This window comes from Streptomyces sp. NPDC020299, from assembly GCF_044387825.1.
Taxonomy (GTDB): Bacteria; Actinomycetota; Actinomycetes; order Streptomycetales; family Streptomycetaceae; genus Streptomyces.
Genome location: NZ_JBIRWL010000010.1, coordinates 162,178 through 277,520 on the forward strand (window position 1 = coordinate 162,178; position 115,343 = coordinate 277,520).

Genomic DNA, 115,343 nt, shown 5'->3' on the forward strand with positions numbered 1-115,343 from the left:
CCGGCTCGGATCCGTCACCGGGCTCGCACGGCCCGGCCGGCCGCTGGGGCCGGTCTGCCCCGTCGCCACGTCGGCCACCCTCGGCGAGAACGGCCCGGGCGCGGCCGGGCGGAGCGTGGCCGGACGGCCGGGCGGCGCGCCGGGCATGCTGGAGGTCGCCGAGCAGGTCTTCGGCGTGCCGTTCCCGCCCGAGGCGGTCGTCGGCGAGGACCGGCGCTCCACCAAGGACTTCACCGGCGAGAGCGACTTCAGCCTGCCGTTCCCCCCGCCGCAGGAGGTCGTCGGCCTCGGCGACCCCACCCGCGATCCGGGCGCCATGGACGACCTCGTCACCGCGTTCACTGGCCTGAGCGGGCCGACCCCCGAGGAGCTCGGGGCCGTCCTGCGCCGCCACCGGCTCACCGCCGCCGTCCTGGAGATCCTCGACGGCGCCCCCAAGACCCTCACCGAGATCACCGAGGTGCTGCCCCGCTACGCCTACCACTGGGGCATGGCCGTGCAGCTGAGGCCGCGCGTCGCGGCCCAGGCCCTCGCCCGCTACATCGCCCTCCTGTCGTACGCACGCGACCCCGAACACCCCGGACGGCCGCTGCTGTCCATCGAGATCCACCAGTGGGTGCGCTCGGTCTCCCGCGTGCTGCGGGGCATCAGCGCGGCCCGCGCCGAGTTCCGCTGGGACGACGAACGGGTGGCCCCCGGCGGCGTCCTGGCCCGCAAGGACCAGGGCCCGGCGGCCCGGCCGTCCCCGTACGACGGGGAGGGTCCCGCCGTACCGCTCGACGCCGTCGAGCAGGCCGCCGTACCGGCCGGTGACAGCGCCCCACCGCCCGCCGAGATCTTCCTGCCCGCCGTGTTCTGCCGCGAGTGCGGGCGCTCCGGCTGGGCCGCGTACTCACCTGAGGTCGACCCGGCCGAACTCGACCTGACCGCCACCAAGATCCGCCGTGCCTCCATGAGCCGCGACAAGCGCCGGGTGCGCAACATGATCGCCGCGACCCCGCGGGAAGTGCGCGAGGCCGCCTTCGCGGCCGGGGAGGAACGCCGGCGCGGCGGGCCCGCCGTCATGGTCCTGGAGGGCAGCGGCGGACGGCTGCGGCCCCTGTCGCCCGAGACCGACTTCACCCCCGCGGCGGACGGCACGGGACCGCACCGGCCCAGGCCCCTGCACAACGCCGCGTTCGTCCACGTCGACCTCGACGGCGACCGGGCCGCGGAACGCGACCAGTGCCCCGCCTGCCACACCTTCAACTCCATCCGCTACCTCGGCACCGGCCTCGCCGCGCTCGCCGCCGCCTCCATCACCCAGCTCTTCACCGGCGGCGAACTCGACAAGAACCTCGGCGAGAACAAGACCCTCCTCTTCAACGACTCCGTCCAGGACGCCGCCCACCGCGCCGGATACGTCGCCAGCCGTTCCTACACGTTCTCGCTGCGCGCCCTGCTCGCCAGCCGCATCGACGAGGATGAACCGATCACCCTCAACGACCTGGCCGCCGACCTGATCGCGGACGTCGTCGACAGCAAGGCGGTGCAGGCCGCCGTCGTCCCGCCGGACCTGCACCTGATCAGAGGCGTGGACACCCTGCTCTCCGGCCGCAGCAGCGGCTCGAAGGCCACCTGGGAACTGATCGCGCAACGCCTGGCGTTCGCCACCGTCATGGAGTTCGGCCTGCGCTCCCGGCAGGGCCGCACCCTGGAGTTCACCCGCACCGTCGCCGCCGACGTGCCCCTCCCGGATCCCGACGCCGTGGCGGACCTCGTGGGGGAACTGCTGCTCACCACCCCGGGGGAGATCGCCCTGCCCGACGGGTCCGCGCCCGGACCCGACCGGTACCTCGGCTTCGTCAAGGGACTGCTGGAACGGCTGCGTATCCGGGGCGCCGTCCGGCACGCCTGGCTGGACCCCTGGCTCGACCAGGGCGGGGTGCGGCGGTGGGCGATCTGGGGCGGACGGGAGAACGGCATGCCGGCCTTCCCGCCCGGCGTCTCCGCGCCCGCCTTCCTGCTCGGCTCGCCCAAGCAAGGCAGCGAGGACTTCGACGTGCTCACCGGCCGGCTCGGCTGGTACCAAGACTGGGCCGTGCGCGCCCTCGGCCTGCGCCGGGAGGCCGCCGCGCATTTCCTGCCCCGGCTGCTGCCCGCGCTCGCCGACACCGGCGTCCTCTCCGTGCGCACCGCGCTCGACGGCGCCACCCGCGTCTACGGACTCCAGCCCGGCCACATCCAGGTCCGCAAACTCGCCGACGACGTCCTGCCCGACGCCACCGCGCACTGCCCGCGCTGCTTCTGGGAACAGACCATCCACCCCGACCACGCCGACCAGTGGCACGGGCAGCCCTGCCCCCGCTACCGCTGCGGCGGCACCCTCGGGACCGGCCGCGACCTGGACAGTGGTCTGCGGCAACGGGACTTCACCGACGACTTCTACCGACGGATGTACCGCGAGGCCGGCGTCTTCACCATCAACACCGCCGAGCACACCGGCACCCTCAGCCGCGCCAGGCGCGAAGCCGTCGAGAAGGCCTTCCGCGAGGGCACCGACGTCCACTACGCCAACCCGCAGGTACTGTCCTGCACCCCCACCCTCGAACTCGGCATCGACATCGGCGACCTGTCGGCCGTCGTCCTCGCCTCGCTGCCCAAGGGACCGGCCAACTACATCCAGCGCGTGGGCCGGGCCGGCCGCTCCACCGGCAACGCCTACCTGCTCACCATGGTCGACCGGGGCCCGCGCGACCGCTACTACCTCGAAGAACCCCGCCTCATGATCGCCGGGGACGTCCTGCCGCCCGGCTGCTACCTGTCCGCGGTGGAGATCCTGCGCCGCCAGTACCTGGCCCACCTCCTCGACCTCGCGGGCGCCGGACGGCTGACCGCCCCTGACGGCACACCCCTGCGGCCGCTGCCCGGACGCGCCACCGAACTGTTCGGGGCCTCCGCCTGGCAGGCCGAGTTCGCCGAGGCCGCGCTCGCCGACGGCGGGCGGCTCGTGGCGGACTTCCTGGACCTGTTCCCGCCCTACGACGACAGCCGCGGCACCGGCGTCAGCCCGCAGGCCCGCGCCGCCCTCGTCACCTACGCGACCGACCCCGGCGAGGACGGCCTCAAAGGCGCCCTGGAAGCAGCGGGCCGGCGCTGGGAGGAACGCCGCGCCGACCTGCAGCGCCGCACCGAGGCCATCGACCGGGCCCACGGACTGCTCGTCGCCGGCGACCCCGACCACGAACGGCAGGGGCGCGAACTGCGCGCCGAACGCCGGGACGTGGCGCGCGTCGCCCGCGAGATGGCCCGCACCACCGCGCACGGCGCCCTCGTAGACTTCGGCCTGCTGCCCAACTACAGCCTGATCGACACGGCCACCGAACTGGAGGCCACCCTTACCTGGGCCGAGAAGAACGCCGACGGCACCCGCGAGCACCACAGCAAGACCCTCCGCCACAGCCGCCCCGCCCGACTCGCCCTGACAGAGTTCGCCCCCGGCAACCACTACTACGCCCAGGGCTACAAGCACCGGATCACCGGACTGGACATCGGCACCCCCGGCCGCCCGACCTGGATCTGGTGGCGTGTCTGCCCCGACTGCGGACACGTCCGCACCCACCGTGCCGAGGACGACTCCTCGCCCTGCCCGCGTTGCCGGTCCGCGGCCATCGGGGACGTCGGCTGCCTGCACAAGGTCCTCGTGCCGCGCCGCGTCACCTCCCGAGACGAACGCGACGACGTCCGCGTACGCGACGACCGCGACGACCGGGACCAGCGGCACTACACCGTCGTCCCCGCCGTGGACATCGACGCCGGCGACGTCGAACAGGCGTGGAAGCACGAACACGCCACCTTCGGCTGGGAGTTCACCCGCCAGGCGTACATCCGCCACATCAACACCGGAGCCGTCCGGGTGGACGGCGGGACGGACACCGCCTTCGCCGGCCAGGAGATCCGCCTCAACCCCTTCTGGGTCTGCGACGCGTGCGGCTTCGCCGACCCCGACGGCGGGCCCGCCGCGCACGACTCCGGCGACCCGTCCGCGTACGGCAAGTACCACCGGCCCTGGTGCCGCAGGCGGCGCGCCGGAGCCGACACCGCACGACGCGGCGAGCGGGTGCTGCTCGCCCACGAACTGCGCACCGACGCGCTGCGCGTCCTCATCCCCGCCGTCACCGCGCACACCCGGGAACGGCTCACCTCCTTCAAGGCGCTGCTGCTGGCCGGCATCGCCCGCGCCTACGGCGGCGACCCCGACCACCTGGAGGTCGTCACCGACTCCATGCCAGAGGAAGGCGGCGAGAGCGGGCACCGCCGCCACTTCCTGGTGCTGTACGACACGCTGCCCGGCGGCACCGGCTACCTGCACCGCCTCGCCGGCCGGGACGGCCTGAGGGGCGTCCTGGAGGAGGCCCGCCAGGTGATCGAGACCTGCGTGTGCGTCGGACAGGGGCGGCCCGCGTGCCACCGCTGCCTGCTGCGGCACGTCACCGACAGCGAGTACGAACTCGTCTCCCGCGAGCACGCCCTCGACATGCTCGGCGACCTGTTCGGCCGCACCCCCGACCGGTGGAGCGTCGTACCGGTCGCCACCACCCGCGACATCACCCTGGTGCACCAGGTGGAGAGCGAACTGGAGGCGCTTTTCCGGCGCGGGCTGCTCGAATGGGCCGAGCGGATGGACGAGGTCAGCGTCCGCACCGCGCTCGCCGCCGACGGCACCAGGGACACGACCCTGCGCTTCACCGCACCCGACGGAACCGTCCGCGGCTGGCAGATGGAGACCCAGACCCCGCTCGGCTTCACCCGGCCGGACGTGGTCTTCCGCAGCACCGACGACGACCGCCGCGTCGCCGTCTACCTCGACGGCTACCGCTACCACGCGAGCCGCGAACACCTCGTCGCCCAGGCGGACGCGGAAAAGCGCACCCGGCTGCGCGCGGAGGGCTGGCAGGTGTTCCAGCTCACCTGGGACGACGTGCAGGCCTGGGCGGGACAGGCCAGGCCGCCGGCCGACCCCGTGTGGAAGCCGTATCCGAACACCGCGCAGAAGACGGCCATGGACGTCCACCGGCGCATGCACGCCGGAGACACTCGTGACCTGCCGCGCCTGGTGTGGGCCAACCCGGTCGAGACGCTGATCGGCTACCTCACCGACCCGGATCCCGACGTGTGGCGGCGCCGCACCCAGAGCGCGCTCGCGAGTTTCGCCGCGGTGTCGGCGACCAGCAGGGCCCTGGCCGACGGGGAGGAGATCGGGCTGAGGATCGGCGAGGCGCTGCGCGGGCGGCGACTGGCCGGAGGACAGGGCGCCGTCCAGGTCATGGCGACTCGGGACGCCTCCGGGTGCCCGCTCACCCTCGCGCTCGACCTGCGCAGGGGACAGGCCGGGGCGGTGTGGACGGCTCTGACCGTCCTAGACGACAGTGCGGACACGGTCGCGGCCGACGAAGCCGCCCACCGCAGGCGCTGGCAGGCATGGCTCTACTGGAGCAATCTGCTCCAGTTCCTCGACGCGGGCGAGGGGGACGGGGTCCAGCTCACGGCCGGCATGCTGCCCGGATTCGACCCGGCCGAGCTGGCGGTCACCGGCGGAGCCGGATGGCTCACCTCCCAGCGGCGGGCGCACGAACCCACGGCGGACGGACAGGAATCGTCGGCGGACCGGGAGAGCGCCGAGGAGGCCCCCGCGGCCGTGCGCGATCCCGCCTGGGACGAGGTCATCGAGTTCCTCGTCGACGATCCCGGGCTGGCCGTTCTCGCCCGGACCCTCGCCGACCGCGGCCTGCCCGCTCCGGAGGCCGGCTACGAACTGGGAGCGGGCGCCTGGCCCGCCGAACTCGCCTGGCCCGCCCGGCGTGTCGGCGTCGTCCTCGTGCACCGCCCGGATCCGGGCAGCAAACGGGACATCGACGCCGAACAACGGGACCAGGCCTACCGGGAGGCGGGCTGGCGGGTCCGCACCGCGATGGAATGGGACGCCGACGAACTTGCCGGGCTGGTGAACGGCGACGCCGACACCGACTCCGGCGCCGACCGGCCGACGAACGAGCACGAGGAGAACGAGCGATGACGGTCACCGGCGCGCCGAGGACGGGCGTGACCCTGCGCCTGCTCGACAAGGCCGACAAGGAAATCGTCAGACTGGACCGCGCCGTCCTCGGGGCGTTCTACAAGTTCCAGCACGACTTCCGCCGCAACCCGGACGCCGGCGGGCTCGACCTCAAGCCATTGGAAGGTCACGACCGGCTCTGGTCGGCACGTGTCAACCGCGAGTGGCGGGCCCTGATGATCCGCCTCGGCGGTGACGACTGGCTGCTCGTCTCGGTCAAGCACCGCAGCCACGTCCACAAGAACCTCGACCGGTTCAACTACGGCATCAACCACGTCACGGGCGCCATCGAGTACGTCGACCTCCAGGTCGTCGAGGAGAGCCTGCTGCGCCGTGAACTCGCGCCGCCCGCCGCTCCCGCCCCGGCCCCGACGCCCGTCCCGGCTCCCGCTCCCGCCCCGGAACCGGTCCGGCCGGAGCAGCCCCTCTTCGCCGCGTACACCGACGAGCAGCTCGTGGACCTCGGCGTCGCCCAGCCGCTCATCCCGATCGTCCGGAAGCTCACCACGGACGACGAACTGCTCGGCCTCGTCGAGTACGCGCCCCGCCACACCGGGGAGGTGCTTCTCCGGCTGCGCGACGGCGTTCCGTACGAAGCGGTCATGGACCAGGTCACCGCGCCCGTCGCCGTGACCGAGCCGGAGAAGAACCTCGACACCGACGACTGGCAGGCGGCCGTCGACCGCTCCCAGACCGTGGTGATCACCGACGACGAATCCCTGCAGGCCATCCTGGAGGAGGGCGACTTCGGACGCTGGAAGATCTTTCTCCACCCCACCCAGGAGAAGCTCGTCCACCGGCGCTACTCCGGCCCGGCCCGGGTCGGCGGCGGGCCGGGGACGGGCAAGACGATCGTCGCCCTCCACCGCGTGTGCCATCTGGTGGGCAACCTCCCCCCCGGTCGCAACAAGCCCGTCCTGCTCACCACCTTCAACCGCAACCTCGCCGCCGACCTGCGGGCCCGGCTCCTCTCGCTCGGTGGCCCGGACGTACTGGCCCGGGTCGACATCACCCACGTCGACCAGCTCGCCACCCGCATCGTCAGCGAAGCCGACCCGGGCAACACCAAACGGCGGATCGACGACACGGCGGCGCTCCGCGAGTGGCGGGAGCTGCTGCTGGAGGCGGGGGAGACCCGCTGGAGCGCCGAGTTCCTCAGCGACGAGTGGAACCAGGTCATCCTCGGCCAGGCCGTGACCTCCCGGAGCGACTACTTCACCGCCCGCCGCGCCGGCCGGGGACGCAGCGTCACCCGCGCCGAGCGCGCCGGCATCTGGCAGCTCGCCGAACGCTTCGCCCAGCGGCTCGAGACCAAGGGGCTGGAGACCCACCGCCAGGTCGCGGAGCGGGCCGCGCGGCTGGAGATGGCCCGCAAGGCACGGATCGACAGGCTCTCGGAGGAACGCGAGGAACGGGGCGGCCTGGACAACCTCCACGTGGAGGCCGGCTCCGGCGCCTGGCTGCGCTACCGGTACCGGCACATCGTGGTCGACGAGGCCCAGGACCTCAGCGCCGCCCACTGGAAGATGCTGCGTGCCATGGTGCCGTCCGCGCCCGACGACATCTTCCTCGTCGGTGACACCCACCAGCGGATCTACGACAACCAGGTCACCCTCGGCAGCCTCGGCGTCCACATCCGCGGCCGCTCCTCCCGGCTGACCCTCAGCTACCGCACGACCCGGGAGATCCTCCGCGACGCGATCAGGGTTCTGGGCGGCGCCGACTACGACGACCTCGACGGCGGCGCCGACACCCTCGCCGGGTACCGCTCGGTCCTCCACGGCCTGACCCCGACGCTGCGCGGCGCGCGGAGCTGGGACGAGGAGATGGACCTCGTCGTGGAGCAGCTGCGGGCCTGGCACGACGTGCCCCGCGAGTCAACGGCCATCTGTGTCCCGACCAACGACATGGTCACCCAAGTCGCCGACCGCCTCGCCCGACGCGGCATCACCCCGATGGAGATCACGCCGGACGGCCCTCGCGGCGACCAGGGCGTCCACATCGGCACCATGTACCGCTTCAAGGGACTGGAATACCGGTGTCTGATCATCGCCGGGGTGGCCGAGGGGCTCGTCCCCCGTGCCTCGGTGGATGCCTGGGAACACACGGACCCGAGCCGCCACGAGCGTGAGCTGCACCGGGCGCGCTCGCTGCTCTTCGTCGCGGCGACCCGCGCCCGTGACGCACTCGCCATAACCTGGCACGGTGAACCGAGCCGCTTCCTGGCGCCGCTGCTTCCGCCCCGGAGCGACATCTGAAGCAACACCCGCACCTGATCTCCCGTGGCGCTTCCACGTGACGGGTCTCTGGTGAAATCTTGTGAAGTGAGTGAGATGGCGGACCTGCTGTTCCTGGCCTCACGGAAGGATGCGAAGAGCCACGACCGTACCGTCGTCGCCGAAGGAGACGGGGCCCCAATCCGGGGCTTCAGCGCCAGTGGGAAACGTCTGACGTTTCTCGTAGGCCCGGTGCCTGTATGCCTCGACCTCGCCGTTGGCTAGAAGTTCATACAGTTCCTCGTCCATGCCGGAGAACGCTTCGACTCGGATTCCGCCCAGGCGGAACACCTGGTCCGTTCCGAGGAATCGTGTGGAGTCGATCTTGTGGCACGCGTCCCGGACACTCGACGAGCCGGCGAACGTACGCTGGGCGTAGTGCTTGCGGCCCTGCTCGTCGGTCAGGTACTGGGCGACTTCACGGCCCGCGCCGGCCAGTGCGAGCTGGCCGGCCGCTGCTGTGCGTGCCAGTAGTTGGCCATACCAGCCCAGGTCCTTGCGTGGGATGAGGAAGCCGTCCTGAATCCGCTCCTTCCGGCCATCGGCACCGGGCACCTTGACGGCCCCCGCGTAAGGAGGGTTGCGCTTGGACAGCACGGCGTCTGCGCTCTTGCTGCCTGAAGTCGGCCTGGTCGGGAGCAGACCTTCGCCAGGTGCCTGCAACACGTTGATTGTGATGCCTTCCTTGGCCATCAACTCCGTCGACATCAGCAGGCAGGGTGTGGTGTTCCACTCGGCGAGGTGGAACTGCTCGGCGCGCTCGCTGGCCCTGGCGAGCTGTTTGAACGCGGAGCGGTCGGCTTTGCCGGTGCGCTTCGTGGCGACTTGGTGATTGCCGTTCACGGTTACCACGAAGATGCGGGACGGCTCGCCGGGCTGCCAGGCTTCGAGGAAGAAGTCGGGCCGTGGCCGGGCGCCGAGGGTCGGCCGGGGGCCGGTGCGCGCGAACCCCGCGAGGAGTACGACCTCCGCGTCCAGAACGGAGATCATGTGGTCGGGACAGCGGTTCCGCACCGTGCGTTCGGCGACGGCGAGGCCCAGCGCCCGGCCCAGTTCCCGTGCCTGCATGCCGCGGTAGGCGAGCTCGGGAATCTCGCCCTCCTCCGTGAGCGCCAGATGCCCGTGCATCCCCACTCCAAGGGCTTGGCAGTACTTCAACGCTTGCCAGTGCTCGGCCAGCCCCCGTCCCCGTCCTTGACGAGCAAGCGTGCTAGCCCTGGCGAAGACACCGAGCAGTTCCCAGGGCGTGGTGTCGAGATCGTCGTTCTCAGGACGGTGGAGTGGCCCGACACCAGGTTTGCGGGCAGGCATCTCCACTTCACCGCGTTTTCGTGCGCGTTCTCGGTCGATGGCTCCGGCAGCCTTGTCCACGTCCGCCACCAGAGCGGCAGTCGAACAGACGCGGACCGGGAGTCGGCGATTCAGGCGATCGAGTACCTCTCGGGTGGGCGCAGACATGGTCCGGAACGGTACGGGCACGGAAGCGGGCGCACGCAAGTGCGCATAGCCACGTCTACGCGAGTTCCGGACACACGAGCGCGGACAGATACGGAAGGTGCCCGGCATCGTTCACCCTGGATGCGAGACGGCGCGTGGTAGCCGTGTTCCCGCGAAGGTTCCCATAGAGAGAAGCTCCACAGCTGCCGCCGCACCCGTCCAGGACCCCCGTAACAGCAGGCCGGACAGGATGCGGCGGCACTGCCGAGTCAGATGTCCCGGAAGGGACCAGGGAGCCCCCTGGCCTGGCGCATTCGACGTCTGTGCGTCGCTGACCTGCACATACGTCCTTTCGGCTGTTTCACGCTCGTGCCCATTGATGGAGCCGGAAGTCCCAGAAAAATCCCAGAGCACTCCCACTGCCGGTGGCCACTCTTCCGGCTATATGCGGGACGGTGCGGTGTGCGGTGGGGTGCGCGCATCAGTAGGTCCGCCTTGAACAATCGGCAGCGCACGGAGGCGCCAGTGGATCGGAGGAGTTGCCGCCGGCGCTGGACCCCATGAATCGGCTTCCGGGCGGCGCCCTTGCGGGGCAGGATGGCGCGACGGCCGGTGACGTGGCGGTGTGCTCGTTGTGCTCACCTCGCTGGCCTGCGGGGTCGCACCGAACGTGGCGGCGCTGATTGCCGCCCGGATCATCCAGGGCGCCACCGCCGCCCTGCTCATCCCGCAAGTGCTGGCGACTTTCCACCAAGTCCTCGAAGGCGAACGCAAGGCCCGGGCCGTGGCCCTGTACGGAGCCACCTCCGGTATCGCCGCCGTGGTCGGACAGCTGGTGGGCGGCCTGCTGGTCGGTGCCGACATCGCCGGTACCTCCTGGCGGCCGATCTTCCTGGTCAACGTGCCCATCGGCGTGGCTGTGCTGATCGTCGCGGCCCGGATCGTGCCCGGCACGCGCTCACCCCACCCGGTCGGCATCGACCTGCCCGGTACCGTGCTGTTCGCCGCCACGCTGACCGCCCTGCTCATCCCGCTGGCGGAGGGCCACTCACTGGGGTGGCCGTGGCGGAGCTGGCTCCTGCCTTCCTGTGTCAGGGTCTCGCAGCGGCGCCGCGCTCGTGCGGAGACGGCCGTCCGGTCGACGGGGTCGGCCCAGATAAGGACCAGGACCCCGAACGACCGCCCTTCGTCGCTGACCAACGGTGTGGCGACGATCGCGTACGGGAACGGCATGGCCGGGCGGACACCGTCGGGAGCCTCGCTGCGCACGCGTACACACTGGCGACCCGTGCGGTAGGCGACGGATCCGGTGTAGCGGTCGTCGTCCACCGGGTGGCGGTCCGCCACGGTGAAGATCGACAGGGGGCCACCCACCACGACGACGTTGGCCAGCGTCCGACCGTCCTCGAGCGGAACCATCGCAGTGCCTGTGGTTGCCCGAAGCTCATGCACCGCCCGCCGCAGTGTCGCGGCGAGCATCCGGTCCTCGGCGCTGAGAGCCGTGACCGGGATGGGTGAGCTCGCTGGATTTCGCTCGTCTCCCATGGCTGCTCCGGAGAGCCGACGCTCCTTGTCCGAGGCTATACCTCGGCGCAACCGTGGTCGCATCGGCCAGCTCCCGCAGGACGCTCACCGCCCGTGCGCGGGCAAGGTCCGCACGACCCGGGGCACGCCCTGAGAGTAGCGCCGGGAAACCGGCTCTGACCTCCGCGAACGGAGCGTTTTCCGCGCACAAAGATGCGTCAACTCGTCGTTGACCGCCACTCCTCGGCAGGGTCAGGGTGAGGGAGCCGGACCGGATGCCTGGCACCCCATTCCCGGTCCCCCCATTTCCGGTCCTCGAACTGAGCGCAGGAGGTCGTGATGCTCCACACGGATATCCGTGAGACCAACGAGTGCGGGGAGCACGAAGCGGCTGCCGCCACCACGACCGCGCCCGCCGGGCCGGCCGCACCGACGGTCGGCCACGATCTGTTCTTCCAGCGGTGCCTCTGGTGCTGCACCCCCGCCTATCGCCGGTCTTTCTGCCGGGCCTGCGGATCCACGGCCTTCCGACGCGAGCGCAGCACCGGCGCCGGGGCGGTCGTTCGCCGTAACGGCCAGACCCACCACAACACGTGGTTCGTCGCGATGGACGAGGGCTTCAACCTGCTCTGCCAGGTCACGGGGACGGCGCCGGTCGTGGTCGGGATCGGTGCCAGGGTGCGGGTCGTACGGACGGCCACCCCTGTCGGTCAGGGACTGCCCGTCGTCGAGCTCACCCACCCGGCGACGTCTGTGGAGCGCTGGTGGTGAGGGCTGACGGCTCGGACGGAGCCGTGTTCGCAGGCCGGTACGACGAGAGAGGAGGGTGCGTGGGCACCCAGAACGACGCGCCGGACGAACGGGCCGGCGTCGGCCGCGAAGGGGCGGGGGGCGGTGCGCTGGAGGGGCTGCGCATCGCCGACTTCTCCCGGGTTCTCGCAGGGCCCTACGCCACGATGCTCCTCGCCGATCTCGGCGCCGAGGTGGTGAAGGTGGAGCGGCCGGGCGCCGGGGACGAGACCCGGGCCTGGCATCCCCCGGCGGATCATGACGGAACGTCGACGTACTTCCTGAGCGTCAACCGGAACAAGAGGTCCGTCGTCCTGGACCTCACGACCGAGGCCGGTCTGGAACAGGCCCGCGCCCTGGTCGCCGAGTCCGATGTGCTGGTGGAGAACTTCCGTCCCGGCACGATGGAGCGGCTGGGGCTCGGCCCTGGCGAACTGCGCGCCCGGCACCCAGGGCTGGTCTACTGCTCGATCAGCGGTTTCGGCAGTGGTGCGGGCGCGGCGATCCCCGGATACGACCTGCTCGTGCAGGCCGTCGGCGGTCTGATGAGCGTGACCGGGGACGCGGCCGGGGAGCCGGTGAAGGCCGGTGTGGCACTGGTCGACGTGATCACCGGCCTGCACGCCTCGCTGGGCATCCTCGCGGCGCTCCGGCACCGGGACGCCACCGGGGAGGGCCAGCTGGTGGAGGTGAATCTGCTCGGCTCGTTGCTGTCGGCCCTGGTCAACCAGGCGTCGGCGTTCGCCGTCGCCGGCGTGGTCCCCGGCCGCCTGGGCAATGCCCACCCGAGCATCGCCCCGTACGAGACCCTCCCGGCCGCCGATCGTCCGCTCGCGATCGCGGTGGGCAACGACCGGCAGTTCGCGGCACTCGCCGAGGCCGTCGGGGATCCCGGTCTCGCGCTGGACGACCGCTTCCGCACCAACGCCGACCGCGTCGCCCACCGCGCCGAACTCAAGGACCTGCTGACCGAACGGCTGGGTGTCGCCGGCGCCGACCACTGGTCGGCCGTCCTGCTGGCCGCGGGGGTGCCCGCCGGACCGGTCAACACGCTCGACGAGGCATTCGCCTTCGCCCACAAGCTCGGCCTTCCCGGCATCGTCGACATCCCCGCCACACCCGCCGACGGAGCGGAAGCCAGGCCCTCCCGCCAGGTCGCGAGCCCCATCGCGCTGAGCGGCACGCCCGTGCGGTACCGCCTGCCGCCGCCACGCCTTGGACAGCACACCGCGGAGATCTTCCACCGCGGTTCCGACCCCGCCACCGAGGCGGAGGGACCGGTCACGTGACTGCCTCCGGCCTGGACACGAGCACCCCGACCACCCGACCCGCACCCACCACCGTCACCACCAGGAGCCCACGATGAGCCGCAAGCCGCTGAAGGACCCGCTCGACCTGCTCGACTTCTCCTCCACCCTCGCCGACGAGGAACGCGAGATCCAGGCCACCGTCGCCAAGTTCCTCGCCGACCGCGTGCGCCCGCACATCGGCGAGTGGTTCGAGAACGCGCACTTCGCCCGCGAACTCGCCCCTGAACTCGGTAAGTTGGGCGTACTCGGCATGCATCTCGAAGGGTACGGCTGTGCCGGCACCAACGCTGTCAGCTACGGCCTGGCCTGCCTGGAACTGGAGGCGGCCGACTCCGGCTTCCGCAGCTTCGTCTCCGTCCAGGGCTCGCTGTCGATGTTCTCCATCTGGAAGTGGGGCTCGGAGGAGCAGAAGCAGGAGTGGCTGCCCCGGCTGGCCGCCGGTGAGGCGATCGGCTGCTTCGGCCTGACCGAGCCCGACTTCGGCAGCAACCCCGCCGGGATGCGCACCCGGGCCGTCCGCGACGGTGGCGACTGGATCCTCAACGGCTCGAAGATGTGGATCACCAACGGCGGTATCGCCGATGTGGCCACCGTGTGGGCGCAGACCGAGGACGGCGTCCGCGGGTTCCTCGTGCCGCGCGGCACGCCCGGCTTCACCACGCAGGACATCAAGCAGAAGATGTCGCTGCGCGCCTCGATCACCTCCGAGCTGTACCTCGACAACGTACGGCTGCCCGAGGCGGCGCGGCTGCCACTCGCGGAGGGCTTGCGCGGGCCGCTGTCCTGCCTCAACGAGGCCCGCTTCGGCATCCTCTTCGGTGCCGTCGGCGCGGCCCGCGACTCGCTGCAGGCGGCCATCGAGTACGCCGACTCCCGGGTGCAGTTCGACAAGCCGATCAGCGCCTTCCAGCTCACGCAGAAGAAGCTCGCCGACATGACCGTGACCCTGGGCCGCGCCGCGCTGCTCGCCGTGCACCTGGGCCGGCTCAAGGACCAGCACCGCATCCGCCCCGAGCAGATCAGCGTCGGCAAGCTCAACAACGTGCGGGAGGCGATCGCCATCGCGCGCGAATGCCGCACCGTGCTGGGTGCCAACGGCATCTCCCTGGAGTACTCGCCGCTGCGCCACGCCAACAACCTGGAGTCGGTGATGACGTACGAAGGCACCAACGAGATGCACACGCTGGTCGTCGGTCAGGCGATCACCGGTTACCCGGCGTTCCGCTGACCGCCCCGGCTGAAGGAAGACGACCGTGAACATCGTCGTACTCGTCAAGCAGGTCCCGGACACCGGTGCCGAACGCACCCTGTCCGCCGACGACCACACCCTTGACCGCGAGGGTGCCGACCTCGTGCTGGACGAAATCAACGAACACGCCGCGGAAGAGGCCCTGCGGCTGAAGGAGTCGGTGGGCGCCGAGGTCACTGTCGTGTCCATGGGACCCGACTCCGCGCTCGACGCCATCCGCAAGGTCCTGGCGATGGGCGCCGACCGCGCGATCCACATCTGCGACGACCGGCTCCGGGGCGCCGACGTGGTGACCACCTCGAAGGTGCTGGCAGCCGCCGTGCGGACGGTGGAGGACGTCGACCTGGTCCTGGCGGGTGACGCGACCACCGACGGACAGGCGAGCGCGGTCCCCGCCATCGTCGCCGACCTGCTCGGCCTGCCGCAGCTGACGCATGCGCGGGAGCTGGACGTGGACGAGGGACGGGCACGTGCCGAGCGCGCGACCGAGAACGGCGAGGCGACGCTGGAGGCATCGCTGCCCGCTCTGGTCAGTGTCACCGAAAAGATCAACGAGCCGCGCTATCCCTCGTTCAAGGGGATCATGGCGGCCAAGAGGAAGCCGGTGGAGACGGTCGACCTCGACGACCTGTTCCCCGACGCGGACGGCGCCGGGTTCCTCGTGACCCGCACCCGTGTGGTGGAGGCCGTCGAGCGTCCCCCACGAGCCGCCGGAACCCGCATCACGGACGACGGCTCGGCCGGCCGGCACCTCACCGCGTACCTGATCGCCCAGAAGCTCGTCTGAACCGACCCGAACAAGAAGCAGGCTCCCCATGCCCGATGTCCTCGTCCTCGTCGACCACGACGGGGAACGCGTCCACAAGTCCACGTACGAACTCCTGGCCGCCGCAAGGCGGTTGGGAGACCCGGTCGCAGTCGTCGTGGGAATCCCCGGCACAGCGGCGCACCTCAAGGAGTCGCTTGCCCGGTACGGCGCCACAACCGTCCACGCGGCGGAATCCACCGACGCGGCCGAGTTCCTCGCCACGCCCGCCGTCGACGCCCTTCAACGCGCGGTCGGGGAAGCCTCTCCCGCCGCCGTTCTGGTCTCCGCGACGACGGACGGCAACGAGGTGGCCGGGCGCCTCGCCGCGCGGCTGGACGCCGGACTGCTGATCGACGCGGTCGACCTGGACTCTCCCGGTGTGGTCACCCAGATTGTCTTCGGCGGGTCGTACACCGTGCGCTCGCAGGTCACCCAGGGCGTACCGGTGATCACCGTACGCCCGGGGGCCTTCGCACCGGAGGAGCGTTCCGGGGAAGCCGTGGAGCGGAGCATCGCCCTGCCGACGGTCGACCCCTCCGCGTCCGCCCGTATCACCGCCAGGCGGGCCGCGCCCGCGGGCGACCGGCCCGGGCTCACCGAGGCGACCGTCGTCGTCTCCGGAGGCCGCGGTGTCGGCGGAGCGGACGGCTTCAAGGTGGTGGAGGAACTGGCCGACGCCCTGGGCGGTGCGGTGGGCGCCTCACGCGCGGCGGTCGACGCCGGATACTACCCGCACCAGTTCCAGGTGGGACAGACCGGCAAGACCGTATCCCCGCAGCTGTACATAGCTCTGGGGATCTCCGGTGCCATCCAGCACCTCGCGGGAATGCAGACCTCCAAGACGATCGTCGCCGTCAACAAGGATCCTGAGGCCCCGATCCTCGGCCTCGCCGACTACGGCGTGGTGGGGGACCTGTTCACGGTGGCACCCCAGCTCACGCGGGAAGTGGCCGCCCGCCGCACAGTCGGCTGACGTGGTTCGCCGCCAGGTCTTGAGGTCCGGACTGTCGGGTCCGGACCAGGAAGGAGCGATGCCGTGCTGTTCTCCGAGGGGCCGGGAGTCTGCTGTGACATCTATGTCGAGGCGGCCCCCTCGACGGTATTGGGCCTGGTGACGGACATCGGTGTGCCGGCCCGTCTGAGTCCTGAACTGCAGTGCGCGGAATGGCTCGACGGCGCGGACAGGCCCGCGCTGGGTGCGCGTTTCGCGGGGTACAACCGCCATCGGACGGTTGGCGAGCGGCTGGCTGTCTCGCACGTCGTCCAGCTGCGGGAGCAGAGGGTGTTCGGCGGGCGGTCGTAGATCCCGACGGCCGGTACGGTGACCCGGCTCCGGACCCCGCGAAACCCCTGGCCACATGGCGCTTCGAGCTTGAGCCGGAGGGAACCGGCAGCAGGCTGCGGCAGTTCGCCCGGATCGGGCCGGGCCGCTCCGGGATCAATCTGGCGATCGACCGTACGCCTGAGCGGCAGGAGGAGATCGTGGCCCTCCGGCTTGCCGAGTTCCGCACCACCATGGACGCCACCTGTCGAGACAGCTCGACCTCGTGGAGGACGCGTGCGCCGGGGCCCTGCGGCGGATGGCTGTCCCGCAGGAGGCAGCGGTGCGATGCGCTGCGGCACTCGCGGAGGCCGCCGGTTCACTGTTCGGCCTGCGGCCCTCCGTACCGCCCCGCCACACCCCGCCTCCGCCCGCCGCCCCGCCGGTCACCGCGTCTCCGCTCCCGCCCGACTGGACGACGAGCATCCTGTTCTAGCCTGACCGTCGCCTCAATGCCGTTGACACATCCGAGTGTCGGGCTGTCCCGAAACGAACGCGTCACCGTGCCGGGGCGACCGGCCCTGAGAGTGTCCGGCTGCCGGTGCGGAACGACGCGGGAACTCCTCCACCTGCCTCGCGTGTACGGAGGGGGACCGGCGAGCTCCCGCGTGGCAGCCATCGGATCGTCACTCGGCCAGGCGCCGGAACCCAGCGGCTCGCCGACCCCGGGCTGAGCCCCGAGGGCATCGCGGCCGCCCACCGCATCTCCCGCCGCTACCTGTACAAGTTGCTGGCCGAACAGGGACACACGGTCTCGGGCTGGATCCGGGAACAGCGTCTGGCCCGGTGCCGGCGCGACCTCGCCGATCCGGCCCTGGATCACCTTCCGGTAGGCGCCATCGGCGGACGCTGGGGCTTCGCCGACCCGGCCCACTTCAGCCATGCCTTCAAGGCGGCCTACGGCCTGAGCCCACGAGAGGCGCGGGCGGCTGGGCGATGACGTCAACGGCCGTACCGCAGCGGCGGACCGGGGTGCCCTGTTCTTCGCACCTGAAGGCTGCTGTACCTGATGTGCGGGGCGCCTGTGAGAGTGACGGACGACTGCCGACTCACGGTGCTCGGCCCTGCGGGACACCACGTGGCCGGTGCCCTCAGACCGCCTGGTAGCTGAAGAACCCCTGCCCCGACTTGCGGCCCAGCAGGCCCGACTCGACCATGCGGCGCAGCAGCGGAGGAGGAGCGTAGAGGGGTTCCCGGTACTCCTCGTACAGGGCCTCGCCTATCGCCGCCACGGTGTCCAGGCCGATGAGGTCGGCGAGGTGCAGTGGGCCCATCGGGTGGGCGCAGCCGGCGGTCATGCCCGTGTCGATGTCCTCCGCCGTCGCGGTGCCGGAGCTGACCATGCGCACGGCTGCCAGCAGATAGGGAACCAGGAGGGAGTTGACCACGAAGCCCGCGCGGTCCTGGGTGACGATCGTCTTCTTGCCCAGGGTCTCGGCGGCGAAGGCGTGTACCCGCTGTTCCGTGGCCTCGGAGGTGTGCAGCGAGGGGATCACTTCGACCAGTGGCATGACGGGTACCGGGTTGAAGAAGTGCAGGCCGACCACGGCCCGGGGCCGTCCGGTCGCGGCCGCGAGACGGGCGATGGGGATCGAGGAGGTGTTGCTGGCCAATACGGCGGACGAGTTGGTGACCACCTTGTCCAACTGCTGGAACAGCTCTGTCTTGGCGTGCTCGTCCTCGACAGCGGCTTCGATGACCAGGTCCGCGCCGGACAGCCGGGAGAGGTCGGCGGTGACCGAGATTCCGGCCAGGGCGTGTGCGCGGTCCTCCGGGCCGATGGCGCCGCGCTTCTCCGCCTTGAGCAGGGAGTCCGCGACGCCCGCCAGTCCGGCGCGGGCCCTGTCCTCGGTCACATCGCACAGCGTGACGTGCAGCCCGGCCCGGGCGCAGACCTCGGTGATGCCCCGGCCCATCTGCCCGGCGCCTACGACGCCCACGTGCTTGATCGATGTCATGTGCTCCTCCGCCTGTTCCTGTGTCCGGCGGCGGTGAGCCGACGCCGCGACGGCCTGTGGTGCGATGTCGAGCGTAGGCTGGGACAACCCATCTGACCTGCCCTGATGGTGCGTTTTCCGCGCACAAACATGCGTCGCTCCGGTGTCGGCCTGCCGTGTCACGACGAGTCGGCCCGATCACGACCGGGATGGGCTCGGCGGCCGGAGACGCGAGCACGAGGAAGAGGGCGCGGGCATCGAGGCCGGCGCCCTCCCAGCCGGGTGTGTGTGGCTGCCGAGGCGCTCTGGACAGACTGTGGGGACCGCGGACCTGCCCGCTCTGCGAGGCGTTGACGCCCGGGGTGCCGACGCCTCGCCAGGGTGTCGGGCGCGGTGGCCGGGCGCCCGCCGGAAGACGGCGGGCTCAGCCTGCGGCGACCGTGGCGGCAGCCGCCTCCCGCAGCCGGCGGATGACACCGCGCACCGCGGGCGACGTCTCCCCCCGGCGGTAGGCGCCGACCAGACTGGTCGTCAGGGGTACGTCGGCCAGCGGACGGTAGGCCACCCCCGGAATGTGCACGCGACGCAGCGAATCGGGGACCAGGGCCACCGCGAGACCACCGCCGACCAGAGTCAGCGCGGCGATGAAGTCCCGTACCGGGGGAGCACACCGCGGGCTGAAGCCCCCCCGCTCCGCTACTTCGAGGATCTGGTCGCGGCAGCCGTACTCCTCGTCGAAGTGCGGAGCCACGAAGCACTCGTCGCGCAGTCGAGCCGCCGGTACCGCCTCGTACGCCGCCAGCGGGGCGCCGGCCGGCAGCGCCAGGACGACGTCCTCGGTGAGCAGACCGGTGGCCGTGACCTCGGGCGGGTACTCCGGCCTGAAGCGCAGGAAGCCGACGTCGATGTCCCCGCAGACCAGCGCCTCCAGTTGCGCGGGTGTCTCCAACTCACGTACCTGCACGGTCAGTTCGGTGCCGGGGGCGGCGCAGCGGGTGAGGACGTCGGTGAGCACCCCGGAGAACGCCGCCGAGGCGACGTACGCGATCTGGGCGTGACCCAGTTCTCCGCGGCCGGCACGCCGACCCACGGCCTCGGCTCGGGCGGCCTGGGCGAGGGTCTGCCGTGCCTCTTCGAGGAACAGCAGCCCGGCGCCGGTGAGCGCGGGGCGAGTGCGCCGTCCTCGGTCGATCAGCCGCACGCCGAGGTGTGACTCCAGTGCCCTGACCTGGGCGCTGAGTGCCGAGGGAGCCAGATGCAGACGGTCGGCCGCTCGCGCGAAGTGCAGTTCCTCCGCGACGGTGACGAACGATTCCAGCCAGCGCAGTTCCATCGGATCCTCCATCCCGCCGGCCCGTTCCGATGAGAGAACGGGCTCGCGTGTACGGGCTGTGCGTACGGCCTGTGGTGAGCACACCCCGCGGCGGTTGTCAGGGCAGAACAGGATCGCCGCGGGGTGAGTATGGGCCGTCGGCAGCATGGCCGGCGGCGGTTCAGGGGATGACGACGTAGTTGCTGAAGCCTCCGTCGCGGTCCTCGAGTCCCGAGATCGCCTCGTTGACCCTGGCCAGCGGGAAGGGCTTGGTCTGCAGGTACGACAGGTCCAGGGCGCCGGTGGCCACCATGTCGGCGATTTCCTGCCCCTGCGCGGTGGAGAACCAGTTGGAGCCGATCAGCTGGACCTGTTCGTCCATGAGCCACTTCACGTCCACGGGCAGCCGGTCGGCCACACCGCCGACGTTGACGACCCTGCCGCCGCGGCGGACGCCCTGCATGGAGTCGAGCATCGTCTCCACCGGGGCTTTGGCGCCCAGCGCGCTGATCACGTAGTCCGCGCCCTCGCCGCCGGTGCGGGACTTGGCCCAGTCGCCGGTGGAGCCGTCGCCGAGCCGGAAGACCTCGATCCGGTCCGGGTCCAGCTCCTTGACCCGCTTGAGGAGTTCCTCGTTGCGGCCGGTCCCGAGGACCCGGGAGGCGCCGGAGGCAAGTGCGAGCAGGGTCGACGCGACACCGAGGGTGCCCGTGACCCCGTCGATGAGGGCGACCTGGCCGGGGCCGGCCGCGGCGTTCTTGAGGGCGCCGTAGGACGTGCCGATGTAGCCGAGCTTGCCGGCCTGCTCGAACGTCATGTTGTCCGGGATGTTGACGATCGAGTACTGCGGAGCGGTCATGAACTCGGCGAAACCGCCGTACGGATACAGGTCGAAGATCCGCTGGCCGTCGCGGGAGGTGCTGAAGTAGCCGTTCAGCGTGAAGTAGCGGCAGCGGCTCAGTTCACCGCCCCGGCACACCTGGCAACTGCCGCACCCGCGCAGGGGGTTCACGTAGACCCGGTCGCCGGGTTTGGTGTGCAGCACCGCCTCACCGACCGCTTCGACCACGCCCGCTGTGTCCAGGCCGAAGACGGCGGGGAACCTGGGCAGCGGCTGGTGCGGGAACCAGGTGGGCCAGTTGTTGATCACGTTGGCCATGTTCGGCACGATCCCGCACGCCTTGACCCGCACCAGCACATCGGTCGCCCGCGGGGTGGGCACGTCGATGCTGTCGATCGACATCGGCTCACCGAGCGCGTGCAGTCGTGCAGCGAGCATTTTCGCCATTGAAATACTCCTTGGAACTACTCCGTCCCGATGGTCGGGGGGCGGAGGAACTTTTCGGCGACCGAGGCGGCGGACCGGCGGCTCGGCAGTCACTTCTCACGTATTGAGGGGCCCTTACGGCGCCGAGTGCTACGACTTCGGGAACGGGTTCGGGTAATTGTCCTCAAGGTCGATGTCCAGCAGCCCCATGATGCGGACGCCGGAGTTGTACCAGGCGATGGACAACGACAGTTCGACCATCTGCCGGTCCGTCAGCAGGTCGGCGGCGGCACGCCAGGTCTCCTCCGGGACGTCCACCCGGAGCGTGGACTCCTTGGCGAGGCGCATCACCGCCTTCTCCGTCGCGTCGAACAGGCTGGACGACTCGAAGTCGGCGACCGCCGCGAGCTGTTCCTCGGTGAGCCCGGCCTTGAGACCGTGCGACTGGTGGTGCGCGACCTCGTAGGCGGACCGGGTCGCGTACCCGACGGTCAGGATCGCCAGTTCGCGCAAGCGAGGGCTGAGGTCGGCGGCCCGCAGCGCGTTGGCGTAGGTCAGGAAGGCGTCCAGCTGGGCCGGCGCGTTGGTCAGGGCGAGGAAGATATTCGCCGTCGGTACCTTGCGTTCGGCCTCCAGCCGGTCGTACAGGGGTTTCTGCGCCGGGTCCGCGTCCTCGCGGCTCAGGTAGGGCACTCGTGCCATGGCGTCTCCTCGGTGACGTGGGGGCGGAAAGGTCAGGGAGCGGACTGCTCCAGCAGGAAACGCTCCAGCGACATCGGCTTCGGCAGCTCGGCCGGCGGGATCTGCGGCACGCCGACGAAGGGGGATGCCTCGAAGTACCACTTCTCCTGGGCCGGCAGGCCCCAGCGGGCGCTGGTGTTCAGCGACGCCGCGTCCCAGCGGACGGGCTCGATCTCGGTGTCGATCGTCTGGTAGTGGCTGTTGAAGACCTCGACCCGGTGCCCGTCGGGGTCTCGGAGGTAGGTGAAAAGCATGCCGCCCGGACCGTGCCGTCCCGGGCCGCGCTCCACGCCGTCGCCGTAGCCGAGGATGCCCGCCCAGTCGCAGGCGGTGAAGATGTCGCGGCTCTCGGAGACGGTGTAGGCGAAGTGGTGCAGGGCGGGCCCGGTGTTCTCCACGATCGCAAGGTCGAGGCAGGTGCCCTTGCGGTACATGAACGCGCCCAGCAGCTTGTCGCCGTGCTCCAGGTACTCCGAGTTGCGGAAGCCGAGTTCGCTGTAGAACGCGCACAGCTCGTAGGTGTCGGGCGCGAAGATCTGGTAGTGGTCCAACCGCTGCGCGTGGGCGCCCTTGTAGTGCTCGAAGTCGATGTGCAGGCGCGGGCGGGTCTCCATGTGCGCGCACAGTTCGAGTGGGGTGCCGATGGGGTCGCTGACGTGCAGGGTGCGGCCCTGGTACGGCGCGTCGACCCACTCGGCCGGCAGTCCCCGCTCACGGAACCACGTGTACGCGATGTCGAGGTCCTCGTCGAAGAAGACCCGGTAGCCGACCCTCCTGCACGATCCGGCGCCCTCGCCGTCCTCGATGGCCCGCTCCAGCACGAGGCTGTGATGGCAGGCTTCGGCCAGACCGCGGAGGTAGCAGGTGCGGTCGTCCTCGTCGCTGACGACGAGGCCCAGCGCGTTCACGTAGAAGTTCCGGCTCTCGGCCAGGTCGGCGACCGTGAGGCGGACGTGACTGGAGCGGGTGATGTTGAAACTCGGGCGCAGATTGACGGGTGGCAGCATGCTGGTCTCCGTACTCGGATCGGCTCTGGAATTCGGTGGCGGTGATATTCGAAGCCGTTTACGGCCTGGCCGCAAAGGACCCCGGGTCGGCGAAGGGGAACGCGGACCATCCGCTGAATTCCGCTGACGAGCCGAGGGACTCCTCGATCCGCAGAACCTCGTTCCACTTCGCCATTCGCTCGGACCGGGTGAAGGACCCCACCTTCAGCTGGCCGGCGTCCCAGCCGACGCTCAGATGGGCGATCGTGATGTCCTCGGTCTCCCCGGACCGGGCCGAGACGATCGTGCCGAAGCCCGCCTCCTTTCCGGCCTGAAGCGCCTGGAACGCCTCCGTGACCGTGCCGACCTGGTTCGGCTTGATGAGGACGGCGTTGGCCGCTCCGCCGGTGGCCGCGGCCTCCACCCGCTTGGCGTTCGTGACGAGGTAGTCGTCGCCGATCACCTGGCAGTGGCGGCCATGGCGCCGGGTGAACTCCATCATCCCTTCGTGGTCGTCCTCGCCCACCGGGTCCTCGACGGACAGGATCGGGTACTGCCTGATCCAGCCGCCCAGCATGTCGATCAGCGCTTCGGTGTCCAGTGTGCGGTCATCCAGGGCCAGGGTGTACTTCCCGGCGCCGCCGAACTGCGAGGCCGCCACGTCCAGCGAGATGCCCACCTGGATCGAGGGCGCGAAACCCGCGGTGTCGATGGCCAGGGTGAGCGTCTCAAGCGCCTCCTCGTTCGAGTCGAACGCAGGCCAGAATCCGCCCTCGTCGGCGACGCCCTGGGCCTTGCCCGCCTTGCGCATCAGGCTGCCGGCGGCCCGGTAGATCTCCGCCGTCCAGTCCAGGGCCTCGGAGAAGCTCCGGGCCGCCGGGCAGACCACCATGAAGTCCTGGACGTCGACGCGGCGGTCGGCGTGGGCGCCGCCGCCGAAGATCTGGATCTCCGGCAGCGGGATGCGCACCGGCCGTCCGTCCGCCAGGTGCTGCCACAGCGGTACGCCCGCCGAGGCGGCACTTGCGTGCAGGACCGCCATGGATGTGGCCACGATCGCGTTGCCGCCGAGACGGCAGCGGTCGGGGGTTCCGTCCAGGTCGACCAGGAGGCGGTCGACGGCTTCCTGGTCGCCCGTGGCGAGGCCGAGGAGGGCGGGTGCGATCTCGTGGTTTACCGACGCCACCGCGCGCTGGACGTCGAGTCCTCCGAAGCGGTCCCCGCCGTCGCGCAGGTCGAGCGCCTCGCCCTGGCCCATCGAGGCCCCGGCGGGCGCGATGGCCCGCCCGATCGCGCCGTCCGCGAGGTGGACCTCGACCTCGACGGTCGGCCGACCGCGGGAGTCCCACACCCTGCGGCCGTGGAGCTTGGCGATCCGCGTGTCTGTCATTGCGGTGCGACCTTTCGGAGTTCTGGTTCATGAGAGGGGGCGATGCCGGTGTCCGTGCCTGTCGTGCGTGGGACGGCTGCCCCTCGGCACGAGGCGGAGGAAAACCCTTGCCGGCGGACGGCGGACCCCAGGTGTGGCACCCGGTTCGGTACTGCGGTGCCGCACACGAGCGGAGGGGGCGTACGGCTCTCTTCGTCGTCGTGGCGGGCCGAGGAGGAAGTCCGGGCGCCGACGGGCGATGGCGAGGGTTGCTCGACAATCACGGCTCAGAAATGCTAACGATAGCGCAATCCTCCGGAGAGTCGGAGGTCCTGTCAAGGGGCTGTTGGAGGCGGTTCGCTGAGCGTCTCTACGGTATTGGCTCGTCCTAAGGTGAGTGCTATCGTTCGCATAATCCGTCGTGCCCCGGCAACGGATACTCCGGCGGACCGCGCTCTTCCTGGACGGACGGACAGCGCAGGCGGGCGCGGTCCGTCCGTCCGGATCGTTGCCGAAACCGAAAGCGAGCCCCCTATGGCATCCGAGCCCTCGGTGACGCCGATGATTCTCACCACGGTCGTCGCCAGCACACGTCCCGGTCGGGTGGGCAGATCCATCGCCGACTGGTTCACCTCCCGGGCCGCGCAGTACGACGGATTCGAGTCGCACCTCGTCGACCTGCGTGAACTGGCTCTGCCCTTCTATGACGAGCCGCATCCGCCGGCCCTGCGGCAGTACACGAAGAGCCACACCCGGGAATGGAGCCGGATCGTCGACGCGTCGGACGCGTTCGTCTTCGTCACCCCGGAGTACAACGGCGGCTTCCCGGCCCCGCTGAAGAACGCGTGGGACTACCTCGTCGTGGAGTGGCAGCACAAGCCGGCAGCGTTCGTCGGCTACGGGGGTGTCTCGGCGGGCACCCGGGCGGTGCAGATGGCCAAGCAGGTCGTGGCGAACCTCAGGATGCTGCCGATCGGCCCGACCGTGAGCATCCCGTTCGTGAGCGAAGTCGTCGAGGACGGTCTTTTCCGACCCGGCAAGATACACGAGGCCGCCGCCGAGCAGATGCTCGACGAACTCGCGCGCACCGCCCGCGTCATGGGACGGCTGCGCAGCGGTACTTGCTGATGGCATCGCGGATGTGGAGGCGCCTGGAGCGATGTGCTCCGGGCGCCTTCACACGTCGGCGGGCGAGCCCGCCCACGGATCTCGCTCCTCGGTAAGGGGCCCGGTCGGCGTCAGGCAGGCTCAGCCGCGCCCGATGGGGGCCTTTTCCGGCGGTGGCGCCGTGCTGCCGCGCACGACCAGCGATCCAGGGGAGACCGAGGTGTACGGGCCGTCGTTGTCCGGCTTGGTCTTGAGGCGGCGCATCAGCCACAGCGCGCAGCCGGTGGCCATCTCCTGGATCGGCAGACCGGTCGTGGTGAGTCCCGGCCCCCACCAGGAGAACCCCGGCTCGTCCCCGAACCCGACGACGGACAGTTCGCCGGGCACCTGCACGCCCTGCTCGGAAAGCTCCTTCAGGACGCCCAGGGTGAGCTGGGTCGACCCCAGGACGAGCGCGGTGGGTGCGTCCGGGCCGCTCAACAGCCGGCGCGTCGCCCGGCGGCCGTGGTCCACGGACGAGGGCGGCCACAGCTCCGTGCGCCCGGCGTCGTCCGGCAGGCCGCCTTCGCGCAGGGCGCTGCGGAAACCGCGCAGCCGCTCCGCGCCCGTGGGCAGTTCCTCGGGGCCGCCCATGTACGCGATGTCGGTGTGGCCCAGCGCCACCAGGTGAGCCGTGGCCTGACGCAGCGCCTCGTGGTCGTCCACGCCGAACCACTGCGAACCCAGCGCGGGGTGGCGGCGCAGCAGTTGCAGGTGCGGCACCGTCCGCAGCAGCTTCGCGGAGTCGCCGTGAGGGCGGGCGGTGGGCACGATGATGACGCCGGCCACGCGGTTCGCGGACAGCTCCCGCAGATGGCGCAGCTCCACCATCCGGTCGTCGTCGGTCTCCGAGAGCATCAGCTGGAAGCCCTCGGCTTCCATGTTCTTGGACAGCTCGTGGGCGATGGTCGAGTAGAAGCTGTTGCGGATGTCCGGGATCACCAGCGCGACCACGTTGCTGGACGCTCCGCGCATCATCCGCGCTGCCCGGTTGCCGACGTACCCCATCTCGGACGCGGCCTGGCGGACCCGGAACTTGGTCTCCTCGCTGATGCGGGGATCGTCGGAGAGCGCCCGGCCGACCGTGGAGACGGAGATCCCGAGACGTTCGGCGATGTCCTTGGTCGTGATCACGTGAAGGCCCCTCGATCGGCTGGTTCGGGTCCGCGACTTTCCGTGTGCCAACGATAGCAATCTCATTGCGCTCCGTGTCGGCCGGATAGGCAGGAAGCCAAGGTTGATCATCACCCTCGTGCTAACGTTAGCATCGCTGGATGGGCCGTGCAGTCGCCCGCGACTGCCTAGTTGCGGAGGTTCCCTTGCGGATCGTCAGGTATGCCGTCGACGGCGTTCGCCACTACGGAGAATTCGAAGACGGTGACACCAGGATCGCCAGATTCGAGGGCGACCCCTTCGTCGGGTTGTCCCCTACGGGGCACGTCGACGAAGTGGGCGACGTGGTCGTTCTCTCGCCACTCGAAAGGCCGCGGATCTTCGGGTTCGCCTACAACTACGCCTCGCACATCGACGAGACCGACCGGGACGTCCCGGAAGTTCCCGTGTGCTTCATGAAGCCGAGTACGGCCGTTGTCGGTCCGGGGGATTCCATCGTCTATCCGGCGGACGGCGAACTGATCCATTTCGAGGGCGAGTTGGTCGTCGTCATCGGAAAGGGAGCCCGCCATGTGAAGCCTTCCGAGGCCCATGAGTACATCCTCGGCTATACGTGCGGAAACGATGTCAGCGACCGCGTCGTCCAGCGCAAGGAAAGTAAATTCGGAACTCTGCTGATCGGCAAGGGGCAGGACACGTTCGCTCCCCTGGGGCCGGTCATCGCGACCGAGCTCGATCCGTCCGCGCTGTCGTTGACCACCCGTGTGAATGGCGCAGTCATGCAGTCCGCGAGCACGGCCGACCTACTGCTCGCGGTTCCCGACCTCGTCGCCTATCTCAGCCGCTATCTGACGCTGCTGCCCGGAGACGCGATCATGACCGGTACGCCGTCCGGCGTCGGTCCGATCCGCCCGGGAGACGAGGTCGAGGTGGAGATCGAGGGCGTCGGTGTCCTGCGCAACCCGGTCGTGGCCGAGACTCGTTGAACGGGCGGCCGCTCGCCAGGGCCTGTTCCACTGCTCAGCAGTGGAACAGGCCCTTTGGTGGGTCGGCGTCGTGCCCCTGTCCTGCCGGTGGAATGACACCGTGTCGCACCGGCCGGGGGCTGGTGCGACACGGGTGACAGATTGGAACTGGGCCGACCCGTCAGCGGACCGCGTTGTTGAACCGTGAGGTGCGGACGAAGGCGAGGGCGGCGACGCCCACCAGCGGCAGCACCGTCACCTGCAGCAGCCCGGCCCGGCTCCAGCCGAAGGAGTCCACGAGGGCGGCGAAGAGCAGGCCCGAGAACGCCGCCGTGCCGTAGTAGCTGGTGACGAAGAGGCCGGAGGCGCGTCCGATCTGCTCGGGGCGGACCGCCCGCTGCATTGCGCTGTTGGTGTTCGGATAGATGAAGCCCAGGCCGAAGGCGCCCATGAGGAAGGCGAACACGCACTGCACGCCGACGCCGGCCTGTGTCTGGTAGATGCACGCGCTGATCGCGGAGACGGCCAGCAGACTCACGATCAGCAGGGTTCGCTGGTTGACGCGGTCGCCGAGCCAGCCGCCGAGAACGGCCGTCATGCCGCCGAAGCCGAGGAAGCTCATGGACAGTGCGGCCTGCTCGGCGGTGTAGTGCAGCGAGGTGATGAGGTACGTCGGGTAGAGGCCGAGGAACCCGTAGATGGCCACCCCGCTGACGACCGAGTGGACGGCCAGCGCGAGGGTGTTGCGGTTGTAGGCGGAGGCCGGCATGTACTCGTAGGTCCTGGTCGAGACGACCCTCTCGGCGGAGCGTTCCGTCAGCCCGGTTTTCACCAGGAACAGGGAGACGGCGGCGATCAGCAGCCCGGCGGTGCCGAACAGGTAGAAGGGCGAGTGCCAGGTGCCGTGCATGCTCATCAGCCGGACGCCGATGAGCGGGGCGATGAACACGCCGACGGAGTAGCCCAGGCCGATGACGCCGAAGGCGAGACCGCGCCGGTGGGCGAAGAAGGCGCCGATCGCCGCGAAGATGGCGGCGGACTGCATGCCCTCACCGAAACCCGAGACGACCCGGTACAGGGTCATGTCGGCGAGACCGGTCGCCAGCGGCGTGGCCATCGTGCCGAGCGAGTAGATCACCATGCTGACCAGCAGCACGGTCTTGCGGCGGAAGCGGTCCAGGAGGTAGCCCGCGGGCAGGCCGGCCAGGGCCATCCCCAGGGTGAAGTTCGTCGCCAGCAGTCCACCCTGCTCCAGCGAGAACCCGTACTCCGCACGGATGTTGGGCAGTAGCGGCGGGAAGACCTGGCGGTCCATCGCGTTGACCATGTAGGAGAGGACCACCAGCAGGAAGCCCACTCCGATCATGACCCGGGAAAGGGAGGGGAGGCTGCTTTCCTGTGCTTCGCCGATGGGCGCTGTACTGGTGTCGACTTGCGCTGCGTGAGTCATAGCGGCTCCTGAGAGGGAATGGGCCGCGGCAGGCCGCGGAGGATCCATCGCCGGTACGGGGCGGTACGGGCGGTGACGAGAAGCGGTGAGCTGAACACGGACTCGCGTCGGCGACGGCGAGATGTCGTCGGCGACTGGCGGATCGGGGCGCGAGCTGCCGCGCGGTCGGACACCGCATGCGGAATTCAGCCCATGATTTCGCCCGTCGGGGACGTCCGTGGCTATGACGTCTTCGACAGCCGGACCTCGTGCGGACACTTATCGGTCACATGGTCGGCGTTGGCAGAAACCATGAAGGGAAGCGTCGGGCGCGTCAAGACGTGAACAGCGGATTTCTTCGGTACTCCTCGCTTTCTCTCTCGGTAAGCGTTTTCCCCGCCCGCGGCAGAGTCCTGCCGTGGGGTCTCGTCGAATAGGCGCACGCCGCGCCCTTGACGCGCCTCAGCCTCCAAATGCTATCGTTAGCATCGCGTGGCTATGACAGAGTCACGAGACGTGCCCCGGCATCTCGTGACCCGTTCCAGGGACGTACCGCGGCGTCTGGACCGACCACAAGTCGGCGGGCGCCGGCAACCGAACCGAGCCCTGCGACCCTTTCCCTGTCCGCTCCGCCCGCGGTGGCCGACAGCCTTATCGGACAGGCCGTCGGCCCTTCGCGGGCGACGATCAAAACCGCTCACCGGGCGCGGCCGGGTATGACGCCCGGCCGCCGGTCGCGGCCGTACGATTCTGCGAGGACGACCTGCCATGACTTCACCGAGCCGCCTGGGCACCGTGCTGCTCACCGACTACGCCTGGCCCGACGACTCCGTCGAGCGATCGGTCATCGAGGAGGCCGGCCACACCCTTGTGACCGGCCCCGCGGAGCCTGCCTCCGCCGAGGCGATCGAGGAGCTGGTCGCCGAGCACCGGCCCGCCGGGATCCTCACCTGCTGGGCGCCCGTCTCCGCCACCGCGATCGGCGCCTCGCCGGAGTTGCGGATCGTGGCCAGACTCGGCGTCGGCCTCGACAACATCGCCGTGGACGCCGCCACCGAGCGGGGCGTGTGGGTCACCAACGTCCCGGACTACTGCGTCGAGGAGGTCTCGGACCACGCCGTCGGCATGGTGCTGGCCTGGACACGGGGCCTGGCCGTGTTCGACCGCGAGGTCCGGGCCGGCCGCTGGGACCCCGCGAGCGCCCGGCTTCGCCGGCTGTCGACGCTGACCTGCGGCATCGTCGGCTATGGACGTATCGGACGGGCCACCGCGCGCAAGCTCGACGCGTTCGGCTGCCGGATCCTGGCCCATGACCCCTTCCCGCCGAAGGACGCCCCCGGCGTCGAGCTGACCGGTCTGGAGGAGCTGCTGCGCCGCAGCGACGTCGTGATCCTCCACGTGCCCCTGACACCCGACACCCACCACATCATCGGCGCGGAGCAGCTGGCGCTGATGAAGCAGGGCGGTCTCCTGGTCAACGTCAGCCGAGGCGGCCTGGTGGACACCGACGCGGTCGTCAAGGCACTCGACAGCGGGCACCTCGACTCGGCCGCCTTCGACGTACTGGAGTCCGAACCGCATGTCCCTGCCCCCCTGTTGGACCAGCCCGGCGCGCTGATCACCCCGCACGTCGCCTTCTCCTCCGACGCCTCGGTCACGGAACTGCGCCGCCGCGCCGCGGAGGAAGTCGTACGGATCCTGGCGGGCGAGGCACCGGCCCACCCCCGCAACAACCCCCGCGACCTGACCGCCGGACCGGGTGACCAGGGATGAGCCCGACCTCCGCGCCGACGAGCCCGGACCCTGTGCTGGCCGACTTCCTGGTCGCCCACGAACTCGCCGGGCCGGGCGAAGCCGCACGCTGGACGCCGCTGGCCGGCGGCGTCTCCTCCGACCTGTGGCGGGTGGACCTGCCGGGGCGCTCCCTCTGCGTCAAGCGGGCCCTGGCCCGACTGCGGGTCGCGGCCGACTGGCAGGCGCCGGTGTCGCGCAACGCCTACGAATGGGCGTGGATGCGGTTCGCGTCCCGGCACCGGCCGGAAAGCGTGCCGGAGCTGCTGGCCCACGACCCCGAAGCCGGCCTCTTCGCGATGGCGTTCCTGCCTCCCGAGCAGTACCCGATGTGGAAGGCCCAACTTCTCGCCGGCGAGGTGGACGTGGCGACCGCGACGGCCGTCGGAGAGGCGCTCGGCGCTCTGCACTCGGCGAGCGCGGGCGACACCGCCCTCGCCGCCGAGTTCGCCACCGACGACAACTTCCACGCGCTGCGCATCGAGCCGTACCTGCTCGCCACCGCGGCTGCACACCCGGCCCTGAGCGACATCCTCCACAGCCTCTCCGAGCGCACGGCCACCACACACCTGGCGCTGGTGCACGGCGACGTCAGTCCGAAGAACATCCTCGTCGGCCCGTCGGGTCCCGTCCTCCTGGACGCGGAGTGCGCCTGGTACGGAGACCCGGCCTTCGACCTCGCCTTCTGCATCAACCACCTGCTCCTCAAGAGCCTGGTGGTGCCAGGTGGCCGTGCCGAACTCCTGCACTCCGCCCGTGCGTTGGCCGAGGCATACGCCCGGTGCGTCGACTGGGAGCCCCGACCCGACATCGAGGCACGGGCCGCGTCCCTGTTGCCGGCGCTGCTGCTCGCGCGCGTGGACGGCAAGTCCCCGGTCGAGTATCTGACGGACGACCGGCACCAGTTGTTCGTACGCACGGTGGCCTCGGCCCTGCTGCGAGCGCCCGCACCCACGGTGGCCGGCGTCCTGGACGCCTGGGCAACGGCCATCGAGACCCCGACCGAGGCCGACGGTAACCGGCCCGACTGACCGACCGGTTCGACGCGTCCGGCGGAACCGACCGAGGAGAGACACATGCGCAGAGTCGTCACCGGCCATGACGAGGACGGAAGATCGGTCGTCGTCAGCGACGGCCCCGTCCCGCGCAGCCGCGAGTTCACCAGCCTGCCGGGCTGGGTGTCCCGCCTGCCGTGGGCCACTGACCTCGGGGAACCGGTCAGCCGGACGGGGGAGGACCCCACGCCGAAGGTCGCCAGCCTGCTCCCGGCGCCCGGCGGCACGCGGTTCATCGTCCTGACCTTCCCTCCGGAGGCCACGATGGCCGACCCGGCGTTCGACCCGGTCGCCTTCGACCGCGAGCAGCGGGCCGACTCGCCCGGCATCGCGGAGCTCATCGAGCCCGACGGCATGCACACGACTCCGACCGTGGACTACGGCATCGTGCTCCAGGGCGAGATCGTCCTCGAACTCGACGACGGCCACTGCACCCCGCTCTCGACGGGGGACATCGTGATCCAGAACGGCACCCGCCATGCCTGGCGCAACCGCAGTGACCGCCCGGCAACGATGGCCTTCGTCCTCATCGGCGCTCCACATGACGGGTGAGGCGGCTGAGTGGCAAATGGTGCTCGGTGAGGAGGCGGTGTCGGATCTCGGGCTCCGGACGGGTCGGAGTTCGGTCCGCGGGCCGGAGCTCGATGACCGGGTACGGCTGCGCCGCCAGGTGACCCGCGTGGGGCCGCTGCTGGCCATGGCCCGACGCCAGCTCCACCACCGTCACGTCCGAAGGCGCCCCGACCCGGGTCGGCGCCCGCGACACCGTGGGTCGGCCCGTACCTCTCGTCCAGCGATTCCGGCAGACGGCGGCGGAACTTCTCCCGGTACAGCGTGAGGTCCGCGGCGTCGGAGGCCGAGACGTCCGGCGGGGTCGGCGCGGCGTGCTGTGGGCGGGAGGGTATGAGTCCCTTATGGCGGGCCAAGACGTCCCGAGGGTCATGACGTGCGAGCCGGCGTCCGGAGCGAGCGGGGGTGGATCGCCGGGTGATCTGGTTGGCGCAGTCTGCTCAGCCCGGAACAGGACGGACTCTCGGCCTCGACGCTTCAAGCTGACACCTTTCCGATGACGCATCGCGTCGAGTGCGCAACGACCGGCAGCCTTCGGTCCCGGCCAAAAGTCCCAGTAAAGTCCCAGAGGCGCTGCAGCCTCCCCTCCCGACTCGCGTTTATGCAGGTCAGGAGGGGTTTGGCAGCGCTTTTCCTGACGACCGTCAGATGTCCCGGAAGAGACCCGCCAACGCCGTGACCTGCTGCAATGGGCGGTCGCGGGTCGCTGACCTGTGCGAATGGCCTTTCGGTTGTTTCACACTCGTGCCCCTTGACGCAGCTGAAAGTCCCAGAAAAGTCCCAGAGACTCCCCCTGCTGTCGGACACTACCGGTGCTGGTGGTCCGCAAGCCTTACGAGTCTCGGTTACTTCTCGACCAGGGACATGTGGTGCTCGTTGTAGCGGTCGCCCTGCACGCCGATCCGGCCGGCCAGTTCGTTCAGGTCGGCCAGTTCGTCGGCGGAGAGCGGGAGCCCGGTGGCGCCGATGTTCTCCTCGACGCGGGACAGGCGCCGTGTCCCCGGGATCGGCACGATCGACGGGTTCTGGGCGAGGAGCCAGGCGAGGGCGACTTGGCCGGGTGTGGCGCCCTTGGCTTGGGCGAGCGTCGCGACCTGGTCGACGAGAGCCTGGTTCGCCGCGCGGTTCTCGACGGTGAACCGGGGGATGGAGGTGCGGACGTCGCCGTCCGTGAACGATGTCGAGGCGTCCACCTTCCCGGTCAGGAATCCCTTGCCGAGCGGGCTGAACGGCACGAAGCCGATGCCGAGGGCCACACACGTGGGCAGCACCTCCGGCTCGGGGTCCCGGGTCCACAGTGAGTACTCGCTCTGCACCGCCGTCACCGGATGCACGGCGTGGGCGCGGCGAATGGTCTGCGCACTGGCCTCGGAGAGTCCGAAGCAGCGCACCTTGCCCTCTCGGACCAGCTCGCCCACCGTCCCGGCGACGTCCTCGATCGGTACGTCCGGGTCGACGCGGTGCTGGTAGAGCAGGTCGATCGTGTCCACTCCGAGGCGCCTGAGGGAGGCGTCGGCCACGGCGCGGATCTGCTCGGGGCGGCTGTTGAGCCCGGCGGGCGCGCCGTTCTCGATGTGGAACCCGAACTTGGTGGCGATCACCACCTGGTCGCGCAGCGGGGCGAGGGCCTCTCCGAGGAGTTCCTCGTTGACGTACGGGCCGTACACCTCCGCGGTGTCGAAGAACGTGATCCCGCGGTCGACGGCGCCGCGGAGTACGGCGACCATGTCCTTTCGGTCACCGGGGTTCGGGCCGTAGCTCTGGGACATGCCCATGGCGCCGAGCCCGATCGCGGAGACGCGCAGGTCCCGTCCCAGAGTTCGTGTGTGCATCGTTCTCCTCCTTGCCGGGCAACCGCCCGATCGGCCGAGCGGTCTGTCTTGCCGAGTGGGATGGTCACCTGGTGTGGTCGAAGGTCAGGACGATCCGCTCACGCAGGGCACCCTGTTCGAGCCGTGTGTGTGCGGCGGCGGCGTCGTCCGCGTCGAAGGGCAGGGCGGGACGCAGGGTGATCGTGTCGTCCTCGGCCTGATCACGGAGCCGTACGATCGCGTCGCGGTCCCCGTCCCGTTCCCGCACATTGAGGTGCTTGACAGTGATCCCGCGCCCGGGGTTGCCGTCCCAGAAGCGCAGGATGCCGATCTGGCCGCTGTCCCTGATGGCGGGAGCGATCCTTTCGTGCAGCAGGGCCGTGTCCGCCACGGCGTCCACCGGGCCGCCGAGTTCCTTCAGTACGCGCTCGGCGATGTCGGGGCCGCGGGGCACGAGTGTCTGCGCGCCGAGTGAGCGCAGCAGGTCCGCGTCGTCCTCGGCCGCGACGGTTACGACGTGCAGGCCCTCTGCGGCGCCGAGTTCGACCAGGTAGCCGCCGACCGAACCGGCGGCGCCGGTGACCAGGAGGGTGGCCCCCGGGGGCAGTTGGAAGGCGTCGAGGACGTTTCGGGCGGTGAGCGCGTTGTTCAGGAAGCCGGCCGCGTCGGCGGCGGAGGCACCTTCGGGGGCCAGGACCACGGACCGTGCGGGAAGGGCGAGACATTCGCTGTAGCCACCGTGGCTGCCCAGATTGTCCACGAATCCGACGACGTGGGCGCCGGCCACCAGACCCCAGCGGGGATCCACCCCGCTGCCGACCTCCTCGATCGTGCCGGAGACCTCCATCCCGGGGACGAACGGGGGTGTCTGCCCCTGGTACATCTGCTGCAGCTGCCCGGAGCGGAGCATCGCGTCGACGGGGTTCACGCCGGCGGCGCGGACCCGCACCAGCACCTCCTGTGCCCCGGGGCGAGGGTCGGGGAGCTCGAACGGCCGCAGCACTTCGGGGTCGCCGTACTTGCTCAGTCCGATGACTTTCATCCGGGTGTTTCCTTACCTTCCTGTGTTCGCCGCGATGTGCGGCAGAGAGGTGAATTCGCTTGGCCGACGCACGCTCCAAGACCGAGCGATCCGGTTACGGCACCGCTGGAAGGGAGCATCGATCGCGCACTGCCTCGTCACCCGTAAAGCGAAACCACGCAGCGGGACCGGCATCGCGTGGCAGGCCCAACGGCTTCTTTCAGCGCGCCGGCGGGCGGTCCGCGGCGCTCATGCCGGTGGCTAGCCGAGGGGTGTAGTGCTCTTCGAGCGTGGTGATTTCTTTGTCCGTCAGCGTGATGTCGAGGGCCGCGGCTGCGTCCGACAGGTGATGTGGCTTGGATGCCCCGATGATCGGTGCACTGACCACGGGGTTCGCCAGGACCCATGCGAGTGCGATCGTGGCCATGGACACACCGCGTGCCTGGGCTACCGACTGCACTGCCCCGATGATCTTCCGGTTCGACTTCTCTTCGACGAAGAGGCGCCCGTATGCGGGGTCGGTCTCCGATCGTCGGGTCTCCTCACCCCAGGGCCGGGTGAGCCGACCGCGGGCGAGTGGGCTCCACGGGAGGCTCCCGACGCCCTGATCTGCCAGCAGGCCGAACATCTCCCGTTCTTCCTCACGCATGAGGAGGTTGTACTGGTCCTGCATGGACACGAACCGTGTCCATCCGTGCAGGTCCGCGGTGTGCTGCAGCTTGGCGAACTCCCAGGCGAGCATCGACGACGCGCCGATGTAGCGGACCTTGCCCGCCTTCACGATGTCGTGGAGGGCCTCCATCGTCTCCTCTGCGGGAGTGTCGTAATCGAGGCGATGGATCTGGTAGAGATCCACGTAGTCGGTGCCGAGGCGAGTCAGCGACGCGTCGACCTGCTCCATGATCGCCTTGCGGGACGTTCCGGAGCCGCCTGGGCCGGAGTGCATCGGGTAGAAGAGCTTGGTGGCCAGCACGATGTCCTCACGGCGCGAGTGCTTCCGGACCGCTCGCCCGACGATTTCTTCCGAGGTGCCGTAACTGTATGCATTGGCCGTGTCCCAGAGGGTTATGCCCAGTTCGACGGCCTGCCGGAAAATCGGCTCCGATCCCTCTTCGCTGAGCGCCCATTTACTGAAACCGCTCGCTGTGTCCCCGAAAGTCATGCAGCCGAGCGCGAGACGGCTGACAACGAGTCCTGAGGTGCCGAGTCGTGTGTACTTCATTGCGATATCCAATACTCCGGTTGATGAATTCGGGAAATTCTGTGAGCGATTGCATTTTCATTGCCGACCCGGCTCTCATCGCCCACGTCGTCGTGCCCGGCCGCGCCCATGGCGCCCCTGACCCGGCTGCTTGACGAACACCGCATGGGCGACGGCGGCGAGTGCGATCGACGCGACGGTGACGATGCCCAGGGGGAGGACGGCTCGGGCGCCGCCGAGGCCGACGAGCGGTGCGGCGACTCCTCCGAGCCCGAAGCGGGCGCAGCCGAGTACCGAGGACGCGGTGCCGGCGAGTTCCGGGTAGCCGGCCAGGGCGAGCGACGTGGTCGGGGGCGCGGCGAACGCGACGCCGGAAGCGAGAACGAACAGGGAGGCGAGGACGACGGGCAGGGGCAGGTTCCACAGTCCGGTCGTGAGGAGGCCGAGTGAGCCGGTGGCGGTCATGGCGATGCCGATGGCGAGCGCGCCGCGTTCGGACCACCGCTCGGCGGTGCGGCCGCCGATGTAGCCGAAGACCATGAAACCGGCGGAGTCCCACGGCGTCGAACGGTCGACGTGGTGCATCTGGTACAGGTCGAGGTGATCGGTCCGCAGCCGTCGGAGACTGTCCTCGGCAGCCTTGCGGATCTTGTAGGCGGACAGGTACTTGTCGTTCGGGCCGGCGCCCATGGGCTGGTAGAGCTTGGTGGCCAGCACGATCCGGTCGCGCCGGCCGCCGCCCCGGGCCAGCCAGCGGCCGATGATCTCTTCGGAGAGGCCGTACCCTCTCTCCATGTCGGGAGACTGCGGCCCGCCGTAGACGTCGGCGGTGTCGACGAAGTTGATGCCTTCCTCGACTGCCCGGTCGAGGATGGCGAAAGCGGTGGGCTCGTCCGTGACCCAGCCGAAGTTCATGGTTCCCAGGCCGAGCCTGCTCACCTTCAGACCTGTTCGGCCGAGGTGGTCGTACGTCATCGTCATCGGTGGTTCTTCCGTTCCCGCGGCCGTACCGCGAATGCGGTGCGGGTCAGGCCAGGGTCGCGACGTCGATCACGAAGCGGTAGCGCACGTCGGAGGCCAGGACGCGCTCGTACGCCTCGTTGATCTGCTCCACCCCGATGGTCTCGATCTCCGCGCCGATGCCGTGCTCACCGCAGAAGTCCAGCATCTCCTGCGTTTCCTGGATTCCGCCGATCGACGAGCCGGCGTACGACCGTCCGCGTGCGAGCAGTGAGAACACGTTCAGGGACAGTGGCTCCGCCGGGGCGCCTACGTTGACCATGGTGCCGCCCACACCCAGCAAGGAGAGGTAGGCGTCGACGTCGAGCCGGGCGCTGACCGTGTTGACGATGAGGTCGAAGGTGCCCGCCAGTTCCGTGAAGGTGGCGGGGTCGCTGGTGGCGTGGTAGTGGTCGGCGCCCAGGCGCAGACCATCGTCGATCTTCTTCAACGACTGCGACAGGACGGTGACTTCCGCGCCCATCGCATGGGCGAACTTGACGCCCATGTGCCCGAGCCCGCCCAGACCGACGATGGCCACCTTCTTACCCGGGCCGGCGCCCCAGTGGTGCAGCGGCGAGTAGGTCGTGATGCCCGCGCACAGCAGCGGGGCTGCCTCGTCCAGGGCGACGCCTTCGGGGACGCGGACGACGAAGTGCTCGTCGACGACGATGTGGGTGGTGTATCCGCCCTGGGTCCAGGTCCCGTCCCGGTCCTGCGAGCCGTAGGTGAGCGTGGTGCCGTTGAGGCAGTACTGCTCCTCACCCTTGCGGCACGAGTCACAGGTGCGACAGGAGTTGACCATGCAGCCGACGCCGACGCGGTCGCCCACGGCGTGCTTGACGACCTCGGGGCCGACCTGAGTGACGATTCCGGTGATCTCGTGCCCGGGGGCCACCGGATAGTGCACCGGACCCCAGTCGCCACGGACGTGGTGGATGTCGGAGTGGCATACGCCGGCGTACTTGATCTCGATGAGGACGTCGTGCGGGCCGACGTCACGGCGCTCGACGGTGCTCCGGACGAGCGGTTCGGCCGCGGACGAGGCGGCGTAGGCGTTGACGGTGAACACGTTTCTCCCAACAGGTGGTTCTGGTGGCTGTCCCGGCGACAGCCATCGCGGCATGTCCGGCAGATCGGTCAACCGGGTCGTTGCGTGCCCGCGTACCCGGTGGTCAGCGGGTCACCGAGCATCTGCGGGGGAGGAATTCATCGGGGGGAAGAATCCCTCCCCCCTTGGGAGATCGGGTGCGGGGTACGGTGCCTGAGGACTCGGCCCGGGGGTCGGAGACCCAACGCCGGTGACCGGAGCCACATGATCGCCGTGCTCCGCGGAGCCGTCGACCAGGGAGTCACGTTCTTCGACACCCGCCAAGGTGTACGGGCCCTACGTCAACGAGGAACCCGGCCCGCTGACGGCGCTCAGGGCGCATCGCACGGCCGGTACCTGGGCGGTCGAGGCGACGATCGGCCCGAGCGGCATGAAGACATACCACGGACACCTGGGCGTATGCCTCGCGGGACGGCGGGAGCGGCGTTTCCGGAGCCAGGGCGACAGGATGCGGCGCCGCGGAGCAGGGGCGGAATCCGAAGGGTTCGCTGCAGAGGCCGCCGTCGCCGGCGTGCTCGGGCTGACCGCGGCGTCAGGTAATTCAGCGCGGGGCCGCTCGGGGGAACAGGCGCTGAGCGTTGGCTGTGGTGAGCGAGCGCCATGTGGCCCCTTCCACTGGTGGCTCGGCGGCGTCGATCGCCGCGATGTGCGTGTTGGCCAGCGGCGCGGGCGTCCAGCAGTAGTCGCTGCCGAAGAGGACGCGGTCGCGGTCGGCCAGCCTCAGCAGTGCGGGAGCCTGGCGGGGGAAGGCCGTGCCGGCGATGTCGTAGTACAGCGCGCGCAGTTGCTGCACGGCGTCGCGCGGTGGCGTCTCCTGTGCGGGTACGAAGAGCTGCATGAACTCGTTGATGCGGTCGGCCAGGACGGGGATCGCGCCACCGCAGTGCGGGACGATGATCCGCAGGTCCGGGTGGCGTGTCAGGACGCCCGCCATCACCAGGTCCGTGACGGTGCGGGCGGTGTCGAAGATGTACTCGACCATCGGGCGCGGCCTGCCGAGGGCGGACTGCTCCCAGCACACGGGGGAGGTGGGGTGCAGGAACACCACGGCTCCGCGGCGGTCCAGTTCCGCGAACACCGGGGCGAGTCGTGCGTCGCCCAGGTACACGCCATGGGTGTGCGTCAGCAACGCCACGCCGTCGGCGCCGAGTTCGTCGAAGGCGAAGACGATCTCCTCCAGAGTGCCGTCCACGTCCGGCAGGGGGAGGCAGGCGAAGTTGCCGAAGCGGCCGGGGTGGTCCCGCGCCACTTCGGCGGTGTACGTGTTGACGCGCCGGGCGAGGAGGCGGGCCGCCTTGTCGTCGCCGAAGTGTACGCCGGGGGAGGAGAGGGAGAGCATCGCTGACTCGATGCCGCTGCGGTCCATCAGATCCAGGTGGTCCCGCACGGACCACGCGGGCCAGGCGGCCATGCCGTCGGGGTGGTCATGACCGGCCGCGGTCGCCTGCTGCACGTAGAAGTCGGGGAGGTGATGGGCGTGGACGTCGATGAGGCCGGAGGTCATGGCGGCGGGGCTCCTTCTCGGGGGACTCGAGTGGTCGGGGCCGGCTGTGCGCTTGCGTCTACTCGACCTGCTCGCGTCCGCTCAGCCGGACTTCTTCGTTGTCCAGGGCGGCCTGGAGCCGGCGGAGCACGGTGTCGTCGATCTGCGACTCGTCCCTCAGGCGGACGACGGTGGCGCGCTTCGTGGCGATGAGGGCGAGGCGGAGGTCGGTGTAGTGGCGGTTGTGGAGCAGGGCGGGATCGTCGTCGCCGCCCGCGCCCCTTGCCCGTACGGTCGCCAGGTTGGCCTCGTACTCCTGTCGCAGCCACTCCACGACCTTCGGAGCGGTCCCCTGTTCGGCGGCGAGCTGCGGCAGCGCCTTGATGGCGTCCTCGGTCGCCGTCGTCTCGGCGAGGATCTGCTCCTCGTCGACGGAGGTGTCGCGGGGCAGCCGGGCCCAGCGGACCACGCCCGGCAGCAGCAGTCCCTGCACCACGAGGGTCACCACGATGACGCCGGAGGTGACGAAGACGATGAACGCGCGGCCGGGGAAGGGCTCACCCGAGTCGAGGGTCTCCGGCACGGACAGTGCCACCGCGAGTGACACCGCGCCCCGGAAGCCCGCCAGCCCGCTGACCACGCGGGCCCGGTCGCTGATCCGGCGCAGGCGCTGCTCGGGACGCCGGTCGATCGCGCGGATCAGGTGGGCGGAGGAGAACAGGAACGCGAACCGGACCGCGACCAGGACAACGCTGACCACCCCGATCGCGATGAGGGCGTCGCGCAGGTCGGACCGGCTCAGGTGGCGCAGCGCGTACTGCAGTTCCACTCCCACCAGGACGAACAGCGCGCCGTTGATGATGAACGTGGCCAGCGGCCAGAAGGCCAGTGCCTGACGGCGGTGCTCGGCCCGGATGAGGCCGGGCGCGACCTGGGCCATGATCAGGCCGCTCACCACGACCGCGAGGACACCCGAGGCGTGGATCAACTCGGCCAGCAGGTACGCCGTGAACGGCGCCAGGATCATGACCAGGTTGCCGAGCAGGGGGTCGTCCAGCCTGCGTCGCAGGTTCATGTTGACCCAGGCGACCGCGATCCCGACCGCGGCTCCACCGCCGTACGCGAGCAGGAACAGCGCGCCCACATGGGGAAGGGTGAGGTGCTCCTCGCCGACGGTGATGCCGACGGCGAGTCCGTAGATCACCAGCGCGGTGCCGTCGTTGACGAGACTCTCCGCACGCAGGACGGTGATCTGACGGCGCGGCAGGGACCCCGCCAGGGCGCTCACCGCCGTGGCGTCCGTGGGTGCCACGGCCGCGCCCAGGGCCCACGCCGGCCCCCACGGCAGTCCGAGGGCGTGTCCGGCGACCGCCACAGCACCCGCCGTGAGGATGACCAGCACGGTGCTGAGCAGGACGATGCCGCGCAGGTTCGTCCGGATCTCCCGCATCGACGTCGTCAGGCTCTCCCAGTACAGCAGTACGGGAAGGAACAGCAACAGGACTACTTCGGGCGGGAGTTGGGTCTGACGTACGGCCGGGACGAGGCCGATGAGAGCGCCCACGACCAGCAGCACGACGGGGGGTGCGACACGCAGTCGCTGTCCCAGGACGTTCCCCGCCAGCACGGCCGCACCCAGGACGACGACAAGTTCGAGACCGAGCATGACCTTTACTGTCCGTCACGCCGGAGCGGGGCCATCTCGAGTTCGTCGGCGTCGGCGATGCGGTCGAGTTCGTCGGCTGTCCAGGTGGTCATCGGTGTGTTCCCATCCTCGTGGTCCGGTGGGGGCGGGGGTTCGTGGCGCCACCGATCAACGCCGTGGCGGTTGGGGTGCCGGGCGCGGCGACCCGGTCGTCAGCCGGGCGCCGTGGTGTGCGGCGCGCCGGTGTGGGCGCGGGTGATGCCGAGTGAGTCCTCGAAGACGCGGTAGTCGGTGATCAGGCCGTTCGTGACGGTGAAACGCAGGATCATCTCGCTCTCGAGCACGTGCCCGGAGGGGTGGAACCGGGAGGTGTACCGCCCCGGTGCCAGGACCCGTCCATCGGACTCCACCAGGGTCCCCAGATCGAACGCGAGTGGCTCGACGGCCGCGAAGAACGCGGTGAGGGACTGCCGGATGGCCTCCGGTCCGGTGCGGCTTCCGGCCCAGGGGGTGAGAGCCGGATCGCCGGGGATCGTCCAGGTCGCATCGGGTGCGAAGTGGGGGAGGATGCGCTGCATGTCCCGCGTGCCGAAGGCCCTGAGGTATGCCTCGACGGTGGCGATCGCCTCGCTGGTCATGACGGTCGGTCCGTTCTGTTCGGCGGCTGCGGCAGTGTGCACGACCGCAGCCGCCAGGTGATGCCGGCGGTGGTGGGCGCGGTCGGTACGCGGCCCACCACCGCCGGGCTTTCGGTCACGGGCGCAGCAGCGTCTTGACGGCGCGGCGTTCGTCCATCGCCTTGTAGCCCTCGGCGGCCTCGTCCAGGGGCAGGGTCAGGTCGAAGACCTTGCCTGGGTCGATACGGCCGGTCAGGACGCGGTCGATGAGGTCGGGAAGGTAGGCGCGCACGGGCGCGGGGCCGCCGCGCAGGCCGACGTGGGAGAAGAACAGCTCCTGGCCGTCGATCTGCGTACCGTGCGGGAAGCCGACGAAGCCGACGTTGCCGCCCGGGCGTGCGGATTGCAGGCCCTGGTGCATCGACTCCTGTGTGCCGACGCATTCGAGGACGCAGTCGGCGCCGACGCCGTTCGTCAGCTCCTTGACGCGGGCGACGCCTTCCTCGCCCCGCTCGGTGACGATGTCGGTGGCGCCGAACTCCAGGGCCAGCTTCTGCCGGGACTCGTGCCGGCTCATGGCGATGATGCGCTCGGCGCCCAGCTCCTTCGCCGCGATGACCCCCGACAGGCCCACCGCACCGTCTCCGACGACCACGGCCGTCGAACCGGGCCTGACCTCGGCGGCCTTGGCTGCGTACCAGCCGGTGCCCATGACGTCGGACAGGGTCAGCAGGCTCGGGATCAGCTCCTCGTCCGGCTGCTCCGGGGTGGCGACCAGGGTGCCGTCGGCGAGGGGGACGCGGAGGTACTCGGCCTGGGCGCCGTTGACCCACTGCGCGTGCTGACAGGAGGTCTGGTAGCCGGCCCGGCAGTTCGGACAGGTGTTGTCGGAGGCTACGAAGGAACCGATGACGAACTGGCCCGGTCGGACGCTGGAGACGTCGCTGCCGACCTCCTCGACGATGCCGACGTACTCGTGGCCGATCGGCTGCGGCCCGGCGACCGGCAGAACACCCCGGTAGCTCCACAGGTCGGAACCGCACACACAGGCGGCGACGGTGCGGATGACCGCGTCCGTCGATGCCGTGATCTTCGGCTCGGGGGCGTTCTCCACCCGGATGTCACCCGGCGCGTGAATCATGGTTGCTCGCATGGTGTCTTCCCAGCTCTGGTCGTGTGTCGTGCCGTCAGGGGGTGCGGGAGCCGCCGCTCCGGCGCGGGTCGGCGTGGTCGCCGACGGAGCCGTGTGCGAGGCAGGCCGGGGTGCGGTGCCGTCGCCGGGCGCACGGTCGGCGCCGAGGCGTCAGCCGGCCTGGTCGGAGTTCTCCACGATCTCCTTGAGCTGCATCATCGCGGTCATGGCGTTGGGCCATCCGGCATAGAAGGCCAGATGGGTGATCACCTCGATCAGTTCGTCCTTGGTGACGCCGTTCTCCAGGGCCTTGCCGAGGTGGAAGCCGAGCTGGTCGGCCCGGTACAGGGAGGCCAGAGCGGTGACGGTGACGAGGCTGCGGTCGCGGGGGGAAAGGCCCGGCCGCTCCCAGATGTCACCGAACAGGACGGTGTCCGTCACCTCAGCGAGCTTGGGGGCGAACTCCTGGATGGCAGGCGGCGCGAACTTCTTCCGTTCGGACATGGGGTGGTGCTCCTGATGTGTTTGGGGTGGGGGGATCTCATGCCGCGCGGCCCAGGACCAGGGGACGGTCGGGCTGCTCAGCGAAGAACGAGGCGGGCCTGGCGAGGGCGGGGGAGACGTACACGGGTTCGTCGTACAGGTCGTAGTGGGACGCGCCGCCGATCCAGAACAGCTCCACTGTCTCCCCGGTCGATCGCGGGCAGCGACGCCGCCACCGCCCGTTTCAGCCGGACGGCCGTCGCGCGCAGCCGCCGGGCGTACAGCCCGGCGCTCTGCTCCTTCGTCCCGCCCCACGGGTGGACGACCACGATCGTGGGCAGCGGACGACCGGTCCCGGCGGCGGGAGTGTGCAGGTGCCCGGCGGCCACTGCGAGGCCGTTGCTGAAGAAGGTGACGTCTGTCTGCACGCTCTCTGTCCACCTTCTCCACCTGCCGCAGCAATACCGGATATCGGTGGCACGCGGAAAGCACACTTATTTCGGCCACCGGATTCGCCCTCGACCCTGTCACTTGCGGGGGCGTCCGCAAAGGGGAGGATTCCATGTGGGGAATTCCTTATCCAGGGGAGAGATCCTTACCCCCTTCCCGCGGACCGGTCGGTGCGACACTGGCGCCATGACCGGCGAAGCGCATCCGAACGAGTTGGGAGAATTCCTCAAGCAACGGAGGTCCGAGCTGACCCCGCGCACCGTCGGTCTGCCCGACACCGGCGGCCGACGTGTGCCAGGGCTGCGCAGAGAAGAGGTCGCCGTACTGGCCGCCATCAGCACCGACTACTACACACGGCTGGAGCAGGGCCGCGTCCAGCCGTCGGCCTCCTTGCTCGCCGCACTCTCCCGAGTCCTGCACCTGTCTGACCACCAGCGTGACCGCCTGTTCGAGCTGGCCGGCCGGCACGGGACGCGACACCGCCGGCCGGCCGGGCAGAAGGTGCACCCCCAGCTGCGCCGCCTGCTCGACGATCTCACCGCGAGTCCCGGCGTGGTGATCGGCCTCCGTATGGACATCCTGGCCTGGAATCCGCTCGCCGCCGCCCTGTTCACCGACTTCGCGAAGGTGCCGGAGAGCAGACGCAACTGCGCCCGCATCCTCTTCACCGATCCCTCCATGCGGACCCTGTACGCGGACTGGCGGGCCGTCGCACGCGACTGCGTGGCCCGACTGCGCGTGGCGGCCGCCAAGCACCCCGAGGATCCGCGGCTGACCGATCTGGTGGGTGAACTCTCCGTGGAGGACGAGGACTTCGGGCAGTTGTGGGGAAGCCGTCACGTGCCGTTCCGCGAGGCGGGCGTCAAGAGGTTCCGCCACCCTCTTGTGGGTGAACTCGTCCTGGACTGGGACATCTTGACCTGTGGCGGCGATCCCGATCAGGAACTCGTCGTCTGGACGGCCGAGCCCGGCACTCCGTCGTACGACGGACTGCGTGCCCTCGCCTCGCGGAGCACACGGCCCGGCGGGCTCACGACCAGCGGGCCCGACCGGCCCGACGGGCTGACCGGTCCTGCCGACCCGCGATGAAAAGGCGGTTCCCAGACCGGGGAGAAAACCCTCCCCCTCACATTCCAGGTGAATGCTGCGATGCTCGATGCTATGTACACCCAAGAACCTCTGCCCGAACTGGGAGAATTCCTCAAGGTGTGCCGGGCCCGACTCAGCCCGCGGACCGTCGGCCTGCCCGAGTCGGGGGCGCCCCGGCGGGTGCCGGGGCTGCGCCGTGAGGAGGTCGCCCGACTCGCGGGGATCAGCACCGGGGCTTACACCCGGCTGGAACAAGGGCGTGCCTCGGTGTCCAGGTCGGTGCTCGCCGCGCTCGCCAGAGTCCTGCACCTGGACGACGACCAGCTCGCGCACCTGATCGACCTTGCATCCAACGGCGGCCAGGAACCCGGCCGCCTGTCGGCGCAGAAGGTTCACCCGCAGCTCAGGCGCATCCTGGACGATCTGGCGACCACCCCCGCACTCGTCCTCGGCCGCCGTTTGGACGTTCTAGCCTGGAACTCCCTTGCAGCCGCCCTGCTCACCGACTTCGACAGGATCCCGGCGAAGAGGCGCAACTACGCGCGGCTGCTCTTCACCGACCCCGCCTTCCGGGAGCTCTGCCTCGACTGGAGGACGAACGCCCGGGCCTGCGTGGCCTATCTGCGCCTGGAGGCCGCCCGCTGTCCCGGCGACCCGGGGCTGGCGGCACTCGTGGGCGAGTTGTCGGTCGCCGACGCCGACTTCCGGCAGTGGTGGGCCGGCCGTCAGATGAGCGGCCTGCGCATGGGGACGAAGAGGCTGCGTCATCCGGTCGTCGGTGACCTCACCCTCGACTGGGACAGTCTGACCTGCGCGGCCGACCCGACTCAGAAGCTGCTGGTCTCGACCGCCGCTCCCGGGAGTCCGTCCCACGACGGGCTTCTCTTCCTGGCGTCGTGGACCGCGGACCCGCACCGGCCTGGGCGGGATCCGGCAGCCTGAGGACCGACGGCCCGTTGGGGCGCTGTCGGGTGCGGCAGGGGGGTCATCGTGGCGCGCACGGGCCGTATGGCCGTCGGCAAGCCGTCGTGGGGTCGGTGCCCCCTGCCGTCGTCCGTTGTACGCCCCTGGGATCACGCCGTGCGACGGGCGCGGGCCCGGGGTGCTGGGACGTGGGGTCGTTCCCTGTCGGAGCCCGACAGCTGTGTGGACAACTCCTCGACCAGTTCGACCAGGTCCGTCGGCCGGTCGGGTCCCCACCAGTCGCCCAGCAGTTCCGCGAACGAGTCCTGACGGGCCACCGAGAGCCTCGCAGCGGCGTCACGCCCCGCGTCGGTGAGTATCAGGTCCATGCCCTCGCGGGTGGCCAGCCCACGCTGTTGGATCTCGTCCAGTGCGTCCTGGATGACCGGCAGCGGCACCTGGCTGTACTCGGCGAGCCGTGCCGGCGACAGCGACCGCTCCGGTCGGAGGGCACGCAGCAGCAGCCAACTGGAGGCGGGCCGCAGGTCGTACCCGGCCCTGACGGTGATCTTCTCGTAGACGCCGCGCCGCCCGTCGCGCGAGCCGAGCACGGACAGGGCCCGCTGCACCTCCTCGCGCGAGGACCGGTGCACGGGGTGGACACTGAGCGTTTGCGCCATGTCGGGCGCGGTCACCGAGCCGCGCAGTCCGTCCTCCCTGAGGAGCCAGGCCAGGGCGAAGGCGAGCAGGACGATCGGGGCCGCGTAGAGGAACACGTCGGTGATCGAGGCCGCGTACGCGTGCAGTGCGGCCGAGCGCAGGCCGGGTGGGAGTTCGGCCAGGGCACGCGGGTCGGCCTCCAGTGCGGCGGTCGGCCGTGATGGGGACGGCCCGGTGAGCGCCGCGCGCAGCCTGTCGTCGAGCCGGTCGGTGAAGATCGTGCCGAAGACGGCGACGCCGAACGCGGAGCCGATCGACCGGAAGAAGGTGACGCCCGAGGTGGCGACGCCCAGGTCCTCGTACGACACCGCGTTCTGCACGATGAGCACCAGCACCTGCATGACCAGGCCGAGCCCGAAGCCGAACACGAAGAAGCAGAGGCTCATCTCGAGGTCGCCCGAGGTCTCCGTGAGCCGGTGCAGAAGCAGCAGGCCCACCACGGTGACGGCGGTGCCGGCCACCGGGAAGACCTTCCAGCGTCCGGTGCGCGCGACGATCTGGCCCGACAGTGTGGACGTCAGGAGCAGCCCGATCACCATCGGCAGCATGTGCACGCCGGACATCGTGGGCGACACGCCCCGCACGACCTGGAGGAACGTCGGCAGGTACGTCATCGCCCCGAACATCGCGAAGCCGATGACGAAGCTGATGGCGGAGGAGAGCGTGAACGTGCGGATGCGGAACAGCCCGAGCGGAAGCACCGGTTCGGCGGCCCGCCGTTCGGCGAACAGGAACGACACCAGCAGCAGGGCGCCCAGAACCGCGGTCCCGACCAGCGGGGCCGACGCCCATCCCCAGGTCCTGCCGCCGAGCGAGGTCACCAGGATCAGACAGGTGGCGACTGCTGCGATCAGGAAGGTGCCGACGTAGTCGATCCGGTGCTTCTCGGCCCGCACGGGGATGCGCAGCGCCGCGGCGATCACGAGCAGGGCGACGGCACCCACGGGCAGGTTGACGTAGAAGACCCAGCGCCAGCTCAGACGGTCCACGAACAACCCGCCGAGCAGCGGCCCGAGGACGCTCGTCGCTCCGAAGACGGCACCGAACAGGCCCTGATAGCGGCCCCGGTCCCGCGGCGGCACGATGTCGCCCACGATCGCCATCGACAGGACCATCAGACCGCCGCCGCCCAGGCCCTGCAGCGAGCGGAAGGCGATGAGCTGGGACATGCTCTGCGCCAGGCCGCACAGCGCCGACCCGATCAGGAAGATGACGATCGCGGCCTGATAGAGCCTCTTGCGCCCGTACTGGTCGCCCAGTTTGCCCCACAGCGGGGTCGCCGCGGTCGAGGCGAGCAGGTACGCGGTGACGACCCAGGACAGATGGCTCATGCCGCCGAGGTCGCTGACGATCGTCGGCAGAGCGGTGGAGACGATGGTCTGGTCGAGTGCCGAGATGAGCATGCCCAGCAGCAGCGCGCCGATGGACACGCGCACCCTGTGCCGGCTTCCCGCCGCCGATGGCGAATCCAACGCCGGTCCGCTCACGTCCTGGACCATTGACGCGTCCCTTCCGGAGGATGCGGGATCGCGACCGACACCGCATACCAGGCCATTTCATTCCCATCGCGACGGGGAATCGGACGCGAAGCTTCCGTCCGGATCGCGTCATTGACCATATCCATGGGGATTCCACCTGCACATCGTCGCATGGGGGGAGAAATCCATCCCCTGGATAATGCGCGCCGGGTAAAAAAAGGTCCTCTTTACTTTCTCTACTGCAGCGGGAAATTTACTTTCCGACGCAGAACCGCGGAGATGCGTACGTCGATGACGAACGGCGTCCTTTCTCGACCCGGGCCAAAGGAAGCGAGTCACGGATGTCCGGAACCACGCCCACGCCGAGTGGGACCGTCAGCCCGCCGGCAGCCGCGGCACGGGCAGGCGCGTTGCTTCCCGTCGCGCTGGTCGCCGCGTACTACGGCACCTACATCGCAGTGATGTCGCCGCCCACCGTCAGCTTGGCCCTGCGGGTGCGCGATGTGGTGGGCGAGGATCAACGCGTCTCCACCCTGAGCACGGTGCTGTCCGTCGGCGCCTTCGCCGCCGCGATCGCCTCACCGCTCCTGGGCGCCCTGTCCGACCGCACCACCCTGCGCTTCGGGAAGCGCCGGACCTGGCTGGTGATCGGTCCGCTGGTCGGGCTCACCGGTCTGGCCTGTATCGGCCTGGGCGGCGCGGTGTGGCTGCTGGTCGTGGGCTGGGTGCTGGCGCAAGCAGGCTGGTCGGGCACGCTGATGGCGGCGCAGGCCGTGCTGACGGAGCGGATCGAGCCGGGGATGCGGGGCCGGGTGAGCGGTCTGATGGGCCCGGCCATGCCTGTCGGCATGGTCGCCGCGACCCTGCTGGTCAGCCTGCTGGACTTCAGTCCCGTACTGATGCTGCTGGTCCCCGGTCTGATCGGGGTGGCCGGTGCCGTGTTCCTCGTGGCCGTCGTCCCCGACACGAGCACCCTTCCGCCCTTCGGGCCGCGCGAGTTCTTCTCCAGCTTCTACGTGAACCCGCGCCGCTACCCCGCCTACGCCTGGGCCTTCGCCAGCCGGTTCCTCATGTTCTCCGGCGTCTAACTGGTCCACGACGCCGGCGGCTTCCATGCCGGGCACGAACGGCGGCCGGGCGTCCGGCGACCGGGCGGGACCGCTGCGCTGGAGGGCGTCGACCGCGTTGACGGTCGCCGCGTGCACCCGGATGCGCACCTCGCCGGGACCAGCCTCAGGTACGGGAAGCTCCAGGACACGGAGCACCTCCGGCCCACCGAATTCCGTGAAACCTACAGCCTTCATGCGAAGCACCTCGTCTTGACGAGCGGTCGTTGAGGTGTCCGACTTTTGCTTCTCGCGTACGCCCGGAAAAGGGGAGAGATGTTGGCGGGGATGCCGCCATAGGGGGGACGGAATTCTCCCCCCATGCAGGACACCGCACCACGAGTGGGCCGGCCCCTGCGGGCGTCCGTCAGGGGAATGCTCAGGTCGTGGCGTCTGACGCCGTCGGTTTCTGGTCGGCGGCCCAGGAAGCGAGGAGGCGCAGCCCGTCGTGCGATGGCGTCCCTGGTGCGGCGTTCCACACGATGATGTGCTGGTCGGGGTCCGTGCCGCAGGTGAGCGTGTTCCAGTCGAGCGTCAGCTCGCCCACCACGGGGTGACGCAGCTTCTTGACGCCGTTGCCCCGCATCGCGACGTCGTGTTCGGTCCACCACTGTCGGAACTGGGCGTCACGGGCGGAGAGCTCCTCGACCAGGGCGGTGAGCGGCTGGTCGTCGGGGTAGCGCGCGCTCTCCATGCGCAGCTGGGCGATGGCCAGCCGCGTTACCTCCTCCCAGTCGACGTACAGCTCGCGCATCCAGGGTTCCGTGAACAGCAGCCGGACGAACACACGGTCCGGCTCGGGGTAGCGCCCGAAGTCGGTCCACAGGGCGGCGGCGAGCCGGTTCCAGCCGAGGATGTCGGTACACCGGCCGATGACGAAGGCCGGGGAGGTGGTGAGGTCGTCCAGCATGCGCTGCAGCTGCGGGTCCACCTGCTGCCGCTCGCGGTACGTGGACGGGATCACCCGCTCCTTCGCGGCGAGGTGCAGGAGGTAGGTGTGCTGGGCGTCGTTGAGGCGGAGCACCTGGGCGATCTCGTCGAGCAGGGGAGCCGATGCCTGGAGCCGTCCCTGTTCGATCCGGGTGTAGTACTCGGTGCTGATCGCCGCGAGGAGGGCCACTTCCTCACGGCGCAGACCCTTCACACGCCGCCGATGCCCGCCGCGCAGGCCCACCTCGGAGGGCGTGAGCTCGGCACGACGGGCCTTGAGGAACTCACCCAGCTCGTTCAGATGCGGGTTGCGGTTCATGACCTTCAGCCTGACACAGAGGCCACGTTTTGTAAGGGGGACAGATTTGTCCCCTGTCTGTTCCGCCAGTAGACGGTGAGCTGGTCGTTCTGAGGCCGCTGCCTTCCGTTTGGGGGGCTGGAACGGGGCCGGTGGCCGGGTGCGCGATCGCGTACCCGGCCACCGGAGCAGAACACCGCCCGGGTGTCAGCTCAGTGCTTTGACGAGCTCGTCGGCGAGGGGGACGGCCGAGTAGGGGTTCTGGCCCGTGTAGAGGGTGCGGTCGACCTGGACGTGCGGGGTGAAGGGGTCGACCTCGCGGTAGTCCGCCTTGAGTTCGCCCACGAGGCGGTCCTGCAGCAGCCACTTCGCACGGTCCGCGAGGCCGTTCTGCTTCTCCTCGGCGTTGGACAGACCGGTGAGGCGATAGCCGGTGAACGGAGAGGTCCCGTCCGGGCCGATCGTGGCCAGGAGGGCCGCGGGGCCGTGGCAGACCAGGGAGACCGGCTTGCCCGAGGCCAGCCACTCGGTGAGGAGCCTGCCGGACTCGGCGTTGTCGGGCAGGTCCTCCATCGGACCCCAGCCGCCGGGGTAGAAGACGGCCACGTAGTCGTCGATGTCCACCTCCTCGATGCGCATCGGGTTCGTCAGCTCGGTCGCCTCGCGCACCGCGGTCCGCATGCGCTCGGCTCCTTCCTCACCGCCGTTGAAGTCCGGGGTGAGGCTGAGCGCGTCGACGGTGGGCGGCACGCCGCCGGGGGTCGCTGACGCGATCTCGTATCCGGCCTCTTTGAAGACCTGGTAGGGACCGATCGCTTCCTCGGCCCAGTAGCCCGCCGGCTGGCGGGTTCCGTCGGCCAGCGTCCAGTGGTCGGACGCGGTGATCACGAAGAGGATCTTCGCCATGGTGTGTCGTCTCCTGGTGCGGGTGTCAGCCCTTGAGGGCTTCCTGGAGGATGTGGCTGTCGGCGGCCTGGCGCATGCTCACGGCCTTGCCGTCGCGGACCGTCCACAGGTGGATGAAGCGGACGTCGGCCTTGTTCCCGGTCTTCGTCTCGGCGTGGTAGTGACCGAACACGAAGACGTGGCCCTCGTCGTCGGCGTAGAACTCCTCGGGCACCGCGCCGAAGGACTCGTAGTTCGGCATCGTCCTGCCGAAGAAGTCCTTCGCCGCGTCGTCCCAGCCGTGGTAGACGCCGCTGTTGGGGAAGCCGGGGGTGATGTCCCAGACGAGGTCCGGCGCCATGACCTCACTGGTCACTTCCGGGGCCATCCCGGATTCGTACACCCGTCGGATGAGGGCGAGATGCGGGGAGTCGGACACGGTGTACTCCTTGCGGGGGGTGGATGGGTGTAGCGGGGAGGGCATGGGTGATCAGGCGGCGAGGACGGTCCGCCCGGCGCGGAAGATCGCGGCCTGGCGTGCGACGCGGGCACCCAGGTGCTCCGCGGTGGCGATGTCCGACGTGTGGACCGCTTCCGGACCGGCGTCGGTCGGGCTCTGGGCGCCGGCGCCGAGGAAGAAGCCCAGTCGGTTGATGTCGTCCTCGCTGGCGGTGGTGGAGTCCCAGCCCGGCAGCAGGCCCAGGCTGATCCAGTGCATGCCGTGCTGGGCGGCAAGGGTGGCGAAGTAGCCCAGGGTGGAGGACTTGTCGCCGCTCTTGGCTCCGGAGTTGGTGAAGCCCGCGGCGAGCTTGTCCACCCAGGTGTGGGCGAACCAGCGCCTGCTGCCGGCCTCGGCGAAGGCGTGGAAGACCGCTGAGGCGGTGCCCATGTACGTGGCGGAACCGAAGATGATCGCGTCGGCGGCGTCCAGCTGTGCCCACTGCTCGTCGGTGATGGTGGCGACAGGGATGGCGACGACATCGGCGCCGGCTCCCGCCGCGCCACGCGCCACGGCTTCGGCGATGACGGCCGTGTGGCCATAGCCCGAATGAAAGGCGATGGCGACGGTGGGCCGGCCGGGATCGGGCATGGTGATCGTGCTCCTCGAATGATTTCCGCTGTCAGAGGACGGCGAAGAACTTCACCATCTTGGTGAGCGCCTGATCCATGTACTCGGGTACGTCGTACATGGCGATATGCGTCGCACCGTCGACGACGAACAATTCCTTCGGTCCGTTGGAAAGCTCGTACGCCTGGTCGCTGAAAACCTTGGTGTCGGCCTTGCTGCCCGCGATGAGAAGCATCGGCTGCGTCAGCAGCTCCGGAATCTGGTCGAACGCCGAGAAGGCGTACATTTTGTCCAGGCTGGTCAGCAGGAAACGGCCCTTGGAATTGGGATGCTGACCACGCGGAGTCCGGTAGTAGTCGTATCCCTCGCGCAGAAGGTCCGGCGTGTTGTCGTCGATCTCTTCCAGCGTCTCCGGGACGAACGGGGCGTAGACCGGCGCAGCTCCGTTCGCCTCCGCCGTACGCTGCCGGGCGACCGCTTCCAGGGCCTCGATCTGCTCGGCCACGGGGGAGAGCTGCCCGAGGAAGGCCCGGGAGCCCTCGCCCATCGGGGCCGCGCTGACGGTGGCCACCGCCTTGAAGCGCCGCTCTGTCTGGGCCACGCTGATCGCGTAGCCGCCTCCGGCGCAGATGCCGAACACGCCCATCCGCTCGGTGTCGACGTACGGCAGAGTGGTCAGGAAGTCCGCCGCGCAGCGGGCGTCCTCCACTCGGGTCGGCGGGTCCTCCAGGAGGCGGGGTTCGCCGCCGCTCTCTCCCTGGTAGGAGGAGTCGTAGACCACGGTGACGAATCCGTGGGAGGCCAGCCTCTTCGCGTACTCGCCGATGGTCTGTTCTTTCACGCCGCCGGCGGGGTGAATTCCGACGAGGGCGGGGTACTTCTTTTCTTCGTCGAAATCGTCCGGCAGATGAAGGTGTGCCGCGATTTTCACGGCCTTGTTCCTGAACGAAACTGTCTGGACCATGGCGCCTTTCCCTTCGTCGCCGTCGATCCGCCGACCGGCGGTCCGGACACCATGATTCGCGGGTGCGGAGATGCTGTCCACTCGCGATGGGGGGAGGAATTCTTCCCCCGGATACGAATTCCCGGGTAGGTGACTGTCCGTCTCATTCCTTGGGCGCGTTCCACAGCTCCGGCAGTTCGGTCGGTGAGTCTTGTCCATCCTCCGCCCGAGCCGGACAGGCAGAGGGTGAGGACAGCTCGGACGAGGTTCGTGACCTGGGGCGTCGAGCAGCGGAGCTTGCGGAGGGGCTCGTCGTCGAACCCGTCCAGCATGGGATTGCCCCCGTCGGTCAGGTCAACTACCCAGTCGACGCGCCGACGTAGAGGGTTGGAATCTGCTCGATCCGCTCCCGTGAGCAGCGCTCAGGCTCTCACCGCACGTCCGATGAACTGCGCAGGCGCGGCTCGCTCGTCCCGTCGACGGCAACACACCTCTCGGCGTGACGCTCGTTTGACGCTCCGAGGGCCTGACGGCCCGCTCGAAGGGCCGGAGAAGATGGCTTGACCTGCTACTTCTTCGGCCTTCGCGCCATACGACATGGTTCCGATGACGGATCACGTCATGTGTCCTGTCACTCAAAGCCTCCGAGCCCGGCCAGAAGTCCCAGGAAAGTCCCAGAGGTGCCCACGCGTTCCCTTCTGACCCGCATTTCTGCAGGTCAGGAGGGGCTTAATGATACTTTTTCGTAGAACCTTCAGATGTCCCGGAAGATCTCGATCTGCGCCCCGATCGAGTTCAGCCGCTCCGCGAGGTCCTCGTAGCCCCGGTTGATGACGTACACGTTGCGCAGCACCGACGTGCCCTCGGCGGCCATCATCGCCAGCAGTACGACCACGGCGGGGCGCAGTGCGGGCGGGCACATCATCTCGGCGGCGCGCCAGCGGGTCGGGCCCTCGACCAGGACGCGGTGCGGGTCGAGGAGTTGGAGCCGGCCGCCGAGGCGGTTGAGGTCGGTCAGGTAGATCGCGCGGTTGTCGTAGACCCAGTCGTGGATCAGCGTCTTGCCCTGGGCGACCGCCGCGATGGCCGCGAAGAACGGGACGTTGTCGATGTTCAGGCCGGGGAACGGCATCGGGTGGATCTTGTCGATGGGCGCCTCCAGCTTGGAGGGCCGGACGGTCAGGTCCACCAGGCGGGTACGGCCGTTGTCGGCGACGTACTCCGGGCTGCGGTCGTGGTCGAGGCCCATCTCCTCCAGGACGGCCAGCTCGATCTCCAGGAACTCGATCGGCACCCGGCGCACCGTCAGCTCCGACTCGGTGACCACGGCGGCGGCCAGCAGGCTCATCGCCTCGACCGGGTCCTCGGAGGGGGAGTAGTCCACGTCGGCGTCGATGTCCGGCACGCCGTGCACGGTGAGCGTGGTGGTGCCGATGCCCTCGACCTTGACGCCCAGGGCCTCCAGGAAGAAGCAGAGGTCCTGGACCATGTAGTTGGAGGACGCGTTGCGGATGACCGTGACGCCGTCGTGCCGGGCGGCGGCCAGCAGCGCGTTCTCGGTGACGGTGTCCCCGCGTTCGGTCAGCACGATCGGCCGGACCGGACGGATCGAGCGGTCGACCTGCGCGTGGTACTGGCCCTCGGTCGCCGCGATGTCGAGACCGAACCGGCGCAGCGCGATCATGTGCGGCTCGATGGTCCGGGTGCCCAGGTCGCAGCCGCCGGCGTAGGGCAGCTTGAAGCGGTCCATGCGGTGCAGCAGGGGGCCGAAGAACATGATGATGGACCGCGTACGGACGGCGGCCTCGGCGTCGATCGCCGCGATGTCCAGCTCGGCCGGCGGGACCAGCTCCAGGTCGACGCCGTCGTTGATCCAGCGGCTGCGCACCCCGATGGAGTTGAGCACCTCCAGAAGGCGGTACACCTCCTCGATCCGCGCCACCCGGCGCAGCACTGTGCGCCCCTTGTTGAGCAGTGAGGCGCACAGCAGGGCCACACAGGCGTTCTTGCTGGTCTTCACGTCGATGGCGCCGGAGAGCCGGCGGCCGCCGACCACGCGCAGATGCATCGGACCCGCATAGCCCAGCGACACGATCTCGCTGTCCAGGGCTTCACCGATTCGGGCGATCATCTCAAGGCTGATGTTTTGATTGCCGCGCTCGATGCGGTTCACGGCGCTCTGGCTGGTGCCGAGAGCCTCCGCGAGCTGTGCCTGTGTCCAGCCTCGGTGTTGCCGGGCGTCACGGATGAGCTTGCCGATGCGTACGAGGTAGTCGTCTGCCATGGGGTTGAGGCTATCTCAGATATGAGATGGCGCCTGCTGGGAGGTCCGTTCGGGTGACGCCCGGTCAATGTTCCCTGCGTGAACGGGTACGACGCCACCCGAAAGGCCCCGGCAAATCCATGGATGTCGTATTACGTCCGGTACTGCTGTGGGTGTGGCGCGGGCCATTCCTGCCGCCCGTCGTGATGGACCAGGAGTGCCGGTTGATGTTCAGTCGCACGCCGGGCAGGATCCGGAAACTCTTGCGGAACGTGAGCGGCATGTCTGCCTCCTTCGGTGGTTGTCGGACCGGGTGCCGCTCACGTCGGATACCCCGTTCCGGCGCGCGGATGGCTGTCGACGGGTGTCGTTGGGCTGGGACGGGCTGGGCCGAAACGCATTCGGCGAGGGTCTGGTCAGGGGTGGGAGGCGTCCTGGTGGGTTTCGTCCGGGCTGTCGGCGGCCCAGGAGGCGAGCAGGCGTAGCGCGTCGTGGTCGGGTGTGCCTGGTTCGGCGCTGTAGGCGGTGAGCGTGAGGCCGGGGTGGGCGGGCAGTTCCATGGCGTCGAAGTCGAGGGTGATCTCGCCGATGGCCGGGTGGCGGAAGGGCTTGCGACCGGTGTGGTGCAGGCGCACGTTGTGTTTGGCCCAGGCCGCACGGAACTCGTCGCTGCGGGTGACGAGTTCGCCGATCAGTCCGGTCAGTTCGGCATCGCCCGGGGCTCGGCCGGCTTCGGTGCGCAGCAGGGAGACGGTGGTGTTGACGGAGGCGTTCCAGTCGGGGAAGAAGTCGCGGCTGGTGGGGTCGAGGAACTGGAAGCGGGCGATGTTGACCGGGCGGGCCGAGCCGGTGAACAGGGGGGCGTAGAGGGCCCGCCCGAGCGGGTTGACGGCGAGGATGTCGAGGCGGCCGTTGCGGATGAAGGCCGGGGCGTCGGTCATGGAGTCCAGAACGCGGGTAAGGCTGGCCGGGACGGGCGTCTTGGCCTTGCGGGCGGCGCGGCGCGTCGGGCGGTGACGCTGGGCGGCGGCCAGATCGTGCAGGTGGGCGCGTTCGGCCTCGTCGAGCTGGAGGGCGCGGCTGAGGGCGTCGAGGACCTCCTCGGAGGCGCCGGCGAGCTGGCCGCGCTCCAGGCGGGCGTAGTAGTCGATGCTGACACCGGCGAGCATGGCGACTTCCTCGCGGCGCAGCCCGGGCACTCTGCGGTTCGCGCCGCCCAAGGTCGGGAGCCCGGCCTGCTGCGGGGTGATCTTCGCGCGGCGGGTGGTGAGGAACTCTCGGATCTCGTGGGCGGTGTCCATGCCGTCCAGGCTAGGCCGGGCGGAACAACCCTGGGGTGGCCTGCCAGTACCTGTACCCGCAGTGCCTTCCGTACGGCTGTGAGCCGCGGTTTCCTCGATGGTGGCAGCGGATGCGGTCCGCGTCCGCGAGGCGGGAAGAACCCCTCCTGCGGATGCCCGTCGGCCTCTTTCGGCCGACAGTGAGCAGCGCCGCGTCCTCGTGTTCACACCTTTCCAGGGAGTCGCCCTATGGCACAGCAGTCCGCGCCTCAGGAACTGGCCGGTATCGCGCCGAAGCTGGTCGAGGTCACCAACGAAGTCCTCTTCAGGGATGTGTGGGAGCGCCCCGGGCTCGCCCCGCGGGAGCGCAGCCTGGTCACGGTCAGCGTGCTGGCCGCGCTGTACCGCAGCGAGCAGCTGCCCTATCACCTGGGTGTGGCGCTGGACAACGGACTCACGGTGGAGGAGCTGTCCGAGGCGATCACGCACCTGGCCTTCTACGCCGGATGGCCCAACGCCATGACCGCCATCACCCAGCTGAAGAAGCTCGCGGACGAGCGTTCCGCCTGATCACGGCGTATGCAGCGCAACGATGCCCCGCACGGTCAGCGGGACGGATCGAATCAAAGGAAAGAACGAGATGACTGTCAACGAGTTTGATCAGATTTTCCCCCTCGGAGAGAAGAACGACGCCTTCGCGCCGTACTTCATCGGCCAGAGCTACCTGGCTCCGCTCGCCTCGGGGAGCGTCCCCGTCAGCAACGTCTCCTTCGAGCCGGGCTGCCGCAACAACTGGCACATCCACCACGGCACGGCCGGCGGCGGTGACCAGATTCTGATGTGTACGGCGGGCAGCGGCTGGTACCAGGCCGAGGGCGAGGAACCCGTCAGCATGGAGCCTGGAACGGTGGTCCGCGTTCCGGCGGGAACCAAGCACTGGCACGGCGCGAAGGCCGACTCGTGGTTCTCCCACGTCGCCTTCATCACGCCGGGCGAGGGCGTCGGCAACGAGTGGCTCGAGCCGGTCACCGACGAGGTGTACGGGCAGCTGCCGCAGAACGGAGCGAGCGCATGACCATCCTGGACGAGACGTACACGCTGGCAGGCGGCGTCGAGATTCCGAAGCTGGGGCTCGGCACCTGGTTCATCGACGACGACAAGGCGCCCGACGCGGTCCGCGCGGCCGTGGAGGTCGGCTACCGCAACATCGACACCGCCCAGGCGTACGGCAACGAGCGCGGCGTCGGCGAGGGGGTGCGTACCTCGGCAGTGCCCCGCGTCGAGCTGTTCGTCTCGACCAAGCTGCGCCGCCGACCTGGGCGCCGGCGGCGCTGATGCTCCCGGTCGGCCGGGGCGGACCGCCGGCCATGCCGCCCACCACCGCCCTGCTCGTCCACAGCGTGCCGGCGCGCTGCCGGCCGGCCAGAGCCACATGCTGACCGGCGTGCGCACCAGCCTCCTGCCGGCCGCCGCCCTCGTCGGCGCCGCGGGCGTCGCGGCCTGGCGCCGCGGTGCGGCGGGGAGCTATGGGGTCCGGGCATGACCATCCCGCCCCCATGTACTAGAGTTATCTCGACATCGAGATATCTGCCGAGGCGCACCGTAGCCGCCACTCCGGTAAGGGATGCCTAACTAAGGGATACCTAACTTAGCCTTACCTTATTGGATCGGCCAAGTCGGCGTGGCGGCAGGATTGACGGTGGTACGCGCACATCAATGAAGGAGACTGTCGTGTCGGCGAACAGCTTCGACGCCCGCAGCACGCTGCAGGTGGGCGACGAGTCGTACGAGATCTTCCGGCTGGACAAGGTGGAGGGCTCGGCCCGGCTGCCGTACAGCCTCAAGGTCCTGCTGGAGAACCTGCTCCGCACGGAGGACGGCGCGAACATCACCGCCGACCACATCCGTGCCCTCGGCGGCTGGGACTCCCAGGCGCAGCCCAGCCAGGAGATCCAGTTCACGCCGGCCCGCGTGATCATGCAGGACTTCACCGGCGTGCCCTGTGTCGTGGACCTCGCCACCATGCGCGAGGCCGTCAAGGAGCTCGGCGGGGACCCGGCGAAGATCAACCCTCTCGCCCCGGCCGAGCTGGTCATCGACCACTCCGTGATCGCCGACAAGTTCGGCACCAACGACGCTTTCACGCAGAACGTCGAGCTGGAGTACGGCCGGAACAAGGAGCGCTACCAGTTCCTGCGCTGGGGCCAGACCGCCTTCGACGAGTTCAAGGTCGTCCCGCCCGGCACCGGCATCGTCCACCAGGTGAACATCGAGCACCTGGCCCGTACCGTCATGGTCCGCGGAGGCCAGGCGTACCCCGACACCCTGGTCGGCACCGACTCGCACACCACCATGGTCAACGGCCTCGGCGTCCTCGGCTGGGGCGTCGGCGGCATCGAGGCCGAGGCCGCCATGCTCGGCCAGCCGGTCTCCATGCTCATCCCGCGCGTCGTCGGCTTCAAGCTGACCGGCGAGCTGCCCACCGGCACCACCGCCACCGACCTGGTGCTCACCATCACCGAGATGCTGCGCAAGCACGGCGTCGTCGGCAAGTTCGTCGAGTTCTACGGCGAGGGCGTCGCCGCCACCTCCCTGGCCAACCGCGCCACCATCGGCAACATGTCGCCGGAGTTCGGCTCCACCGCCGCGATCTTCCCGATCGACGACGAGACCCTGAAGTACCTCAAGCTCACCGGCCGCTCCGAGCAGCAGGTCGCGCTCGTCGAGGCCTACGCCAAGGAGCAGGGCCTCTGGCTGGACCCGAAGGCCGAGCCGGACTTCTCCGAGAAGCTCGAGCTGGACCTGTCCACGGTCGTCCCGTCCATCGCCGGCCCGAAGCGCCCGCAGGACCGCATCGTCCTCGCGAACGCCGCCGAGCAGTTCAAGCAGGACGTCCGTAACTACGTCGACAGTGTGGACGAGGCGGGTGTCGAGTCCTTCCCGGCCTCCGACGCCCCCGCCCTCCACCCCAACGGCGCCCCGTCCAACCCGGTCCAGGTCACCGCCCCCGACGGCACGACCTACACCCTCGACCACGGTGCGGTGACGGTCGCGGCCATCACCTCCTGCACCAACACGTCGAACCCCTACGTCATGGTCGCCGCCGCGCTCGTCGCGAAGAAGGCCGTGGAGAAGGGCCTGACCCGCAAGCCGTGGGTCAAGACCACCCTCGCCCCGGGCTCCAAGGTCGTCACCGACTACTTCGACAAGTCGGGCCTGACCCCGTACCTCGACAAGGTCGGCTTCAACCTGGTCGGTTACGGCTGCACCACCTGCATCGGCAACTCCGGCCCGCTGCCGGAGGAGGTCTCCAAGGCCGTCAACGACCACGACCTCGCGGTCACCTCGGTCCTCTCCGGCAACCGGAACTTCGAGGGCCGTATCAACCCCGACGTCAAGATGAACTACCTGGCCTCCCCGCCGCTGGTCGTCGCGTACGCCCTCGCGGGCTCCATGAAGGTGGACATCACGCGTGACGCCCTGGGCACCGACCAGGACGGCAACCCGGTCTTCCTGAAGGACATCTGGCCCTCCGAGGCCGAGGTCAACGACGTCGTGGCGAACGCCATCGGCGAGGACATGTTCAACAAGTCCTACCAGGACGTCTTCGCGGGCGACGCCCAGTGGCAGGCGCTGCCGATCCCGACCGGCAACACCTTCGAGTGGGACGCCGAGTCGACGTACGTCCGCAAGCCCCCGTACTTCGAGGGCATGCAGCACGAGCCGGCCCCGGTCTCCGACATCTCCGGTGCCCGCGTCCTGGCCAAGCTCGGCGACTCGGTCACCACCGACCACATCTCGCCCGCCGGCGCCATCAAGGCCGACACCCCGGCCGGCAAGTACCTCACCGAGCACGGTGTGGAGCGTCGTGACTTCAACTCCTACGGCTCGCGCCGAGGCAACCACGAGGTCATGATCCGCGGCACGTTCGCCAACATCCGCCTGCGCAACCAGATCGCGCCGGGCACCGAGGGCGGCTACACCCGCGACTTCACCCAGGCCGACGCCCCCGTCTCCTTCATCTACGACGCCTCGCGCAACTACATCGAGCAGGGCATCCCGCTGGTCGTCCTGGCCGGCAAGGAGTACGGCTCCGGCTCGTCCCGTGACTGGGCGGCCAAGGGCACCGCGCTGCTCGGCGTCAAGGCCGTCATCGCCGAGTCGTACGAGCGCATCCACCGCTCGAACCTCATCGGCATGGGTGTCCTCCCGCTGCAGTTCCCGGAGGGCGCCTCCGCCGAGTCCCTCGGTCTGACCGGCGAGGAGACCTTCTCCTTCACCGGCGTCGAGGAGCTCAACAACGGCACCACGCCGCGCACGGTGAAGGTCACCACCGACACCGGTGTCGACTTCGACGCGGTCGTCCGCATCGACACCCCCGGTGAGGCCGACTACTACCGCAACGGCGGCATCATGCAGTACGTGCTGCGCAGCCTGATCCGCAAGTAGCGGATCCGGTACGGCGGTCAGGGCCGCGTTCCCCGTCAGGGGGGCGCGGCCCTTCGCCGTCCCGGCCCTAGACCCAGCCGCGCTGTGAGGCCCGTACCCCCAGCTGGAACCGGCTCGCCGCCCCCAGCCGGTCCTGTAGTTCGCTCACCCGCCGCCGCAGCGTCCTGAGGCTCACGCCGAGATGGCGGGCCACCGCCTCGTCCTTCATCCCGGACGCCAGCAGCCGTGTCAACGTGCGTTCGCCCTCCGAGAGTTCACCGTCGCCGGCCGCCTGGCCGAGGGGCGTGGCCTGCTGCCAGGCCAGCTCGAACAGCTTCTGCAGGGCCTCGGTCACCGCCGAGTGCCACACCACGACGGCGCAGTATCCGCCCGCCTCGGATGCGGTCAGCGGGAGCATCGCCCGACGCCCGTCGACCACCAGCAGCTTGAGCGGCACGGACGGCAACACCCGCGCCTGCTCACCGAGTTCCATCATCTTCCAGGCCCGGGACAGGGTGGCCGGATCCTCCAGGGCGGTCGCCGCGTAAATCCCGCGGGAGACGATCCCACGGCGCAGCAGACCGGCCTGGAGATCCACCTGCGGGGTCGGCGGCGCGAGATACGGCGGTGTGTCGAAGAGGCACACCTCGTGCTCGGCGCGCGCGTACAGCTCTCCCAGGCGGGCCGCGATGGCCCCCTCGCCCGAGGCGACCTCGACCAGCCGGGACGGCTCCTCGCGCAGCAGCCCGGCCTCGTACGCGGTGGCCATCTCCTCGGCGGTGGCCGCGAGGAGTTCCGACTCCGTCTCGCGTCGCCTGATCAACGCGCGGATCGCCACCCGCGGGTCGACCGCCCGTAACCCGCCCATGGAGTCCGGTGGCTGGAGCAGCCCGAACTCGAGCAGCCGGTTGCAGGACTCACGCACCTGCGCCGGCGAGGCTCCGGTCAGCCGGGCCCAGCCCCCCGCACCGGCGTCCGGCTGGTGCAGGATCGCCTGGTACAGCACCTCGTCGAAGGCGGAGACCCCCACCGCGGCCCACGGGCTCGCGGAAGGGGTCTGTCTTGCCATGTCATATGCCGAGTTCGCCATGCCCGGCACCGTAAGGGATCTCTGTTAAGGCTGTGCGACGGCCGGCGCCGGCGGACCGGCCCCGGCCGTCGGGTGTTTCAGACCGAATGGCTACTTCAGACCGAACGCCCGCAGCACGGTCTGGTCGACCGTGTTGCCGTCCCGGTCGGCGGCCCGCACGCGCAGCGACACGAACCGGGCGCCCTTCGGATGCCTGATCTCCGCCTTGCCGTGCCGGACCTTCACCTCCTTCCAGGACGTGCCGTCGTCGTAGGAGACCCAGGCCTCAAGGGCACCCGCCGTGACGCCGCCTTCCTGGTTCCGGACGGAGAGGGAGAGCTTCGAGGTCCGCCCGGCGCCGGCCCGGTTGAGGAGGTCGAGCCCGGACAGGCCGTAGTCGACGGAGAGCACGGGCAGCGCGGTCGCCTGGTCCGTGTGCGCCGAGGCGAAGGTCCACTCGGTGTGGCTGCTGGTGGAGTAGGCCGCCCAGCCGGCCGTGCGCCGCGCGTCGAGCACGAAGCGGTACGCGCCCTTCGCGGCCGGGACGTCGAAGGTGCCGTAGCCGCCGAGCGTGGTGTCGCCGACGGGCTGTCCGTTCGCGTACAGCGTGCCCTTCGCGGTGTCCTGGACGTTGTCCACGGAGGCGTAGTGCCCGGGCGTCGAGTCGCTCATCTCCGGTATGCGGAAGGTGAGTTTGTCGCCGGTGCGGGCGGAGAGGCCGTACTGCGGGGCGGTCGCCGGGCGGACGACCTGGCGCAGCCAGTCCTCGGAGGCGACGCTGCCCGCCTCGCCGAAGGTCCGCACCGTGTTCCACTGCGGCCTGTTCGACTGCCAGTCCGGATAGACGGCGTGCCAGATACGGGTGTCGGCCGCGACGTTGTAGTACTCGGTGCGTGCCGTGCCGAGGTGGAGGTCGTTGCTGGTCTCGATGTCGGCCAACTGCCCCGGGCGGTACCGGTACACGGAGTCCTTGGCCATCTCACCGGCGCTGTTCCCGTAGTACCGGACCGTCTGCCGCACCGTGTTGGAACCGTCCAGGGGATACGTCTGGTTCTGCGAGACGGCGCCGGTCTGCGGGAACATCACGTTGTAGACGTACGGGCTGACCGCAGTCCCGGCCAGCTTCAGCTTCACCTTCCTGCCGGTACCCAGCAGACCGGCGAGCCTGGCGCCGTCCTCGCCCGTGGCGATCATCAGCGGAATCGTCGTGCTCTTCACGCCGGCGATCCAGTACCCGGGCGACTTGTGGTACGCGATGACATAACCGGCGCCCGCCGCCGTCGCGTTGGCCAGTGCCGCGTCCGGCGTCTCCTTGGCGCCCAGCCCGACGACGGCGACCTTGCCCCTGACGTCGAGCCCGGCGAAGTCGGCCGGGGTGCCGCCGCCCGCGTCCACCACCCGCACCGTGTGCCTGCCGCTGATCCTGACCGGGAAACCGGTGTAGGTCTGCGCGTAGTCGAGGGGCAGCGCGTACTTCTCCGGGCTGGTGACGCTCGCCGTGAGCTCCTTGGCGTAGAGCCGGAACTTGGCGGAGAACTCGAAGGTGCCCTCGGTGACCTTCTCGGTCGGCGCGACGTAGACGTGGTCGGTCCAGAAACCCTCGCTGTACGTCAGCCCCCAGCCGCTGCCCGGCCCTTCGCGGTGCCAGTTGGTGGTGAACCCGTTGAACTCGGAGTCCTGCTTGGTCTTCGGCTTGATCTCGACGGCCTTGCGGGCGTCGAGGACCACCTCCGTGTCCTTGTCGACCTTGATCTCGGGATCGCCGACGACCGAGGTGCTCCGCTCCAGCCCGGCCCCGTCCCGCTCGGCGATCCAGGACGCCGTGTTGTACGTGCCGGCCGGCACCTGGAAGGTGTAGCCGCTGCCGATGTACCCGTAGGTGTCCGGGTAGGCGCCGTTCAGCTCCTGCAGCATGAAGAGCGAGGCCGAGGTGGACGGGTTACCGTCGCGGCCCACCAGCGAGACCTTCAGGTTGTACGTCTTCGGTCGCTTCTCGAAGCCGACGCCCGTGGTGACCTGGAGGCCGTCCGCGCTCGCGACGATGTGGCCGGTGTACCGGCCCTTCGCCTGAGCGGCCGGGTCCACCTTGACCGCGACGGTGGCGCTGCCCCGCGCCGGGACGGTCACGGTGTCCGCGCCGGGGACGGCCGCGCCGAGAGTCGACGACAGCTTCAACTCCACCTGCTTGTCGGTGGTGTTGGTGTAGGTGATGTCCTTGCTGTCGGCCTGGGTGTCGCTGTCCTCGTACGTGCCGAAGCTCAGCGTCGGCGTGGCGAAGACGCCCTGCTGGACCGCCCGTACGGCGTCGACCCGGCCGTCGCCCTGCTCGAAGACGGTGGCGTCCGGCATGGTCTTCGCGGTGCTCGCCAGATCCGCCTTGATCTGCTGGCCCGTCCAGTCGGGGTGGGCCTGCGCGACCAGTGCCGCCGCGCCCGCGACGTGCGGGGTCGCCATCGACGTCCCGCTCGACGTCGTGTAGTAGTCGTCGACGGGAGTGCCCATCGTGGTACCGGCGGCACGGGCCGCGGTGATGTTCACGCCCGGCGCGGTGATCTCCGGCTTGACCGCGGAGTCACCGAGCCGCGGGCCGCGGCTGGAGAAGGAGGCCAGCTTGTCGGACTTGTCCACGGCGCCCACCGTCAGCGCCGAGTCGGCGATGCCCGGGGTGCCGACGGTCTGGTCGGAGGGGCCGGTGTTGCCGGCCGCGATCACGAAGAGGGTGCCCGTGGCCGCGGAGAGCTCGTCGACGGTCTCGCTGAGCACGTCGGAGGAGCCCGACGCCGTACCGCCCAGCGACATCGACACGATCTTCGCGCCGGAGTGCGCCGCCCAGTCCATGCCCGCGAGGATCCAGGAGTCCTGGCCGTGGCCGGTGTCGTCCAGCACCTTGCCGACGACCAGCTTCGCGCCCGGCGCCACGCCCTTGCGCCTGCCGTCCGAGGCCGCGCCCGACCCGACGATCGTGGACGCCACATGGGTGCCGTGGCCGAACCCGTCGCGCACCGTCCCGTCCGGCACGAAACTCTTCGAGTCCGCGATCTTCCCCGCGAGGTCCGGGTGCCCGGCGTCCACGCCCGTGTCCAGGACCGCGACCTCGACGTCCTTGCCGTCGTAACCCGACTTCCACACCTCGGGCGCGCCGATCTGGGGCACGCTCACGTCGAGCGACACCTGCACCTTGGCGTCGAGCCAGATCTTCTCGATGCCGTCGCCGAGCTTCTTCGCCGCCTTCGAGGTGGGCTCGGTGCCCAGCGCCGGGGCGATGTCCGACCAGAAGGCGGTCGACTTCCTCGCGCTGAGCGCGGCGCCGCCGATCCCGGGCAGCGCCAGGGTCCGGCGCGCGCCGTCGGGGGTCTCGGCGCCCTTCTCGTACCTGGCGATCAGCGGGACGGCGCCGGTCTTCGCGTCCGAGTAGCCCTGCTTGACCAACTGGGTGACGTTGAACAGCGCCGGGTCCAGACGCCCCGCCTTCACCAGGGGGATCGCGTCCGCCGGCAGGACGCTGACCTCGCCGTCGCGCTCGCTGGACACGAAGGTGGCGGCCTCTCGGCCCTTGCCGCGCCGGACGTCGACGGCGTACTTGCCGTCCGGTCCGGTGGTGAGCGACACAGTGTCGCCGGTGATGAGAGTGACGGTCTGCGTACGGGTGGCACCTGAACCGACGGAGGCCTGCGTGCTCGTGGCGGGCGACTCGGTGGCCGGGGAACCAGGGCCGGCCGTCGCGGGCGTGACAACCCCCGCGAGCAGTCCGGCCGCTCCCGCCACGGCCCAGAGGGCGTGGAGTCTTCGCATGTGTGGACTTCCTCCCCTGAACACTGAAGAAGCTTCACGCCCGGTGAGCGGAAGCCAGAGATCAGAGTGAGTGCCGTGGGGGAGGCGACTCAAGGGAACGCTGTGGCCGGGGAGTGCCAATGCCCCCTTCGGTCACGGCGGTTGGCGGGCTGTCCGGGGTCGGGGGCGGTGGTGCGTGCCTGGTCGCACGGCTGCGGCTCAGTCGGAACACAGGGTTCTCTCAGCGGGCCGGGACAGGATCGGGACATGACTGGCACCCTGGGGTCCCGAACCGGCCGAGTCCGCGCGCTGATCGTCGACGACGAGCCCGGACCCGCCGAGCCGCTGTCCGTGGCGGTCACCGTGGCCGTCACCGCGGCGGGCCGGCGGCCCTGCCCGGCCGCGGACGGGCGGCGCGCGCCGCGATGCGCTCGCGGCCGCGCGCCGTACGCCGTGGTGCCGGACGGGGTGCCGATGTACGGGGTGCCGTCGTACGGGACGCCGACGTACGGGACGCCGCCGGTCCTCTCCGTGGAGGAGGCCGGCTCCCCTGACGGCGGCGGCCTCGTCGAGGGCCGCGTCACCCGGCCGGTGGTGGACGGGAGATGACCGCCCGGATCCCGGCCCGGCCGCGGGGACGCACGCTCCGAGCCCGCCTGCTGGTCCTCGTCACCGCCGTCCTGGTCGCCGTGTGCGCCGTGATGGTCCTCACCACTGTGTTCGCCCAACGCGCCTACCTGCTGGGCAACCTGGACGACCAGCTGAACGACGCGGCCGAACACAGTGTGGGCGGTGCCGCGCTCCGTCCGGCCGACCCCGCCGACCTGACCTTCCTCAACGAGCGCGGCCACCCGGCCGGAATGCTCGCCGCCCGTCTCGACACCGACGGCAGGATCCTTGACGCGGCGGTCGTCAGCCGGGACGCCGCCCCCCGTGCCCTCACCTCGGCCCAGCGCACGGCCCTGGCGGGCGTCGCCGTCGACGGTTCGGCGCACACCCGCACCGTGCCCGGCCTCGGCACCTACCGGGTCACCGCCCTGAACGCCAGCGGCATCCGGGTCCTCACCGGCCTGCCCATGGACGACGTACTGGACACGATCGGCGGGCTGGTGGAGGTCGAGGCCGCCGTCGCGGCCGTCGGCCTGACGCTGGCCGGCTGCGTCTGCGCGGTCGTCATCCGGCGCCAGCTGCGCCCGCTCGGCCGGGTCGCCGCCACCGCCGTGGAGGTCTCCCGCGCACCCCTCGGCCACGGCGAGGCCACCGGCCTGACCCGGGTGCCCGAACAGGACACCGATCCCGGCACCGAGGCCGGCCAGGTGGGCGCCGCCCTCAACCGCATGATCGACCACGTCGAGACCTCACTCGCCGAACGCCGGCGCAGCGAGGAGCGCACGCGGCGCTTCCTGGCCGACGCCAGCCACGAACTGCGCACCCCGCTCGCCTCCATCGCCGGATACGCCGAGCTGATGAACCGCGGCACGGACCGGCTCGAGTCCGTCCTCGCCTGGCGCCGGGTGTCCGCCGAGTCGGCGCGGATGGCGGGCCTCGTGGAGGACCTCCTCCTGCTCGCCCGCCTCGACGAGGGACGCCCGCTGCACTCCGCGGAGGTGGATCTCGCCCGGCTCGTCGCCGAGGCCGTGTGGGACGCGCGGGCGGCGGGCGGCGACCACGTCTGGCAGCTCGAGCTCCGGCTGGACGCTCCGGCCCTGGTCGCCGGCGACGAGGCCCGGCTGCACCAGGTGGTGGCCAACGTGCTGGCCAACGCCCGGGTGCACACCCCGGTGGGCACGGCGGTGGTGGCCTCCGTCGAGTCCACGGACACCCACCACGTCATCCGCGTCCGCGACAACGGCCCCGGCATCCCGCCCGGCCTCCTCCCCGCCGTCTTCGAACGCTTCACCCGCGCGGACACCTCCCGCGCCCGTTCCTCGGGCGCCGAGGGCGGCTCCGGACTCGGCCTGGCCGTCGCGGCGGCGATCACGACGGCCCATGACGGCCGCATCGACGTCACCAGCGCCCCCGGCCGCACGGAGTTCACCGTCCGGCTCCCGGCGGCACCGGAAGCCGCAGGCCTCCCCACCCCTCTGGCCTGCCGGGGCACGGCGTCGGCCTGAGGACTAGCCTGGGAAGCACCGGGATGGAGGCGCCGCATCAGGCCGGCGCCCGCACCAGGCCTTTCGTTCTGCCGGCCGGGCGCCGCTCCGCAGCGCTGACAGGCATGTGAACCAGGCAGGAGAACCAGGCAGGAGAACAACCATGGCTTGGAATGTGAACGGTACCTATCTCGAGAGCTGCAACTGCGACAGCGTCTGTCCGTGCACCACCTCGGGCCTCACGGCCCCCGCCGACAACGAGCGCTGCCAGGTGACGCTCGCGTTCCACGTCGCACGGGGTGAGGTCGACGGCGTGGACGTCTCGGACCGCAGCGTCGTCGTCTTCGCCGACACACCCCGCGTGATGGCCGACGGCGACTGGCAGGTGGCGCTGTACATCGACGCCTCCGCCGACGACGGTCAGGCGGACGCGCTGGGCAAGGTCTTCTCCGGGCAGGCGGGCGGCCCGATGGCGGCGGTCGCCCCGCTCATCGGCCAGGTCCTCGGCGTCGAACGCGTGCCCATCGACTTCCACGACGACGGTCGCCGCCACACGGTGAAGGTGGCGGACGCCATCGACATCGAGATCGAGGACCAGGTGGCCCCGCAGTTCGGCGGGGACGGTCCGGTGATGGGTCTCACCGGCATGTTCCACCCGGCGAACAGCACGCTGACCGTCGCCCGGTCGACGCGGGCCGTCGGCGACGGCGTTCACGGCCGCTCCTGGGACTTCACCGGCAGCAACGCGCACTCCGCGCCCTTCTCATGGTCAGCGTGACCAGAACAGCGATCACCGTCCGCCACAGGGCGCGCTACACCGGACTCGTGCTGCTCACGGTGGCCGCGGCCTGGGCGTGGGTGGCGGTTCGGTCGGGTGATATGGGGCCAGGAGCCATGGCGGGGGACCTGCTCGCCTTCATGGTGACCTGGACGATCATGATGACCGCGATGATGCTGCCCGCCACGGCGCCCGTCGCCTCGCTGTACGCGCGGACAGGTCCCGTTCACCAGGCACCGCGCATGATCGCCTTCACCGCCGGCTACGTGCTGGTCTGGGCCGCCGCCGGACTGCCCGCGTACGCCCTCGCCGTCGGCGCGAACCAGGTCGCGACCACACATCCCGCGGCGGGGACAGCGGTGGCCGCCGCCGTCTTCGCGATCAACGGCCTCTACCAGCTCACCCCGTTCAAGGACTTCTGCCTCACCAGGTGCCGCTCACCGATCGGCCTGCTGCTGCGCTACGCGTCGTACCACGGCCCCACGCGCCACGTACGGGCCGGAGCACATCATGGCGCGTTCTGCCTGGGATGCTGCTGGTCCCTGATGCTGCTGCTCACCGCGTTCGGTGCGATGAACCTCTGGGCGATGGCGGGCCTGGCCGCCGTCGTCGCCGCCGAGAAGCGCATGCCGCGGGGGCCGCTCGTCGCCCGCGTCGTCGGCCTCGTCTCGCTCGCGCTCGCGGTCACCGTCTTCTGGGTGCCCCTGCTGGCTCCCAACCTCACAGGCGGCGGCATGACCGAGATGCGGGGCCTCGACGGGCGAGGCTGGTGACCGGCGAGGCCTTGCAGAGGACTGCGCTCATCGCGTCAGGTAGTGCAGCCCCACCCCTAGGAAGACGACCCCCAGGACCCCGAATTGGATGCGCATGGTGGTGAGGCTCCTCCAGGGCGTCCCGTACTGGGTGCGCTGCCTCGTCACCAAGGGCGCCCAGTCCCAGACCCACACGTCGACACCGCGGTAGCCTGCCGCCACCACCATCAACGTGCCGCTCGCCAGCAGTGCGAGCACCCCAAGAAAGATCGACACCGCTTCCATCTCCAACGCGCGACCAACGTCGCACCGCGGCATTGTCGCAGGAGGCGCACGTGAAGGACGTACCAGCCCGAGTGACCGACATCGGCCTGCGGCCGGCCACCTCCGCGGACAGCGAGTACTGCTTTCAGCTGCACAAAGCCGCCATGGGTCCCTACGTCACGGCCGTCTGGGGCTGGGACGACCAGGCCCAGCGCGACTTCCACGCCCGCGCGTTCACCCCGGGCAGCTGGCAGATCATCACCGCCGACGGCACGGACGCAGGCATGCTCCTCGTCGAACACCGGCCCACGGAGATCTATCTGGCGCGGATCGAGCTCCACCCCGACCACCAGGGACGCGGCATCGGCAGCCGGCTCATCCGCGGCCTCCTGCACCAGGCCCACGGGCGAGGCGGGGACCTCACCCTGGACGTCCTCGCCGTCAACCAGCGTGCCCAGGCCCTCTACCGGCGACTGGGCCTGCACGAAGTCACCCGGCACGGCGAGCAGGACATCAAGATCAGAATGTCCACGAACCCGACGCACACCGTTTACATCTGACGCGCCGCGAGCTAACTTCCGAAGTAAGTGAGGTGGGAGCGCTCCCATCGATGGACCGGAACCCGCCGCTGGGTTCGCTCCCACCTCACCCCCGGCACTTCTGGTGCCGCTGGCGCCTCCCGTACCTCCGGCACCCCCCCACGCACCCGCAGCCCCCGCACGACCGTCAACCCAGAGGTAGATGTGTCATGCCTATGACAACAAGGGCAACAACACCCGGAGCGGAGCACCCCCGCTTACCCCACCCCACTCGCCGCAACGCCCTCTTCCTCGTCCTCCTGGCCCTCCTCACCACCGTCCCCGCCCTCGGCCTCATCCTCGCCGCCGGCGGCCGCGCGGAGGCTCACGGGACGCCCATGAAGCCGGGCAGCCGTACCTTCCTGTGCTGGCAGGACGCGCTCACCAGTACCGGTGAGATCAAGCCCGTCAACCCCGCCTGCAAGGCGGCACAGCAGGTCAGCGGCACCACACCCTTCTACAACTGGTTCTCCGTGCTGCGCTCGGACGGCGCCGGCCGCACCCGCGGCTTCGTGCCCGACGGTCAGCTGTGCAGCGGCGGCAACCCCAACTTCACCGGCTTCAACGCCGCCCGCGCCGACTGGCCGGTCACCCACCTGACCTCCGGCGCGACCGTCGACTTCTCGTACAACGCGTGGGCGGCGCACCCGGGTTGGTTCTACGTCTACGTCACCAAGGACGGCTACGACCCGACCAAGCCGCTCACCTGGGACGAGATGGAGGACCAGCCTTTCCTCACCGTTGACCACCCGCCGCTCAACGGCTCGCCGGGCACGGTCGAGGCCAACTACTCCTGGTCCGGCAAGCTGCCGGCCAACAAGTCGGGGCGGCACATCATCTACATGGTGTGGCAGCGCTCGGACAGCACGGAGACCTTCTACTCCTGCTCCGACGTCGTCTTCGACGGCGGCAACGGCGAGGTCACCGGCATCCACGACCCGGGCAACCCCACGGAGCCGCCGCCCGGCACCTGCACGGCCACCCGGAAGACCACCAACAGCTGGCCCGGCGGCTACCAGTCCGAGGTGACCGTCACCAACAGCGGTGACGTGCCGATGCTCGGCTGGATGGTCGACTGGACGCTGCCGAGCGGGCAGTCGGTGGCCAGCCTGTGGAGCGGCAACGCGACCTACAGCGGACAGGACGTGATGGTCCACAACGTCGACTGGAACGGCTCGTTGAGTCCGGGGCAGAGCACGACGTTCGGATACGTCGTTCAAGGCTCCGGCGGTGACAGTGCGACGACCCTGCCCTGCCAGGTCGGCTGACCGACCGCTCCGGGCGGGCCCAGCGAGGGCCCGCCCCTTCCGCTCCCGGTCTGCGGAGGTCAGGCCAGCAACTCCACCTCCGCCAACGTCGACTCCCCGTCGAGCACCAGCCGGTATCGCGCGTAGCCGCCCGGCTTCGGGATGCTGAACACCCGGGTCTGGCGGTCCCACCGGAAGGACTCGCCCGAGCGGCGGTCCACGGTCCGCCAGGTCTCGCCGTCGTCGGAGCCCTGGAGGGTCCAGGCGGTCGGGGCCTTCGTGTGGTCGGCGGACGACGTCAGCGTGTACTGGACGGGCCTGGCCGGGCCGCTGACCGGCAGGTCCACCGAGGTGACCGTCGCGTCCGTCGCCGAGGTGTTGTCGAACAGGGGGCCGTCACCCTTGAGGACGTCCGCACGGGGCGCCGGGACCTCGTCGTCCCGGGTGATGGAGACCGGGCCCGCGTTCCGGCCCGAACCCCAGGCGGAGGGCTTGGCCCCCATGTGGAAGTCCAGGACGGCCCCCTTGGCCAGCAGGGAGTGGGGGAGCGAGGTGGAGGTCCAGGGGCGGCCGTTGACGGTCAGGCCCTGGACGTACACGTTCTTCGCGCTGTTCCTCGGCGCCCGTACCACCAGGTCCCGGCCGTTCTCCAGATGGACGGTCGCCTTCTTGAACAGCGGGGAGCCGATGGCGTACTCGCCGCTGCCCATGACCAGCGGGTAGAAGCCGAGCGCGGAGAACAGGTACCAGGCGGACTGCTCGCCGTTGTCCTCGTCGCCGTGGTAGCCCTGCCCGATCTCGCTGCCCGTGTAGAGACGGGACAGCGCCTCGCGGACGGCGGCCTGCGCCTTCCAGGGCTGGCCGGCCGCGTCGTACATGTAGATCACGTGGTGCGCGACCTGGTTGGAGTGGCCGTACATGCCCATCCGGACGTCCCGCGCCTCGGTCATCTCGTGGATGACACCGCCGTAGGAGCCCACGAAGTCGGGGGAGGCCGTCTCCGGGGTGGAGAAGTACTTGTCCAGCTTGTCGGCGAGGGCGTCACGGCCGCCGTACAGGTTGGCCAGGCCGCGGCTGTCCTGCGGGGCGCTGAAGGCGTAGCCCCAGCCGTTGGTCTCGGTGTAGTCGTAGCCCCACACGCGCGGGTCGTACGTCGAGGAGTCGACCCGCCAGGCGCCCTTCTCGTCGCGGCCCTGGAAGAAGCCCGCCTTGGAGTCGAAGAGGCCGACGTAGTCCTGGGCGCGGTTGAGGAAGTACTGGGACTCCTCCTTGTAGTGCTTCTCGCCCGTCTTCCGGTACAGGGCCTGGCCCATCCTCGCGATGCCGTAGTCGTTGACGTATCCCTCCATCGCCCACGACAGGCCCTCGTGCGTGTCGGTGCTGGTGTAGCCGAGGAAGGGCGAGGTGCTCATGCCCTTGCGGCCCACGCCCGACATCGGCGGCACGACGGTCGCGTTCTTCAGGGCCGCGTCGTACGCCGCCTTCGCGTCGAAGCCGACGCCCTTGACGTACGCGTCGGCGAAGGCCACGTCCGAGGAGGTGCCGGTCATCAGGTCGGCGTAGCCGGGGGAGGACCAGCGCGAGGTCCAGCCGCCGTCCTTGTACTGCTGGACGAAACCGTCGACCATCTCGCCCGCCTGGGAGGGAGTCAGCAGGGAGTACGCCGGCCATGTCGTGCGGTAGGTGTCCCAGAAGCCGTTGTTGACGTACACCTTGCCGTCCACGATCTTCGCGCCGGTGTGCGTCGGGGTGTCCGGGCCCGGCATGGGGGAGAAGGGGGAGGCGTACCGGTCCTTGCCGTCCACCTTCTCGAAGCCCGAGTTGGGGTACAGGTACAGCCGGTACAGGCCCGAGTAGAGGGTGGTCAGCTGGTCGGGGGTCGCGCCCTCGACCTCGACCCGGCCGAGCAGCTTGTCCCAGGTCCGCTGGGCGCGTGCCTTGACCGTGTCGAAGGAGGTGCCGTCCGGGATCTCCTGGCGCAGATTGTCCTTCGCCTGGTCGACGCTGATCAGGGAGGTGGCCAGGCGGAGGGTGACCGTGCGGTCCTCGCCCGCGTCGAAGCGGAGCCAGCCCTTGACCCCGCTCGCGTCGCCGCCCGTCACCGGCTTGTCGAACTCGCCGTACACGAACAGCCGGGTCGCCCCCGTCGACAGGCCCGACTTCACGTCGGAGTAGCCGGTGACGACACCGTGGTCCTTGTCGAGGGTGAGGCCCGCCTGCTCGGTGACGTTGTCGAAGAGCACGCTCGCGTCCGCGCCCGGATAGGTGAAGCGCAGTGCCGCCGCGTGGTCGGTCGGCGCCATCTCCGCCTTGAGCCCGTTCTCGAACCGCACCCCGTAGTAGTACGGCCGCGCGGTCTCGTTCTCGTGCCTGAAGGCCAGCGCCCGCGCCTCGCGGCCGGTGTCCGGGGTGCCCTCGGCGGCGGACGGCATCAGCTGGAAGGTCTGCCGGTCACCCATCCAGGGGCTGGGCTCGTGGCTCGCGCTGAACGCCTGGATCGTCGGCAGGTTGTCGTCGTTGTTGGCCCGCGCGTATTCGTACAGCCAGCTCATCGAGGACGCGTTGGTCACCGGCGTCCAGAAGTTGAAGCCGTGCGGGAGCGCCGTCGCGGGGAAGTCGTTGCCGCGCGAGAAACCGCCGGTGGAGTTGGTGCCGCGGGTCGTCAGCGCGTAGTCGGACAGGTGCGCCCTGGGCTTCTGGGGTGCGACGGGCTTTATCGCCACGTCGTCGAGCCAGCCGCGGAACTTCGCCGGGCCGCCCGGGGAGTCGTACGCCAGCAGGATCCGGTCGACCGTCTTCCCGGCCGCCACCGACCCGATCCGCGAGACCACGTCGTTCCACTGGTTGACGTAGAGCACCTTGGACGAGCCCTGCCCCCGCGGTGACAGCGGAAAGCCGTGCTGATCGCTCGCGCCCAGGTCGCTCAGATAGGTGCCGTCGGTGAAGGCCAGGTCCACGGAGACGTTGGTGGCGTCGTAGTCGCGGTCGCCGTCGGCCATGGAGGGGAAGAGGCGGTACGACAACTGGGTGTCGCGGCCCACCTTCACGTGCACGTCGAAGATCTTGTTGTACGAGTAGGCCCGGCCGGCCGCCGTATGCCGTCCGGCGTAGCGCAGTGCCCGCTTTCCGGTGAACCCGGCCCGGGCCTTCGCGGTCGGCGAGCCGCTCGGACCGCGGTCGACCAGCGAGAGCATGTCCTGCGGGACGGGGCCGCCCCCGCCGCCCGTGGAGAACTGCACGTCGGCGAGTTGCACGATGTCCGGGGAGCCGCTGTTCCTCGTGATCTCGAGGCGGAAGTACTGGTACGCGGCCGGTGCGGCGAGGTCGAAGGACCTGGTCTGGAACCGTTCGGAGAAGGCCTCACCCGAACGGGTGTCGACGGTCTTCCAGTCCTTGCCGTCGGTGGAACCCTTCAGGGTCCAGTCCTGCGGGTCGCGTTCGGCGAAGTCATTGGCGGAGGTGAGCGCGTACGTCACCAGTTTGATGGGTTTGTCCAGGTCGAACTCGGCCCAGCCGGTGGACTCGAAGGTCAGCCATTTGGTGCCGGGCTCGCCGTCGGCGAGGTTCTCCTTCACCTCGCCGGCGCCCGTGTTCTCGCCGCTGGCCCGCACCTCGGTGACGTGGTCGGTCACATTGCCCGGAATGCCCGTGCTGTAGCCGCCGTCGACGCCCGAGGCGCGCTTGGTGCCGTCCGGCCCGGTGTCGACGGTGTTCAGCCAGTCCGGCGCCGGATCACCTTGTTCGAACGAGGATGCGAACTCCCGGTCGGCGGCCGGTGCCTTGGCGGGCAGCGCGACCGCGGCCCCCTGTGATCCGACCGCCATGACGAAGGCGGCCGTAAGGACGACCGCCGGACCCCATCTGTGCCGAGTTCTCCGCTGCATCTACGGAAACCCTCCCTGCGCCCGATCGCGTCGGACAACGTTGTCAACTGCGGAACGCAAGAACCAGTAGGGAGTCAAGTGGCCGGTGATGTCAAGGGTGTTGGGCGTGGCATTCAGGCCTAATAGCGCGGATTTCTCCGGCGCGGAACGCACAGGGGGCTCATATTTCCGCGAGGTCTCAACTCGGAAAAGACCGATGACCAAGCTTGCGTTCGATCTTGCCTCGTCGGCGAGAAGTGGACTATACCTGTCGGCGTTTCCTGCACCACTCGGCGTTTCCTGCACGACCCAGCGCTACCCGACCGCGGTGCCGGGAGGATCCGGTTCACCGCCTGAGTCCTGGAGAAGGCGAGGACTTGAGCATGGGATCCACTTCCGCAGCGAACCATGGTGCCGACGGCGTCGGCCGCCGGGATCTGATCAAGCGATCCGCGGCCCTCGGTCTGCTGAGCGTGCCCGCGGCGGGTTTCCTGTCCGCCTGCGCCAGCAGTGGCGGCGGCGGCCAGGACAAGGCCAAGACGGGCAAGAAGACCTCGAACAACCCGCTCGGCGTCAACGCCGGCGCGCAGATGGAATTTGTCCTGTTCGACGGCGGTTTCGGCAAGGAATACGCCCAGGACGCCGTGAAGATCTACGAGACGGACTTCCCCAAGGCGAAGGTGAAGTTCTCCGCCACCCAGAAGATCCAGTCCACCCTCCAGCCCCGCTTCAACCAGGGCACCCCGCCCGACCTCATCGACAACTCCGGCGCCGAGCAGATGGACATGGGCGTCCTGGTCGGCAAGAGCCAGCTCGCCGACCTCACCCCGCTGCTGGACGCCCCGTCCTTCGACGACCCGAAGAAGAAGGTCCGCGACACGCTGCGCCCCGGCATCGTGGAGATGGGCCAGTTCGACGGCAAGCCGGTCTGGATCATGTACTACGCCTACACGGTGTACGGCGTGTGGTACTCCCAGAAGGCCCTGGACTCGCTGGACGAGAAGTACCCCGAGACCTGGGACCAGATGCTCGCGGTGTGCGCCAAGGCCAAGAAGAAGGGCATGGCGGGCTGGACGTACGCCGGCAAGTACCCGTACTACATCCCGTTCTCGCTCTACCCGATGATCGGCAAGGTCGGCGGCCGTGAGGTGCTCGACGCCATCGACAACCTCGAGCCGAACGCCTGGAAGCACCCGGCCGTCAAGGCCTGCTTCGAGGCGTACTACGAGCTCTTCAAGAAGGGTTACATCCTTCAGGGGACCCCGGGCCTGGACCACATCCAGTCGCAGACCGCGTGGGCCAAGGGCAAGGCGCTGTTCATCCCGAACGGCTCCTGGGTGGAGAACGAGTCGGCGAACGTCATCCCCAAGGACTTCGACCTCGCCGTCTCCGCGCCGACCGGCATCGACTCCTCCGACAAGATGCCCTTCGGCACCATCTGGGCCTCCGGCGGCGAGCCCTTCGTCGTCCCGGCCAAGGCCGCGAACCCCGAGGGCGGCATGGAGCAGCTGCGCATCATGCTCAGCGAGGCGTCCTCGAAGAACTTCACGGCCAAGGTGAAGTCGCTGACCGCGTACAACGGCGGCACCTCCGGTATCGCCCTCACCCCCGGCCTGAAGTCGGGCGTGGCCGCGTTGCAGAAGGCGGGCGACAATGTGGTGAATCCGCGTCTCCAGGACTGGTACGTGCAGTTGCAGAAGGAACAGATCGGTGTGGCCGGCCTCGGCGAGATGATGGCCGGACGGGCCACCCCGGCGGAGACGATCAAGAAGATCCAGGGATTCGCCGACGCGGCCGCGAAGGACTCGTCGATCAAGCACTACAAGCACCAGTAGTCCGTACAGCCCGTATTCCATATCGGCACCGGAGTGGCGATGCAGCACGGCAAGTACCGGTTCATCGTGGGGTTCCTGGCGCTCCCCCTGGGACTGTACGCGCTCTTCGTGGTCTGGCCGTTCATCCAGTCCATCTACTACTCGTTCACGGACTGGACCGGCCTGAGCCCCGAATTCAAGATGGTCGGCCTGGACAATTACCGGAGGATGCTCGACGACGAAATCTTCTGGAAGTCCTTGCGGCACAGCTTGATGTTCGCGGTCGTGCTGCCGCTGGTGACGATCAGCCTGGCGCTGTTCTTCGCCTTCATGATCAATGTGGGCGGACGCGGAAGGAGGGGCGGCCCGGTCATCTCCGGGGTCCGGGGCTCCTCCTTCTACAAGATCGTCTATTTCTTCCCCCAGGTGCTGTCGATCGCGATCGTCTCGCTCCTGTTCGCCTTCGCGTACAACCCCGACAGCGGTGCGATCAACTCGCTGCTGCGCGGGATCGGCCTCGACCACGTCCAGCCGCTGTGGCTGGGCGACCCGAACCTGGCCCTGTGGTGTGTGATGGCGGTGCTCGTCTGGTCCACGGTCGGCTTCTTCGTGGTCCTGTTCTCGGCGGGCATGGCCTCCATCCCGGCGGACCTGTACGAGGCGGCACTGCTGGACGGCGCAGGCCGCGCAGGCACGTTCTTCCGCATCACCCTGCCGCTGCTGTGGGACACCGTGCAGTCCGGCTGGGTCTACATGGGCATCCTCGCCCTGGGCGCCGAGTCCTTCGCGGTCGTGCAGATCATGACGACCGGCCCGGGCGGCCCCGACTACTCGACCACCGTGATGGTCCTGTACGTGTACCAGAAGGCGTTCCGGGACGGTCAGGCCGCCTACGCCACCACCATCGGCGTCGCCCTGCTCGTCGTCACGCTGGCCTTCGCCGCGGTCGTGATGCGGCTGGGCCGTCGCGAGCGGCTGGAGTTCTGAAACACATGAAGACGACGGAATCTCCCGACACTCCCGACACTCCCGAGACCCCCGAGGCTCCCGTCACCGCGTCGGCGGGTGTCCCCGTGGTGAAGGTGGACGTGCCGGCCGGAACGCGGCCCGGGCGGAAGAAGGAGGGCCATGTCCTCAACGCCTTCTCGCACGGCATCCTGGTCATCTGGGCGGTCATGGTGGTCATGCCGCTGCTGTGGGCGGTGATGACGTCCTTCAAGGACGACAGCTCCATCTTCAGCTCGCCCTGGTCGCTCCCGGACAAGCTGCACTTCGACAACTGGGCGCGGGCCTGGACCGACGCCAACATGAGCGACTACTTCCTCAACACCGTCCTGGTGGTCGGCGGTTCGCTCATCGGAACGCTGGTGCTCGGCTCCATGGCGGCGTACGTCCTGGCCCGCTTCGACTTCCCGGGCAACCGCTTCATCTACTACCTGTTCATCGGCGGCATGAGTTTCCCGATCATGCTCGCGCTGGTCCCGCTGTTCTACGTCGTGAACAACATGGGCCTGCTGAACACCATTCACGGCCTGATCCTGGTCTATATCGCGTATTCACTGCCCTTCACGGTCTTCTTCCTGACCGCGTTCTTCCGTACGCTGCCGACCTCGGTGGCGGAGGCGGCCTTCGTCGACGGCGCCTCCCACTCCCGGACGTTCTTCCAGATCATGCTGCCGATGGCCAAGCCCGGCCTGATCAGTGTCGGTATCTTCAATTTCCTGGGCCAGTGGAATCAGTACATGCTCCCCACGGTCCTCAACACCGACCCGGACAAACGCGTCCTCACCCAGGGCCTGGTCCAGCTCGCCGCCAGCCAGGGCTACAAGGGTGACTGGTCGGGATTGTTCGCGGGCCTGGTGATGGCGATGCTGCCGGTGCTCGCCGCGTACATCGTGTTCCAGCGGCAGGTGGTGCAGGGACTTACGGCGGGTGCCGTGAAATAGCCCGCTGAGCCGGAACCCCCGCCGGGCCCCGCGGTCGGCGGCCGGCCGCTCCGCGGCCCCGTGGGTTCCGCTGCTGAATGATCCCCGCGGCCCGTCGGCGCCCCCTCGTCAGGCCCCCGCAGCCGCCCCACTGCCCCCCCTCGAACCCCCCTCGGACCGGCTCCCGCCCTGCTCCGAGGTGGACCGGGGGCGTCCTGCGGGTGTCGGGGGCGCAACATACGAAGCGACAGCGATTTCCGTCAAGGTCTTGACTGCGGCAAGCCGTTCAGCGGAGTTTGGAGTTCATAACTTGTAAGTGGCCCGGTTCCGTAGATGTGACCTGGGCCACGGGCGGCGCAGCGCCGCCCGGCCGATGGCGGGAGTGAATGGGTCGATGGAGACTCCGGGGTCGCAGTCGTCGCTGCACCGAGCCAACCTGGAACGGGTCGTACGGGCGGTGCGGCTGGCCGGGTCGCTCACGCAGGCCGAGATCGCGCGGACGACCGGGCTGTCCGCCGCGACGGTCTCCAACATCGTGCGGGAGCTGAAGGACGGCGGGACCGTCGAGGTGACCCCCACCTCGGCCGGCGGCCGGCGGGCCCGCAGCGTCTCGCTCAGCGGTGACGCCGGCATCGTCATCGGTGTCGACTTCGGGCACACCCACCTGCGCGTCGCGATCGGCAACCTCGCGCACCAGGTGCTCGCCGAGGAGTCCGAGCCCCTGGACGTCGACGCTTCGGCGACCCAGGGCTTCGACCGGGCGGAGGAACTGGTCAACCGGCTGGTCGAGGCGACCGGCGTCGACCGTTCCAAGATCGCCGGCGTCGGTGTCGGCGTACCGGGTCCGATCGACGTCGAGTCCGGGACGCTGGGCTCGACCGCCATCCTGCCGGGCTGGACCGGCACCCGCCCGGCCGAGGAGCTCAGGGCCCGGCTCGGCGTGCCCGTGCACGTGGACAACGACGCCAACCTCGGCGCCCTGGGCGAACTGGTCTGGGGCAGCGGACGCGGCGTGCGTGATCTTGCTTACATCAAGGTCGCCAGCGGTGTCGGCGCCGGCCTGGTGATCAACGGGAAGATCTACCGCGGCCCCGGCGGCACGGCGGGCGAGATCGGGCACATCACGCTCGACGAAGCCGGACCGGTCTGCCGCTGCGGGAACCGCGGCTGCCTGGAGACCTTCACGGCCGCCCGCTACGTGCTCCCGCTCCTGCAGTCCAGCCACGGCACCGACCTGACCATGGAAGGCGTCGTACGGCTGGCCCGGGACGGGGACCCCGGCTGCCGCCGGGTGATCGCCGACGTCGGCCGCCACATCGGCAGCGGCGTGGCCAACCTCTGCAACCTGCTGAACCCGAGCCGGGTGGTCCTCGGCGGAGACCTGGCGGAGGCCGGAGAGCTCGTCCTGGGGCCGATCAGGGAGTCCGTCGGCCGCTACGCCATCCCCAGCGCCGCCCGCCAGCTGTCGGTGCTCCCGGGGGCCCTCGGGGGCCGCGCGGAGGTGCTCGGAGCCCTCGCTCTCGCCCTCAGCGAAATGGGCGATTCAACCCTTTTGGACAGCACTTTGGCGGTCGCCGCACCCGCCTTCACTTAGAGAACGCATGACGCCGTTGCCATCTCGTTAAGTATTTACTTCTTGACGTCGAACTTGCGGCCGAGTTGACTTCGAGCCACCTCGGCCGCAGCGTTGCGGCCCTGTCAGGGAGGCACCCCCAAATGAACGCAACCATGCGTCGAGTCGTGATCGGAACCGCTGCGGTTTCGATGGCCCTGTCGATGGCCGCCTGTGGCAAGGCCGGCGACAAGAAGGACGACTCCGGCAGCAGCTCCTCCGGCGGCGGCAGCAAGACCATCGGTCTGCTGCTCCCCGACAGCGTCACCGCGCGCTACGAGAAGTTCGACCACCCGCTCTTCGCGGCGAAGGTCAAGGAGCTCTGCGCCGACTGCAAGGTCGAGTACGCGAACGCCGCCGGTGACGCCGCCAAGCAGGCGCAGCAGGTGAGCAGCATGATCACCAAGGGCGTCAAGGTCATCGTGATCAGCGCCCAGGACTCCGCCGCCATCAAGTCCTCGATCCAGACCGCCGTGAACAAGGGCATCAAGGTCGTCGCGTACGACCGCCTCGCCCAGGGCCCGGTCTCCGCGTACGTCTCCTTCGACAACGTCAAGGTGGGCGAGCTCCAGGGCCAGGCGCTGGTCGACGCGCTCGGCTCCAAGGCCAAGAAGTCGAAGGTCGTCATGATCAACGGTGACGACGCCGACCCGAACGCCGGCCAGTTCAAGGAGGGCGCGCACAAGGCCCTCGACGGCAAGGTCGACATCGCCTACGAGCAGTCCGGCCTGTGGAAGGACTCCATCGCCGCGCAGAAGATGAAGGCGGCCATCACGCAGCTGGGCGCCAAGAAGATCGCGGGCGTCTACTCCGCCAACGACGGCATGGCCGGCGGCATCGCCACCACCCTCAAGGGCGCCGGCATCAGCGGCATCCCGCTGACCGGTCAGGACGCGGAGCTCGCGGGTATCCAGCGCATCCTCGCGGGCACCCAGTCCTCCACGGTCTACAAGGCGTTCAAGCCCGAGGCCGACGCCGCCGCCCAGCTCGCGGTCAACCTGCTCGAGGGCAAGGACATCAAGTCCCTGGCCACGACCACGCAGACCAGCAAGTCCGGCGACAAGGTGCCCTCGCAGCTGCTGACCCCGGTGTCGGTCACCAAGGCGAACATCAAGGACACGGTGCTCAAGGACAAGGTCTACACCGTCCAGGAGATCTGCACCGCCGAGTTCGCCAAGGCCTGCAAGGCCGCCGGCCTCCAGTAATCACCCGCTCGCAGGAGCGACCCCCCGCCGGTACCGGCCGCCCCCGAGCGGCCGGTGACCACCCGGCGGAACCGCGAACTCCTCCGACGCCCGCCCCGGCCTTCATACCCCGCTGCCGGGCGGGCGTCGGACGGACCCGTTGCCAAGGGCAGCGGATTCGCGCATGTTCATCTTGTTGACCACGTGCATTCGCACGTCCCTCCGCGCCTGTCCCCCAAGCGCGGCATCCCCGCCGGTCAGGCGGCGAAGGAGATGGTTCACGTGTCCGCTACGCCCGTGCTGGCGTTGCGCGGAGTCTCCAAGCGATTCGGTGCGGTCCAGGCACTCACCGACGTCGAGCTGGAGGTCCACGCCGGAGAAGTGGTCGCCCTGGTGGGCGACAACGGCGCAGGTAAGTCCACCCTGGTCAAGACGATCGCGGGTGTCCACCCCATCGATGAGGGCGTCATCGAGTGGGAGGGCAACCCGGTCAGCATCAACAAGCCGCACGACGCCCAGGGACTCGGCGTCGCGACGGTCTACCAGGACCTCGCGCTGTGCGACAACCTCGACGTGGTCGGCAACCTCTTCCTCGGGCGCGAGCTGCTGCACCGCGGCGTCATCGACGAGGTGTCGATGGAGAAGCAGGCCCGTGAGCTGCTGAGCACGCTCTCGATCCGCATCCCGAGCGTCCGCATCCCGATCGCCAGCCTCTCCGGCGGTCAGCGCCAGGTCGTGGCCATCGCGCGCGCCCTGATCGGTGACCCGAAGGTGGTCATCCTCGACGAGCCCACCGCCGCCCTCGGTGTCGAGCAGACCGCGCAGGTCCTCGACCTGGTCGAGCGGCTGCGCGAGCGCAACCTCGGCGTCATCCTCATCAGCCACAACATGGCGGACGTCAAGGCCGTCGCGGACACCGTCGCCGTGCTGCGCCTGGGCAAGAACAACGGCTCCTTCTCCGTGAAGGACACCAGCCACGAAGAGATCATCGCCGCGATCACCGGTGCCACGGACAACGCCGTGACCCGTCGTGCGGGGCGTCGCACCGCGGAGGCGGCAAAGTGAGCGAGACGTCGAACACCGTGAAGAAGGACCCGGAGGCCGTCGTGTCCAAGGACACGGTCTCCTCCGTCGAGGACCCCACGTCCGCGGCCGTCCCCGTCGTCGACCCGCGCCTGCTGGTCCGCGAAGAGGGCTTCAAGGGCTACCTCACCGAGTTCAAGCGGAAGATCAAGGGCGGCGAGCTGGGCTCGCTGCCGGTCGTCATCGGCCTGATCATCATCTGGACCATCTTCCAGGTGAAGAACGACCGCTTCCTCAGCGCCGACAACCTCTCCAGCATCAGCTACTTCCTCTCGGCCACCGGCATGCTCGCCATCGGCCTCGTGTTCGTGCTGCTGCTCGGTGAGATCGACCTCTCCGTCGGCTCGGTCAGCGGTCTGGCGTCCACGGTGTTCGCCGTCTTCGTCGTCAACCACGGCATGAACGAGTGGCTGGCGCTCGTCCTCACGATCGTCACCGGCGTCGGCATCGGCGCGCTGCACGGCTGGTTCTTCGCCAAGATCGGCGTACCCGCGTTCGTCGTGACGCTGGCCGGTTTCCTCGGCTGGAACGGTCTGATGCTGTGGCTGCTGGGCGACAGCGGCACGATCAACATCCCGGCCGACTCCGGCCCGGTGCACATCTTCGGCCAGAGCTCCTTCTTCATGGACCAGGCCATCGTCGGCGCCTACCTGCTGGCCGGCCTCGGTGTCGTGCTGACGGCCGTGGGCTCGTTCAACGAGCAGCGCCGCCGTCGCGCGGCCGGTGTGCCCTTCCGGCCCACCAGCGAGATCCTGATCCGGGTCGGTCTGCTCGCCATCGCGTCCTTCGTCGCCGCGGCCGTGCTGAACAACGCCGAAGGTGTCTCCAACGCGCTGGTGATCTTCCTCGCGGCGCTGGTCGTGGTGGACTTCGTACTGCGCCGTACGACGTACGGCCGCAAGGTCTTCGCGGTCGGCGGCGGCATCGAGGCGGCCCGTCGTGCCGGTATCAGCGTGCCGATGGTCCGTATCACCGTGTTCGCCATCTCCGGCGGGTTCGCCGCGATCGGCGGCATGTTCTTCGCGGGTCAGACCGCGAGCGCGACGCTGAACGCCGGTGGCGGCAACACGCTGATGCTGGCGATCGCCGCGGCGGTCATCGGCGGTACGAGCCTCTTCGGTGGCCGTGGGTCGGTGTGGTCCGCGCTGCTGGGCATGCTGGTGATCCAGTCGATCCAGACAGGTCTGGACCTGCTGAACATGAACACGTCGATCCAGTACATGATCACCGGTGCGGTGCTGCTGGGTGCGGTGGTCATCGACTCGGTGTCGCGTCGTAGCCAGAAGGCTGCCGGCCGAGCGTGAGCGCGGTCGCGCCGTAGGGGTGCGGTGGTTTCTGCGGGTGCCGGTCCGTCGTGGCTGGTCGCGCAGTTCCCCGCGCCCCTTTGGGGCGCGCTCCGGTTGCCCGGCGTATCGACAGAGCCTTGCCCGGTGCCTTCAAGGTGCCGGGCATTGGTGTGTCTTGGGGGCGTGTCAGGTGGGTACCGCCGATCGCGTGACGCATCACGCACTGCCCGGACGCCTTGTGCAACATCGGAACATTAGACTCGACGAGCCCGGCAACAGCTCGATCAGCTTTTACTGCAAGGAGGCACGGGTGCCGCTGCTGACCCGCATCAGGGGACCGCGCGATCTGGACCGGCTCAGCCTGGAGCAGCTGGACCAGCTGGCAGAGGAGATCCGGACCTTCCTCGTCGACGCCGTTTCCAAGACCGGCGGCCACCTCGGCCCCAACCTCGGCGTGGTGGAGCTCACCATCGCCCTGCACCGTGTCTTCGAATCCCCGAAGGACAAGGTGCTGTGGGACACCGGACACCAGTCCTATGTGCACAAGCTGCTCACCGGCCGACAGGACTTCTCCAGGCTGAAGATGAAGGGCGGCCTGTCGGGCTACCCCTCGCAGGCCGAGTCCGAGCACGACGTCATCGAGAACAGCCACGCCTCGACGGTCCTCGGCTGGGCCGACGGCCTCGCCAAGGCCAACGAGGTCCTCGAACGCGACAGCCACGTCGTCGCGGTCATCGGTGACGGCGCGCTGACCGGCGGCATGGCCTGGGAGGCGCTCAACAACATCGCCGAGGCCAAGGACCGCCCGCTCGTCATCGTCGTCAACGACAACGAGCGGTCGTACGCACCGACCATCGGCGGTCTCGCCAACCACCTGGCCACGCTGCGCACGACCGACGGCTACGAGCGCTTCCTCGCCCGGACCAAGGACATCCTCGACCGCACCCCGGTCGTCGGAAAGCCGCTGTACGAGACGCTGCACGGCGCCAAGAAGGGGCTCAAGGACTTCATCGCCCCGCAGGGCATGTTCGAGGACCTCGGGCTGAAGTACGTCGGCCCGATCGACGGCCACGACATCGAGGCACTGGAGTCGGCGCTGGCGCGGGCCAAGCGCTTCGGCGGCCCGGTCATCGTGCACTGCCTCACCGAGAAGGGCCGCGGCTACCAGCCCGCCCTCCAGGACGAGGCCGACCGCTTCCACGCCGTCGGCAAGATCCACCCGGACACCGGCCTGCCCATCGCCAGCTCCGGCGCCGACTGGACCTCGGTCTTCGGCGAGGAGATGGTCAAGCTGGGCAGGGAACGCAAGGACATCGTCGCCATCACGGCCGCGATGCTCCAGCCCGTCGGCCTCGACAAGTTCGCCAAGGCCTTCCCCGAGCGGGTGTACGACGTCGGCATCGCCGAGCAGCACGCGGCCGTGTCCGCCGCGGGGCTCGCCACCGGCGGTCTGCACCCGGTCTTCGCGGTGTACGCCACCTTCCTCAACCGTGCCTTCGACCAGGTGCTGATGGACGTCGCCCTGCACAAGTGCGGTGTGACGTTCGTACTGGACCGGGCCGGTGTCACCGGTACCGACGGCGCCTCGCACAACGGCATGTGGGACATGTCGATCCTCCAGGTCGTGCCGGGGCTCCGGCTGGCCGCGCCGCGCGACGCCGACCAGGTGCGCGCCCAGCTGCGCGAGGCCGTCGAGGTCACGGACGCGCCGACCGTGGTCCGCTTCTCCAAGGGCGCCGTCGGCCCCGCCGTCCCGGCCGTCGGCCGCGTCGGCGGCATGGACGTACTGCGCGAGCCCGGCACCGACCGGCCCGACGTACTGCTCGTCTCCGTCGGCGCCCTCGCCCCCATGTGCCTGGAGATCGCCGGCCTGCTCGACAAGCAGGGCATCTCCACCACCGTCGTCGACCCGCGCTGGGTCAAGCCCGTCGACGAGGCCATGGCCCCGCTCGCCGAGCGGCACCGCGTGGTCGTCACCGTCGAGGACAACAGCCGCGCGGGCGGCGTCGGCTCGGCGATCGCCCAGGCCCTGCGGGACGCCGGCGTCGACATGCCGCTGCGCGACTTCGGCATCCCGCCGCGCTTCCTCGACCACGCCTCCCGTGCCGAGGTGATGACCGAGATCGGGCTGACCGCCCCCGACATCGCCCGCCAGGTCACCGGCCTGGTCGCCAAGCTGGACGGCCGGTTCGACCGCCCGGCCGCCGAGGTCGACTCGGTGCAGCCCGCGCGCGACTAGGAAGCACGCATGGCAGCACGCACGGCAGCACGGACGGAAGCACGCACGGCAGCCCGGACGAGTCACGGCTGAGGGCCGAGGGCCGGTTCCCCCACCTTCCCGGTGGCGGAACCGGCTCTTTTGCGTGAACCTGCCTGTGCCGGGGCATACGCATCCCCAGCCCTCTCGATCATGTCGAGGACGACGAGCGTGTGGGAGGTAGTCCCGTGAGCAGCACCCTCTTCCGTACGAAGAAGGTCGAACAGTCGATCCTCGACACGGAGGAACCCGAACACGCGCTCAGGAAGTCGCTGTCCGCACTCGACCTCACCGTCTTCGGCGTCGGTGTCATCATCGGCACCGGCATCTTCGTCCTGACCGGCGCCGCGGCCAAGAACACCGCGGGTCCCGCCGTCTCCCTGGCCTTCGTCGCGGCCGGCGTCGTCTGCGCGCTCGCCGCCCTCTGCTACGCGGAGTTCGCCTCCACGGTGCCGGTCGCGGGCTCCGCCTACACCTTCTCCTACGCCTCGCTCGGCGAGCTCCCCGCCTGGATCATCGGCTGGGACCTGGTGCTGGAGCTGGCGCTCGGCACGGCGGTGGTCGCCGTCGGGTGGTCCGGCTACATCCACTCGCTGCTGGACAACGCCGGCTGGCAGCTGCCCGCGGTGCTCAGCGGCAGGGACACCAACCCCGGTTTCGGCTTCGACATCCTCGCCGCCGGCCTCGTGCTGGTGCTCACCGCCATCCTCGTCCTCGGCATGAAGCTCTCCGCGAGGGTCACCTCGGTCGTCGTCGCCATCAAGGTGGCCGTCGTCCTCGTCGTCATCATCGCGGGCGCCTTCTTCGTCAACAGCGACAACTACCACCCGTTCATCCCGAAGTCCGAGCCCGTGGCGGCGGGCGGCAACCTCAAAGCACCGCTCATCCAGCTGATGTTCGGCTGGGCGCCCTCCAACTTCGGCGTCATGGGCATCTTCACCGCGGCGTCGGTCGTGTTCTTCGCGTTCATCGGCTTCGACGTCGTGGCCACCGCCGCCGAGGAGACGCGCAACCCGCAGCGCGACGTCCCGCGCGGCATCCTCGGCTCCCTGATCATCTGCACCGCGCTGTACGTCGCCGTGTCGATCGTCGTGACCGGCATGCAGAAGTACAGCGCGCTCTCCGTGGACGCCCCGCTCGCCGACGCGTTCAAGGCCACCGGGCACCCGTGGTACGCGGGACTCATCAGCTTCGGCGCCGCCATCGGACTGACCACCGTCTGCATGATCCTGCTGCTCGGCCAGTCCCGGATCTTCTTCGCGATGAGCCGTGACGGACTGCTGCCCCGGTTCTTCTCCCACACCCATCCGAAGTTCCGCACCCCCTACCGGCCGACCATCCTGCTCGGCGTGGTCATCGCCGTCGTCGCGGGGTTCACCAGCCTCAGCCAGCTCGCCGAACTGGTGAACATCGGCACGCTCTTCGCCTTCGTCGTCGTCGCGATCAGCGTGGTCATCCTGCGCCGGACCCGCCCCGACCTGCCGAGGTCCTTCCGGACCCCGCTGGTGCCCCTCATCCCGATCCTGTCGGTGTGCGCGTCGCTGTGGCTGATGGTGAACCTGCCGGCCGAGACCTGGCTCCGGTTCGCCATCTGGATGGCGATCGGCTTCGTCGTGTACTTCCTCTACAGCCGCTCGCACAGCCGCCTCGGCCGGCGCGAGGAGACCACCGCCGGCGAGGTCGCGCACCCGAACGGAAACACGCCCTGACCGACAGCTCGCCGCTCTCGTCCTGATCCGTACCGTATGTCCTGTCCCGTCATGTCCTGCCCCGTCGGAGGCCGCGACTCCGGATAGCGTGCCGTGCATGGTCGCCGCGCCGCTCGCCCCGCCACGGTCCGCAGTCGCCCGCCCGGGGTACTGGACACGGCTGCTGCCCCTGCTGGCCGCGCTGGCCTGCGTCACCCGGATCCCCTCCTTCGCCCGGCCGCTGTGGAACCCGGACGAGGGCTACCTCGCCGTACAGGCCCGGATACTGGCGCACGGCGGCCGGCTGTACGAGACGGTCGTGGACCGCAAGCCGCCGCTCGTGCCCTGGCTGTACGAGGCGGCCTTCTGGGCCTGTGGCTCAGCGACGCTGACCCCGGTCCGGGTGCTCGCGGTCCTCGCGCAGCTGCTCACCGCGGCACTGCTGGCCTCGCTGGCCCGGCGGCGCTGGGGCGACCGGTCGGGCCGTACGGCCGGGGTGCTGTACCTGCTGGTCTCCGTCGGGCTCAACCCCGAGGACGCGCAGGCCGCCGGCTTCGAGGTGTTCATGCTGCCCTGCACGGCAGCCGCCATGTGGTGCGCGGACCGCTGCCGCTGGGGCGCCGCCGGGCTGGCCGTCGCAGGCGCCTTCCTCGCCAAGCAGACCGGCGGGGCGGTGCTGGTGCCGGTGCTCTGGCTGCTGCACCGGTACGGCGCCCCGCGCACCGCGCTGCCGCGGCTCGCCGCCGGACTGACCCTGCCGGTGCTGGGTGCCGCCCTGGTCACCGACCCCGCGGGCTTCGTGTTCTGGACGGTCACCGGCTCGGGGGCGTACGCCTCCTTCACCGGCTCCGAACTCCACGTCCTCGTCCGGGGCCTGACCAACACGGCGATCCTGGGCGTGGCCTGCGCGGGCCTGGTCCCGCCCGTGGTGCGGGCGAGGCGCACGGCCCGCACGGGTCCGGTGGACCTCTGGCTGTGGGCGGCCTCCTCAGCGGTGGCGGTGGTACTCGGCTTCCACTTCTTCGGCCACTACTACCTGCAGCTCATCCCGCCGCTCGTGCTGTCGGCGACGGCCGCGCTGCGGCTCCTGCCCCGTGCCCGGCTGACCGCCGCCGTCCTCACCTCGGCCTGCTGCTGCGCCCTGTTCCTCACCTGGGGCCTGCTCGCGCCCCGCCCCGAGCTCGCCCACGCCCAGCGCCTCGCCGCCGCCGTCGCCCAGCGCACCGGGCCCGCCGACCGGGTCCTGCTGTGGGGCATACACCCGGAGACGTACTGGCTCGCCGACCGCACCCCCGCCAGCCGCTACCTCACCGCCGGCCTCCTCACCAACTACAGCGGCGGCCGGGACGGCCCCCAGGTCGGCGAGAAGTACGCCGTCGCGGGCACCTGGCCGGTCTTCCGCGCGGAACTGACCGCCCACGCCCCGGCCCTGGTGGTCGACGACTCCCGCGGCCGGCCGTACGCCCCCGACCGCGTACCCACCCTCGAACGCCTGCTGGCGGCCCGCTACGAGCCGGTGCTGACGGTGGACGGGGCCGTGCTGTACGCCAGGGTGACGGGGGAGTAGCGCGGGACCCGGCCGGGGGCTGCCGCCAAGGCCCCGCTCGCCCGGCCCCTCTCCGCGGTCCCTAGCCGAGCACCGTCCGCGGGCCCGTCACCTCCGCGCCCAACTCGGTGACCCGGGCCCTCAGTTCGCGGTCGGCCGTGACGACCAGTCTGGGGCGGTGGGGGTCCTGGGCGACCAGCTCGACGATCCGGTCGTCGCCGCTGCCGGGCGCCGAGTCCACCCGTACGCCGGGCACGGACTCCACACCACGGGCCGCCCCCTCGACCACAAGCAGGATCTCCACCGGGCTCGGCCGGCCGGGCAGCCCCTGCTCGGCCAGCCGGTCCCGCAGCCGTTCGGCGGCCCCCTTCCGGTCCCGCCACCAGCCGTCGGGCACCGACCCGACGACATTCGCGGCATCGACGATCACCAGTACGGGGGCGTCCGCTTCCATGTGACCAGGGTCCCACGGCCACCGCCCGGCGAGGGCCGGTCCGCGACGGCCGAGCGCCCCGGATTAAAGTGAACCGGTGAACGGCGACTGGCTCCTACGCGGCTCGGACGGCCGCCTCAGCGTCTACCTCTCTTCCGGCGACGCCGTCCTGTGCAGGGCGGAGCGCGCACCCGGCGGCCCCTGGGGCGCACCGCGCAAGGTGGGCGGCGACCAGAAGCTGCACCCCGTCCTCGCCGTCGGCCAGGGCGCCGACGGCTACGCCCACCTGGTCTCCTGGCGGCCCACCACCAAGGGCGAGTCGGGCCTCGTGCACTCCACGCACTTCCGCCCGCTCCTGGCCGCCCTGGACTGGAACCCCGTCGGCCACCCCGACAAGAAGGGCGAGCGCACCGGCACACCCGCCGTCGCGGTCGACGCGCAGGGCCGCGCCCATGTCTTCGTACGCAACAAGGGCGGCGGGGTGAGCATGCTCGCCCAGAAGGAGAAGGGCGGCTGGGAGCCCTGGCGCGATCTCCAGGGCCGGGACGTCCAGGGCGGACCGGTGGCGGTGACGGCGGAGTCCGGGCGGGTGGAGGCGTACGCGGCCGTCCCGGGCGGCATCCTGCGCTGGCGCCAGGACGATCCCGGGGCGCAGCCGGTGCTGGAGGAGGCGGTGGAGGCCGCGGTCCGGCCCGGCACCCTGTACGCGCTGGCCACCTCCCCCGAGAGCACCACTGTCTTCTACACCGACGACACGGGCGACCTGTGCGCCTGGCGCCCCGGCGGCAAGCCCGTCGCCCTGCTGCCCTCGGCCGGGTCCGGGCCGGTCACCGCCGTCCGCTGCGACCTCGACGGGCACGACTGCACCCTGCTGGCCCAGCGTTCGGCGGGCGGCCGGGTGGCGTTCGCCGCGTATCCCACGCAGGACGAGCCGGCGGGCGCCTGGTGGACGGAGTCGGGCCCGCAGCTTCCCGTCGACGCGCTGGTCTCCCTCGCGGTCGACGCCGGCGACCGGGTGGTCGCGGCAACGTTGTCCCCGTCCACCGGCCAGCTCCTCCTCACCCGCCGCAAGGACGAACCGGGGCTGGCGCTGGAGGCGTGGCGGCAGATCTGAGCCGCCGCCCGCCCGGCGCGCCGCGGGCACGGCCGGCGCCGGCATGACCGTCGCCCGCACGGCGCGCCGCCGACACGGTCGGCGTCCGCATGGCCGGCGTCCGCATGGCCGGCGTCGGCACGGCCGTCGTTCGCACGGTCGGTACTACACGACCGTCGCCGACACGGCCGGTGCTTGCACGATGCGCCGCGGGCACGGCCAGCGCCCGCACGGCACGTCGCAGACACGGCCGTCGCCCGCACGGCGCGCCGCCGGCACAGCCAGCGCCCGCACCACCCGCGTCCGCGTGACCGCCACCCCACGCCCGCCGCCCCTCAAGGCGTACGCCCGCCCCGCGCCGGGGACTTCCGCGCCGACGCGGGGATGGCCGTGTCCTTCCGCAGTGCCCGCCACAGCCGGTCCGCCTGGGGCTCGGCGGCCACGACCCGGTTGGGGTCCTGGGTGTCGTAGCGCACCGGGAGCATGATCGTGTCCATGCTGGCCGGGTCGATACCGTTCACGCTGCGGCCGAACTCGGCGAGCTTGGTGAGGGAGGCGAGCTGTGAGTCGGTGGTCAGCGACGCGGTGAGTGCGTCGGCGATGGTGTAGGCCTTGGCGGGGCTGCCGAGCAGGTCCTGGTGCTTGATCTCGGTGAGCAGGGCCATCAGGAACTTCTGCTGGAGCCCGATGCGTCCGAGGTCGCTGCCGTCTCCGATGCCGTGCCGGGTGCGGACGAACTGCAGGGCCTGAGTGCCGTTCAGCCGATGGGTGCCGGCGGTGATGTCCAGGCCGCTGGAGGTGTCGTGGATGTCCTGGCCGACCGTCACGGGCACCCCGCCTATCGCGTCGACGAGTCCCTTGAAGCCGGCGAAGTCGATCTCCATGAAGTGGTCCATCCGGACCCCGGACATCTGCTCCACCGTCTTGACGACACAGGCCGGACCGGCCAGCGAGTAGACGGAGTTGAACATCACGCGCTTCGCCCCAGCCAGCTTCTTCCCGTCCCGTCCGGTGCACTCGGGCCGGGTCACCAGGGTGTCGCGGGGAATGCTGACCGCGACGGCCCGGGTGCGGCCCTCGGGTATGTGGACGACCAGCGCGGTGTCCGATCGCGCCCCGGACACATGGCCCGTGCCGAGCCCCGCGTTGGCGCCGCCCCGCGAGTCCGAGCCGAGGACCAGCAGGTTCTGACCGGACGTCGGCAGCTTCTGCGGCCGGTTGTCACCGATGGCCTTGTCGAGGTCGACACCCTTGATGTTGGAGTCGAGGTCGCGGTAGAGCCAGTAGCCCGTCGCGCCCGCCGCCGTGATCAATACCACGGTGCAGCCCGCGATCCAGCGCACGACACGCCGCCGACGACGCGGTGGGGGGCCGACCTGGGCGCTCGGCGCATCGGCCGGCTCATGTCTCGATCCGCTGCTGGTGCCCGGCTCCGTCGGGGCATGCGTCATGACCGGTTCCTTCCTCAACTCACCTGTTCGATGCCGTGGTTCGCACGTGAGCAGGGCACGAGTGGGGGAGGGGCCGGGCCTGCGCGGCTCTGACGCCGTGGCGTGCCCGAACTATAGACCCAAAGCACGGCTGTTTTTCGCCATCTGGACGGTCGGTTGACAGCCAAGTGAATGTACGGTGAAGATATGCGCCTGCTTTGAACGTTAAACTATTGTCGCACGGAACCTACCGGCTTCGTCCGGAGTGTCCGGTGGTCGCGAACCCGGGTCTGGGGACGAGGGGGGGTGCGCGACCGAGGGGGCTCACCCGTCCTCGACGGGTGAGAGGCAAGGGGGGTGGCTGTGGTCGTGTGCGCCTCGGGCGGCGGCTCGACAGCCGGGTCCGGCAGTCCGCTGCCGCGTGAACGTGGATGGTGCGGAAATCACGTGAGTGGGAACAATCCCGAGGCGAGCGCGCTCGTGTCGACCTACCGGTCGCTCGTGCCGGTCGAAGCCCGGCGTCAGATCGTCCGGCGGGTGCCGCGCCCGCTGCGGGCCGCGGTGATGCGCTCGCTGACCGCGGCCGACGCCGCGCGTTCCGCCCTGGTGGCGGGGGCGCTCGGCACCGGGCGCCGCGCCGGAGTCCGGCACACTCCGGCCGGCCCGCAGCGGGTCGTACGCGCCGACGGCAGGCACCGCTGGGCCGTCGAGGTGCCCGGGATCACCGCCTGGGCCGCTCGGGCGCGCAACCTGCACATCCTGGTCAGCCTGCTGGAAGAAGCCGGGATCGACTACTTCTGTGTGCGCGGCACCGCGTCCCCCAACCCCTGCGTGGCGGTACCGGAGCACCTGCGCTCCGATGTGGAGGACATGCTGCGGACCGCCTGCGGGCACCACCCCGGCTACGTCGGCGGTGCCGCCCCGGGCCCGGTGCGGCCGGGCGCCTCGGCGGGGAGCTGGCGTGCCCTGCGCGCACAGCCCGTGCTGCGCATGGCGTGGAACGTCTGCGACCCCACCGGGAACCTGGTCTTCGGCCGTGAGTCCGGCTGCGACATCGAGTTCTGGGCCGAGCGGGATGGCCGGCTCGTGGCACCCCGCCCGAACCGCGTGGTGGCCGAGGTCCCGGTGGACGCGGGCCACTGCAGGGTCGAGCAGAAACGATTCAGCGCAGTGCCGGCCATGTACACCACCGGACAGGCCCGCACCCTGCCGGAGTTCGCCGCCGCCCTGCCCGACGACCATCACTTCCCGATCGACGTCGTCTACACCTGGGTCGACGACTCCGACCCCGTCTGGCGCGCCCGCAAGGAGGCGACCCGGCGGGTGCTCGAACGGGGCACCGGCGACGACACCCTGCACGAGCAGGCGGCGAACGACTCGCGCTACGTCAGCCGTGACGAACTGCGCTACTCGCTGCGGTCGATCCACCAGTACGCGCCCTGGGTCCGGACCATCTTCCTCGTCACGGCGGGGCAGGTGCCCTCCTGGCTCGACACCGGCTTCCCCGGGATCAGAGTGATCGACCACAGCGAGATCTTCTCCGACCCGGCCGCGCTGCCGACGTTCAACTCCCACGCGATCGAGAGTCAGTTGCACCACATCCCGGAGCTCTCCGAGCACTTCCTCTATCTGAACGACGACGTTTTCTTCGGCCGGCCCGTGCAGCCCGGGAAGTTCTTCCACCCCAACGGGCTGTCCAAGTCCTTCCGGTCGAACGCGCTGATCCCCTCGGGCCGCGCCGACTCCACGGACCTGCCGGTCAACGCCGCCGGCAAGAACAGCCGGGGACTCATCGCCCAGCAGTTCGGCACCGTCATCTCCCAGAAGATGAAGCACACCCCGCACGCCCTGCGCCGCAGCGTCCTGACGGAGATCGAGCAGGTCTACGCCCACGCGCACCGGGTCACCCAGCACTCCCGCTTCCGGTCGCCGAACGACGTACCCGTCGTCTCCTCGCTGTACCACTACTACGCGTACCACTCGGCACGCGCGACGGCCGGGGACATCCGCTACCAGTACATCGACCTCGCGGACGACCTCGCCCAGCGCCGTCTCAACACCCTGCTCGCCAAGCGCAACTACGACACCTTCTGCATGAACGACACCGTGACGGCCGCCGACCCGGCGGCCCAGGACCGCATGGTCGCGGACTTCCTGAACGCCTACTTCCCCGTGCCGAGCCCCTACGAGCGCACCACCGGGATACCCGCACCGCGGGTTGCCCCGGCCGCGGAACTGGACGGTGCCCGGGTATGACCACCTCCCTGGCGACTCCCGCCACACAGCCGCACCGACCGCGCACCCGGCTCGCAGGCCTGCGCCTGTGGCTGATGCTGCGCCTGTTCGTACCGCTGCGCCAGGGCCGCACCGCGCGCCTGCGGTACGCGGCCGTCCTCGACGGCCAGACGGTCAACCTGCACGCCGTGCTGCCCCGCACCGCCCGGCTGCCCGACCGCGCCGACGTCGTACTGCGCCGCGGCCGCGAACGGCATCTCGCCGCGGCGCACGTGTACCAGGGCCCGGACGGCGAACTCCTCATGGACGCCGCGATCCTCATGGGGGCGGAACTCGGCGGCGTACCCGCCGGCCCCGGACGGTGGAAGCTCCGGCTGCGCACGTACACCGGGTCACGCAAGCGGTCCGTGGCCCTGCTGCTCCTCGAGCCGCCGGTGGCGTACGAGGGCCCCACCAGGCCCATGGAGGCCTCCCCGGTCACCGGTGCACGCCACCGCGTCGGACGCACGGTCACCGGCACCGCCCGGATCGTCAGCTCGGCCCCGAAGCCGGCCGTCGAGGTGACCAAGGTGCACATGTCCCATGCCGGGGTCGCGGTGGACTTCCGGGTGCTGGGCACCCGGGTGGACGCCCCGTGGACCGAGTTCGTCGCCGCCGGACGCCGGATCCGGCAGCCCGCCCAGGCGATCGGTCCGGACACCTACCGCACCGAGGTGCCGCTGGACCGGATGGAGCCGGGCTCCTCCAGACCGGAGCACTGGGACGTCGTACTGTGCCAGGAGACCGGGCCCTCGCTACGGCTCGGCAGACGGCTGCACGACGTCCGCAACCCGCGGCGCGTCTTCGCCATGCGCAGCATGGCCATGACCCCGACCGGCCGCACCCCGATGATCGTCCAACCGCGCTACACACCCGCAGGCAACCTCCGGGTCACCTGCACGCGCATGCCCGAGGCAGACTGAATCCCCAGAAGTGAAGATCACATTCCTGCTGACCACGGCCGATGCCGTCGGCGGCACCGAACGGGCCGTGTTCAACCAGGCGGCCGAACTCGCCGCCCGACACGAGGTCCGCGTCCTCAGCGTCTTCAAGACCGAGCTTGAGCAGTTCTTCCAGCCCGGCGAACGGGTGCGCGTCGACTACCTGGTCGACCTCACCGACGACCGGCCCCGGCCACTGCGGCCCAGCACCGTGGACGACACGGTGTGGTCCGCTCTGGCCGCCCAGCCCAGCGACATCGTCGACCGGTCCTGGGAGCCCGCCTTCAGCCGGCTCAGCGACGTCGAACTCGAACTCGCCCTCCAGCAGACCGACACCGACATCCTGATCAGCACCACGCCCGCGCTGATGGCGCTGGCGGTCCGGCTCGCCCCGGCGCGGGTGATCACCGTCCACCAGGAGCACCGGGTCTCCGAGCTGCGCGGCCCGACCGGCGAACCGCTGCTGCGGTACTCCGCCCGGCTGGACGCGCTGGCCGTGCTGAGCGAGCGGACCCGGGAGTGGTTCGCCGAGACCCTCGGCGCGGCCGCGCCCCGCCTGGAGGTCGTGCCGAACGCCCTGCCCGGCGGGTTCCGGCCCCGGTCGACCCTTCAGACCCGGACCGTCATCATCGCCGGCCGGCTCGTCGCGGAGAAGCAGGTCGACCACGCCCTCACCGCCTGGGCGACGGTGGCACCGCTCCACCCCGACTGGCAGCTGCGGATCTTCGGGGACGGGCCGCTCAGCGGCGCACTGCGCCGGCAGATGGACATGCTCGGCCTGCACGACTGCGTGCAGCTCAACAGCAACTCGCGCTACCTGACGGAGGAGTGGGCCAAGGCCAGTATCGCCCTGCTCACCTCGCGCACCGAGGCGTTCGGGCTGGTGCTCGCGGAGGCGCAGGCGGCGGGCGTCCCGGTCGTCTCCTACGACGCGCCCAACGGCCCGCGGGAAGTGGTGATCGACGGCCAGACCGGCCTCCTGGTCCCCTCCGGCGACACCGACGCACTCGCCTCCGCGCTCCTATCACTGATCGAGGACTCCGAACTGCGCCACCGGATGGGCGCGGCGGCCCTCGCCTCCGCGAGCCGGTTCTCGCCCGCCGTGGTGACCTCCCACTGGGAGCGGCTCTTCCACGAGCTCCTCGCGGAGCGGGAGAGCGGGCGACGCGACCTGGTGAAGGCGGAACGCCAGGCGGTGCACGTCTACCTCAGCGGTTCCGACGGCACAATGCCGAAAGCCGCGCCCGCGCCCCCCGGCTCGGTCCGCACCAACGGCCAGCGCGCGCTGGAGCAGCGTCTGCTGGCGCGCCGGGGCCTGGTGCACGACGGCGGCCAGGTGTGCCGGCAACTGGAGTGGGAGTCCCCGTGGGACGTGGTCCAGGCGAACCTCGCGCTGGCCGCGAACGCCCTGGAAGGCGCGGGCATCCCGTACATGGTGGTACGCGACCGCATGGTGCGGCACACGGTCGCCGTGCACGCGGACCACCGCGAGGCCGTCTTCAAGACGCTCGCCGACCGCTACGCCGACGAGCCCGTCTACGCCTCCGTGCTCAGCGAGGGCCAGAAGACGATCGCGACCGGCCTCGTGGCTCTGCTGGGCGACTACTCCGGCGCCCCCTGCTCGGGCATCCGCGTCTACCAGAGCGTCGTCTCCCCGTCCCGCACCCTGCGTCTCGGCGCGGTCTACGGCTGCACGATCACCTTCTGGGAGGACGAGCCGGAGGACGAGGACCACCTCAGGGCCCCCACCCGGACCCTGATCGGCGACCGTGTCCCGCACACCGCCATGCGGCGCAGCACGATGCCCCTGGGAGGCCGCCGCTACCCCACCCTCGTGGCCTTCAACCAGACGATCGTCGGCGATGTCGACTTCCCCATCGACGCCGTCTACACCTGGGTGAACGGCGCCGACGTCGACTGGCTGGAACGGAAGAACACGGTCCTGGCCGCCAAGGGCATGGACACCCAGGACTCCGCCACCAGTGCCGCCCGCTTCCGCGACCGCGACGAACTGCGCTACTCCCTGCGGTCCATCGACATGTACGCCCCGTGGATCCGGAACATCTACATCGTCACCGACCGGCAGGTCCCGCACTGGCTGGACGAGTCGCACCCCCGGGTGCGCGTCATCGACCACACCGAGATCTTCGGCGACCGGGGAGCGCTGCCCACGTACAACTCGCACGCCATCGAGAGCCAGTTGCACTACATCGACGGGCTGGCCGAGCACTTCCTCTACTTCAACGACGACATGCTCCTCGGGCGGACCGTCCAGCCCGGCATGTTCTTCCTCGGCAACGGGCAGGCGAAACACTTCCTGTCGCCCACGGCCGTGCCGATGTCCCCGATCTCGGAAGAGGACGAGTTCAACATCACCGCCGCGAAGAACAACCGGGGACTGATCGAGCGGTCCTTCGGGCAGACGCTGACACATGCCTTCCTGCACGCCCCGTATCCGCTGCGCCGCAGCGTGCTCGCCGACATCGAGAGCGACTACGCCGAGGAGATGGCGGCCACGGCGCGCGCCCAGTTGCGCAGTCGTACCGACGTGTCGGTCGCCTCGTCACTGCACCACTACTACGGCTACTTCACCCAGCGCAGCGTGCCCGGCAGCATCTCCTGCGGATTCGTCAACGTCGGGCTCGTCGAGCACGGTCCGCGGCTGAACCGGATCCTGACCGCGCGCCCCCACGACGTGTTCTGCCTCAACGACTACCACGACGGTGACGTGTCGGAGGAGGAGCAGGACGCCATCCTCGCGGCCTTCCTGCCGAGCTACTTCCCGGTCGCCAGCCAGTTCGAGACGGGCTCCGTGCGCAACCGGCGCGCTCACGCCGGCTATCTGCCCGGATGGCCGCTGTGACCCTCCCCGACCAGACGGACGAAAGAAAGACCCGCGTGTCCAGTCCCGCCTCCGTGCTCCAGATCGTGGCCCACCCGGACGACGACCTGTACTTCATGAACCCCGCCACCTTCCACGCGATCAAGGCGGGCACGCCCACCACGACGGTCTACCTGACCAGCGGAGACGCGGACGGCCGCAACCCCCGCCCCTGGCAGATCGCACCCCCCGCCGAGGACCGGGCGGCCTACGCGAAGGCACGGCAGAACGGCATCAGGGCCGCGTACGGCGCGATGGTCCTCGGTGACCGCACCGCCGCCTGGACGCCGTCCACCCTGTCCACGGCGGGCGGTGCCGTCGCCGAGGTCTACTCACTGGCCGAGGCACCGTGGGTGAAACTGGTCTTCCTCAACATCTGCCAGCACGGAATGCCCGACGGGCCACCGCGCAGCCTGCACGTGCTCTGGCAGGAGGAGGCCGAACGCGTCCCCACTCTCGCGGTGAGCGGCGGTCTGGTGAACGAGCGGCACTGGTACACGCGTTCGGGGCTGGTGGACACGCTGGTCCAGATCCTGGACCTCGTCCGGCCGACCCTCGTACGCACCATGGACCCGGATCCGGACCGGCTGGTGCACGACGAACGATTCCCCCAGCACCACGACTTCGGTGATCTGGCGGACCACTGCGACCACACCGCGACCGCTCTCTTCTCGTGGCTGGCGCTGGAGCGGTACCAGAGCCTTGGGGAGGGCGGGACCTTCGTGGTCGAGGCCTTCCGCGGCTACTCCAACGAACGCTGGCCGTACACACTCAGCCCGCGGATCGTCTCGTTGAAGGAGTACTTCCTCAACGTCTACGGCGCGGCCGACGGATACGACTGCGGCGATCCCGCCGGCAGCGGCGACTACGCGGTCGGCCTGGGCGCGCGCGGCACGGGATGGGTGCAGAGCACCACCCCGCGCCATCCGCACGGGGTCTGGCTCGGGCGTGACGCGCGCGGCCGCCTGACGGCGTTCGCCGTCGTCAACCAGCAGGCCGCGGTGTGGCTGGAGACCCAGCCGGGAAACGGCCAGTGGCGCGGACCGTTCTTCCTCGGTGGCGGCCCGCTCTCCCCGGGACTCGCGGCGAGCCTGACCCCGGACGGCCGCTGGCAGGTCTTTGCCCGGCGCATGTCGCACCTGGGACCCGAACACTCCCAGCGACGGGAGATCGTGCTGCTCGAACAGGCCGAGCGGGACGGGCGTTTCACCGAGTGGGTCATCCTGGGCAACCCCTCGGCGGGGAACCCCGGGCGCGACCGGCATCTGGGCACGCCGGCCGTCGCCCGTGACGCGATGGGACGCCTGCACCTCTTCGTGCGCAACGGCGGACAGGGCCTGCACACCCGCGTCCAGGAGACGGACGGCGTCTGGGGCGGTTGGACGGACCTGCGCGGCCACGAACTGCAGGAGGGCCTCGCGGCGGTGACCGCGCCGAACGGCCGGGTGGAGGTCTTCGCCGCCAGCCGGGAAGGAGTCTTCCACTGGAGCCAGAGCTCCTACGACCAGCCCCCACGGCGCGGCCCCCGCTTCCGGCTCACCGTCCCCGCCTCGCCCCCCGCGGCCGCCGTGCAGCCGAACGGCCGGGTCATGACGGTCTACCGGCAGCCCGAGACGGGGCGACTGCTCATGGCCGAGGAAGACGCCCCGGGCGGTAAGTGGAACAGCCCGGCCGTGCCCATCGGCGGCCGCGGCGGCTTCGGCGCCATCGCCTGCGCCCCGGGCCCCGACCCGGAGACCGGAACCCTGGTGGCCACCCTCAGCGACCCGGGCGGCGTCGCCTACCGCTTCCTCCCTGGCGACCACCCCTGGCAGGAACTCCCCACCGACACCCTCGGCGGCCCCCCGGCCCACGCCCCCGCCGCGGCCTTCGACGTCCTCGGCCGCGCCACGATCGCGGTCCTGGGCCCCGACGGCCACCTGGCCATCACCCGCCAGGCCGGCCGCGGCTCGGTCGGCTTCGGCCCGTGGCAGGTGGTGGGCTGAGTTCGCCCGGCGCCCCGGAGACAATGACAATCCCGCCGCCCTGTCGCCGTTGGCCGGTCGGCGGGATTGGCCCTCAGGGCGTAACGGGCGGCATGGGTGCGCCATGATGACCATCGTGGACACCGAGAAACTCATCGACGCCTGGCGGCGTCTGCTCACCGGCTCCGGCAAGTCATGGGTGCTGTTCGAACACGGCACCTGCGTGGTGCTCGAACACCCCACCGATGAACCCGCCGAGCAGGCCATCGGCATCCTCAGCGAGTTCGGCCCCGTACACGTCGCCACCTCGGCCGGCGACTTCCGCGTACTCGAACTCAACAACGGCGAGGGCTGGCTGGTGACGAGCCACCACCCGGACGTCGTCACCTTCGTCCCACGCGACGACCCCGAGGACCCCTCCCACCTGGCCGTCGGCATGCTGGGCCGCTCCCGCCGCGACAGCGACGGCTCGGAACTCCGCGTCGTCCACGTCGAGGCAGCCCCGCCCGCCTGAGGCGGGTGCGGCAGGGCCGGTCCAGCCGGGGCAGGGATGGCAGGCAGGCAGCTACCCGGACTCTGTCTGGTGAAAGCCGTCAACGACGACGACTGGTACATGGGGAGCCTGAACGACGACGGCAGCGTCACCTGCTGGAGCGTCTACGACGGCCTCTACGAAGCGCTTCGCGGCCTATAGCCCTGCACGGCAACGCCCGTCTCCGTTTCACTCCGCGGTGCGGAGCTTCCCAGGGCCTCTTGCTGCGCGCATGTCATGGGCTGGCGAGTCTCCGCCGTACTCCGGTGCATGCCACCAGGCCGCTGCCGTCCTGATCGAGGAACAGCATGAAGACCCAGGTGCCGTCGGCGGCCGTTATCTGTCCCAGTCGAATCGGCTCTTCGTGCTGGCCGAGGAGCTGCACTGCACGCTCCAGGCCCAACGTCGGGGTGCCCATTCGGACGGTGCGTCTGAGTCGGGCCCTGTAGACGTTGGCGTACGCCTCGGCAGGCATGGTGCCGTCCCAGACCACGTGAGAAGCACCGCCACGAAGCGCGGCCAAAGCAGCCAACGACGTCTCGTCTCCACCGGCCAGCAGCCGTTCGAGCTCTTCCCGCTCCATACCGTTCACCCCACCCGGGATCTTGCCACCCGGCAGGCACACATGCAGCTACGAGCTCCAGCTGATGTACTGGCAGCTCAGTACGGTCTCGGAATCCCGTGCTCACCCAACGCAGCCTCATACCGGCGAGCAGAGCATCCATGTCCGCCAGAAGAAGGCCGGCGGAGTCCCTGGCTTCAACCAGGCCCGATGTCAGAGCGGGAGGTCGTCGGGGAGTACCCGGAACGCCTTGTAGCGGCCCAACGGGCGTACGGCCCGGAAGTCTCGTCGGTCCAGGGTGAGGATCGCGTCGGTGTCGTAGTCGGCGGCAAGCGCCACGTTCACCGCGTCGGCGAGGTCGAGGTCCAGCGCGCGGTAGCGGACACGGACGGACTGGGCGGCGCCCAGGTGGTCCTGCGTGATCTCCGGCAGGACGACACGCCCCCGGCTCATCCAGCGCCGCAGGTCGTCGACCGCGCTGAGGGCGGCCTCCCTGCCGAGCTCACGCGTCGCCACATGATCCAGTTCGGCCAGCAGGAGCGGGGACATGACCAGCAGGCCCGCCGTCATGATGGCCTCGTTCGCCGCCTGGTGATCCGGATGAGCCGAATCCAGGGCTGCCAGAAGGCCGGACGTATCGGCGATGACAATGATCACGCGGCGGATCCGGAGCCCGAGCCGGTCTCGCGCCGGACGGCCTCGGCGACCGTGTCGCGGACCTCGGACCTGGGCAGCGTGCGCCCCGGCCCCTCGAAGGTGCGCGAGAACAGCGGCTCGTCCCAGACCCGGTTCGCCATGGCCGCGAGGTGGATGCCCTGGCGGATGATCTCGGCCTCGCTTATACCCCGGCGCTTGGCGGCCTCCTTGATGATCGCCAGGTCCTCGGGGTCCGCGTAGACGTTCGTGCGCTTCATGGACATGTACCAAGAGTAGTCCATGTACCGGATTGATGTATCCGGCCCGCCCTCCCGCACCTCGATCGGGCGGGGTGATCTTGTTTGGGCTGACGTCATCGAGCCGGCGCCCGGTCTTCGGCGTTGACGTCCGCCGCCGCACCACAAGCGCCCCGGATCACGCGGAGCCGCCGATCACGCGCCGATCGCGGCCTCGTAACCAGCGGCGTCGAGGAGGCGGTCGAGCTCTGACCGGTCGGATGGCTTGAACTTGCAGATCCACGTGTCGTAGGGGTCGTCGTTGATCGACTCCGGGCTGTCGGACAACTCCTCGTTGACCGCGATCACTTCTCCGCTGACCGGCGCGTAGATGTCTGACGCGGCCTTCACCGACTCCACGGTTCCGAAAGCCTGGCCGGCGTCCAGGACCTTGCCGACCTTGGCCACCTCCACGAACACGATGTCGCCGAGCGCCTTCTGCGCATGGTCGCTGATGCCCACCGTGATCGTGCCGTCCGCTTCCTTGCGCGCCCATTCGTGCGACTCGGCGTACCGCAGATCAACCGGGATGTTCGACATGCGTGCTCCCCTGAAGCCGTAAGTGATCACTGCGATCAATGCGATCAATGCGACCATTTATGCCCAGGATCGGAGGGTGCGGGACGTGACATCCCTGGTATGGCGTACAAAACGCCGTCAGTCTGCCCGCGCCCAGCGGCGTGTGACCTCGCTGACCGCGGTGGCCGCGCGGTCGGCGGGTGCCCCGTCGGTGCGTGCCTCGGGGGCGAACTCGACGTGCAGGAACGGCAGGTTCGCGGCGTCGGCGGCGCGGCCCTCCATGTTCTCCCGGCCCTCCAGCGGGCAGTCGCGGACCCAGGCCCGGCACACGTGGAAGCCGTGGGTGCCCAGGGCGTCGGCCAGTCTGCGGCCGTCCGCGCGGCCCGCCGATCCGGCACCGGTCGAGGCGACCACGTCGTAGCCGGGGGCCGAGGAGGCGGCCATGCCGTGCAGCTGGGCCCCGGGCATCCCGCGGCGGACCAGCTCGGCGCAGATGGCGTAGAAGACGGTGTCCCGGCGGTGCGCCACGTCCGCGGAGTTTTCGCGTCCGGCTTTGCGATGTGCGCCTGCGAGCACCATGACACCGCCGGGCGAGTCGCGTAGGACCCGCACGCCCAGTTGCTCGGTGCCGAGGTCGGCGACCGGGTGCGGGATCTGGACCGACCAGCGCGGAGGGTGGTCCAGATCGATGTAGACCCGGCCCCAGCCGCGTGGTGCCACGGCGGCGTCGGTGCGGTCGGCCACTTCGGCGTAGCGGCGTCCGGAGACCCGGTCGAAGAGCGTGCGCACCGTGAAGTCGCGTTGGGCGAGCAGGTGTTCCGCTTGTTCGCGGTGGCCGTCCAGGAGCAGGCCGACACCTTCGGTGATGGCGGTGCGGTCCGCCCGGCCGGGTTGCCGGTAGCCGTGGTCCGGGCCGAACCGGCTGGTGTAGTCCGCCACCTCGCGCGCCAGGTCGACCGGCTGGGCGCCCGTGCCGGGGCGGGCGCCGGCATCCCCGCCCCCGTCGCGGGTGACGTGGAGCACGGCGGTCAGCGCACCGGCGAGACCAGCGATGACCAGCAGAATTGTTGCGATCGTTATGCTTCGCGAGCGAGTGGCTCTCATGGTTGTATCAAGATATACCGGTGAAAATATGCCGTAGCCGCACCCTGCCGGCCCTGCTGACCCCGCTCCTCCTCGTCGCCGCCGTCACCGGCTGCGGCATCGTCTCGGACGACGGCGACGACGCGGCCGACCAGGGCGGCGGACGTTCCTTCACCGTCGCGGCGGCCGGGGACATCCTGATGCATCCCGAACTGGTCGACCAGTCCCGCAAGGACGCCAAGCGCACGGGCAAGGGTGTGGACGGGCTGGACTTCGGGCCGATGATGGCCGGAGTCAAGCCGCTGATCAGCAAGGCCGACCTGGCGATCTGCCACCAGGAGCCGGTGATGGGCACCGCGAAGGGTCCGTTCGAGGGCTTCCCGGACTTCGAGGTGCCGCCGCAGACGGCGAAGACGATCAAGGACCTCGGCTACGACACCTGCTCCACCGCCTCCAACCACACGCTCGACCACGGGTACGCGGGCGTGAAGCGAACCCTGGACGCGCTGGACGCCGCCGGCGTGAAGCACACGGGCTCCTTCCGCACCAAGAAGGATTCGCTCACCCCGCTCATCATGAACGTCAAGGGCGTGAAGGTCGCGCAGATATCGTTCGCGTACGGCTTCAACGAGCCGCACACGATGCCCAAGGGCAAACCCTGGGTCGCCAACCAGCAGAGTCTCGCCGGGATCAAGGCCGCCGAGCAGCGCGCCCGCAAGGCCGGCGCCGAGGTGGTGATCCTCTCCATCCACTGGGGTCATGAGCACCAGCCGGCCCCCACCGCCGCGCAGATCTCCTTCGCCCGGCAGCTCGCCCGGCACACCGGCATCAACCTCGTCATCGGCCACCACGCGCACGTCGTGCAGCCGATGGAGAAGGTCGACGGCCTCTGGGTCGCGTACGGCATGGGCAACCAGATCGCCCGGCACGCGCAGCCGACGGGTCTGACCGAGGAGGGCGTGATCGGCTGGTTCAAGTTCACCGAGCGCGGCAAGGGCCACTGGGACGTCCGGCCGAGCTTCGAGCCGACGATGCTGCGGATCCCGCCGGACGCGGTGAACGCCACGGACGGCGGCAAGGCGACCTACAGCGACGACGACGCCCGGGACTACCGCCTGCTGGACGTGCCGGCCGCGCTTCGCGACGGCGACGGCCTCACGGACCGGCAGAAGTCGCGGCTGCGGCTCGCCTTCGAACGCACCGAGGGCACCCTCTACAACCGCGGCGCGGCCCAGGACGGTCTGAAGCCGCTGACCCCGCTGCCGTGATGGCGGCGGCCGGCGGCCGTTGGCGCCCCGGTGGCCGGTAGGCCGTCGGCGGCGTGACGTGCGTGCTTCCCCAAGCTTGATCATATAGGCACAGATGTTGTGCAGCTCACATAAGTAAGAGTGCAACTTAGTAAGACTCTTACCCGTCTCAGTGCTGCGGGTGCACCTGAGAAACAGGTGTGCCCGCAAACGCACGTACATCCGAAATATCGTCACTGCTTTCCGTGCGGACCGACCGCCGCACGCCCCGAGAGGACCCTCCCTTGGCGTCACCGCCCCCGTCGCGGCAGCACCGAGCCCGCCGACGAGCCGATATGTCGCTGATCGGAGGCATCCGCCCGCCGATCGCGGTTCTCTCGGTGCTGCTGCTGTCGCTCGCCGGCATCACGGCACTCGTGCTGGGCCGGGTCGACAACGCCGGGGTGCCGAAGGCGGTGCTGACCTCGCAGCAGCACTTCGCGGAGGACGGCGCCATCGCGCTGCGCGCCTCCATCGACGAGTCCGTCACCGACCTCACCCGGTCCGCCGCGCTGTTCAGCGCCGGCCAGCCGCTCACCGGCGACGCCGTCCTCGACAAGCTCGGCAGCACCTACCAGAAGTGGACGGGTACCGCGGTCGTCGAGATCCGCACCGGCAAGCTGGTCGCGGCCCGCGGTGAGACCGTGCCGCTGACCTCGGTGAACACCTCCACCCTCGGCGACGAGGGCGGCCTCGCGCCGCGCATGGTCCGGCTGAAGAACGGGGAGACGCGGCTGCTGTCCCTCGCGCTGCTGTCCTGGCCGGGCAAACCGCAGCTGCTGCTCGTGGCGTCCAGCAACCTGACGTTCCCCGGCATCAGCATCGGCCAGTTCCGGTCCATCGCGGTGGCCGACCGGGACGGCACGATCCTCAGCAGCGACGGCATCCCCGAGCCCGAGCAGGTGCGCACCAGCACCGATCGCGAGGAGATCAAGCTCTCCCGCAAGCAGCTGGAGGCCTTCGCCGAGCTCGCCGCCCGCAAGGCCCGGCAGGACCCGCGCAGCAGCAAGGAACCCGGGATGGGCGGCTACCAGGGCGTCAGCGGGAGCGCGGTCGGCGGGCGGGTGCTCAGCGACCGGTCCGTCGCCGGATACGCCACGCTGGCCTCGCCCTCCCCCGGGGAGACCACCACCGCCTCAGGGCTCGGCCTGTCCGTGGTGGCCATGGTCAAGGTGCAGGAGGACCCCGCCCGCGCCCACTCCCCGGTGCTCGGGCTGCTGGCGGGCGCCGCGCTCCTCGTCGTCGGCTCCATCGCCGTGGCCGTGCTCCTCGGCACCGTGCAGCGCCCGCTGATCCAGCTGTTCCTGGAGTCCCGCAGGCTCACCCGCGGCGACCTGACCCGGCCCGTCACCGTCCCCGGCTACGGCGAGGCGCACCGCGTCGGCCACGCCCTGGAACGGCTGCGCCGCCAGCTGCTCGGCGAGAGCGCCGAGGACACCGGCCCGGCCGCGCGCCCGCGCGGACTGCGCAAGGTGGGCACCCGCGCCCTGCTGGTCGGGTGCGCGGTACTGCTGCTGGCCTGGTCGGTGCCGCTGATGCTGCTGATCAACCGCGCCGACGGCACCGCCGTCGTACCGCAGCAGCTCGTCAGCGACCAGCGCGAACGCACCGACACGCTCAGTGACCGGGTACGCCGCGCGCTCAACGAGGGCGGCGCGGACCTGGACTCGGTCGGCTCCCTCATCGGCAACCGCACCGAACCCGAGGCCATGGGGAAGGTGCTGGAGCGCACCCTCGACGAGAACCAGCGCTACCGCTCCCTCTACGTCGTCGACTCCTCCGGCGAGATCCTGGCCCGCGAGGGCAAGGAACCCAAGGTGATCCGCTCCCACCGGGTCTCCGACACCGCGATCCGGCTGCTGGGCCAGGGCGGCAAGCAGCCGGTCGTCGTCGCCAACGCCGAGATTCCCGGACGCGACGGCGCCCAGCTCGTCGGCGAGTTCCGCGTCGAGTTCTTCAACGCGCTGCTGACCCGGCCGGGCATGGGCGTGGTCCGCCTCGTCGACGACCACGGCAAGGTCATCGCCGGCAACACCGGCTTCCTCGCCTTCCAGTCGCTGCCCGACGACCACCTGAAGGACCTGGTCGCCGCCAGCGCCCAGCGGCTCGGCAAGAAGGCCCGCGCGAACGGGGTGCTCTACCGCGAGAACGGCGTACGGATCGCCGCCGCCGCCCCGTTCGCCGGCAGCGGCCCCGCCGAGGCCCTCGGCTGGAGCGTGGTCAGCTGGCAGCCCGCCAGCCGGCTCGCCATCCCCGAGTACGACGCCCAGAACCGCACCGTGCTGGCCGGCTTGCTCGGCACCGCCGCGGCCGTCGCCTGCCTGGGCTGGCTGCACATCGTCGTGGCCCGGCCGCTGCGCTCGCTGGCCGGCCGTTCCGAGGCGCTGGCCGGCGGCGACCGCAAGACCGTGCTGTTCCCGCAGCACCACGACGAGGTCGGCGCCGTCACCCGCTCCCTGGAGCTCATCCGGCAGCAGCTGCACGACCAGCGCCGGCAGGCGCCCCGCCGCACTCCGCCCCAGGCCTCCGCGCCGCAGCAGTACACAAGGAACTGATCACTCGTGCTCTTCCTCTACACCGTGCTGCTGGTGGGCTGCGCGATCATGGTCGTCGCGGGCGTCGTCGAGCAGCGCCGGCACTTCACCAACCTGGACCACATACCCACCCGGGTCCTGATCAACGGCATCCGCGGCAAGTCGTCCATCACCCGGCTGTGCGCGGGTGCGCTGCGCGGCGGCGGCCTGACCACCGTCGCCAAGACGACCGGCACCGCGGCCCGGTTCATCCACCCGGACGCCACCGAGGAGCCCGTCTACCGCAAGTTCGGCATAGCCAACGTCGTCGAGCAGATCGGCATCGTGCGGCGCGCCGCCGCGTACCAGCCGGACGCGCTCGTCATCGAGTGCATGGCCGTCATGCCGGCCCTGCAGGAGATCAACCAGTCCAAGCTGATCCGCTCCACGATCGGCGTGCTGTGCAACGTGCGCGAGGACCACCTCGCCGAGATGGGCCCCACCCTGGACGACGTGGCGCGGTCGCTGTGCCGCTCGATGCCCGAGGACGGCATCTGCGTCACCGCGGAGAAGGAGCGCTTCGACATCCTCCAGGAGGAGGCCGACGCCCGGAACTGCCGGCTCGTCTACGCCGATCCGGAGACGGTCACCGACGAGGAGCTGCGCGGCTTCAGCTGGTTCACCTTCAAGGAGAACGTCGCCATCGCGCTGACCGTCGCCGAACTCCTCGGCGTCGACCGGGCGACGGCTCTGAAGGGCATGTACGAGGCGCCGCCGGACCCGGGTGTCCTCTCCGTCGAGCGCTATCTGACGCCCGAGGGGAAGAAGCTGCGCTTCGCCAACGTCTTCGCGGCCAACGACCCCGAGTCGACGCTGATGAACATCAACCAGCTGCTCGACCTCGGCGCCGTCCACCGCCCGCTCAACGTGGTCATCAACTGCCGCCCCGACCGCGTCGAACGCAACGGTCAGATGGGCGAGATCATCCCCGACCTCGACCCCGAGCACGTCTTCGTCATCGGACACCCGGCCAAGTCCGCCATCGACGCCATCCCCGCCGAGTTCCGCTCGCGCGCCGTCGACCTCGGCGGCGACAAGCGTGACCCGGCGGAGTTCATGGCCCGGATGCTGGAATCACTCGCCCCGGACTCCTCGCTGGTGGCGATCGGCAACATCCACGGCCAGGGCGAGATCCTGCTGGAGCACCTGGCCGAACTCCCCCCGGACGAGAGTGCCGACGAGCCGGTGGCCGCGGCCCCGGCCGGCCGCGCCGGAGCGGAGTCCGCCGTGGTCGAGCACGTCGAGACCATCCAGCTGTACGCGCCCCGCATCGACCCCTACCAGGGGTATTCGGAGGCGTACGAGTCGCGCTACGCACAGCAGCCGTACGTCCAGCAGCCTTACGTCCAACAGTCGTACGTCCAGCAACCCCCCGTGCACCAGGAACCCGTGCACCAGGACACCGCGAACATGTACGCGGAGCAGCAGCAGGCGGGCCAGGCGGGATACGACCGGCCGTACCCGGACGACGCCTGGACGCAGACCCAGCAGTACCCCGGTCAGGCCCCGCAGCGCGGGCTGTTCGAGCCCCGCGTTCCTCCCCAGCCCTCCGCCGACGACAGCCAGCAGTGGCACAGCCCAGGAGAACAGCGTTGATCCCCTCCGTCCTCACCCCCGAGATCGCCGCGATCGGCATCGGCCTGGGGCTGATGTTCTCCCTGATGTGCTACCTGACGACCAACCTGTCGCCGGGCGGGATGATCACCCCGGGCTGGCTCGCGCTCACCCTCATCGAGGACCTGCAGCGGGCCGCCCTGGTGGTCGGCGTGACCGTGCTGACGTACCTCGTCACGCTGCTGATGCAGAAGTTCGTGATCCTGTACGGCAAGCGGCTGTTCGCGGCCGTCGTGCTCAGCGGCGTGCTCATCCAGGCCACCGTGATCATCGTGCTGCAGATGGAGTTCCCGCTGCTGTACGCCAACCAGACGCTCGGGTTCATCGTCCCGGGCCTGATCGGCTACCAGCTGGTCCGCCAGCCCAAGGGCGCGACGCTGCTGTCCGTCGGATCGGTCACCCTCGCCACCTATGTGGTGCTGACCGCCGGCATCCTGCTGGGCGCTCTGCCGTCCGCCTGAGCCCGCACCTTCCCGAAGCAATCCTGGAGCCCTCACCATGCCGAAACGCAAAGGCCGCCCCGTCGTCCACGCGGTGACGGTGCTGTCGCTGCTCGCGGGCAGCGCGTACTTCACCTACGAACTGCGCAAGGACGAACAGGCGAAGGTCCCGGCCGCGCAGACGGTCACCGACAACGCCCTGCGGAACTCCGGCAAGGCGACCGGCAAGCAGACCTGGGAGCGGCTGAACGACCCGGCGCGCTCGGTACTGCGCGACGGCAAGGGCGCGGTCATCGCCACCTTCACCGACGGCGCCCGCACGGCCACCCTCAAGGGCCCCTCGCGGACCTTCGGCGAACCGGCCAACACCAGCACCAAGGTGGTCACCGACGACTGGGTCCGCCTCATGCCGGAGCCCTGGGTCAAGGGCGCCCAGAACCAGCAGTGGTTCAAGGACTGGTTCAAGAAGTACTCGGGCAGTCAGGAGGACGACATCTTCGCGATCGCCTTCCAGTACGTGCAGGGCGTGCCGGTGAAGAAGGACTCCGCGGGCGTGCCGTACGCCGGTGACGCGGTGTTCGGCCCGTACAAGGCGGACGGCGTGGACCGCCTGGAGCAGAACGATTTCTACGACTACCTCGGCATCTCGTACACCTTCCGCAACGGCACCACGATGTACCCGCGCAAGGAGCGCTACCGCGCGCTGGACTGCTCCGGCTTCATGCGGATGGTGTGGGGCTACCGCGCCCGCTACCCGCTGATGGCCACGAACACCTCGGGCGACGGCCTGCCCCGCTCGGCCGACGGCATGGCCCGCGCCAAGGCCGGCGTCGACATCATCAAGCTCCAGGGCCCCTCGCCCTGGTACACCCGGCCGAAGAACACGGACATGCTCCAGCCGGGCGACCTGCTGTTCTTCAAGATGGACCACCGCACCGGCAACCACATCGACCACGTGGCCCTCTACCTGGGGCTGGACACCGAGGGCCACAAGGTCTTCCTCTCCAGCCGCAAGGAGCAGAACGGCCCCACGATGGGGGACACGGGCGGCGTCTCCCGCATCGACGGCAACGGCTTCTACGCCCAGCTGTTCCGCAGCGCCAAACGCCTCTGAACAGGCGACACGCCGATGCCCGGCACACCAGTCGGTGTGCCGGGCATCGGGTTGGTGCGGAGGCGGCTACGCCGGGACGCTCGCCGCGCCCGGGGCCAGGAACTTCTTGCCGTTCACGCGCTCCGAGACGCCCTCGCGGTCCAGGTACGGCGTGATGCCGCCCAGGTGGAAGGGCCAGCCGGCGCCGGTGATGAGGCAGAGGTCGATGTCCTGGGCCTCGGCGACGACGCCCTCGTCGAGCATGAGGCCGATCTCCTGGGCCACCGCGTCGAGGACGCGGGCGCGGACCTGCTCCTCGGTCAGGACGGTGTCGCCCTGCTTGAGCAGCGCGGCGACCTCCGGGTCGAGCTCGGGCTTGCCGCTGTCGTAGACGTAGAAGCCGCGCTTGCCGGCCTTGACGACGGCGGCGAGGTTCGCGGAGACCGTGAAGCGGTCCGGGAAGGCCCGGTTGAGGGTCTCCGAGACGTGCAGGCCGATCGCCGGGCCGACCAGCTCCAGCAGGACCAGCGGGGACATCGGCAGGCCCAGGGGCTCCACCGCCTTCTCCGCGATCTCGACCGGAGTGCCCTCGTCGATGACGTTCTGGATCTCGCCCATGAAGCGGGTCAGGATGCGGTTCACGACGAACGCCGGGGCGTCCTTCACCAGAACCGCGGTCTTCTTCAGCTTCTTGGCCACCGCGAAGGCGGTCGCGAGCGAGGCGTCGTCCGTCTGCTCGCCGCGGACGATCTCCAGGAGGGGGAGGACCGCCACCGGGTTGAAGAAGTGGAAGCCGACGACCCGCTCGGGGTGCTTCAGCTTCGACGCCATCTCCGTCACCGAGAGGGAGGAGGTGTTGGTGGCGAAGATCGCGTGCGCCGGGGCGACCGCCTCGACCTCCGCGAACACCTGCTGCTTGACGCCGATCTCCTCGAAGACGGCCTCGATGACGAAGTCCGCGTCCGAGAAGCCCTCGGCCTTGTCCAGGACGCCGGTCACCAGCGCCTTGAGGCGGTTGGCCTTGTCCTGGTTGACGCGGCCCTTGCCGAGCAGCTTGTCGATCTCGGCGTGGACGTAGCCCACACCCTTGTCGACGCGCTCCTGGTCGATGTCCGTGAGGACGACCGGGACCTCCAGGCGGCGCAGGAACAGCAGGGCGAGCTGCGAGGCCATCAGGCCCGCGCCGACCACGCCGACCTTCGTCACCGGGCGGGCCAGGCTCTTGTCCGGGGCACCCGCCGGGCGCTTGCCGCGCTTCTGGACGAGGTTGAACGCGTAGATGCCCGCGCGCAGTTCGCCGCCCATGATGAGGTCGGCCAGCGCGACGTCCTCGGCGTCGTAGCCCTGCTGCAGGTCGCCGTTCTTGGCGGCGGCGATGATGTCGAGGGCGCGGTAGGCGGCCGGGGCCGCGCCGTGCACCTTGGAGTCCGCGATGAAGCGGCCCTTGGCGACGGCCTGGTCCCAGGCCTCGCCGCGGTCGATCGCCGGGCGCTCGACGACGATCTCGCCCTTGAGGACGGTCGCCGTCCAGATGAGGGACTGCTCCAGGAAGTCGGCGCCCTCGAAGATCGCGTCGGCGATCCCGAGCTCGTACACCTGCTTGCCCTTGAGCTGCTTGTTCTGGTTGAGGCTGTTCTCGATGATGACCGAGACGGCCTTCTCGGCGCCGATCAGGTTCGGCAGCAGCGCGCAGCCGCCCCAGCCGGGTACCAGGCCGAGGAAGACCTCGGGGAGGGAGAAGGCGGGGATGGCCGCGGACACCGTGCGGTAGGCGCAGTGCAGGCCGACCTCGACGCCACCGCCCATCGCCGCGCCGTTGTAGTACGCGAAGGTGGGGACCGCGAGCCCCGACAGCCGCTTGAAGACCTCGTGGCCGCCCTTGCCGATGGCCAGCGCGTCCTTGTGCTCCTTCAGCAGCTCGACGCCCTTGAGGTCGGCGCCGACCGCGAAGATGAACGGCTTGCCGGTGATGCCGACGCCGACGATCTCGCCGTCCGCGGCCTCCTTCTCCACCTGGTCGATCGCGGTGCTCAGGTTCGCGAGCGAGGCCGGGCCGAAGGTGGTCGGCTTGGTGTGGTCGAAGCCGTTGTCCAGGGTGATGAGGGCGAAGCGCCCGGCGCCCAGGGGGAGGTCGAAGTGGCGTACGTGCGCCTGCGTGACGACCTCGTCAGGGAACAGCTCGGCCGCGCCCTTCAGGAGTTCAGCGGTGGTGCTCACTTGTCGCCTCCGTCGAAGTGCGGGTTCTCCCAGATGACCGTCGCGCCCATGCCGAAGCCGACGCACATGGTGGTCAGGCCGTAGCGGACGTGCGGCTGCTCCTCGAACTGGCGGGCCAGCTGCGTCATCAGACGGACGCCGGAGGAGGCCAGCGGGTGGCCGTAGGCGATGGCGCCGCCGTACTGGTTGACGCGCGCGTCGTCGTCGGCGATGCCGTAGTGGTCGAGGAGGGCCAGGACCTGGACGGCGAAGGCCTCGTTGATCTCGAAGAGGTTGATGTCCTCGATCGACAGGCCCGCCTTGGCGAGGGCCTTCTCCGTGGCGGGGATCGGGCCGTAGCCCATGACCTCCGGCTCCACGCCCGCGAAGGCGTAGGACACCAGGCGCATCTTGACCGGCAGGCCGTTCTCGCGGGCGAAGTCCTCGCTGGCGATGATCGAGGCGGTGGCGCCGTCGTTCAGACCGGCCGCGTTGCCGGCGGTGACCCGGCCGTGGACGCGGAACGGGGTCTTGAGACCCGAGAGGTTCTCCAGGGTCGTGCCCGGGCGCATCGGCTCGTCGGCGGTGACCAGGCCCCAGCCCGTCTCGCCGCCTTCCGGGCTGGTGCGGCGCACCGAGATCGGCACCAGGTCGGCCTGGATCTTGCCGTTGGCGTACGCCTTGGCGGCCTTCTCCTGGGAGCGCACGGCGTATTCGTCGGCGCGCAGCTTGGTGATCTGCGGGTACCGGTCGTGCAGGTTCTCGGCGGTCATGCCCATGAACAGGGCGGACTCGTCGACCAGCTTCTCCGACACGAAGCGCGGGTTGGGGTCCACGCCCTCGCCCATCGGGT

91 protein-coding genes and 2 pseudogenes (2 of these 93 only partly in view) are annotated in these 115,343 nt (G+C 70.0%); 50 read left to right on the forward strand and 43 right to left on the reverse strand.

The window, feature by feature from the left end; translation table 11 throughout:
• Both ACH45E_RS25390 and ACH45E_RS25395 read left to right on the forward strand, forming a co-directional pair.
• Positions 1 to 6,055, forward strand: the 3' portion of a protein-coding gene (locus ACH45E_RS25390; RefSeq protein WP_361439767.1) for a DEAD/DEAH box helicase. The gene continues 755 nt to the left of window position 1, outside the view; 6,055 of the gene's 6,810 nt are visible here — the last part of the coding sequence; the start codon falls outside the window, past its left edge; it ends in the stop codon at positions 6,053 to 6,055.
• Complete coding sequence (locus ACH45E_RS25395; protein WP_361439770.1) at positions 6,052 to 8,352, forward strand: UvrD-helicase domain-containing protein; 2,301 nt, start codon at positions 6,052 to 6,054, stop codon at positions 8,350 to 8,352. The genes ACH45E_RS25390 and ACH45E_RS25395 overlap by 4 nt, the downstream gene beginning before the upstream one ends.
• A 99-nt stretch (positions 8,353 to 8,451) precedes the next feature.
• Here the strand turns inward: ACH45E_RS25395 and ACH45E_RS25400 are convergent, their stop codons facing one another.
• On the reverse strand, positions 8,452 to 9,741 hold the full coding sequence (locus ACH45E_RS25400) for a hypothetical protein (RefSeq protein ID WP_361439773.1): 1,290 nt from the start codon (positions 9,739 to 9,741) through the stop codon (positions 8,452 to 8,454).
• Positions 9,742 to 10,432: 691 nt separating this feature from the next.
• Here ACH45E_RS25400 and ACH45E_RS25405 point away from each other — a divergent pair.
• From ACH45E_RS25405 to ACH45E_RS25445, 9 genes are all read left to right on the forward strand, one after another.
• Positions 10,433 to 11,104: an MFS transporter gene (locus ACH45E_RS25405; RefSeq protein ID WP_361439776.1), complete on the forward strand. Its 672-nt coding sequence runs from the start codon at positions 10,433 to 10,435 to the stop codon at positions 11,102 to 11,104.
• A gap of 566 nt (positions 11,105 to 11,670) precedes the next feature.
• The gene (locus tag ACH45E_RS25410; protein ID WP_361439779.1) at positions 11,671 to 12,102 is read left to right on the forward strand and encodes a hypothetical protein; all 432 of its coding nucleotides are present in this window, start codon (positions 11,671 to 11,673) and stop codon (positions 12,100 to 12,102) included.
• A 128-nt stretch (positions 12,103 to 12,230) separates the two neighbouring features.
• Positions 12,231 to 13,409, forward strand: coding sequence for a CoA transferase (locus tag ACH45E_RS25415; RefSeq protein ID WP_361440251.1), 1,179 nt, complete (start codon positions 12,231 to 12,233; stop codon positions 13,407 to 13,409).
• Positions 13,410 to 13,482: 73 nt separating this feature from the next.
• On the forward strand, positions 13,483 to 14,658 hold the full coding sequence (locus ACH45E_RS25420; protein ID WP_361439782.1) for an acyl-CoA dehydrogenase family protein: 1,176 nt from the start codon (positions 13,483 to 13,485) through the stop codon (positions 14,656 to 14,658).
• A gap of 25 nt (positions 14,659 to 14,683) precedes the next feature.
• Positions 14,684 to 15,466, forward strand: coding sequence for an electron transfer flavoprotein subunit beta/FixA family protein (locus ACH45E_RS25425; protein ID WP_361439785.1), 783 nt, complete (start codon positions 14,684 to 14,686; stop codon positions 15,464 to 15,466).
• A 28-nt stretch (positions 15,467 to 15,494) separates the two neighbouring features.
• A complete protein-coding gene (locus ACH45E_RS25430; protein WP_361439788.1) occupies positions 15,495 to 16,460 on the forward strand; it encodes an electron transfer flavoprotein subunit alpha/FixB family protein in 966 nt (321 codons plus the stop codon).
• A 63-nt stretch (positions 16,461 to 16,523) separates the two neighbouring features.
• Entirely contained in the window at positions 16,524 to 16,790 is a 267-nt protein-coding gene (locus ACH45E_RS25435) for a hypothetical protein (protein ID WP_361439791.1), read from the forward strand.
• 301 nt (positions 16,791 to 17,091) lie between these two features.
• Positions 17,092 to 17,244 carry a hypothetical protein gene (locus tag ACH45E_RS25440; RefSeq protein ID WP_361439794.1) on the forward strand — a complete coding sequence of 51 codons (153 nt, stop codon included), beginning with the start codon at positions 17,092 to 17,094 and terminating at the stop codon, positions 17,242 to 17,244.
• Positions 17,245 to 17,349: 105 nt separating this feature from the next.
• Positions 17,350 to 17,748, forward strand: a complete 399-nt coding sequence (locus ACH45E_RS25445) for a helix-turn-helix domain-containing protein (protein ID WP_361439797.1) — start codon at positions 17,350 to 17,352, stop codon at positions 17,746 to 17,748.
• A gap of 151 nt (positions 17,749 to 17,899) precedes the next feature.
• Here ACH45E_RS25445 and ACH45E_RS25450 read toward each other — a convergent pair whose 3' ends face one another.
• The 6 genes from ACH45E_RS25450 to eno all read right to left on the reverse strand — a co-directional run bounded on the left by ACH45E_RS25450 (position 17,900) and on the right by eno (position 24,441).
• The gene (locus ACH45E_RS25450; protein ID WP_361439800.1) at positions 17,900 to 18,766 is read right to left on the reverse strand and encodes a 3-hydroxybutyryl-CoA dehydrogenase; all 867 of its coding nucleotides are present in this window, start codon (positions 18,764 to 18,766) and stop codon (positions 17,900 to 17,902) included.
• A 403-nt stretch (positions 18,767 to 19,169) separates the two neighbouring features.
• A complete protein-coding gene (locus ACH45E_RS25455) occupies positions 19,170 to 20,078 on the reverse strand; it encodes a LysR substrate-binding domain-containing protein (protein WP_361439803.1) in 909 nt (302 codons plus the stop codon).
• A 160-nt stretch (positions 20,079 to 20,238) separates the two neighbouring features.
• Positions 20,239 to 21,336 (reverse strand): alcohol dehydrogenase catalytic domain-containing protein, encoded by a 1,098-nt coding sequence (locus tag ACH45E_RS25460; protein WP_361439806.1) that lies wholly within the window; start codon positions 21,334 to 21,336, stop codon positions 20,239 to 20,241.
• Between the two features lie 138 nt (positions 21,337 to 21,474).
• Positions 21,475 to 22,026 carry a carboxymuconolactone decarboxylase family protein gene (locus ACH45E_RS25465; RefSeq protein ID WP_361439809.1) on the reverse strand — a complete coding sequence of 184 codons (552 nt, stop codon included), beginning with the start codon at positions 22,024 to 22,026 and terminating at the stop codon, positions 21,475 to 21,477.
• Between the two features lie 32 nt (positions 22,027 to 22,058).
• Positions 22,059 to 23,072: a VOC family protein gene (locus ACH45E_RS25470; protein ID WP_361439812.1), complete on the reverse strand. Its 1,014-nt coding sequence runs from the start codon at positions 23,070 to 23,072 to the stop codon at positions 22,059 to 22,061.
• Between the two features lie 58 nt (positions 23,073 to 23,130).
• On the reverse strand, positions 23,131 to 24,441 hold the full coding sequence (eno, locus tag ACH45E_RS25475; protein ID WP_361439815.1) for a phosphopyruvate hydratase: 1,311 nt from the start codon (positions 24,439 to 24,441) through the stop codon (positions 23,131 to 23,133).
• A gap of 513 nt (positions 24,442 to 24,954) precedes the next feature.
• Here eno and ACH45E_RS25480 point away from each other — a divergent pair.
• Entirely contained in the window at positions 24,955 to 25,548 is a 594-nt protein-coding gene (locus tag ACH45E_RS25480) for an NAD(P)H-dependent oxidoreductase (protein ID WP_361439818.1), read from the forward strand.
• Between the two features lie 120 nt (positions 25,549 to 25,668).
• Here the strand turns inward: ACH45E_RS25480 and ACH45E_RS25485 are convergent, their stop codons facing one another.
• Positions 25,669 to 26,700: a LacI family DNA-binding transcriptional regulator gene (locus ACH45E_RS25485; protein WP_361439821.1), complete on the reverse strand. Its 1,032-nt coding sequence runs from the start codon at positions 26,698 to 26,700 to the stop codon at positions 25,669 to 25,671.
• A gap of 140 nt (positions 26,701 to 26,840) precedes the next feature.
• Between ACH45E_RS25485 and ACH45E_RS25490 the strand changes: the two genes are divergently transcribed.
• Complete coding sequence (locus ACH45E_RS25490; RefSeq protein ID WP_361439824.1) at positions 26,841 to 27,665, forward strand: fumarylacetoacetate hydrolase family protein; 825 nt, start codon at positions 26,841 to 26,843, stop codon at positions 27,663 to 27,665.
• A 160-nt stretch (positions 27,666 to 27,825) separates the two neighbouring features.
• Here the strand turns inward: ACH45E_RS25490 and ACH45E_RS25495 are convergent, their stop codons facing one another.
• The gene (locus ACH45E_RS25495) at positions 27,826 to 29,094 is read right to left on the reverse strand and encodes an MFS transporter (protein ID WP_361439827.1); all 1,269 of its coding nucleotides are present in this window, start codon (positions 29,092 to 29,094) and stop codon (positions 27,826 to 27,828) included.
• Between the two features lie 747 nt (positions 29,095 to 29,841).
• Here ACH45E_RS25495 and ACH45E_RS25500 point away from each other — a divergent pair.
• From ACH45E_RS25500 to ACH45E_RS25510, 3 genes are read left to right on the forward strand one after another with little or no spacing between them, the layout of a single operon-like run.
• Complete coding sequence (locus tag ACH45E_RS25500) at positions 29,842 to 30,846, forward strand: C-terminal binding protein (protein ID WP_361439830.1); 1,005 nt, start codon at positions 29,842 to 29,844, stop codon at positions 30,844 to 30,846.
• Positions 30,843 to 31,895 carry an aminoglycoside phosphotransferase family protein gene (locus ACH45E_RS25505; RefSeq protein WP_361439833.1) on the forward strand — a complete coding sequence of 351 codons (1,053 nt, stop codon included), beginning with the start codon at positions 30,843 to 30,845 and terminating at the stop codon, positions 31,893 to 31,895. Before ACH45E_RS25500 ends, ACH45E_RS25505 begins: the two co-directional genes overlap by 4 nt.
• A 45-nt stretch (positions 31,896 to 31,940) precedes the next feature.
• On the forward strand, positions 31,941 to 32,471 hold the full coding sequence (locus ACH45E_RS25510; protein ID WP_361439836.1) for a cupin domain-containing protein: 531 nt from the start codon (positions 31,941 to 31,943) through the stop codon (positions 32,469 to 32,471).
• Between the two features lie 863 nt (positions 32,472 to 33,334).
• Here ACH45E_RS25510 and ACH45E_RS25515 read toward each other — a convergent pair.
• The 11 genes from ACH45E_RS25515 to ACH45E_RS25565 form a co-directional block, all read right to left on the reverse strand.
• Entirely contained in the window at positions 33,335 to 34,321 is a 987-nt protein-coding gene (locus tag ACH45E_RS25515; RefSeq protein ID WP_361439839.1) for an aldo/keto reductase, read from the reverse strand.
• Between the two features lie 64 nt (positions 34,322 to 34,385).
• The gene (locus ACH45E_RS25520) at positions 34,386 to 35,342 is read right to left on the reverse strand and encodes an NADP-dependent oxidoreductase (RefSeq protein WP_361439842.1); all 957 of its coding nucleotides are present in this window, start codon (positions 35,340 to 35,342) and stop codon (positions 34,386 to 34,388) included.
• 199 nt (positions 35,343 to 35,541) lie between these two features.
• Entirely contained in the window at positions 35,542 to 36,543 is a 1,002-nt protein-coding gene (locus tag ACH45E_RS25525; RefSeq protein ID WP_361439845.1) for an aldo/keto reductase, read from the reverse strand.
• 75 nt (positions 36,544 to 36,618) lie between these two features.
• A complete protein-coding gene (locus ACH45E_RS25530; RefSeq protein WP_361440254.1) occupies positions 36,619 to 37,497 on the reverse strand; it encodes an aldo/keto reductase in 879 nt (292 codons plus the stop codon).
• Positions 37,498 to 37,549: 52 nt separating this feature from the next.
• Positions 37,550 to 38,593, reverse strand: coding sequence for an NAD(P)-dependent alcohol dehydrogenase (locus ACH45E_RS25535; protein ID WP_361439848.1), 1,044 nt, complete (start codon positions 38,591 to 38,593; stop codon positions 37,550 to 37,552).
• Between the two features lie 580 nt (positions 38,594 to 39,173).
• Complete coding sequence (locus ACH45E_RS25540) at positions 39,174 to 40,136, reverse strand: amidohydrolase family protein (RefSeq protein WP_361439851.1); 963 nt, start codon at positions 40,134 to 40,136, stop codon at positions 39,174 to 39,176.
• A gap of 58 nt (positions 40,137 to 40,194) precedes the next feature.
• Complete coding sequence (locus ACH45E_RS25545; RefSeq protein ID WP_361439854.1) at positions 40,195 to 41,781, reverse strand: Na+/H+ antiporter; 1,587 nt, start codon at positions 41,779 to 41,781, stop codon at positions 40,195 to 40,197.
• Positions 41,782 to 41,972: 191 nt separating this feature from the next.
• On the reverse strand, positions 41,973 to 42,398 hold the full coding sequence (locus ACH45E_RS25550) for a nuclear transport factor 2 family protein (protein WP_361439857.1): 426 nt from the start codon (positions 42,396 to 42,398) through the stop codon (positions 41,973 to 41,975).
• A gap of 115 nt (positions 42,399 to 42,513) precedes the next feature.
• Positions 42,514 to 43,530, reverse strand: a complete 1,017-nt coding sequence (locus ACH45E_RS25555; protein WP_361439860.1) for a zinc-dependent alcohol dehydrogenase family protein — start codon at positions 43,528 to 43,530, stop codon at positions 42,514 to 42,516.
• 150 nt (positions 43,531 to 43,680) lie between these two features.
• Positions 43,681 to 44,013: a carboxymuconolactone decarboxylase family protein gene (locus tag ACH45E_RS25560; RefSeq protein WP_361439863.1), complete on the reverse strand. Its 333-nt coding sequence runs from the start codon at positions 44,011 to 44,013 to the stop codon at positions 43,681 to 43,683.
• Between the two features lie 37 nt (positions 44,014 to 44,050).
• A complete protein-coding gene (locus ACH45E_RS25565) occupies positions 44,051 to 44,191 on the reverse strand; it encodes a hypothetical protein (protein ID WP_361439866.1) in 141 nt (46 codons plus the stop codon).
• Positions 44,192 to 44,628: 437 nt separating this feature from the next.
• Here ACH45E_RS25565 and ACH45E_RS25570 point away from each other — a divergent pair, with 437 nt between their 5' ends.
• Positions 44,629 to 45,531, forward strand: a complete 903-nt coding sequence (locus ACH45E_RS25570; RefSeq protein WP_361439869.1) for a helix-turn-helix domain-containing protein — start codon at positions 44,629 to 44,631, stop codon at positions 45,529 to 45,531.
• Between the two features lie 72 nt (positions 45,532 to 45,603).
• Positions 45,604 to 46,473 carry a helix-turn-helix transcriptional regulator gene (locus ACH45E_RS25575; RefSeq protein WP_361439872.1) on the forward strand — a complete coding sequence of 290 codons (870 nt, stop codon included), beginning with the start codon at positions 45,604 to 45,606 and terminating at the stop codon, positions 46,471 to 46,473.
• A 131-nt stretch (positions 46,474 to 46,604) separates the two neighbouring features.
• On the opposite strand, the gene ACH45E_RS25580 is transcribed toward ACH45E_RS25575, so the two are convergent.
• The gene (locus ACH45E_RS25580) at positions 46,605 to 48,653 is read right to left on the reverse strand and encodes an MDR family MFS transporter (protein WP_361439875.1); all 2,049 of its coding nucleotides are present in this window, start codon (positions 48,651 to 48,653) and stop codon (positions 46,605 to 46,607) included.
• Between the two features lie 320 nt (positions 48,654 to 48,973).
• On the opposite strand from ACH45E_RS25580, the gene ACH45E_RS25585 reads away from it, so the two are divergent.
• On the forward strand, positions 48,974 to 49,720 hold the full coding sequence (locus tag ACH45E_RS25585; protein ID WP_399041523.1) for an MFS transporter: 747 nt from the start codon (positions 48,974 to 48,976) through the stop codon (positions 49,718 to 49,720).
• Positions 49,721 to 49,759: 39 nt separating this feature from the next.
• Here ACH45E_RS25585 and ACH45E_RS25590 read toward each other — a convergent pair.
• The 9 genes and pseudogenes from ACH45E_RS25590 to ACH45E_RS25630 all read right to left on the reverse strand — a co-directional run.
• Positions 49,760 to 49,936 (reverse strand): annotated as a pseudogene (locus tag ACH45E_RS25590) (NADP-dependent oxidoreductase); the annotation flags it as partial.
• Between the two features lie 181 nt (positions 49,937 to 50,117).
• The gene (locus ACH45E_RS25595) at positions 50,118 to 50,987 is read right to left on the reverse strand and encodes a helix-turn-helix transcriptional regulator (RefSeq protein ID WP_361439878.1); all 870 of its coding nucleotides are present in this window, start codon (positions 50,985 to 50,987) and stop codon (positions 50,118 to 50,120) included.
• Positions 50,988 to 51,173: 186 nt separating this feature from the next.
• Positions 51,174 to 51,872, reverse strand: coding sequence for a type 1 glutamine amidotransferase domain-containing protein (locus ACH45E_RS25600; protein WP_361439881.1), 699 nt, complete (start codon positions 51,870 to 51,872; stop codon positions 51,174 to 51,176).
• A gap of 25 nt (positions 51,873 to 51,897) precedes the next feature.
• Positions 51,898 to 52,290 carry a nuclear transport factor 2 family protein gene (locus tag ACH45E_RS25605; protein WP_361439884.1) on the reverse strand — a complete coding sequence of 131 codons (393 nt, stop codon included), beginning with the start codon at positions 52,288 to 52,290 and terminating at the stop codon, positions 51,898 to 51,900.
• A 51-nt stretch (positions 52,291 to 52,341) separates the two neighbouring features.
• Positions 52,342 to 52,941 (reverse strand): flavodoxin family protein, encoded by a 600-nt coding sequence (locus ACH45E_RS25610; RefSeq protein WP_361439887.1) that lies wholly within the window; start codon positions 52,939 to 52,941, stop codon positions 52,342 to 52,344.
• Between the two features lie 31 nt (positions 52,942 to 52,972).
• The gene (locus ACH45E_RS25615) at positions 52,973 to 53,965 is read right to left on the reverse strand and encodes an alpha/beta hydrolase (RefSeq protein ID WP_361439890.1); all 993 of its coding nucleotides are present in this window, start codon (positions 53,963 to 53,965) and stop codon (positions 52,973 to 52,975) included.
• 652 nt (positions 53,966 to 54,617) lie between these two features.
• Positions 54,618 to 56,147, reverse strand: coding sequence for a UDP-N-acetylglucosamine 1-carboxyvinyltransferase (locus tag ACH45E_RS25620; RefSeq protein WP_361439893.1), 1,530 nt, complete (start codon positions 56,145 to 56,147; stop codon positions 54,618 to 54,620).
• 64 nt (positions 56,148 to 56,211) lie between these two features.
• On the reverse strand, positions 56,212 to 56,409 hold the full coding sequence (locus ACH45E_RS25625; RefSeq protein ID WP_361439896.1) for a DUF4236 domain-containing protein: 198 nt from the start codon (positions 56,407 to 56,409) through the stop codon (positions 56,212 to 56,214).
• Between the two features lie 133 nt (positions 56,410 to 56,542).
• Positions 56,543 to 57,427 (reverse strand): helix-turn-helix transcriptional regulator, encoded by an 885-nt coding sequence (locus ACH45E_RS25630; protein WP_361439899.1) that lies wholly within the window; start codon positions 57,425 to 57,427, stop codon positions 56,543 to 56,545.
• 228 nt (positions 57,428 to 57,655) lie between these two features.
• Between ACH45E_RS25630 and ACH45E_RS25635 the strand changes: the two genes are divergently transcribed.
• From ACH45E_RS25635 to acnA, 4 genes and pseudogenes are all read left to right on the forward strand, one after another.
• The gene (locus tag ACH45E_RS25635; protein WP_361439902.1) at positions 57,656 to 57,976 is read left to right on the forward strand and encodes a carboxymuconolactone decarboxylase family protein; all 321 of its coding nucleotides are present in this window, start codon (positions 57,656 to 57,658) and stop codon (positions 57,974 to 57,976) included.
• Positions 57,977 to 58,046: 70 nt separating this feature from the next.
• Positions 58,047 to 58,481: a cupin domain-containing protein gene (locus ACH45E_RS25640; RefSeq protein WP_361439905.1), complete on the forward strand. Its 435-nt coding sequence runs from the start codon at positions 58,047 to 58,049 to the stop codon at positions 58,479 to 58,481.
• Positions 58,478 to 58,711: pseudogene (locus ACH45E_RS25645) on the forward strand (aldo/keto reductase); the annotation flags it as partial. The gene ACH45E_RS25640 and the pseudogene ACH45E_RS25645, both read left to right, overlap by 4 nt.
• Before the next feature lie 426 nt (positions 58,712 to 59,137).
• Positions 59,138 to 61,855 (forward strand): aconitate hydratase AcnA, encoded by a 2,718-nt coding sequence (gene acnA / locus ACH45E_RS25650; RefSeq protein ID WP_361439908.1) that lies wholly within the window; start codon positions 59,138 to 59,140, stop codon positions 61,853 to 61,855.
• Between the two features lie 67 nt (positions 61,856 to 61,922).
• Here the strand turns inward: acnA and ACH45E_RS25655 are convergent, their stop codons facing one another.
• The gene (locus tag ACH45E_RS25655; protein WP_361439911.1) at positions 61,923 to 62,924 is read right to left on the reverse strand and encodes a LuxR C-terminal-related transcriptional regulator; all 1,002 of its coding nucleotides are present in this window, start codon (positions 62,922 to 62,924) and stop codon (positions 61,923 to 61,925) included.
• A 90-nt stretch (positions 62,925 to 63,014) separates the two neighbouring features.
• Positions 63,015 to 66,695 (reverse strand): S8 family serine peptidase, encoded by a 3,681-nt coding sequence (locus tag ACH45E_RS25660; protein WP_361439914.1) that lies wholly within the window; start codon positions 66,693 to 66,695, stop codon positions 63,015 to 63,017.
• Between the two features lie 246 nt (positions 66,696 to 66,941).
• On the opposite strand from ACH45E_RS25660, the gene ACH45E_RS25665 reads away from it, so the two are divergent.
• The 4 genes from ACH45E_RS25665 (at position 66,942) to ACH45E_RS25680 (ending at position 70,318) form a co-directional block, all read left to right on the forward strand.
• On the forward strand, positions 66,942 to 67,283 hold the full coding sequence (locus tag ACH45E_RS25665) for a hypothetical protein (RefSeq protein ID WP_361439917.1): 342 nt from the start codon (positions 66,942 to 66,944) through the stop codon (positions 67,281 to 67,283).
• On the forward strand, positions 67,280 to 68,788 hold the full coding sequence (locus ACH45E_RS25670; protein ID WP_361439920.1) for an ATP-binding protein: 1,509 nt from the start codon (positions 67,280 to 67,282) through the stop codon (positions 68,786 to 68,788). Before ACH45E_RS25665 ends, ACH45E_RS25670 begins: the two co-directional genes overlap by 4 nt.
• A gap of 142 nt (positions 68,789 to 68,930) precedes the next feature.
• Positions 68,931 to 69,545 carry a DUF1326 domain-containing protein gene (locus tag ACH45E_RS25675; RefSeq protein ID WP_361439923.1) on the forward strand — a complete coding sequence of 205 codons (615 nt, stop codon included), beginning with the start codon at positions 68,931 to 68,933 and terminating at the stop codon, positions 69,543 to 69,545.
• On the forward strand, positions 69,542 to 70,318 hold the full coding sequence (locus ACH45E_RS25680; protein WP_361439926.1) for a DUF2182 domain-containing protein: 777 nt from the start codon (positions 69,542 to 69,544) through the stop codon (positions 70,316 to 70,318). Before ACH45E_RS25675 ends, ACH45E_RS25680 begins: the two co-directional genes overlap by 4 nt.
• A 27-nt stretch (positions 70,319 to 70,345) precedes the next feature.
• Here the strand turns inward: ACH45E_RS25680 and ACH45E_RS25685 are convergent, their stop codons facing one another.
• Positions 70,346 to 70,573: a hypothetical protein gene (locus ACH45E_RS25685; protein WP_361439929.1), complete on the reverse strand. Its 228-nt coding sequence runs from the start codon at positions 70,571 to 70,573 to the stop codon at positions 70,346 to 70,348.
• Positions 70,574 to 70,632: 59 nt separating this feature from the next.
• Between ACH45E_RS25685 and ACH45E_RS25690 the strand changes: the two genes are divergently transcribed.
• Positions 70,633 to 71,121, forward strand: coding sequence for a GNAT family N-acetyltransferase (locus ACH45E_RS25690; protein WP_361439932.1), 489 nt, complete (start codon positions 70,633 to 70,635; stop codon positions 71,119 to 71,121).
• 194 nt (positions 71,122 to 71,315) lie between these two features.
• A complete protein-coding gene (locus tag ACH45E_RS25695; protein WP_399041557.1) occupies positions 71,316 to 72,407 on the forward strand; it encodes a lytic polysaccharide monooxygenase in 1,092 nt (363 codons plus the stop codon).
• A 59-nt stretch (positions 72,408 to 72,466) separates the two neighbouring features.
• Here the strand turns inward: ACH45E_RS25695 and ACH45E_RS25700 are convergent, their stop codons facing one another.
• On the reverse strand, positions 72,467 to 76,270 hold the full coding sequence (locus ACH45E_RS25700; protein ID WP_361439938.1) for a GH92 family glycosyl hydrolase: 3,804 nt from the start codon (positions 76,268 to 76,270) through the stop codon (positions 72,467 to 72,469).
• Positions 76,271 to 76,632: 362 nt separating this feature from the next.
• Here ACH45E_RS25700 and ngcE point away from each other — a divergent pair, with 362 nt between their 5' ends.
• From ngcE to ACH45E_RS25750, 10 genes are all read left to right on the forward strand, one after another.
• On the forward strand, positions 76,633 to 78,084 hold the full coding sequence (gene ngcE, locus ACH45E_RS25705; RefSeq protein ID WP_361439941.1) for an N-acetylglucosamine/diacetylchitobiose ABC transporter substrate-binding protein: 1,452 nt from the start codon (positions 76,633 to 76,635) through the stop codon (positions 78,082 to 78,084).
• 39 nt (positions 78,085 to 78,123) lie between these two features.
• The gene (locus tag ACH45E_RS25710; RefSeq protein WP_361439944.1) at positions 78,124 to 79,050 is read left to right on the forward strand and encodes a sugar ABC transporter permease; all 927 of its coding nucleotides are present in this window, start codon (positions 78,124 to 78,126) and stop codon (positions 79,048 to 79,050) included.
• 5 nt (positions 79,051 to 79,055) lie between these two features.
• Positions 79,056 to 80,009, forward strand: coding sequence for a carbohydrate ABC transporter permease (locus tag ACH45E_RS25715; RefSeq protein ID WP_361439947.1), 954 nt, complete (start codon positions 79,056 to 79,058; stop codon positions 80,007 to 80,009).
• Between the two features lie 373 nt (positions 80,010 to 80,382).
• Entirely contained in the window at positions 80,383 to 81,582 is a 1,200-nt protein-coding gene (locus tag ACH45E_RS25720; protein WP_361439950.1) for an ROK family transcriptional regulator, read from the forward strand.
• 122 nt (positions 81,583 to 81,704) lie between these two features.
• Positions 81,705 to 82,805 carry a substrate-binding domain-containing protein gene (locus tag ACH45E_RS25725; protein WP_361439953.1) on the forward strand — a complete coding sequence of 367 codons (1,101 nt, stop codon included), beginning with the start codon at positions 81,705 to 81,707 and terminating at the stop codon, positions 82,803 to 82,805.
• 252 nt (positions 82,806 to 83,057) lie between these two features.
• On the forward strand, positions 83,058 to 83,849 hold the full coding sequence (locus ACH45E_RS25730; RefSeq protein WP_361440260.1) for an ATP-binding cassette domain-containing protein: 792 nt from the start codon (positions 83,058 to 83,060) through the stop codon (positions 83,847 to 83,849).
• Positions 83,846 to 85,171 (forward strand): sugar ABC transporter permease, encoded by a 1,326-nt coding sequence (locus ACH45E_RS25735; RefSeq protein WP_361439956.1) that lies wholly within the window; start codon positions 83,846 to 83,848, stop codon positions 85,169 to 85,171. Before ACH45E_RS25730 ends, ACH45E_RS25735 begins: the two co-directional genes overlap by 4 nt.
• Positions 85,172 to 85,463: 292 nt before the next feature.
• Positions 85,464 to 87,392 (forward strand): 1-deoxy-D-xylulose-5-phosphate synthase, encoded by a 1,929-nt coding sequence (dxs, locus tag ACH45E_RS25740; protein WP_361439958.1) that lies wholly within the window; start codon positions 85,464 to 85,466, stop codon positions 87,390 to 87,392.
• A gap of 206 nt (positions 87,393 to 87,598) precedes the next feature.
• Positions 87,599 to 89,119 (forward strand): amino acid permease, encoded by a 1,521-nt coding sequence (locus ACH45E_RS25745; RefSeq protein WP_361439961.1) that lies wholly within the window; start codon positions 87,599 to 87,601, stop codon positions 89,117 to 89,119.
• Positions 89,120 to 89,216: 97 nt separating this feature from the next.
• The gene (locus tag ACH45E_RS25750) at positions 89,217 to 90,665 is read left to right on the forward strand and encodes a glycosyltransferase family 39 protein (RefSeq protein ID WP_361439964.1); all 1,449 of its coding nucleotides are present in this window, start codon (positions 89,217 to 89,219) and stop codon (positions 90,663 to 90,665) included.
• A 61-nt stretch (positions 90,666 to 90,726) separates the two neighbouring features.
• On the opposite strand, the gene ACH45E_RS25755 is transcribed toward ACH45E_RS25750, so the two are convergent.
• Positions 90,727 to 91,098: an NTP pyrophosphohydrolase gene (locus ACH45E_RS25755; protein ID WP_361439967.1), complete on the reverse strand. Its 372-nt coding sequence runs from the start codon at positions 91,096 to 91,098 to the stop codon at positions 90,727 to 90,729.
• A gap of 76 nt (positions 91,099 to 91,174) precedes the next feature.
• Here ACH45E_RS25755 and ACH45E_RS25760 point away from each other — a divergent pair, with 76 nt between their 5' ends.
• The gene (locus tag ACH45E_RS25760) at positions 91,175 to 92,191 is read left to right on the forward strand and encodes a hypothetical protein (RefSeq protein ID WP_361439970.1); all 1,017 of its coding nucleotides are present in this window, start codon (positions 91,175 to 91,177) and stop codon (positions 92,189 to 92,191) included.
• Positions 92,192 to 92,505: 314 nt separating this feature from the next.
• On the opposite strand, the gene ACH45E_RS25765 is transcribed toward ACH45E_RS25760, so the two are convergent.
• A complete protein-coding gene (locus tag ACH45E_RS25765) occupies positions 92,506 to 93,621 on the reverse strand; it encodes an LCP family protein (protein ID WP_361439973.1) in 1,116 nt (371 codons plus the stop codon).
• Between the two features lie 543 nt (positions 93,622 to 94,164).
• Here ACH45E_RS25765 and ACH45E_RS25770 point away from each other — a divergent pair.
• The 5 genes from ACH45E_RS25770 (at position 94,165) to ACH45E_RS25790 (ending at position 102,174) form a co-directional block, all read left to right on the forward strand.
• Positions 94,165 to 95,856, forward strand: a complete 1,692-nt coding sequence (locus ACH45E_RS25770; protein WP_361440263.1) for a stealth family protein — start codon at positions 94,165 to 94,167, stop codon at positions 95,854 to 95,856.
• Positions 95,853 to 96,797: a hypothetical protein gene (locus tag ACH45E_RS25775; RefSeq protein WP_361439976.1), complete on the forward strand. Its 945-nt coding sequence runs from the start codon at positions 95,853 to 95,855 to the stop codon at positions 96,795 to 96,797. Before ACH45E_RS25770 ends, ACH45E_RS25775 begins: the two co-directional genes overlap by 4 nt.
• Positions 96,798 to 96,807: 10 nt before the next feature.
• Positions 96,808 to 99,678 carry a stealth conserved region 3 domain-containing protein gene (locus tag ACH45E_RS25780; protein ID WP_361439979.1) on the forward strand — a complete coding sequence of 957 codons (2,871 nt, stop codon included), beginning with the start codon at positions 96,808 to 96,810 and terminating at the stop codon, positions 99,676 to 99,678.
• A 35-nt stretch (positions 99,679 to 99,713) separates the two neighbouring features.
• Positions 99,714 to 101,681 carry a PIG-L family deacetylase gene (locus tag ACH45E_RS25785; RefSeq protein ID WP_361439982.1) on the forward strand — a complete coding sequence of 656 codons (1,968 nt, stop codon included), beginning with the start codon at positions 99,714 to 99,716 and terminating at the stop codon, positions 101,679 to 101,681.
• A 106-nt stretch (positions 101,682 to 101,787) separates the two neighbouring features.
• Positions 101,788 to 102,174 carry a hypothetical protein gene (locus tag ACH45E_RS25790; protein WP_361440266.1) on the forward strand — a complete coding sequence of 129 codons (387 nt, stop codon included), beginning with the start codon at positions 101,788 to 101,790 and terminating at the stop codon, positions 102,172 to 102,174.
• A gap of 253 nt (positions 102,175 to 102,427) precedes the next feature.
• Here ACH45E_RS25790 and ACH45E_RS25795 read toward each other — a convergent pair whose 3' ends face one another.
• From ACH45E_RS25795 to ACH45E_RS25815, 5 genes are all read right to left on the reverse strand, one after another.
• The gene (locus ACH45E_RS25795) at positions 102,428 to 102,775 is read right to left on the reverse strand and encodes a hypothetical protein (RefSeq protein ID WP_361439985.1); all 348 of its coding nucleotides are present in this window, start codon (positions 102,773 to 102,775) and stop codon (positions 102,428 to 102,430) included.
• A gap of 192 nt (positions 102,776 to 102,967) precedes the next feature.
• Positions 102,968 to 103,411 (reverse strand): PIN domain-containing protein, encoded by a 444-nt coding sequence (locus tag ACH45E_RS25800; protein ID WP_361439988.1) that lies wholly within the window; start codon positions 103,409 to 103,411, stop codon positions 102,968 to 102,970.
• The gene (locus ACH45E_RS25805) at positions 103,408 to 103,674 is read right to left on the reverse strand and encodes a CopG family transcriptional regulator (RefSeq protein ID WP_240865240.1); all 267 of its coding nucleotides are present in this window, start codon (positions 103,672 to 103,674) and stop codon (positions 103,408 to 103,410) included. The genes ACH45E_RS25800 and ACH45E_RS25805 overlap by 4 nt, the downstream gene beginning before the upstream one ends.
• 168 nt (positions 103,675 to 103,842) lie before the next feature.
• Positions 103,843 to 104,226 carry a glycine cleavage system protein GcvH gene (gene gcvH / locus ACH45E_RS25810; RefSeq protein ID WP_361440269.1) on the reverse strand — a complete coding sequence of 128 codons (384 nt, stop codon included), beginning with the start codon at positions 104,224 to 104,226 and terminating at the stop codon, positions 103,843 to 103,845.
• Between the two features lie 117 nt (positions 104,227 to 104,343).
• Complete coding sequence (locus tag ACH45E_RS25815; protein WP_361439991.1) at positions 104,344 to 105,309, reverse strand: hypothetical protein; 966 nt, start codon at positions 105,307 to 105,309, stop codon at positions 104,344 to 104,346.
• Positions 105,310 to 105,329: 20 nt separating this feature from the next.
• On the opposite strand from ACH45E_RS25815, the gene ACH45E_RS25820 reads away from it, so the two are divergent.
• From ACH45E_RS25820 to ACH45E_RS25840, 5 genes are all read left to right on the forward strand, one after another.
• Positions 105,330 to 106,556 (forward strand): CapA family protein, encoded by a 1,227-nt coding sequence (locus ACH45E_RS25820; RefSeq protein ID WP_361439994.1) that lies wholly within the window; start codon positions 105,330 to 105,332, stop codon positions 106,554 to 106,556.
• Positions 106,557 to 106,870: 314 nt separating this feature from the next.
• Positions 106,871 to 109,129, forward strand: coding sequence for a HAMP domain-containing protein (locus tag ACH45E_RS25825; protein WP_361439997.1), 2,259 nt, complete (start codon positions 106,871 to 106,873; stop codon positions 109,127 to 109,129).
• A gap of 6 nt (positions 109,130 to 109,135) precedes the next feature.
• Positions 109,136 to 110,743 (forward strand): poly-gamma-glutamate synthase PgsB, encoded by a 1,608-nt coding sequence (pgsB, locus tag ACH45E_RS25830; protein WP_361440000.1) that lies wholly within the window; start codon positions 109,136 to 109,138, stop codon positions 110,741 to 110,743.
• Complete coding sequence (locus ACH45E_RS25835) at positions 110,740 to 111,222, forward strand: poly-gamma-glutamate biosynthesis protein PgsC/CapC (protein ID WP_361440002.1); 483 nt, start codon at positions 110,740 to 110,742, stop codon at positions 111,220 to 111,222. The genes pgsB and ACH45E_RS25835 overlap by 4 nt, the downstream gene beginning before the upstream one ends.
• A 37-nt stretch (positions 111,223 to 111,259) precedes the next feature.
• Entirely contained in the window at positions 111,260 to 112,315 is a 1,056-nt protein-coding gene (locus ACH45E_RS25840; protein WP_361440005.1) for an NlpC/P60 family protein, read from the forward strand.
• Positions 112,316 to 112,381: 66 nt separating this feature from the next.
• On the opposite strand, the gene ACH45E_RS25845 is transcribed toward ACH45E_RS25840, so the two are convergent.
• Positions 112,382 to 114,511: a 3-hydroxyacyl-CoA dehydrogenase NAD-binding domain-containing protein gene (locus tag ACH45E_RS25845; protein WP_361440008.1), complete on the reverse strand. Its 2,130-nt coding sequence runs from the start codon at positions 114,509 to 114,511 to the stop codon at positions 112,382 to 112,384.
• Positions 114,508 to 115,343, reverse strand: partial view of an acetyl-CoA C-acyltransferase gene (locus ACH45E_RS25850; protein ID WP_361440011.1) — the 3' portion only. It continues 385 nt past the right edge of the window; the window shows 836 of its 1,221 coding nt (coding positions 386-1,221); the start codon falls outside the window, past its right edge; it ends in the stop codon at positions 114,508 to 114,510. Before ACH45E_RS25850 ends, ACH45E_RS25845 begins: the two co-directional genes overlap by 4 nt.

What these genes read in the sequence shown, in the direction of transcription:
- ACH45E_RS25450 (WP_361439800.1), bottom strand. Translation starts at nt 18,766, where the DNA reads ATGACATCGATCAAGCACGTGGGCGTCGTAGGCGCCGGGCAGATGGGC.
- ACH45E_RS25770 (WP_361440263.1), top strand. Translation starts at nt 94,165, where the DNA reads ATGCGCTCGCTGACCGCGGCCGACGCCGCGCGTTCCGCCCTGGTGGCG.
- ACH45E_RS25825 (WP_361439997.1), top strand. Translation starts at nt 106,871, where the DNA reads ATGTCGCTGATCGGAGGCATCCGCCCGCCGATCGCGGTTCTCTCGGTG.
- ACH45E_RS25500 (WP_361439830.1), top strand. Translation starts at nt 29,842, where the DNA reads ATGACTTCACCGAGCCGCCTGGGCACCGTGCTGCTCACCGACTACGCC.
- ACH45E_RS25520 (WP_361439842.1), bottom strand. Translation starts at nt 35,342, where the DNA reads ATGAAAGTCATCGGACTGAGCAAGTACGGCGACCCCGAAGTGCTGCGG.
- ACH45E_RS25410 (WP_361439779.1), top strand. Translation starts at nt 11,671, where the DNA reads ATGCTCCACACGGATATCCGTGAGACCAACGAGTGCGGGGAGCACGAA.
- ACH45E_RS25570 (WP_361439869.1), top strand. Translation starts at nt 44,629, where the DNA reads ATGACCGGCGAAGCGCATCCGAACGAGTTGGGAGAATTCCTCAAGCAA.
- ACH45E_RS25665 (WP_361439917.1), top strand. Translation starts at nt 66,942, where the DNA reads ATGACTGGCACCCTGGGGTCCCGAACCGGCCGAGTCCGCGCGCTGATC.
- ACH45E_RS25430 (WP_361439788.1), top strand. Translation starts at nt 15,495, where the DNA reads ATGCCCGATGTCCTCGTCCTCGTCGACCACGACGGGGAACGCGTCCAC.
- ACH45E_RS25595 (WP_361439878.1), bottom strand. Translation starts at nt 50,987, where the DNA reads ATGAACCGCAACCCGCATCTGAACGAGCTGGGTGAGTTCCTCAAGGCC.
- ACH45E_RS25480 (WP_361439818.1), top strand. Translation starts at nt 24,955, where the DNA reads ATGGCATCCGAGCCCTCGGTGACGCCGATGATTCTCACCACGGTCGTC.
- ACH45E_RS25505 (WP_361439833.1), top strand. Translation starts at nt 30,843, where the DNA reads ATGAGCCCGACCTCCGCGCCGACGAGCCCGGACCCTGTGCTGGCCGAC.
- ACH45E_RS25625 (WP_361439896.1), bottom strand. Translation starts at nt 56,409, where the DNA reads ATGCCGCTCACGTTCCGCAAGAGTTTCCGGATCCTGCCCGGCGTGCGA.
- ACH45E_RS25790 (WP_361440266.1), top strand. Translation starts at nt 101,788, where the DNA reads ATGACCATCGTGGACACCGAGAAACTCATCGACGCCTGGCGGCGTCTG.
- ACH45E_RS25395 (WP_361439770.1), top strand. Translation starts at nt 6,052, where the DNA reads ATGACGGTCACCGGCGCGCCGAGGACGGGCGTGACCCTGCGCCTGCTC.
- ACH45E_RS25600 (WP_361439881.1), bottom strand. Translation starts at nt 51,872, where the DNA reads ATGGCGAAGATCCTCTTCGTGATCACCGCGTCCGACCACTGGACGCTG.
- ACH45E_RS25675 (WP_361439923.1), top strand. Translation starts at nt 68,931, where the DNA reads ATGGCTTGGAATGTGAACGGTACCTATCTCGAGAGCTGCAACTGCGAC.
- ACH45E_RS25715 (WP_361439947.1), top strand. Translation starts at nt 79,056, where the DNA reads ATGAAGACGACGGAATCTCCCGACACTCCCGACACTCCCGAGACCCCC.
- ACH45E_RS25750 (WP_361439964.1), top strand. Translation starts at nt 89,217, where the DNA reads ATGGTCGCCGCGCCGCTCGCCCCGCCACGGTCCGCAGTCGCCCGCCCG.
- ACH45E_RS25765 (WP_361439973.1), bottom strand. Translation starts at nt 93,621, where the DNA reads ATGACGCATGCCCCGACGGAGCCGGGCACCAGCAGCGGATCGAGACAT.
- ACH45E_RS25455 (WP_361439803.1), bottom strand. Translation starts at nt 20,078, where the DNA reads ATGGAACTGCGCTGGCTGGAATCGTTCGTCACCGTCGCGGAGGAACTG.
- ACH45E_RS25470 (WP_361439812.1), bottom strand. Translation starts at nt 23,072, where the DNA reads ATGCTGCCACCCGTCAATCTGCGCCCGAGTTTCAACATCACCCGCTCC.
- ACH45E_RS25695 (WP_399041557.1), top strand. Translation starts at nt 71,316, where the DNA reads ATGACAACAAGGGCAACAACACCCGGAGCGGAGCACCCCCGCTTACCC.
- ACH45E_RS25730 (WP_361440260.1), top strand. Translation starts at nt 83,058, where the DNA reads ATGGTTCACGTGTCCGCTACGCCCGTGCTGGCGTTGCGCGGAGTCTCC.
- ACH45E_RS25795 (WP_361439985.1), bottom strand. Translation starts at nt 102,775, where the DNA reads ATGGAGCGGGAAGAGCTCGAACGGCTGCTGGCCGGTGGAGACGAGACG.
- ACH45E_RS25725 (WP_361439953.1), top strand. Translation starts at nt 81,705, where the DNA reads ATGAACGCAACCATGCGTCGAGTCGTGATCGGAACCGCTGCGGTTTCG.
- ACH45E_RS25465 (WP_361439809.1), bottom strand. Translation starts at nt 22,026, where the DNA reads ATGGCACGAGTGCCCTACCTGAGCCGCGAGGACGCGGACCCGGCGCAG.
- ACH45E_RS25420 (WP_361439782.1), top strand. Translation starts at nt 13,483, where the DNA reads ATGAGCCGCAAGCCGCTGAAGGACCCGCTCGACCTGCTCGACTTCTCC.
- ACH45E_RS25580 (WP_361439875.1), bottom strand. Translation starts at nt 48,653, where the DNA reads ATGGTCCAGGACGTGAGCGGACCGGCGTTGGATTCGCCATCGGCGGCG.
- ACH45E_RS25635 (WP_361439902.1), top strand. Translation starts at nt 57,656, where the DNA reads ATGGCACAGCAGTCCGCGCCTCAGGAACTGGCCGGTATCGCGCCGAAG.
- ACH45E_RS25840 (WP_361440005.1), top strand. Translation starts at nt 111,260, where the DNA reads ATGCCGAAACGCAAAGGCCGCCCCGTCGTCCACGCGGTGACGGTGCTG.
- ACH45E_RS25700 (WP_361439938.1), bottom strand. Translation starts at nt 76,270, where the DNA reads ATGCAGCGGAGAACTCGGCACAGATGGGGTCCGGCGGTCGTCCTTACG.
- ACH45E_RS25815 (WP_361439991.1), bottom strand. Translation starts at nt 105,309, where the DNA reads ATGAGAGCCACTCGCTCGCGAAGCATAACGATCGCAACAATTCTGCTG.
- ACH45E_RS25710 (WP_361439944.1), top strand. Translation starts at nt 78,124, where the DNA reads ATGCAGCACGGCAAGTACCGGTTCATCGTGGGGTTCCTGGCGCTCCCC.
- ACH45E_RS25720 (WP_361439950.1), top strand. Translation starts at nt 80,383, where the DNA reads ATGGAGACTCCGGGGTCGCAGTCGTCGCTGCACCGAGCCAACCTGGAA.
- ACH45E_RS25585 (WP_399041523.1), top strand. Translation starts at nt 48,974, where the DNA reads ATGTCCGGAACCACGCCCACGCCGAGTGGGACCGTCAGCCCGCCGGCA.
- ACH45E_RS25660 (WP_361439914.1), bottom strand. Translation starts at nt 66,695, where the DNA reads ATGCGAAGACTCCACGCCCTCTGGGCCGTGGCGGGAGCGGCCGGACTG.
- ACH45E_RS25515 (WP_361439839.1), bottom strand. Translation starts at nt 34,321, where the DNA reads ATGCACACACGAACTCTGGGACGGGACCTGCGCGTCTCCGCGATCGGG.
- ACH45E_RS25610 (WP_361439887.1), bottom strand. Translation starts at nt 52,941, where the DNA reads ATGCCCGATCCCGGCCGGCCCACCGTCGCCATCGCCTTTCATTCGGGC.
- ACH45E_RS25540 (WP_361439851.1), bottom strand. Translation starts at nt 40,136, where the DNA reads ATGACCTCCGGCCTCATCGACGTCCACGCCCATCACCTCCCCGACTTC.
- ACH45E_RS25670 (WP_361439920.1), top strand. Translation starts at nt 67,280, where the DNA reads ATGACCGCCCGGATCCCGGCCCGGCCGCGGGGACGCACGCTCCGAGCC.
- ACH45E_RS25805 (WP_240865240.1), bottom strand. Translation starts at nt 103,674, where the DNA reads ATGTCCATGAAGCGCACGAACGTCTACGCGGACCCCGAGGACCTGGCG.
- ngcE (WP_361439941.1), top strand. Translation starts at nt 76,633, where the DNA reads ATGGGATCCACTTCCGCAGCGAACCATGGTGCCGACGGCGTCGGCCGC.
- ACH45E_RS25560 (WP_361439863.1), bottom strand. Translation starts at nt 44,013, where the DNA reads ATGTCCGAACGGAAGAAGTTCGCGCCGCCTGCCATCCAGGAGTTCGCC.
- ACH45E_RS25495 (WP_361439827.1), bottom strand. Translation starts at nt 29,094, where the DNA reads ATGACTCACGCAGCGCAAGTCGACACCAGTACAGCGCCCATCGGCGAA.
- ACH45E_RS25555 (WP_361439860.1), bottom strand. Translation starts at nt 43,530, where the DNA reads ATGCGAGCAACCATGATTCACGCGCCGGGTGACATCCGGGTGGAGAAC.
- ACH45E_RS25490 (WP_361439824.1), top strand. Translation starts at nt 26,841, where the DNA reads ATGGGCCGTGCAGTCGCCCGCGACTGCCTAGTTGCGGAGGTTCCCTTG.
- ACH45E_RS25545 (WP_361439854.1), bottom strand. Translation starts at nt 41,781, where the DNA reads ATGCTCGGTCTCGAACTTGTCGTCGTCCTGGGTGCGGCCGTGCTGGCG.
- eno (WP_361439815.1), bottom strand. Translation starts at nt 24,441, where the DNA reads ATGACAGACACGCGGATCGCCAAGCTCCACGGCCGCAGGGTGTGGGAC.
- ACH45E_RS25620 (WP_361439893.1), bottom strand. Translation starts at nt 56,147, where the DNA reads ATGGCAGACGACTACCTCGTACGCATCGGCAAGCTCATCCGTGACGCC.
- ACH45E_RS25460 (WP_361439806.1), bottom strand. Translation starts at nt 21,336, where the DNA reads ATGCTCGCTGCACGACTGCACGCGCTCGGTGAGCCGATGTCGATCGAC.
- ACH45E_RS25755 (WP_361439967.1), bottom strand. Translation starts at nt 91,098, where the DNA reads ATGGAAGCGGACGCCCCCGTACTGGTGATCGTCGATGCCGCGAATGTC.
- ACH45E_RS25525 (WP_361439845.1), bottom strand. Translation starts at nt 36,543, where the DNA reads ATGAAGTACACACGACTCGGCACCTCAGGACTCGTTGTCAGCCGTCTC.
- ACH45E_RS25530 (WP_361440254.1), bottom strand. Translation starts at nt 37,497, where the DNA reads ATGACGTACGACCACCTCGGCCGAACAGGTCTGAAGGTGAGCAGGCTC.
- ACH45E_RS25510 (WP_361439836.1), top strand. Translation starts at nt 31,941, where the DNA reads ATGCGCAGAGTCGTCACCGGCCATGACGAGGACGGAAGATCGGTCGTC.
- gcvH (WP_361440269.1), bottom strand. Translation starts at nt 104,226, where the DNA reads ATGTCGAACATCCCGGTTGATCTGCGGTACGCCGAGTCGCACGAATGG.
- ACH45E_RS25655 (WP_361439911.1), bottom strand. Translation starts at nt 62,924, where the DNA reads ATGGCGAACTCGGCATATGACATGGCAAGACAGACCCCTTCCGCGAGC.
- ACH45E_RS25550 (WP_361439857.1), bottom strand. Translation starts at nt 42,398, where the DNA reads ATGACCAGCGAGGCGATCGCCACCGTCGAGGCATACCTCAGGGCCTTC.
- ACH45E_RS25640 (WP_361439905.1), top strand. Translation starts at nt 58,047, where the DNA reads ATGACTGTCAACGAGTTTGATCAGATTTTCCCCCTCGGAGAGAAGAAC.
- ACH45E_RS25630 (WP_361439899.1), bottom strand. Translation starts at nt 57,427, where the DNA reads ATGGACACCGCCCACGAGATCCGAGAGTTCCTCACCACCCGCCGCGCG.
- ACH45E_RS25775 (WP_361439976.1), top strand. Translation starts at nt 95,853, where the DNA reads ATGACCACCTCCCTGGCGACTCCCGCCACACAGCCGCACCGACCGCGC.
- ACH45E_RS25575 (WP_361439872.1), top strand. Translation starts at nt 45,604, where the DNA reads ATGTACACCCAAGAACCTCTGCCCGAACTGGGAGAATTCCTCAAGGTG.